This is a genomic window from Parablautia muri (assembly GCF_009917485.1).
In the GTDB taxonomy this organism is placed as follows: Bacteria; Bacillota; Clostridia; order Lachnospirales; family Lachnospiraceae; genus Suilimivivens; species Suilimivivens muri.
Map to the genome: position 1 here is coordinate 1 of NZ_QZDT01000004.1, position 115,343 is coordinate 115,343.

95 protein-coding genes, 2 tRNA genes, 1 pseudogene and 2 riboswitches (1 of these 100 running past the window's edge) are annotated in these 115,343 nt (G+C 43.8%); of the genes and pseudogenes, 79 read left to right on the top strand and 19 right to left on the bottom strand.

All coding sequences use genetic code 11. The features are described from left to right. Positions 1-177 precede the first annotated feature (177 nt). Positions 178-1,044, bottom strand: a complete 867-nt coding sequence (locus tag D5281_RS04030; RefSeq protein ID WP_330584810.1) for an IS3 family transposase — start codon at positions 1,042-1,044, stop codon at positions 178-180. Continuing rightward, positions 1,041-1,331, bottom strand: a complete 291-nt coding sequence (locus D5281_RS25410; protein ID WP_277935165.1) for a transposase — start codon at positions 1,329-1,331, stop codon at positions 1,041-1,043. Before D5281_RS25410 ends, D5281_RS04030 begins: the two co-directional genes overlap by 4 nt. Before the next feature lie 358 nt (positions 1,332-1,689). Between D5281_RS25410 and D5281_RS25415 the strand changes: the two genes are divergently transcribed. Together D5281_RS25415 and D5281_RS04035 are read left to right on the top strand one after the other, a co-directional pair. Next, complete coding sequence (locus D5281_RS25415) at positions 1,690-1,818, top strand: hypothetical protein (protein ID WP_277935166.1); 129 nt, start codon at positions 1,690-1,692, stop codon at positions 1,816-1,818. A 52-nt stretch (positions 1,819-1,870) separates the two neighbouring features. Further along, on the top strand, positions 1,871-2,221 hold the full coding sequence (locus tag D5281_RS04035; RefSeq protein ID WP_160558870.1) for a hypothetical protein: 351 nt from the start codon (positions 1,871-1,873) through the stop codon (positions 2,219-2,221). Positions 2,222-2,362: 141 nt separating this feature from the next. Here D5281_RS04035 and D5281_RS04040 read toward each other — a convergent pair whose 3' ends face one another. From D5281_RS04040 to D5281_RS04055, 4 genes are all read right to left on the bottom strand, one after another. Further along, positions 2,363-3,244: a bacteriohemerythrin gene (locus tag D5281_RS04040; RefSeq protein WP_160558871.1), complete on the bottom strand. Its 882-nt coding sequence runs from the start codon at positions 3,242-3,244 to the stop codon at positions 2,363-2,365. A gap of 176 nt (positions 3,245-3,420) precedes the next feature. Then, positions 3,421-6,642 carry a UvrD-helicase domain-containing protein gene (locus tag D5281_RS04045; RefSeq protein ID WP_160558872.1) on the bottom strand — a complete coding sequence of 1,074 codons (3,222 nt, stop codon included), beginning with the start codon at positions 6,640-6,642 and terminating at the stop codon, positions 3,421-3,423. An 89-nt stretch (positions 6,643-6,731) separates the two neighbouring features. Continuing rightward, the gene (locus D5281_RS04050; protein WP_160558873.1) at positions 6,732-7,595 is read right to left on the bottom strand and encodes a serine hydrolase domain-containing protein; all 864 of its coding nucleotides are present in this window, start codon (positions 7,593-7,595) and stop codon (positions 6,732-6,734) included. Between the two features lie 124 nt (positions 7,596-7,719). Continuing rightward, positions 7,720-9,291 carry a DEAD/DEAH box helicase gene (locus tag D5281_RS04055; protein ID WP_160558874.1) on the bottom strand — a complete coding sequence of 524 codons (1,572 nt, stop codon included), beginning with the start codon at positions 9,289-9,291 and terminating at the stop codon, positions 7,720-7,722. A 317-nt stretch (positions 9,292-9,608) separates the two neighbouring features. Here D5281_RS04055 and D5281_RS04060 point away from each other — a divergent pair, with 317 nt between their 5' ends. The 4 genes from D5281_RS04060 (at position 9,609) to bglX (ending at position 15,230) form a co-directional block, all read left to right on the top strand. Then, positions 9,609-10,376 (top strand): hypothetical protein, encoded by a 768-nt coding sequence (locus D5281_RS04060; protein WP_160558875.1) that lies wholly within the window; start codon positions 9,609-9,611, stop codon positions 10,374-10,376. Positions 10,377-10,502: 126 nt separating this feature from the next. After that, complete coding sequence (locus D5281_RS04065; RefSeq protein WP_277935167.1) at positions 10,503-11,705, top strand: BREX system ATP-binding domain-containing protein; 1,203 nt, start codon at positions 10,503-10,505, stop codon at positions 11,703-11,705. Then, complete coding sequence (locus tag D5281_RS04070) at positions 11,698-12,891, top strand: BREX system ATP-binding domain-containing protein (protein WP_160558876.1); 1,194 nt, start codon at positions 11,698-11,700, stop codon at positions 12,889-12,891. Before D5281_RS04065 ends, D5281_RS04070 begins: the two co-directional genes overlap by 8 nt. Before the next feature lie 116 nt (positions 12,892-13,007). Continuing rightward, the gene (gene bglX, locus D5281_RS04075; protein ID WP_160558877.1) at positions 13,008-15,230 is read left to right on the top strand and encodes a beta-glucosidase BglX; all 2,223 of its coding nucleotides are present in this window, start codon (positions 13,008-13,010) and stop codon (positions 15,228-15,230) included. Between the two features lie 150 nt (positions 15,231-15,380). Here the strand turns inward: bglX and D5281_RS04080 are convergent, their stop codons facing one another. Next, positions 15,381-16,079 (bottom strand): hypothetical protein, encoded by a 699-nt coding sequence (locus tag D5281_RS04080; RefSeq protein WP_160558878.1) that lies wholly within the window; start codon positions 16,077-16,079, stop codon positions 15,381-15,383. Positions 16,080-16,264: 185 nt separating this feature from the next. Further along, a riboswitch (ZMP/ZTP riboswitch) is annotated at positions 16,265-16,361 on the top strand. A 172-nt stretch (positions 16,362-16,533) separates the two neighbouring features. Between D5281_RS04080 and D5281_RS04085 the strand changes: the two genes are divergently transcribed. The 9 genes from D5281_RS04085 (at position 16,534) to D5281_RS04125 (ending at position 26,849) form a co-directional block, all read left to right on the top strand. Continuing rightward, complete coding sequence (locus D5281_RS04085) at positions 16,534-17,247, top strand: IMP cyclohydrolase (protein WP_160558879.1); 714 nt, start codon at positions 16,534-16,536, stop codon at positions 17,245-17,247. 68 nt (positions 17,248-17,315) lie between these two features. Beyond that, the gene (locus D5281_RS04090) at positions 17,316-18,494 is read left to right on the top strand and encodes a phosphoribosylaminoimidazolecarboxamide formyltransferase (protein WP_160558880.1); all 1,179 of its coding nucleotides are present in this window, start codon (positions 17,316-17,318) and stop codon (positions 18,492-18,494) included. Between the two features lie 218 nt (positions 18,495-18,712). Next, positions 18,713-19,597, top strand: coding sequence for a DegV family protein (locus D5281_RS04095; protein WP_160558881.1), 885 nt, complete (start codon positions 18,713-18,715; stop codon positions 19,595-19,597). A gap of 118 nt (positions 19,598-19,715) precedes the next feature. Beyond that, positions 19,716-20,450: an ABC transporter ATP-binding protein gene (locus D5281_RS04100; RefSeq protein ID WP_160558882.1), complete on the top strand. Its 735-nt coding sequence runs from the start codon at positions 19,716-19,718 to the stop codon at positions 20,448-20,450. A gap of 52 nt (positions 20,451-20,502) precedes the next feature. Continuing rightward, on the top strand, positions 20,503-21,429 hold the full coding sequence (locus D5281_RS04105; protein WP_330584814.1) for a SufB/SufD family protein: 927 nt from the start codon (positions 20,503-20,505) through the stop codon (positions 21,427-21,429). 120 nt (positions 21,430-21,549) lie between these two features. Then, on the top strand, positions 21,550-23,307 hold the full coding sequence (locus tag D5281_RS04110) for an ABC transporter ATP-binding protein (protein ID WP_160558883.1): 1,758 nt from the start codon (positions 21,550-21,552) through the stop codon (positions 23,305-23,307). Continuing rightward, complete coding sequence (locus tag D5281_RS04115; RefSeq protein WP_160558884.1) at positions 23,304-25,091, top strand: ABC transporter ATP-binding protein; 1,788 nt, start codon at positions 23,304-23,306, stop codon at positions 25,089-25,091. Before D5281_RS04110 ends, D5281_RS04115 begins: the two co-directional genes overlap by 4 nt. 136 nt (positions 25,092-25,227) lie before the next feature. Further along, entirely contained in the window at positions 25,228-25,533 is a 306-nt protein-coding gene (locus tag D5281_RS04120; RefSeq protein ID WP_160558885.1) for a Dabb family protein, read from the top strand. 86 nt (positions 25,534-25,619) lie between these two features. Further along, on the top strand, positions 25,620-26,849 hold the full coding sequence (locus D5281_RS04125) for a glycerate kinase type-2 family protein (RefSeq protein WP_330584817.1): 1,230 nt from the start codon (positions 25,620-25,622) through the stop codon (positions 26,847-26,849). Positions 26,850-27,002: 153 nt separating this feature from the next. Here the strand turns inward: D5281_RS04125 and D5281_RS04130 are convergent, their stop codons facing one another. The 5 genes from D5281_RS04130 to D5281_RS04150 form a co-directional block, all read right to left on the bottom strand. Next, positions 27,003-28,160, bottom strand: a complete 1,158-nt coding sequence (locus D5281_RS04130; RefSeq protein ID WP_160558886.1) for an SGNH/GDSL hydrolase family protein — start codon at positions 28,158-28,160, stop codon at positions 27,003-27,005. A gap of 82 nt (positions 28,161-28,242) precedes the next feature. Further along, positions 28,243-29,136, bottom strand: a complete 894-nt coding sequence (locus D5281_RS04135; RefSeq protein ID WP_160558887.1) for a VanW family protein — start codon at positions 29,134-29,136, stop codon at positions 28,243-28,245. 109 nt (positions 29,137-29,245) lie between these two features. Continuing rightward, positions 29,246-29,316 (bottom strand) — tRNA-Gly (locus D5281_RS04140). A 32-nt stretch (positions 29,317-29,348) separates the two neighbouring features. Beyond that, positions 29,349-29,421: transfer RNA gene (locus D5281_RS04145), tRNA-Phe, on the bottom strand. A gap of 67 nt (positions 29,422-29,488) precedes the next feature. After that, complete coding sequence (locus D5281_RS04150) at positions 29,489-30,160, bottom strand: hypothetical protein (protein ID WP_160558888.1); 672 nt, start codon at positions 30,158-30,160, stop codon at positions 29,489-29,491. A 209-nt stretch (positions 30,161-30,369) separates the two neighbouring features. On the opposite strand from D5281_RS04150, the gene D5281_RS04155 reads away from it, so the two are divergent. From D5281_RS04155 to D5281_RS04190, 8 genes are all read left to right on the top strand, one after another. Continuing rightward, positions 30,370-31,263 (top strand): AraC family transcriptional regulator, encoded by an 894-nt coding sequence (locus D5281_RS04155; protein WP_160558889.1) that lies wholly within the window; start codon positions 30,370-30,372, stop codon positions 31,261-31,263. A gap of 209 nt (positions 31,264-31,472) precedes the next feature. Continuing rightward, complete coding sequence (locus tag D5281_RS04160; protein WP_160558890.1) at positions 31,473-32,636, top strand: galactokinase; 1,164 nt, start codon at positions 31,473-31,475, stop codon at positions 32,634-32,636. Between the two features lie 128 nt (positions 32,637-32,764). Continuing rightward, positions 32,765-34,288 carry a UDP-glucose--hexose-1-phosphate uridylyltransferase gene (gene galT, locus D5281_RS04165; protein WP_160558891.1) on the top strand — a complete coding sequence of 508 codons (1,524 nt, stop codon included), beginning with the start codon at positions 32,765-32,767 and terminating at the stop codon, positions 34,286-34,288. Between the two features lie 145 nt (positions 34,289-34,433). Next, positions 34,434-36,212, top strand: coding sequence for a B12-binding domain-containing radical SAM protein (locus D5281_RS04170; RefSeq protein ID WP_160558892.1), 1,779 nt, complete (start codon positions 34,434-34,436; stop codon positions 36,210-36,212). Between the two features lie 113 nt (positions 36,213-36,325). Beyond that, positions 36,326-36,862 carry a spore maturation protein gene (locus D5281_RS04175; RefSeq protein ID WP_160558893.1) on the top strand — a complete coding sequence of 179 codons (537 nt, stop codon included), beginning with the start codon at positions 36,326-36,328 and terminating at the stop codon, positions 36,860-36,862. Positions 36,863-37,094: 232 nt separating this feature from the next. Continuing rightward, positions 37,095-37,454 (top strand): BlaI/MecI/CopY family transcriptional regulator, encoded by a 360-nt coding sequence (locus D5281_RS04180; protein WP_160558894.1) that lies wholly within the window; start codon positions 37,095-37,097, stop codon positions 37,452-37,454. Between the two features lie 117 nt (positions 37,455-37,571). Then, on the top strand, positions 37,572-39,557 hold the full coding sequence (locus D5281_RS04185) for a M56 family metallopeptidase (protein WP_160558895.1): 1,986 nt from the start codon (positions 37,572-37,574) through the stop codon (positions 39,555-39,557). Beyond that, a complete protein-coding gene (locus D5281_RS04190) occupies positions 39,508-39,855 on the top strand; it encodes a hypothetical protein (protein WP_160558896.1) in 348 nt (115 codons plus the stop codon). The genes D5281_RS04185 and D5281_RS04190 overlap by 50 nt, the downstream gene beginning before the upstream one ends. Positions 39,856-40,005: 150 nt before the next feature. On the opposite strand, the gene D5281_RS04195 is transcribed toward D5281_RS04190, so the two are convergent. Further along, entirely contained in the window at positions 40,006-41,823 is a 1,818-nt protein-coding gene (locus D5281_RS04195; protein WP_160558897.1) for a DUF885 domain-containing protein, read from the bottom strand. Positions 41,824-42,144: 321 nt separating this feature from the next. Here D5281_RS04195 and D5281_RS26470 point away from each other — a divergent pair, with 321 nt between their 5' ends. From D5281_RS26470 to D5281_RS04295, 20 genes and pseudogenes are all read left to right on the top strand, one after another. Then, a complete protein-coding gene (locus tag D5281_RS26470; protein ID WP_160558898.1) occupies positions 42,145-42,603 on the top strand; it encodes an AP2 domain-containing protein in 459 nt (152 codons plus the stop codon). 311 nt (positions 42,604-42,914) lie between these two features. Beyond that, a complete protein-coding gene (locus D5281_RS04205) occupies positions 42,915-43,205 on the top strand; it encodes a hypothetical protein (RefSeq protein WP_160558899.1) in 291 nt (96 codons plus the stop codon). Next, positions 43,172-43,258, top strand: a riboswitch (cyclic di-GMP riboswitch). It overlaps the preceding gene by 34 nt. A gap of 56 nt (positions 43,259-43,314) precedes the next feature. Beyond that, positions 43,315-46,122 (top strand): doubled motif LPXTG anchor domain-containing protein, encoded by a 2,808-nt coding sequence (locus D5281_RS04210; protein ID WP_160558900.1) that lies wholly within the window; start codon positions 43,315-43,317, stop codon positions 46,120-46,122. Between the two features lie 162 nt (positions 46,123-46,284). Then, the gene (gene srtB / locus D5281_RS04215; protein ID WP_160558901.1) at positions 46,285-47,058 is read left to right on the top strand and encodes a class B sortase; all 774 of its coding nucleotides are present in this window, start codon (positions 46,285-46,287) and stop codon (positions 47,056-47,058) included. A gap of 360 nt (positions 47,059-47,418) precedes the next feature. Then, positions 47,419-47,595, top strand: coding sequence for a hypothetical protein (locus D5281_RS04220; RefSeq protein ID WP_160558902.1), 177 nt, complete (start codon positions 47,419-47,421; stop codon positions 47,593-47,595). Further along, a complete protein-coding gene (locus tag D5281_RS04225; protein ID WP_160558903.1) occupies positions 47,576-48,916 on the top strand; it encodes an ABC transporter substrate-binding protein in 1,341 nt (446 codons plus the stop codon). The genes D5281_RS04220 and D5281_RS04225 overlap by 20 nt, the downstream gene beginning before the upstream one ends. A gap of 120 nt (positions 48,917-49,036) precedes the next feature. Next, positions 49,037-49,936 carry a carbohydrate ABC transporter permease gene (locus tag D5281_RS04230; protein ID WP_160558904.1) on the top strand — a complete coding sequence of 300 codons (900 nt, stop codon included), beginning with the start codon at positions 49,037-49,039 and terminating at the stop codon, positions 49,934-49,936. Between the two features lie 3 nt (positions 49,937-49,939). Continuing rightward, positions 49,940-50,776: a carbohydrate ABC transporter permease gene (locus D5281_RS04235; protein WP_160558905.1), complete on the top strand. Its 837-nt coding sequence runs from the start codon at positions 49,940-49,942 to the stop codon at positions 50,774-50,776. 121 nt (positions 50,777-50,897) lie between these two features. Further along, positions 50,898-51,725, top strand: a complete 828-nt coding sequence (locus tag D5281_RS04240) for an MBL fold metallo-hydrolase (protein ID WP_160558906.1) — start codon at positions 50,898-50,900, stop codon at positions 51,723-51,725. Between the two features lie 19 nt (positions 51,726-51,744). Next, positions 51,745-52,443: an MgtC/SapB family protein gene (locus D5281_RS04245; RefSeq protein WP_160558907.1), complete on the top strand. Its 699-nt coding sequence runs from the start codon at positions 51,745-51,747 to the stop codon at positions 52,441-52,443. Between the two features lie 410 nt (positions 52,444-52,853). Further along, complete coding sequence (locus tag D5281_RS04250) at positions 52,854-53,696, top strand: transketolase (protein WP_160558908.1); 843 nt, start codon at positions 52,854-52,856, stop codon at positions 53,694-53,696. Then, positions 53,697-54,662, top strand: a complete 966-nt coding sequence (locus D5281_RS04255; protein ID WP_160558909.1) for a transketolase family protein — start codon at positions 53,697-53,699, stop codon at positions 54,660-54,662. It abuts the gene before it with no gap. A 9-nt stretch (positions 54,663-54,671) separates the two neighbouring features. Further along, a complete protein-coding gene (rpe, locus tag D5281_RS04260) occupies positions 54,672-55,370 on the top strand; it encodes a ribulose-phosphate 3-epimerase (protein WP_334296604.1) in 699 nt (232 codons plus the stop codon). After that, positions 55,354-56,226: a methionyl aminopeptidase gene (locus tag D5281_RS04265; RefSeq protein WP_160559003.1), complete on the top strand. Its 873-nt coding sequence runs from the start codon at positions 55,354-55,356 to the stop codon at positions 56,224-56,226. The genes rpe and D5281_RS04265 overlap by 17 nt, the downstream gene beginning before the upstream one ends. Positions 56,227-56,415: 189 nt before the next feature. Beyond that, entirely contained in the window at positions 56,416-57,897 is a 1,482-nt protein-coding gene (locus tag D5281_RS04270) for an NAD(P)/FAD-dependent oxidoreductase (RefSeq protein ID WP_160558911.1), read from the top strand. A 151-nt stretch (positions 57,898-58,048) separates the two neighbouring features. After that, positions 58,049-59,470, top strand: a complete 1,422-nt coding sequence (locus D5281_RS04275) for an FAD-dependent oxidoreductase (protein WP_160558912.1) — start codon at positions 58,049-58,051, stop codon at positions 59,468-59,470. Positions 59,471-59,771: 301 nt separating this feature from the next. Then, complete coding sequence (glpK, locus tag D5281_RS04280; RefSeq protein WP_160558913.1) at positions 59,772-61,277, top strand: glycerol kinase GlpK; 1,506 nt, start codon at positions 59,772-59,774, stop codon at positions 61,275-61,277. Between the two features lie 47 nt (positions 61,278-61,324). Further along, the gene (locus D5281_RS04285) at positions 61,325-61,960 is read left to right on the top strand and encodes an NUDIX hydrolase (protein WP_160558914.1); all 636 of its coding nucleotides are present in this window, start codon (positions 61,325-61,327) and stop codon (positions 61,958-61,960) included. A gap of 62 nt (positions 61,961-62,022) precedes the next feature. Further along, positions 62,023-62,549 (top strand): annotated as a pseudogene (locus D5281_RS26865) (alpha-galactosidase); the annotation flags it as partial. Positions 62,550-62,576: 27 nt separating this feature from the next. Beyond that, complete coding sequence (locus D5281_RS04295; RefSeq protein ID WP_160558915.1) at positions 62,577-63,605, top strand: LacI family DNA-binding transcriptional regulator; 1,029 nt, start codon at positions 62,577-62,579, stop codon at positions 63,603-63,605. Positions 63,606-63,764: 159 nt separating this feature from the next. On the opposite strand, the gene D5281_RS04300 is transcribed toward D5281_RS04295, so the two are convergent. Continuing rightward, positions 63,765-64,661 (bottom strand): helix-turn-helix transcriptional regulator, encoded by an 897-nt coding sequence (locus D5281_RS04300; RefSeq protein WP_160558916.1) that lies wholly within the window; start codon positions 64,659-64,661, stop codon positions 63,765-63,767. 479 nt (positions 64,662-65,140) lie between these two features. Between D5281_RS04300 and D5281_RS04305 the strand changes: the two genes are divergently transcribed. The 5 genes from D5281_RS04305 to manA all read left to right on the top strand — a co-directional run bounded on the left by D5281_RS04305 (position 65,141) and on the right by manA (position 71,072). Then, on the top strand, positions 65,141-66,304 hold the full coding sequence (locus tag D5281_RS04305; RefSeq protein WP_160558917.1) for an AGE family epimerase/isomerase: 1,164 nt from the start codon (positions 65,141-65,143) through the stop codon (positions 66,302-66,304). Positions 66,305-66,404: 100 nt separating this feature from the next. Next, the gene (locus D5281_RS04310) at positions 66,405-67,583 is read left to right on the top strand and encodes a glycoside hydrolase family 130 protein (protein ID WP_160558918.1); all 1,179 of its coding nucleotides are present in this window, start codon (positions 66,405-66,407) and stop codon (positions 67,581-67,583) included. A 91-nt stretch (positions 67,584-67,674) separates the two neighbouring features. Then, positions 67,675-68,697, top strand: a complete 1,023-nt coding sequence (locus D5281_RS04315) for a glycoside hydrolase family 130 protein (protein WP_160558919.1) — start codon at positions 67,675-67,677, stop codon at positions 68,695-68,697. A 124-nt stretch (positions 68,698-68,821) separates the two neighbouring features. Beyond that, the gene (locus D5281_RS04320) at positions 68,822-69,976 is read left to right on the top strand and encodes an SGNH/GDSL hydrolase family protein (RefSeq protein ID WP_330584828.1); all 1,155 of its coding nucleotides are present in this window, start codon (positions 68,822-68,824) and stop codon (positions 69,974-69,976) included. Positions 69,977-70,133: 157 nt separating this feature from the next. Next, positions 70,134-71,072 (top strand): mannose-6-phosphate isomerase, class I, encoded by a 939-nt coding sequence (gene manA / locus D5281_RS04325; protein WP_160558920.1) that lies wholly within the window; start codon positions 70,134-70,136, stop codon positions 71,070-71,072. A gap of 131 nt (positions 71,073-71,203) precedes the next feature. Here manA and D5281_RS04330 read toward each other — a convergent pair whose 3' ends face one another. Both D5281_RS04330 and D5281_RS04335 read right to left on the bottom strand, forming a co-directional pair. Further along, a complete protein-coding gene (locus tag D5281_RS04330; protein ID WP_330584830.1) occupies positions 71,204-73,048 on the bottom strand; it encodes an ABC transporter ATP-binding protein in 1,845 nt (614 codons plus the stop codon). Then, positions 72,996-74,789 carry an ABC transporter ATP-binding protein gene (locus D5281_RS04335; RefSeq protein WP_160558921.1) on the bottom strand — a complete coding sequence of 598 codons (1,794 nt, stop codon included), beginning with the start codon at positions 74,787-74,789 and terminating at the stop codon, positions 72,996-72,998. The genes D5281_RS04330 and D5281_RS04335 overlap by 53 nt, the downstream gene beginning before the upstream one ends. 292 nt (positions 74,790-75,081) lie before the next feature. Here D5281_RS04335 and D5281_RS04340 point away from each other — a divergent pair, with 292 nt between their 5' ends. The 8 genes from D5281_RS04340 to dnaJ all read left to right on the top strand — a co-directional run bounded on the left by D5281_RS04340 (position 75,082) and on the right by dnaJ (position 84,222). Beyond that, complete coding sequence (locus D5281_RS04340; protein WP_160558922.1) at positions 75,082-76,275, top strand: pyridoxal phosphate-dependent aminotransferase; 1,194 nt, start codon at positions 75,082-75,084, stop codon at positions 76,273-76,275. Between the two features lie 85 nt (positions 76,276-76,360). Then, positions 76,361-77,215 carry a patatin-like phospholipase family protein gene (locus D5281_RS04345; RefSeq protein ID WP_160558923.1) on the top strand — a complete coding sequence of 285 codons (855 nt, stop codon included), beginning with the start codon at positions 76,361-76,363 and terminating at the stop codon, positions 77,213-77,215. After that, a complete protein-coding gene (locus D5281_RS04350) occupies positions 77,212-78,075 on the top strand; it encodes an undecaprenyl-diphosphate phosphatase (RefSeq protein ID WP_160558924.1) in 864 nt (287 codons plus the stop codon). The genes D5281_RS04345 and D5281_RS04350 overlap by 4 nt, the downstream gene beginning before the upstream one ends. A 406-nt stretch (positions 78,076-78,481) precedes the next feature. After that, entirely contained in the window at positions 78,482-78,934 is a 453-nt protein-coding gene (locus D5281_RS04355) for a DUF6465 family protein (RefSeq protein ID WP_160558925.1), read from the top strand. Between the two features lie 204 nt (positions 78,935-79,138). Then, positions 79,139-80,170 (top strand): heat-inducible transcriptional repressor HrcA, encoded by a 1,032-nt coding sequence (gene hrcA / locus D5281_RS04360; protein ID WP_160558926.1) that lies wholly within the window; start codon positions 79,139-79,141, stop codon positions 80,168-80,170. A gap of 21 nt (positions 80,171-80,191) precedes the next feature. Beyond that, positions 80,192-80,863 carry a nucleotide exchange factor GrpE gene (gene grpE / locus D5281_RS04365; RefSeq protein WP_277935168.1) on the top strand — a complete coding sequence of 224 codons (672 nt, stop codon included), beginning with the start codon at positions 80,192-80,194 and terminating at the stop codon, positions 80,861-80,863. Positions 80,864-80,931: 68 nt separating this feature from the next. Next, entirely contained in the window at positions 80,932-82,806 is a 1,875-nt protein-coding gene (dnaK, locus tag D5281_RS04370) for a molecular chaperone DnaK (RefSeq protein WP_160558927.1), read from the top strand. 255 nt (positions 82,807-83,061) lie between these two features. Then, a complete protein-coding gene (gene dnaJ / locus D5281_RS04375) occupies positions 83,062-84,222 on the top strand; it encodes a molecular chaperone DnaJ (protein WP_160558928.1) in 1,161 nt (386 codons plus the stop codon). A 284-nt stretch (positions 84,223-84,506) separates the two neighbouring features. On the opposite strand, the gene D5281_RS04380 is transcribed toward dnaJ, so the two are convergent. Further along, the gene (locus D5281_RS04380; RefSeq protein ID WP_160558929.1) at positions 84,507-85,115 is read right to left on the bottom strand and encodes a hypothetical protein; all 609 of its coding nucleotides are present in this window, start codon (positions 85,113-85,115) and stop codon (positions 84,507-84,509) included. Positions 85,116-85,350: 235 nt separating this feature from the next. On the opposite strand from D5281_RS04380, the gene D5281_RS04385 reads away from it, so the two are divergent. The 17 genes from D5281_RS04385 (at position 85,351) to D5281_RS04465 (ending at position 104,657) form a co-directional block, all read left to right on the top strand. Continuing rightward, complete coding sequence (locus D5281_RS04385) at positions 85,351-86,925, top strand: VanW family protein (RefSeq protein WP_160558930.1); 1,575 nt, start codon at positions 85,351-85,353, stop codon at positions 86,923-86,925. A gap of 37 nt (positions 86,926-86,962) precedes the next feature. Then, positions 86,963-87,967: an AIR synthase related protein gene (locus tag D5281_RS04390; protein ID WP_160558931.1), complete on the top strand. Its 1,005-nt coding sequence runs from the start codon at positions 86,963-86,965 to the stop codon at positions 87,965-87,967. A 79-nt stretch (positions 87,968-88,046) separates the two neighbouring features. After that, on the top strand, positions 88,047-88,529 hold the full coding sequence (locus D5281_RS04395; protein ID WP_160558932.1) for an Lrp/AsnC family transcriptional regulator: 483 nt from the start codon (positions 88,047-88,049) through the stop codon (positions 88,527-88,529). Further along, positions 88,526-89,695, top strand: a complete 1,170-nt coding sequence (locus D5281_RS04400) for an aminotransferase class I/II-fold pyridoxal phosphate-dependent enzyme (RefSeq protein WP_160558933.1) — start codon at positions 88,526-88,528, stop codon at positions 89,693-89,695. The genes D5281_RS04395 and D5281_RS04400 overlap by 4 nt, the downstream gene beginning before the upstream one ends. A gap of 265 nt (positions 89,696-89,960) precedes the next feature. Continuing rightward, positions 89,961-91,433 (top strand): DUF1846 domain-containing protein, encoded by a 1,473-nt coding sequence (locus D5281_RS04405; RefSeq protein ID WP_160558934.1) that lies wholly within the window; start codon positions 89,961-89,963, stop codon positions 91,431-91,433. A gap of 129 nt (positions 91,434-91,562) precedes the next feature. Further along, the gene (gene ftsH / locus D5281_RS04410) at positions 91,563-93,632 is read left to right on the top strand and encodes an ATP-dependent zinc metalloprotease FtsH (RefSeq protein ID WP_277935172.1); all 2,070 of its coding nucleotides are present in this window, start codon (positions 91,563-91,565) and stop codon (positions 93,630-93,632) included. Positions 93,633-93,775: 143 nt separating this feature from the next. After that, a complete protein-coding gene (gene uvrC, locus D5281_RS04415) occupies positions 93,776-95,659 on the top strand; it encodes an excinuclease ABC subunit UvrC (protein WP_160558936.1) in 1,884 nt (627 codons plus the stop codon). Between the two features lie 185 nt (positions 95,660-95,844). Continuing rightward, positions 95,845-96,789 (top strand): HPr(Ser) kinase/phosphatase, encoded by a 945-nt coding sequence (hprK, locus tag D5281_RS04420; protein WP_160558937.1) that lies wholly within the window; start codon positions 95,845-95,847, stop codon positions 96,787-96,789. A 106-nt stretch (positions 96,790-96,895) separates the two neighbouring features. Beyond that, positions 96,896-97,834 (top strand): ROK family glucokinase, encoded by a 939-nt coding sequence (locus D5281_RS04425; protein WP_160558938.1) that lies wholly within the window; start codon positions 96,896-96,898, stop codon positions 97,832-97,834. Positions 97,835-97,855: 21 nt separating this feature from the next. Beyond that, positions 97,856-98,818, top strand: coding sequence for a UDP-N-acetylmuramate dehydrogenase (gene murB / locus D5281_RS04430; protein WP_160559007.1), 963 nt, complete (start codon positions 97,856-97,858; stop codon positions 98,816-98,818). 11 nt (positions 98,819-98,829) lie between these two features. Continuing rightward, entirely contained in the window at positions 98,830-99,693 is an 864-nt protein-coding gene (rapZ, locus tag D5281_RS04435) for an RNase adapter RapZ (RefSeq protein WP_160558939.1), read from the top strand. A 195-nt stretch (positions 99,694-99,888) separates the two neighbouring features. Continuing rightward, a complete protein-coding gene (whiA, locus tag D5281_RS04440) occupies positions 99,889-100,785 on the top strand; it encodes a DNA-binding protein WhiA (RefSeq protein ID WP_160558940.1) in 897 nt (298 codons plus the stop codon). 13 nt (positions 100,786-100,798) lie between these two features. Further along, on the top strand, positions 100,799-101,065 hold the full coding sequence (locus D5281_RS04445; protein ID WP_160558941.1) for an HPr family phosphocarrier protein: 267 nt from the start codon (positions 100,799-100,801) through the stop codon (positions 101,063-101,065). A 141-nt stretch (positions 101,066-101,206) separates the two neighbouring features. Continuing rightward, entirely contained in the window at positions 101,207-102,112 is a 906-nt protein-coding gene (locus tag D5281_RS04450; RefSeq protein ID WP_160558942.1) for a diacylglycerol/lipid kinase family protein, read from the top strand. 112 nt (positions 102,113-102,224) lie between these two features. After that, positions 102,225-103,088, top strand: coding sequence for a class II fructose-1,6-bisphosphate aldolase (gene fba, locus D5281_RS04455; protein WP_160558943.1), 864 nt, complete (start codon positions 102,225-102,227; stop codon positions 103,086-103,088). A 192-nt stretch (positions 103,089-103,280) separates the two neighbouring features. After that, on the top strand, positions 103,281-103,751 hold the full coding sequence (locus D5281_RS04460) for a hypothetical protein (RefSeq protein ID WP_160558944.1): 471 nt from the start codon (positions 103,281-103,283) through the stop codon (positions 103,749-103,751). A 33-nt stretch (positions 103,752-103,784) separates the two neighbouring features. Next, positions 103,785-104,657 (top strand): DUF1189 domain-containing protein, encoded by an 873-nt coding sequence (locus D5281_RS04465; RefSeq protein WP_160558945.1) that lies wholly within the window; start codon positions 103,785-103,787, stop codon positions 104,655-104,657. 132 nt (positions 104,658-104,789) lie between these two features. Here D5281_RS04465 and D5281_RS04470 read toward each other — a convergent pair whose 3' ends face one another. Together D5281_RS04470 and D5281_RS04475 are read right to left on the bottom strand one after the other, a co-directional pair. Then, entirely contained in the window at positions 104,790-106,298 is a 1,509-nt protein-coding gene (locus D5281_RS04470; RefSeq protein WP_160558946.1) for an alanine/glycine:cation symporter family protein, read from the bottom strand. Positions 106,299-106,685: 387 nt separating this feature from the next. Continuing rightward, positions 106,686-107,207 (bottom strand): peptidylprolyl isomerase, encoded by a 522-nt coding sequence (locus tag D5281_RS04475; RefSeq protein ID WP_160558947.1) that lies wholly within the window; start codon positions 107,205-107,207, stop codon positions 106,686-106,688. 86 nt (positions 107,208-107,293) lie between these two features. Between D5281_RS04475 and D5281_RS04480 the strand changes: the two genes are divergently transcribed. The 6 genes from D5281_RS04480 to D5281_RS04505 all read left to right on the top strand — a co-directional run. Next, the gene (locus D5281_RS04480; protein ID WP_160558948.1) at positions 107,294-108,160 is read left to right on the top strand and encodes a GNAT family N-acetyltransferase; all 867 of its coding nucleotides are present in this window, start codon (positions 107,294-107,296) and stop codon (positions 108,158-108,160) included. Positions 108,161-108,412: 252 nt separating this feature from the next. After that, positions 108,413-110,158, top strand: coding sequence for an ammonium transporter (locus tag D5281_RS04485; protein ID WP_160558949.1), 1,746 nt, complete (start codon positions 108,413-108,415; stop codon positions 110,156-110,158). 472 nt (positions 110,159-110,630) lie between these two features. Then, positions 110,631-112,619: a methionine--tRNA ligase gene (gene metG / locus D5281_RS04490; protein ID WP_160558950.1), complete on the top strand. Its 1,989-nt coding sequence runs from the start codon at positions 110,631-110,633 to the stop codon at positions 112,617-112,619. A 113-nt stretch (positions 112,620-112,732) separates the two neighbouring features. Next, entirely contained in the window at positions 112,733-113,677 is a 945-nt protein-coding gene (locus D5281_RS04495) for an alpha/beta fold hydrolase (RefSeq protein WP_160558951.1), read from the top strand. Positions 113,678-113,705: 28 nt separating this feature from the next. Further along, a complete protein-coding gene (locus D5281_RS04500) occupies positions 113,706-114,233 on the top strand; it encodes a DUF1002 domain-containing protein (RefSeq protein WP_160558952.1) in 528 nt (175 codons plus the stop codon). A gap of 234 nt (positions 114,234-114,467) precedes the next feature. Continuing rightward, on the top strand, positions 114,468-115,343 hold the 5' portion of the coding sequence (locus D5281_RS04505; protein ID WP_160558953.1) for a 2-hydroxyacid dehydrogenase. 120 nt of this gene lie beyond the right edge of the window; only the first 876 of its 996 coding nucleotides appear in the window; the start codon lies at positions 114,468-114,470; its stop codon lies beyond the right edge, outside the window.

Sequence of the window (115,343 nt, forward strand, 5' to 3'; positions counted from 1 at the left end):
CTGCCGTATGCCATACTTCCGGATTACATCCTGGTAAAGCTGGCTGGTGTACTGGCTTCCCCTGTCACTGTAGATAATTGCCCCATGGATGTCCGGATATGTCTTCGCCGCGTTTTCCAATGTCCGCGCACATAATGGTGGATCTATGTCAATACTTTAGACAAAAAAGTCGAAAGGTTATGCTGCTTTTTTAAGTTCCTCATCCTCCTTTTGTTGGGGTGTCATATAACCAATAGCACTGTTTATTCTTTTACGGTTATACCAGCCCTCTATGTATTCAAAGATTGCTCTGCGGGCTTCCGCTGAATCCTGATAGGTATGGAGATAGATTTCTTCCTTTTTCAGCACGGAATGGAATGACTCAATACAGGCATTGTCATATGGATTTCCCTTACGGCTGAAAGAATGTAGGATTCCCCTGCTGGCCAAGTAGTTTTCAAATACCTGGCCTGTGTACTGGCTTCCAAGGTCGCTGTGCAAGATAATCCCCTCTGTATCCGCGACATTCAGGCACGCATTCTTTACTGCCTGAACTGCCAGTTCCGCCGTCATAGATGTTCCATAGGCATACCCGATGTTCTTGCGGCTGCATAGATCCATAACAGACGCCAGATAGGTCCATCCTTCTTTCTGAACATGGATGTAAGTAATGTCCGTACACCATTTTTGGTTGATGGTCTCCGTTTCAAAATCACGCTTCAAAATATTTACCTTATTATCTGGGACGCTGCCATGATTGGCACGGTGGTTGTACTTCCTTACTACAACAGAGCACAGCCCCTGCTCTGCCATATGCCTCTGCACCCGCTTGACACTGCAAGGTGTACCATTATCATTCAGTGTGCGGCATATTTTGACAGCCCCATATCTCTGTTTTGAGTCCTCATATGCCTGTTTCACTTTCCGGCCGAATTCTTCAAACTCCTTTTGCTTATTTGAAGGTACACGAACCAGGGCCTTGTAATAAGTACTCCTTGAGAATTTCAAGGCACTGCAAAGCTGGGATACAGAGTAATCGATCAGGTTGTTCTGGATAAAAGTCACAATTTCGGCTGTTGTTCTTTTGCGAATATGGCGGTCGCTTTTTTTAATATTTCATTCTCAGTCTTAAGACGCTGGTTCTCTTTCTGGAGAGCCTTATACTCCCTGAGGGTAACCGTTTCCTCCTCCGATACTTTGATTGGGGAAAGCTGCTTTACCCAGCCACTGATAGTACTCCGATTTACGCCATATTCACGCTCCAGTTGTGGATACGAGGTTCCTCCGGCATTGTACAGATCCACGATCTGCTGTTTAAATTCCAGAGTGTAAGATTTTTGGTTTTTTGCCATGTTGAACATCTCCTTTGCTCTTTCACTTGATAGTATAAGTTGTTCAACTTTTTCTGTCCACACTTATATACTAACACCACTTTTTATAAAAAGTTTGATACAACACTTTTAGAAGCAGAGCTAAATGGCGCAAAAATCTTTGACTACGAAAATGGAGGGATTGATTTTGAATATCTGAATCGGTATCTGAAAAAGGCCGATCGCAGCCCATTAGAAAAATTGCCTTCCGTATATACGGTTTTCCAGTGCAAAGGTTGGATATGTGATGAAAATAATACCGTCTATGCACTTAGCACAGAGGGTCTTAATTATAGACGGATGAAGCATTAGCGGAAAAAATTGACCATGCAATGGCTATATGCTAGGCCAAATTGTCTATGACCCACAGGGACGGGCATTTCTTTATGAAGAAAAGAATGATGAAATCAAACTGGGTGGCTGCGGTATTGCAGTGGTTGTCCTGACGGAATATATGGATGTTTTTTAGAATGACAAGTACATAGATATCTGTAAGGCTCTGGGGGGAAGGTATTCTTTCTATGCAGGATGGGGACGATGGCGGGTATTATCATGTTCTGAGTGGGGACTTTACCCGGAAGGAAAAACTGCGCACGGTTTATTATGACGGAGAGGCCACCTTCGCTCTTTGCCGCCTTTATGGTCAGACAGGCAGTCAAATATGGCTGGATGCAGCCCAAAACGCCGTAGCGTATTTTATTCGGGAGGATTATACGCAGTATAAGGATCACTGGATAGCTTACAGTATGAACGAAATCCACAAAAGGGCTATTCAAAACGGTGGGTTGTCCAAGGGTATCTTACGAAGGAATATGAGAATAACGATTCAGCCTAATCTGGATGGCTGTCGCTTTGTGAGACACAAGTCCTGATGAAGGCTGAGCGGATACATAAGGCGTTTAAAAAACGGTATCAGCCATTTCACATTTGAAATGATTGATACCGTTTTGCGGTATCGTTATCCTGTGCCCCCAATTTTATCCTGCATGAAGCATTCAGGCAATTCAGGAAGATTATACCAGTTTAATACAAAAAGCAAAATATCCACAGCCTGTATTAAACAGCAAACTATAATCGAGGGCTTCTAAATAAAATATCTTTTGGAACTGTTCAGCCGCTATAAAATGGCTGCTTTCCAATTGATACTCTGATGATAAATTACGGTGTATGCCAAGCTGTTCCACAATTCGAAGGGAAAGCTCTTTCCCCGCATTCATGACCAGTTTATCCATTTTTGTAAGGGGTATATCAAGTATGGCGCTGACAGCTCTCAGCACCAGACTTTCTTCCAGGGCCATGAAAATTTGTACATCATTTTTGTTCTCCGAGTGATAAATCAGCCGGATAATCATACTGGTTCCGAAATCTTCTCCGCTGTAATGTTCACTCACAATTTCTGTCTGTAATCTGAAAATCTCCTCTATGGTGACGGCCAGGGCATCTTCCAGGGCATTCATATCATCACCGACATGATCCGTTATCCATCTGTTTGAAATTTTGCCTGTTATAGCGCGGTCTTCAATTAAAATGTGGGCAGTTAGCCAGCCAAGACAGATGCCAAGAAAATGATGGATAGATTCCTGGGAATAGTTTGACTTTGTCAGGTCTTTTTCCAGAGCCGGGAGTGTTTTATACCGCATATCGTCATGCAGACGTTTGTGTATCTCATATCCTTTGTAGCCAATTGACTTCATATAAGATTCCTCATCGGTAAAATGTTCTATGGCATAACTTTTGAAGTATTTGACACCCTCGGCACATGCCCATTGTCCATTATTTTCATCTTTGCTCAGATGAATCAGTTTATGCACGATGGAAAAGAGCTTTCGGTGAGCATTGTCGATAGAATCAACTCCAATGTTAAACCGTTTATTCCATTTAACTTCTTCAGACATGATATTCCTCCGCCAGATGGAAAGATATAACCTTCTGGCTGCTGCTCATAAAATGAGAAGGGGTTTGCTAATAATATATGTCAGAAAATAGTGAAGGGTGTCAATTTATGGCAGGACTCCCAATGGAATTGCTGCTTTTTCCGGAATCTGTGTATGCAATTTAGAAAATTACTTTTCTACATAAAATCGAACAAATTAAGCTGAATGGGTTTTTCCGTTTCAGTATCTTCTGCGTCTCTTGTCCGTTCCCATCTGGCGTTTTCCTCGGGAATTTCCTGTAAGAAGCATGAAGGCTCCTGCCCGCAGGTAAGAATGAGCTCCTCTTTCGCCCGTGTCATACCTACATAACACAGGCGGCGTTCTTCCTCAACAGATGCAATGCCGCTTGAGCTGCCAATTTCCAGAGGAAAGCGGCCTGTATCCATGCCATAAAGGAAAACCACCGGGAATTCCAGGCCCTTAGCGCCATGGAAAGTCATTAGTGTTACCGCATCTGCGGTAAACTTTTTACCTCCGTTTCGTCTCACGTCTCCATCTTCCCCAAAAGAAAGTGTGCCAAGAAAGGACTCCATAGTAGGGTAAAGTATTGACATATCTGCCAGCTTCTTTATAGGTTCTTCATTTTCGAAGGAAATTTCTTTCAGCCATTCTTCGAGAAGCTTTGCAGGGCGGGATTTTTTTACTTTTTTTCGGTACTTCTCGGTTAGATAGGCAAGCTGCAGGGCTGGAGATTCTTTCAGATAGTTGGCAAGCAGCTTGCGGCACAATTCTTCTGCGGGTTTTTCCCCGGGGTAAATGGCCTGATGAAAGAAATACAGCGTTGCGCGTACATCGCGTTCTGTCAGAAAATCCTCTCTGCCCGCTATCTGGTAAGGGATTCCCTCCTGTCTGAGACATTTTTCAAGCAGCGCCGCCTGCCTGTGGGTTCGATAGAGCACTGCAATATCCGAAAATCCCCGAATTGAGCGTACTGTGTCCTCACAGCCTTCTTCCGTGTTTCGTGTATCCAGCATATCAATACCGCCGATTTGCCGGTTAATTTCTTTGGCGATAAAAATGGCCTCTCTCCGTTCATCCTGGGTTGACACAATACGGACGGGGCATTTTATGTTCTTTTGGGCTCTCATCTGACGCCTCTCACCCTGGTTATGGGAAATTACGTTAAGGGCGGCCTTTAAAATATCCGGTGCGGAGCGATAGTTATCCTCAAGGCGGATAGTGATATGACACGGATATTCTTCGGACAGATATTGAAAGATATGGGGAGTACAGCCACGGAAACCATATATAGATTGGTCGGGATCTCCAATTACAAATAATTCCCGGCCGCCGCGGGCCCATTCTTTCACCAACTGATATTGGAGGGGATTGATATCCTGAAACTCATCAATGAGCAGATAAGAAAAGCTTTTTCGCTCTGCCGCATCTTCCGGGATATTTTTCAGTATCCGCAATGTTTCTAAAAGAAGGTCATCGTAGTCCATTGCACCTGATTCCTGCAGGAGCTTTTGATAAAATTCATAAATCCGCCTGTGGTTTTCATCAGGCTCTGATAGTCCGTTTTTAATCTGAGAAAGCTTTTGAAGAAATCCGGTGGGGGAAGCTTTTCTTTCAAATTCCCTTAACGCCTTTTCAGCCAGCTCCATTTGAAGCCCGGTATCCGCTATTACGAAAGAAAGGCCGCTATCCTGTAAAAAGCGGCAGCAGATGGCATGAAATGTCCCGATCCGGACAGATGCCTTGGCGTCACCCTTTGATTTATGCCTGTTTGGTTTTTCTTGTACCGCTGTATCACCCATCCTGGCGATCATTTCTTCCGCCGCTTTGTGGGTGAAAGTTACTGCTGTGATTTCCTCCGGCTGAATTTTGCGTACCTCTAAAAGATAATGTAATCTGGCAATCAGGGTTTTGGTTTTGCCGGCGCCGGGGCCTGCAATAACGGCTATGCTGCGGCCAATTTGCTCTACTGCTTTTTGTTGGAGTCTATTCAGGTCGTGGGCTGGCAATGGCTCCTGCGGAGCCTGCCTTTGTTTTTCATCCGGACTCCTCAGACCGGAGACATCTTTTTCAGGCTGCTTTGTTTTTTTCGGTGGATTTTGCTGCTTTTGTGGCTGGCTGAATGCCCGGATCTGGTCCGTAGTAAAAAGGGATATCTGCCCTTCAAGGCGGCTGATATCGTCTGCAGTCAAAATGGAAATTTTCCCATATTCCCCATCGAAGCCTGGCGTCCTAATCACCTGGCCTTTGCGCAGTCTGTCAATTCCCTCGGCAATAAGAGGGCCTGCCTTTTTTCGGATATCTTCAATGGGTATCTCCCGCAGAATAGAAAATTCGGAGCCAAGAGAGGCTATCATATGTTCATATTGTGCCGCGACTTTTTTCCCGGAGGGGGAAGTTCCGGTGGACGCTCCGATTACTTCCGGAAGGGGCACAATACTTTCAAAGGAGCGGGCTGCCGGCAGGACGAAGCCCTCATCCCTGTCTGCTAGCTGTTCCACACGGTTTAACACTCCAATGGTTATTTTTTTCCCACATACCGGGCATTTATTTCCATATTTCATTGTCTCGGAGGGACTAATGCATAATCCACATTTCCTGTGGCCGTCAAAATGGTATTTTCCTTCCTCAGGGAAAAACTCAATGGTGCCTGCCAGACCTTTTCCTTCTTGAATGGCACGATAAAGCCCGTCATAGGAAAGCTCTATGTCAAACAAATTGGCTTCTCTGCCAAGCTTTGCCGGGGAATGAGCATCGGAATTGGATATGAGGCAGAAGCGATCCAGCGCGCTCACCCGCCAGTTCATGGGTGGGTCGGAGGAAAGTCCGGTTTCCAGGGCATGGATATGGGGCGTCAGATCCTCAAAGCATTCCTCAATCCGGTCAAATCCAGAAAAGGCGCCAAACAAAGAAAAGTGGGGTGTCCAGATATGCGCTGGCACATAAATCCCCTTAGGGCTGGTTTCCAGCATAATTTCCAGCAAATCACGGCAGGAAATACCCAAGATAGGGCGTCCGTCAGAGTGGATATTTCCAATCAGCTCCAGCCGTCTTGCAAGAGCCTCTGCATCCTCCAGTCCTGGTAAAATAAAAAGACTATGTACTTTTCTTACCCGATCGTTACTTTTATAGATAGAGCTGATTTCCCCGGTGATAACGAAACGGGGATAATAGGAGGAGGGCTCCCCTAAACGATATTCCTCTTTCAGAATATAAAAACCGTCCTGAGCCGGTTCCAGCTTTTCCGCCAGCTCCTTTCGCCATGCCGGATGAGTAAAATCGCCTGTCCCTATCATATCAATTCCCTTTTTCCGTGCCCACAAATCCAGATATTCCGGTGTGCAATCCCTGCTGGTGGCCCGGGAATATTTAGAGTGGATATGTAAATCTCCTATGTACATTTTAATCCTTCCTTCTTCCAATATCCCACAAATGAGGTGTTTCGTGCATCCCTGAAGGGGTTATATGAAACGGCAGTTTATTATGGTAATTATAATTGAGGGCAGATTTCGCTGTAAATGGCATCCATGAGTTCTTCACCCTTTCTGCATTCGGAAACAAGCGATACAACGGCTGCGTGGTCCGGCAAGATAATAGAATATTGTGAATATTTTCCATCTGCGCGGTAAGAATTGTATTTTCCTCTCCAAAACAGATAGGCGTAGGGAGCATCACTGTATTGCCTTGTACTTTCCTCAATCCATTTACCGGAAAGCAGCTGTTTTCCTTCCCATTCCCCTTTATTGAGATAGAATAATCCAAATTTGTGCAATTCGGACAATGTGAGAAACAGACCGCCGGCACCAAAGGAATTGCCTAAAGGGTCGCTTTCCCATGCGGGGCGTTTAATACCAAGATGTGAAAACAATCTTGGGGTAAGATAGGATACCAAATCACAGCCGCTTCTTCTTTGAACAAGTACTCCGGCCAGATACGGTCCAACATTGTTGTAAAGAAAATGTGTACCGGGCTCATAAGTAAAAGGAAAGGAAAGAGACATTTTTACCCAGTCGTCTTGCGCATAAAGAGGACGCTGATCACCCATCAGGGCAGGCTCTGCCTGTCCAAGATGCATTGTCAAGAGATCCCGGACGGTTGCCTTTTCCAGGTTATGATGGATGGTTTCTGGCAAATCCTGTGAAAAAGCATCTACCAGCTTTTCATCAAGGGAAAGTATGCCCTCCTGAAGGGCAAAGCCTACGGCACAGGACGTAAAACTTTTGGTAACGGAATATACATTTCGTCTGCATTCCCCTTCGCTGTGCCATTGGGCGATAAGGCTGTCATGTTGAGAGACTTTAATACCAAGTACACCAAGGGGTTGTGCAATTTCTACAAATTTTTTGAGTTCCATATGCATCTCCATTTCTGCGTTGCCTTTGCGTCTCTGCGACTTGTGGGGGCAACGCGCAGGCACAAATCGCTATATAAAAACAGAAATCTATTTCTGCTTTCGGATGAATTGTTTATTATTCATATTAAGAATTTTCAAAATCCTGAAGCTTTTTCATACAAATCCAATAATTTCTGTCGCTGGTATATCTGGCTTTTTGGATTTGCTCTTTAAGCATATCCGGTTCTAACAGCCAGTCAGATTTAATGCAGCCTATTTGTAGGCAGCGCGTTATTTCTGATAATATTTTAGGGCTGATATTTACACGCTGCATTTCCTTCAATAAAAGAGAAGCTTTATTATCAAAGATGGGATTGGTAAATGTCCCAGAGTCGGAATCATAGGCTAATTCAAACAGACAGCGCCCACCTGTATTCGGAAGAAAGCAAGGATCTTCAGAAGTCTCCCGAATATGCAGGTAATACAAAAGAGCCTTGTTTTTGGCATCATTTTTCCGTATAATTCGTCCTAGCCTTTGAATACGCTGGCGGTGCGTGGAGGTGCCGGACATGATAATTCCCACAGAAGCATCTGGGACGTCAATGCCTTCGTCAATTGCTTTGCAGGCAATTAAAATTCTTATATCACCTGTACGAAAACGATCCAGCGCATTTTTATTTGCCTGGTCGCCCATTTTCGAATGGTAGCGTCCGACTTTTTCAGGATAATACGTCTGCAAAAGCTGATATAGTTCATTAGCCTGACAGGTGCGTTCACTGAAAATCAGAATTTTTTCCTGTTGGCCCAGCCGTTTTACCAAATCGGCGGTACAGGCAGTTCTCGCACTGGCAAGGGCTACAAGACTCTTTCTTTTATAAGAGAGATTCATATACAAAGATGCGGTTTCGGCAATTTTCCTGTTTTTTTCGCCTGCAATACTACGCAGCAGCTCATAGCGTTCCTTCTGCCCAAGGGCGCTAAGGGATGGGTATGCATAAAGCAGCTTCCGATAAAGGGAGATCATCCGATCGGAAAGATCCTCATACATTTCTTTTTCAGGCGCCTGAAAAGACAAACTGACATGATAAATATCGAAAGGGCATATATTATGCTGCTTTGACGCTTCGGTTATCCCGTAATTGTATATTTTCTGTCCAAGGACGGATGCAAGATAACGCCGGGATGCGCCGGAGGGAAGCGTGGCGGAAAGTCCAAGAGAAAAAAAGCGGTCTTTGTACGGCGCTATATAAGGGGAAAATTCAAAAATTAACTGATTTTGTCCGCTTGCATAACGGTGACATTCATCGGCAATGAGCAAAATTGCCTCCCCACGCTTTAGCTCGGTTAGTATCTGTCTTGCCAGTTCATATCGGGCGGAATTGATGACATATATCATATATTTGCAATCAGGTGAAGCTTTAAAGCCGCCGCCGCGCAGGCCGATTTCCTTATGCAGATTTGAGGCAGGTGCATTTCCCTTAGGAGAATCGGAAAGAAACTCCGTTAAATCTCGATGCCATTGCCGCATCAAGGCGCTTGTGGGGACAACAATTTTGACATGCAGGTTTTGACTTAGCCTCTTTTCCAGGCGCTGCGCAGCCGTAAAGGCGACCAGGGTTTTGCCTGAACCGGTGGCCGCCTGTACCATGCCTCTGCCGCTATTTGCAAACCATCTGGTAAGGCATTCCTCCTGCCAGCCGTAAAGTTCTCTTATCATTTGCATGTTCTCCTGTTAAATGCCTTCACTTTCCTTTTCATTATTTTCATTACAATAAGCTGACTTGCAAAGCGTGGCAGCGTTTGTTTTCTTCTTTTATAATTTTATCACAGGTTTCTTTTGGGGGAAACCGATTATTAAAAACATACTGTTGAAAACATATAGTGTTTCATATATACTTTTTGTAACATTAAAACACTTTTTATCAAATTTGCGGTCTGTGGACGGCACGGAGGACAAGTTTGGAAGTAAACTTCCAAATTCTTTGTCGGCGGCATACCGCAAGCAAAGCTTGCGATATGCGGGAAGGAGTAAAAATGAATTACGAAAGTTTATATCAGGCTTTACAACCTGACCAGAAATCTTTAAAGGATTCCCTGACTTTACTGCAAAAGCTTCAAAAAGCTTTGAATCGTGAAGCGGAGAGCGGCGAAATGAAAAATTTTATCCGGGATCTACGCGCCATGAAAGAGGCCGTGGGTGTGTTGACGAAAGCTTTGGAGAATCTGGAGGAGTCGGTTGATGGCTTTGATACGAAGGCTTATTTTGAGAATGGGGAATTTGCCGAACAGATGATAGAAATTTGCCGGGAAAAGGGCGTGAATGTACGCGGCGAGTTTCCTGTTTATGAAATGTTCCCTTATCGTGTGAGAGTGGATGTAGAAAATCAGGATCTTTTTCTGGACCGCAAGAAAGTACAGTGCGTGAGGCCGCAAAGCTTTGTGGAGACGGTTCAAAAGGGACAGGAAAAACTAAATAAAGCGAATTTTAACGCTTCTACTTTTGTGAACGAACTGGCGGATGCATATGATTTGGCCATATTAAAAGGAAGAAAAAGAGTGGGATCGGATCTGTACTTAACGAATATCTATAAAGTTCTTGCACCTATGAGCCGTTTCAGAAAGGATTATGATCAGAATAATTTTGCTTTTGATGTGGCAAGGCTGTATACTTCCGGAGTGGAAGAAACAAAGACTGGCAGAAAATTTCAATTTGGACCTAGCCGAAATAACGATAAAGCCATTCGTATCCTGGATAAGGAGGGGAAGGAACAATTTCTCGCTACCATCCGTTTCTATGATTAGCGCCCGTTGTGACGGTATCCCAGGATCGGTTCGGGATGCGCCGGGAGTAGAAGAAGGAAGGACAACGGCTGACAAATTTGCGCTTACGCTCAAATTTGAGGGCAATTAAAAATAGGGAGGATGAAAATGCCAGAATTAAATGAAATTCCAGATATGGAGGAAATGTACGGCTTCCTGCCGGCAGAGCAGCTCACCTGTGGGATTCAGTTTCTCACAGATTTTTGGAGGGAGAAGTATCTTCAGGAATATATTCGAAATGGCGGAAGTAAGATTAAGTTTGTAACGGGGCGGCCGGGGAGTGGGAAGACGCATTTTCTGCGATTAATGACATCTATTGCTCAAAAGGAAAATTATAAGACAATTCAGTTTTCCGCCAGGGATGTATGGATGCATGATTTTAAGGAGATTTACATAGAAATATTTCAGCAGTGCGATATTTTAAATTGCCTGGAAGCAGTTAGCCATTGCCTGATACAGGAAATGGGATTTGACCATCATGATATTCCGGAGGGTATGAAATTTATTGATTATCTTTCCCAGAATGGAATGGGGGACGCACTGACAAAGCGTGAAATCCGCACGCAGCTGCGGCATTTTTTCCTGAAAAATCCCATGATGGATAATAACTTTGCACTTGCGTGCAGTATGTTGACCGGAAGTATTTTAGGGTATCCCATTTTAGAGGAGCAGAACCAGGAGTTGCTTTTAGGATGGCTTGAGGGAGACCGCTCAATTAAGCTTTCCCAGCTTCGCGCACTGGAATTCTATCCCAGCCGTATTACAAAATATAATGCAAGGCATATGCTCCGCTCTCTGGCGGAGCTGATTCGAATGGGGGGTTATTCGGGGCTGTTTATTTCGGTTGACAATCTGGAAATTTTAATCAGCCGCTCCAGCTTAGAACCAGTGCATTATACGAAAATGAAACGTGAGGATACCTATGAGAGTATCCGTCAGTTGATTGATGATATTGACAGCATGAGAAACATTATGTTCGTCTATTCCTTTGACAGGGATTTGATTGACAATGAAAATGCAGGGCTAAAGTCCTATCAGGCATTATGGATGCGGATACAGAATGAGATTGTGGGGGAGCGGTTTAACCGTTTTACAGATATGGTGGATCTGGATCGGCTTGCCGCCCAGGAGTATTCTCCGGAGGTGATAGTTTCTATTTCCGAGAGCCTGGCCCGAGTGCAGAAAAGCCGTCCGGCCTTAAGCCTTAATATGGAAACGGCAAAAGAAATTGCGGAAAAGGCGCACACAGGGGCTGTTGGGGTTCCCCAGCTTATCCGAATCGCCATGCAGGGGGTAAAAGCCGATGTATGATATTGAAGCAAGACATATAATTGAAGCGTTACGCTCCGGTATTCCGTCCCGTGCGGTGGGACAATACTTTTCCGAGGCGCGCCCTAAAATCATGAAGGAAATATCCGCTCGGCTGGACGGGATATGCGAGCAGGGAAAATCAAGCGGAATGATTATCAGCGGAAAATACGGGGAAGGAAAAACCCATCTGCTGAATACGGTGTTTAATCTCGCCCATTCCAATCATATGGTGGTTTCTTATCTTTCTCTCAGTAAGGAGACGCCTATGGATAAGCTTTATTTGGTATATCAGAAACTGATCCAGAATACCTATCTTCCCAAAAGACAGCAGCCAGGATTCACATATGAGTTGGAAAAAATATCTGCCGGAAGTCCCGTGGCAAATGAAATGTTGCTTTACGCAGCAAAGCAGTTAGAGACAGACAAGCTGTATTATTTGTTCCGTTCTTATTTAAACACGGAGGATTCTGACGAAAAATTCCTGTTGCAGGCGGATTTGGAAGGAGATTTTATTGCAAATGTTCCTTTAAAAAAGATTTACAAGCGAATTTTTAACCAGCCGGTAAAGTATAATACCAATTTCACAAAAACAAAGCATTGCAGCGATTATTTTTCATTTATGAGTCACCTATTTACCCAGATGGGGTATCATGGATGGGTTATTTTGATAGATGAGACAGAGCTGATGGGTAGACTTAGCAAAAAAGCCCGGCTAAATGCCTATCGCAATATGGCGGGGTTTCTTATGCCAAAAGAAGGTCTTGAATCCACTTTCAGCATTTTTGCCCTCAGCGCATCCTATGCGGAGGATGTGATTGAGGCAAAGCATGAATATGAAAATCTGGCGGCAATTTATCCTGATGAACCGGAGCCTGCTAAAACGGTTCTGGATCTTCTGGTAAGAGCGCCTCAACTTTTGCCTTTGACGAGGGATGAAATTCACGAAATTTTGTATAAAATACAGGATTTTCACGGAAAAGCCTATGGATGGAGGCCCAATTTTTCCATAGAATCATTAGCGGAGGCAACTCAGTCAGGAGGGTATTTACTCAGAACCAAAATCCGGGCAGCCATCGAATTTTTAGACCAGCTTTATCAATATGGAAAAGCAGGAAAAACTACGATTAATGAATTAGGAGAGGAAACCTTTACGGAGGATGTTCCTTCTATTGAGGATATTGAGTAACGGTTGGCAGAAGGTATTGTCTGTAGTGCCGGTGATGGCAGGTATGGAAATATGAAATTCAGACGGTATATGGCGATGATATGAAATGTGCTACAGAGCAGGAATGGGGGTAAGATATGAAAAGAGAAGATTTGAAAGCTTTACTGGAAGATATGTCCCTGCAGGAAAAGGTCGATCAGATGATGCAGTTAATGGGAGTGTTTTATCTGGATGACGCGGAGGGCGTCTTAACAGGACCGGCAAGGCAGCTGGGCGTAGGGGAGGAAGACTTTTGGATGGCAGGATCCATTTTGGGAACCTACGGGGCGGAGCAGCTTATGGCGATTCAAAGGAAGTACATGGAAAAGCAGCCTCATCATATTCCCATGTTGTTTATGATGGATGTGATTCATGGGATGAAGACCATATTTCCCATGCCGCTAGCCCAGGGGGCAACCTTTGAGCCGGAGCTTTCCGGTAAGTGTGCATCGGCAGCGGCGAAGGAAGCTGCAGTAAGCGGACTCCATGTGACCTTTAGTCCAATGGTGGATTTGGTCAGGGATGCCAGGTGGGGCCGGGTGATGGAGTCTACCGGTGAGGATCCTTACTTGAACGGCTTATTTGCAAAAGCGCAGGTGGAGGGTTTTCAGGGAGATGATATGGGTAAGCCCTACAAGGTATGCTCCTGTGTGAAGCATTTTGCTGCCTATGGCGGGGCCCAGGCCGGCCGGGATTACAATACTGTGGAGCTAAGTGAGCACACACTGAGAGAGTTTTATCTGCCTTCTTATAAAGCAGGGATTGATGCAGGTGTGGGAATGGTAATGACCTCCTTTAATACGGTGAATGGCATTCCTGCCAGCACAAATCGCTGGCTGATGCGGGATATTTTGCGGGGTGAGATGGGCTTTGACGGCGTTTTGATTTCTGATTTTTCGGCTATTTTGGAGACCGTTGCACATGGACACAGTGAGGATGAAGCAGACGCCGCAAAGAAGGCATTGGAAGCCGGTGTAGATATCGATATGATGACCAGCGTATATGCCGCAAATTTGTGCAGACTGGTGGAGGAAGGAACGGTCAGCGAAGCTCTGATTGATGAAAGTGTAATGAGGATATTGGAGTTGAAAAATAAGCTTGGATTGTTTGAAAATCCATATAAGGACGCCAATTCGGAGGAAGAAAAAACCATTATTTTATGTGACGAACATAGAAAGCTGGCCAGAGAAGCAGCTGGAAAATCCTTTGTACTGCTAAAAAATGAGGGACTTTTGCCTATTGATATGGGGAAAAAGGCAGCTTTTGTAGGGCCTTATACTAACTGCAAAGAAATCATCAGCAGCTGGGCGGTAACGGGGGATACTTCCGCTTGCGTGACAATTGAAGAAGCGGCAAAAGAGGTATTTGACCTTACCCGAACCTCATTCCATCAGGGATGCCAGATACTGGCGAATGACTATCACCTAACCGGTTTTGGTAATTTGGGTGAATCGGTTCCCAAGGAGCTTTCAGAGGAAGAACAAAAGAAAATGTTTGAGGAAGCGCTTACAGCAGCCAAGGAAGCGGACCTTGTGGTTATGCCTCTTGGAGAGCATTTTCTGCAAAGTGGGGAAGCAACCAGCCGGGCTATGATTGATATACCGGAAATTCAAATGAATCTTTTTAGGGAAGTGGCCAAGGTAAATGATAATATAGTGGTGGTGCTTTTTAATGGGAGACCTTTGGATTTGCGGGAAATCAGTAAAACAGCTAAAGCAATCTTGGATGTATGGTTCCCAGGTACAGAAGGGGGACATGCGATTGTGGATGCATTGACCGGAAAAATAAATCCGTCCGGAAAGCTGCCTATGAGTTTTCCTTATTGTGTGGGTCAGGTGCCTGTACATTATAATGAATATGCCACTGGCCGGCCGAATCTTGAAGGGATGCAGGAGAGATTTAAATCAAAATATATTGATATTCCTAATGAGCCGTTATATCCTTTTGGGTATGGACTAAGCTATACTAATTTTGAAATTTCGCCTGTGACGATTAGCAAAGATATAGTAACGGATGGACAGTCGATTAAGGCAAGTGTGACGGTGAAAAATATAGGGCAAGTGGAAGGAACAGAGGTTATTCAGCTCTACATTCAGGATGTGGCAGCCAGTGTAGTGCGTCCGGTGAAGGAGCTGAAAGGATTTGAAAAGGTAAAGCTTTGTCCGAATGAGGAAAAGCAGGTAGAATTTACAATTGATGAGCCAATGCTTCGATTCCTTCGGGCGGACGGCACGGTGGGAAGTGATGAAGGTAAATTCCGAATTTGGATTGGTAGCAATAGTGATACGAAGAATGAGGCAGTATTCAACTGCCGGAAGTAGGATAAAATAAATGGGATCGAACACGGTCATAATTTGCAAACCAGCTCATGAATAAGGATTAGGAATAAAAAGCTCCGGCATAATAAACCATGCCGGAGCGAGTTTTTGTAATCGATGAACTGACACAAGAAGTACGATAGTGCCTGTATTCTATTTGAACATTACAGACTCTATATCACTTGAGAAGCCATCCATGTTGGTAGGCAGCCATGCAACCTTTTCTTTGCCGCTTACGTCAACTTTAAGCTTTTCACAGGTAACAGTGATTTCGGAAGCTTCTGCACTGGGCTCCATAGCAGCAAGCCCACTTACGAAATCTTTTATGTACTGCTGCATATAAGAATTGAATACATCCATATCACCGTTAGCAATAGCCATCTGATCTTCTTCGGTAAGGCTGTCGGTCATCGTTGTAGCAGCGTCCATCATAATCTGAGTCATCTCATCATATGAAAAACCATTTACCTTCAATGTAACAATTGTCTGGTCTCCACTTTCAGATGTAATTTCTGCGGTGTAGGTAATCTTGCCGAGCATGGTCATCATGGAATCGCTAAGCTCCTGCACATCTTCTTCAGAAAGCTCTACACCTGCGCTGGAAAGCTGATCCTTTAATTCGTCTAGCAGCTCAACATTGGCGCCTTCCTCAAAGAAAGCACTGGACACATCTTCCTCAGAAGCAAATCCCAATAAATCTTTCATGGGAGCAGCATTGTTCTTTGCTGCAAGCTCAAACAGAGCACCTACGGTTTGATCAGCCGGAGCTAACTTTTCGCCACAACCGGTCAGAGGCATGCACATTACAGCGACCGCTGCAACCACAGCCAGAATTTTCTTGAATTTTTTCATAATAATTCCAAATTCTCCTTTCTTTTTGCATTGAAATGCAATACTTAGTATAATACGTTTTTTTGATAGTGTAAATAGAATATAAGTAAAAAAAAGATAAACTTTTTTTAAGATGGAGTTGAAAGAGCATACCAAAAAGCGTTTTCTTTGTACTTGCAATTATGAGTTTCTTCTATTATGATAGTGATTAGATACACAACTGACGGAAACAGGAAATGCCTGGGTAGGACAACCTACAGGGAGTGTATTGTAAGGAATGAGCCGACCGTCTGGGCAGCCCTGATACAGGTATGTCCGGGCGTTTTTTATGCACAGGGGTGCGCAATATATATTACTGCTTCGCAGCACGCACCCCACGCGGCGAGTAGAGAAAGAAATCTTCCCTATTCGATTTAGGAATAGATAATAGTGAAAGATTGTAAGGACAAAAATTTTGTTAAGGAGGAAGCGGAGGATGGAGATGTTATCACTTGCCAGGGAGCTTGCGGAAAATGCATATCCAGGAAGGGGAATTGTAATAGGCAGGTCAAAGGACAAAGCAAATGCTGTAACAGCTTATTTTATTATGGGAAGAAGCTCTAACAGTCGTAACCGTATTTTTTCGGTGGATGGAGAAGGCATAAGGACAGAGGCCTTTGATCCTTCTAAGCTGGAGGATTCCAGTCTTATTATTTATGCGCCAGTTAGAGTGTCAGGGCATAGAACCATTGTCACAAACGGAGATCAGACAGATACGATTTATGAGGGATTTGAAAAGGGGCTTACTTTTGAGCAGTCCTTGAGAAGCCGCGAGTTTGAGCCGGACGGACCTAATTATACACCTAGAATTTCGGGGGTTATGCAGATAGAGGATGGGAAATATGCTTATGCCATGTCTATTTTAAAGAGTAACAATGGCAATCCGAAGGGCTGTAATAGGTACACCTACACCTATGAAAATCCGGCAGCAGGAGAAGGGCGATTTATCCATACATATCTACATGACGGAAATCCCCTGCCAAGCTTTGCGGGAGAGCCTAAGTTGGTGGAGATTACAGGAGATATTGATGAATTTACGTCTCTGGTCTGGAACAGCTTAAATGAGGAAAATAAGGTGTCTTTGTTTGTGAGATATATTGATATTGCAACAGGGACGTATGAAACACGCATTGTAAATAAAAACAAATAATCTTATGCAATGTTAACTTTTAGATGTAAGCATAAATTTGCTGGCTATTGCCCAAAATGGAGGATTATATGAACGAAATTCAATTAAAATATGGATGCAACCCGAATCAAAAGCCGTCTAAAATTTTTATGGAGGATGGAAGTGACTTACCAGTTACGGTGTTAAATGGCAAACCAGGCTACATTAATTTTTTGGATGCTTTGAATGGATGGCAGCTGGTAAAGGAGTTAAAGGCTCTTACAGGATATCCGGCAGCAGCTTCTTTTAAGCATGTCTCACCGGCAGGGGCGGGAATTGGACTTCCCCTGACCGATACGCTGGCTAAGATTTACTGGGTAGATGACCTTGGGGAGCTTTCACCTCTTGCGTGTGCCTATGCCAGGGCAAGGGGCGCTGACAGAATGTCCTCTTTTGGGGATTTCATTGCACTGTCTGATGCATGTGACGAGGATACGGCAAGACTTATAAAAAGAGAGGTATCTGACGGCGTGATAGCACCAGGCTACACGAAAGAGGCATTGGCACTTTTGATGGAAAAGAAGAAAGGGAGTTATAATATCATACAGATAGATGCTGCGTACAAACCGAATCCGATTGAGAGAAAGCAGGTATATGGAGTTACTTTTGAGCAGGGGAGAAATGAGCTGTCTGTTGACGATGATTTGCTTTCCAATATTGTCACAAATAATAAGGAATTGCCGAGCAGTGCAAAGACCGACATGCAGATTGCGCTGGTAACACTTAAATATACACAGTCTAATTCTGTATGCTATGTAAAGGATGGACAGGCCATTGGAATTGGAGCTGGGCAGCAGTCCAGAATACATTGCACCAGATTAGCAGGACAGAAGGCGGATAATTGGTATCTGCGTCAGGCACCACAAGTACTAGAGCTTCCGTTTTTAGATAAATTAGGACGGGCCGACAGAGATAACGCAATTGATGTTTATATTGGGGACGAATACGAGGACATTCTTCGAGATGGAGAGTGGCAGAAGCGTTTTAAAGAAAAGCCGCCTGTCTTTACAAGAGAGGAAAAAAGAGCATGGCTTAATGGAAATAAAAATGTGACTTTAGGGTCAGATGCATTTTTCCCGTTTTCTGACAATATTGAGAGAGCATATAAAAGTGGTGTAAAATATATTGCCCAGCCCGGCGGATCTGTCCGGGATGACCTTGTAATAGAGTGCTGTGATAGGTATGATATGGTGATGGCGTTTACCGGTATCAGATTGTTCCATCATTAAGAGTGTTTTGGAGAAGGAAAATGGAGGACAACAGGGGAAGACCTACAAGCAAAGAATTGTAAGGAAAAGCAAGCTTATAATGCACTGATGATGGAAAATTTATTTTTATTTTATTGATTTGTGAGAAATATTTAAGATGCATAAATTTGGTAAATGTAGTATAGTAATACTTGAAAATTGAGTGGTTTTACAGGTTGAAATAAGGAAGGGTGATAGAGATGGCCTTTTGCATTATTACGGATTCCGCTTCCGATGTGCCGGAAAGTGTGATAAAAGAGTATAACTTATACGTGATGCCGACTCCTGTTACGATTGAAGGGAAGGATTACTTTGATGGTGATACTATCTTTCCCGATCAGTTCTATGAAATTCAAGCCTCCGGCAAGGAGATAAAAACGTACCATATTAATCAATATATGTTTTATGAGCATTTTTTGCCCTTTGCAAAAAGGGGAGATGAGGTATTGTACCTGTGCTTTTCCACTGGAATTGCGGGAACCTACAATGCGGCTAAACTGGCATATGAGCAGGTGCTTGAGGAATATCCGGATTTCAAGGTCACGATTATTGATACAAAATGTGCATCTGTGGGATATGGTCTGGTGGCAGAGAGAGTCCTTCGCATGCAAAAAAATGGTGCGTCTAAGGAGCTTTTGATTGAGGCTGCAAAGTTCTTTTGTGAGCATATGGAGCATGCCGTTACGGTGATGGAGCTTGAATATCTGTTTAAGGGAGGAAGGCTGAGCAGGACCTCTTTTTTGGCAGGTACGGTGCTTGATATTAAGCCGATAATTGTTGTAGATGACAATGGATCTTTAAAAGCAGTGGAGAAGGTACGTGGCTGGAAGAAGGCGCAAAAGAGAATACTGGATATGGTGGGTGAGAAAGGGAAAAATCTGGAAAATCAAGTGGTAGGCGTCTGCTATGGCATGGACCGGGAAGCTTACGAATCTATCAAGAAAGAGCTTGTGGACAGGTATCACGTGAAGGGATTTCTGGAAGGACGAGTAGGCTGTGCTATTGGCGCTCATACAGGTCCTGGAATTTTGGGAATTGTTTTTTTGAATGAGACAAGGGATAAATACGAAGAATATTTAAATTAGAAAAATGTCTGAAATACGGCTTTTTCATCAGCATACTTACACTTATTTTTATGAGTGTTCTTGTCTAAGAAGACAGGAAAGTGCGAGTTTGCAGGGATAGCAGAAACGAGGTATTCATATGCTGGAAGTAAGGAATTTGGTATTCCATCCGCTGGAAAACGGTGTGGAAAAATGCATTATAGAAGATATAAGCTTTGCAGTAGAAGATGGAGAAATGCTGGTGATTACCGGTCCTAATGGTGGGGGAAAATCTACTCTTGCTAAGCTCCTGATGGGAATTGAAAAGCCGGATGAAGGAAGTATTTTAATGGATGGCGTGGATATTACTGGCTGCAGTATTGCCCAGAGGGCAAATACAGGGATTGGGTTTGCTTTTCAGCAGCCTCCAAGGTTTAAAGGGATGACAGTAAAAAGGCTGCTTTCCCTGGCAGCGGGATATGAGCTGCCTGAAAATAAATGCTGCGATTATTTAAGCGGTGTGGGACTTTGCGCCAGGGAATATTTAAACCGCGAGGTGGACAATACTCTTTCGGGCGGAGAGATGAAGCGGTTAGAGATTGCAACTGTTCTTGCCAAGCCCCATAAATTATGTATTTTTGACGAACCGGAGGCTGGAATTGACCTTTGGAGCTTTTCTATGTTGGTGAAGCAATTTGAACAGCTTCATGCGGATAAAAAGGAAAGTCTTATTTTGATTTCTCATCAGGAGAGAATTATACGTATGGCAGACCGGATTATGGTGGTCAAGGATGGGAAGATAGAGACTCTAGATGCGCGGGAGAGGGTTTTGCCGAATCTTGTCAATGATGATACGGGCTGTGCCTGTATGAATCCGGCTCACAGGGCATCGTAAGATGGGCTTTGCAATTACCTAAATGAATGTATGAAAGAAAGAGGAAAGTAAAGTGGCAGATATAGATCAGGTGACAGAGTCTATTTTGGAAAAAATAGACAGCGAGGGTTTTAAGCAGGAAGGCGCTTATAACCTGCGGTATAACGGATATGCCCTTTGCCATGGGGATACGCAGCATATTAAAATCAAGCGGAAGGAAGACAGGCAGGGAATTGATGTTTATATAAGCGGCGAGACGAAGGGAGAACAGGTGCATATTCCGGTAGTGGTTGCCGCTTCAGGCATAACGGACCAGGTATATAACGATTTTTATGTTGAGGAAGGCGCTCAGGTGACGATTGTGGCCGGATGCGGCATTCACAACAGTGGCTGCAATGACAGCCGTCATGATGGGATTCACACTTTCCACATAGGGCCGAATGCCAATGTGCGCTATGAGGAGAAACATTACGGCGAGGGAGAAGGAACCGGAGCCAAAATTTTAAATCCGGTGACAAAAATCATCATGGAAAAGGATTCCGTTTTCACCCTTGATACGGCGCAGATTAAAGGAGTGGATTCCACAAAGCGTGAAACAGAAGTGGAGATGGGAGAAGGAGCAAAGCTGTTTGTGGTTGAAAAGCTTATGACCCATGACAAGCAAAGTGCCGTTTCCAATATGGATATTTATTTAAATGGGGCCGGAAGCTCCGCACAGATCACCTCCCGTTCTGTGGCAAGAGGGGAATCTTCCCAGACTTTTCATCCTAAGGCTATCGGAAATGCGCTCTGCCATGCCCATATCCAATGTGATTCTATTATTATGGACAAGGCACAGGTATGCTCAATTCCTGAGATTGATGCGAAGCATGTGGACGCCGCTATTATACATGAGGCGGCTATTGGAAGAATCAACAGCGAACAGCTGATAAAGCTTAACACCTTCGGCCTGAGCGAGGAGGAGGCCGAGGCAGTGATTATCGAGAACTTTTTAGCTTAGGAACTGTTAAGATTCATTCTTTAACAGCATCTTAGATCATGTTTGCGCCATAAACATGTTCCGGGGAGCAGAGGCAGTCTTGCAAAATTTTAGAAATATGATTGCGGCAGGAGATATGAGATGGGGAAATTACTTGTTTATTTAAAAGATTATAAAAAAGAAAGTGTATTGGGGCCTCTTTTTAAATTATTGGAGGCCTCTTTTGAGCTTATTGTCCCTTTAGTGGTAGCATCTATGATTGATGTGGGGATGACAAACGGGGATAAGGGATACATCATAAAAATGTGTCTGGTTATGACGGCTTTTGGCTTAATTGGTCTGATTTGCTCTGTGACAGCGCAGTACTTTGCGGCCAGGGCAGCAGTGGGATTTGCAACAAGGCTGCGGCATGAGCTGTTTGCACATGTACAAAAGCTCTCCTTTTCGCAGATGGACAGTGAGGGAACTTCCACTTTGATAACCAGGATGACCAGTGACATAAATCAGGTGCAGTCAGGTGTGAATCTGGTGCTGCGCTTGTTTTTGCGTTCACCTTTTATCGTGTTTGGAGCTATGATTATGGCTTTTACGGTTGATGTTAAGGCTGCGCTTATTTTTGTGGTAGTAATTCCTGTTCTTTCTATTATTGTTTTTGGTATTATGCTTGTAAGTATTCCGCTTTTTAAGAAGGTACAGGCCAGGTTAGATGGAGTGCTTGGAATTACAAGGGAAAATCTTACCGGTGTCAGGGTCATCCGTGCCTTTGGGGAGGAAGAAGGAGAAATCCGAAAGTTTGATGGGGAAACGGATGCTTTAAAGCACATGCAGATGCTTGCCGGAAGGATTTCCGCATTAATGAATCCGCTTACATATATTGTAATCAATGGAGGATTGATTGCGCTTATTTATGTGGGAGCGGTGCGTGTGGAGGCAGGAATTTTAAGCCAGGGACAGGTGGTTGCCCTGGTAAATTATATGTCTCAAATATTGGTGGAACTGGTAAAGCTGGCTAATTTGATTATTACTGTTACTAAGGCAGTTGCATGTGGAAACAGAATAGAAGGTATATTTGAAATTCCGGCTGGGCTTAAGGAAACAGGCCTTACAGATACAAGCAAAAACCAGTCAGTGGACGGTGCAAAGCAGGAAAAGGGCACGGTAGAATTTGACCATGTGAGCCTGCGCTATCATGAAGGAGGGGAAGAAGCCCTTACGGATATCCACTTTAAGGCCCAAAGAGGCGATACCATTGGCGTAATCGGCGGTACAGGTTCCGGCAAATCCTCACTGGTGAATTTAATTCCCCGTTTTTATGATGTGGAGAAGGGCAGTGTTAAGATTGACGGTGTGGACGTAAGAGAGTATCCCCTTACCGGTCTGCGCGATAAGATTGGCGTTGTGATGCAAAAGGCGGTACTGTTTGAAGGGACAATTCGGGAAAATCTCCTTTGGGGCAACGAGAATGCAAGCGAGGATGAGCTTTGGGAGGCGCTGCGGACAGCCCAGGCAGAGGAATTTGTGCTGCAGAAAGAAAAGAAATTGGATGAAAAGGTGGAACAGGAAGGGCGAAACCTTTCAGGCGGCCAAAAACAAAGGCTCTCCATTGCAAGAGCCCTTGTAAAAAAGCCGGAAATTCTTATTCTGGATGACAGCGCATCGGCACTTGATTATGCAACGGATGCGGCACTTAGGAAATCCATCAAAGAGATGCCGGGGGAAACTACGGTATTTATCGTGTCGCAAAGGGCCTCCTCTTTGCTCCATGCAGATACGATTATTGTATTAGATGACGGTAATGTGGCGGGAATGGGAACCCATGAGGAGCTGCTTCAGAGCTGCCAGGTTTATCAGGAAATCTATTACAGCCAGTTTGAGAAAAAAGAGGGGGTAGGAGCATGAAAGGAGATAAAAAGAATACAAAGCAAAAAGAAACCCTCATCAAGGTATTAAAATATATTAAGCCACATGGATTTTTGATGACGCTTACGATTTTGATGGCGGTTGTTTCTGTGGTTCTTACTTTGTATCTTCCGATTTTAACAGGTGATGCGGTGGATCGAATTGCTTATATTTTTGACCCGTCAGAGTTGAGCGTAGATCTGGGTGTGATCTGGGTAGGCCTATTTGGCATTTTAAAGAAAATGGCAGTCGTAGTAGCGCTGACAGTAATGGCGCAGTGGATTATGAATATCTGTAATAACCAGATTGTATATAATATTATTCAGGATATCAGGAAAAAGGCATTTCGGAGAATTGAGGAACTCCCTCTTAAATATTTGGACGCTCACGCCCATGGAGATATTGTAAGCAGGGTGGTTGCGGATGTGGACCAGTTTGCGGATGGCCTTTTGATTGGATTTACCCAACTGTTCACAGGCGTGGTTACCATTTTAGGAACATTAGGTTTTATGCTTTCGGTGAATGTGGGTATCACTGCCGTAGTGGTGATTATTACGCCCGTATCCTTATTTGTGGCGAGCTTTATCGCAAAAAAAACTTTCAGTATGTTTCAGCTGCAGTCAGAGACCAGAGGGGAGCAGACTGCGCTGATCAATGAAATGATTGGGAATCAGAAGGTGGTACAATCCTTTAACCGGGAAGGTAAAACCTTAGAGAAGTTTGATGAAATCAACGGCAGACTGGAAAAGTGCTCTCTGCGTGCGATTTTCTTTTCCTCCCTGACCAATCCCTGTACCCGTTTTGTGAACAGCGTGGTTTATACGGGGGTAGGGCTTACCGGTGCTTTTGCAGTGCTAAGCAGAGGACTTAGCGTTGGACAGCTAACCTGTTTCCTTTCTTATGCAAATCAATACACTAAGCCGTTTAATGAAATATCCGGAGTGATCACAGAGCTGCAAAATGCCCTTGCATGTGCGGCGAGGATATTTGAACTGATTGAGGAAGAAGCCCAGGTGCCGGATGGGGCTGATGCTGTGACACTTAAGGACGTAAAGGGAGAAGTAGGAATAAAAGATGTTTCTTTTTCCTATGTGCCTGATAAGAAATTGATTGAAAACTTGAATCTGAATGTAAATCCGGGACAGAGAATTGCAATTGTCGGGCCTACGGGCTGCGGTAAGACTACCATAATCAATCTGTTGATGCGGTTCTATGACGTGGATAAGGGCAGTATTTCGGTGGACGGCAATGAAATCAAAAATATTACGCGTCAATCCTTAAGAACCTCTTACGGTATGGTTTTGCAGGATACCTGGTTAAAGCGGGGAACCATCTGGGATAATATTGTGGTAGGAAAGCCTGATGCCACAAAGGAGGAAGTGACAGCGGCTGCAAAGGCCTCCCACGCCCACAGCTTTATCAAGCGCCTTCCCAATGGGTATGATACGGTAATTGGAGAGGACGGAGGAAGCTTATCAGGAGGGCAAAAGCAGCTCCTTTGTATTACAAGAGTAATGCTCAGCCTGCCGCCTATGCTGATACTGGACGAGGCGACCTCCTCCATTGATACCAGAACGGAGATCAAGATTCAGAAAGCATTTGCAACGATGATGGAGGGGAGAACCAGCTTTATTGTAGCCCACAGATTATCCACGATTCAGAATGCGGATGTGATACTGGTTATGAAGGACGGGCATATTATTGAGCAGGGAAATCATCAGGAATTGCTTGCAAAAAAAGGGTTTTATGCGGAATTGTATAACAGCCAGTTTGCGATTGCATAGTAGTGATTGAGAATAAGCCTGGAAGTAAATTTTCAAACTTCCAGACATGCCGCTTTACAGGTGGCACAAATATCCGGCGTAGCATTGCAAGCACAGCTTGCGATGTGTAAAGGCAAAAAATGGAGGGATAATCATTATGGTAAAACACATTATTTTATGGCAGATTAAGGATGAGTTTTCAGAGGATGAAAAAAGAAAGATAAGAGAAGATGTAAAAGCCGGACTTGAAGGCCTTGCCGGACAGATACCGGGGCTTTTGAACATTCATGTACAGACGGAATATCTGTCAACTTCAAATGCAGATATGATGTTATATTCGGAATTTACAGATGAAGCAGCACTTAAAACTTATGCAGGTCATCCCTTGCATGTAGCGGTGGCAGATGGAAAGGTTAGGCCGTTTGTTAAGAGCAGAGTATGTATGGATTATGATGCATATTAATATGCTTTAGACAATGAGTGAAATTTAACTGGATGCGAAGTAGGTTATGCAAACAATAGATATGTTGGGCAGTTTATAAGGAAGAAATGATGCGTGAGGATGCTTATAAAATTATCAAAAGAACAATAGCTGATTGTATGCCAGATACAGCGGTACAAAATGCACTTAAGGATTTTAAGCTTTCAGGCAGGGTTTATGTGGCAGCTATTGGAAAGGCCGCGTGGGTAATGGCAAAAGCTGCCGCTGACTTTTTGGGAAACCGGCTGGAAAAAGGGGTTATTGTAACAAAGTATGAACATACGAAAGAGATGTTGGATAGGTTTGAAATCATAGAAGCAGGGCATCCTACTCCGGATGAAAATTCTATTTTGGGTGCGCATAAGGTGATAAAGCTGTTAGAGCAGGCGGCCGGAGAAGATACAGTTCTTTTTTTATTATCAGGAGGAGGTTCGGCTTTGGTGGAAGTACCGATGGAAGGGCTTTTACTTTCTGACATTCAGAAAATGACAAAGCAGCTTCTTTTCTGTGGAGCCAGGATTACAGAGATAAATGTGATCAGGAAAAAACTGTCCGCAATAAAGGGCGGAAAGCTTGCAGGATATATCCACGGAGCAAAGGCATATTCGATTATTCTTTCCGATATTATCGGCGAAAACGAGGATATGATTGCTTCAGGGCTGACATATCCAGATGATTCAACCGTGGAAGATGTGAGATGTCTGCTTGAAAAGTACAAGCTGGAGACGGATGAAAAGGTAGAAAGGATTTTGCTAAACAGTAGTCCATGTAAGGATGTGTGTGTTGAAAACCATGTGGTAGGAAGTGTTAAGGAGCTCTGTCAGGCAGCTGCAGTACATGCGAAGGAGTTAGGGTATGAGCCTTATATTCTTACAACTTCTATGGAGTGTGAAGCGAAAGAGGCAGGGAAATGGATTACGTCAAAGGAGCATAGAAAGCGTTCGGCACCTTTTGCAGTGATTGCAGGAGGTGAGACGGTAGTAAAGGTAACGGGAGGCGGCCTGGGTGGGCGCAACCAGGAACTGGCACTTTATGCCGCGAAAGAATTAGCAGGTCAAAAAGATGTACTGCTTTTTTCTATAGGGTCGGATGGAACAGATGGGCCGACAGATGCGGCAGGGGGCATTGTAGATGGAGAAACTGTATATAAGCTGAAGGAAATAGGGGTTGATGTGGAAGAAGCTCTGCGAAATCATGATTCCTATCACGCGTTACAGAAAGTAAACGGCTTGGTGATAACCGGTCCGACTGGTACCAATGTAAATGATGTGACCGTGCTTTTGTGTAAAAATGAATGAAAAGGAAAACAAAACTGACATTCACTTTTTTATTACAATACGCCGGAACGCAAAGAGAGGCAGCGTTTGCTGGAATGTCAGTTTTTAAATGGAATCATTTTGTAACTATTCAGCCAGGTCTGTGCATTTACTGCACAGATCGTGGGAATATGATTAGGGAGTGCAAAATCCCATCGCCAAAGGCGATTTTTCATATAATACGGTTTTTAAATATTCGGTAAGTATTTTAGCGGACTGTTCATGGGATTTAGGGCCGGGATGGCATCTAGAACCCACGGTTTCATCGGTAGTATTAGGGAGCTGTAAGAAGGATACATTTTTATCTTTCATCTGCTTTTGATATTCACTGACAGCTTCCGCAATGGGAAGTGTTAATTCATAGCCGGCCATTCCATATGCCCATATGATAAAGGCTTTTGGATTGTTTCTACGGATGGTGGAGAGAAAATCAATGATAGCCTGCTTTAATCGATTAAGGTCTGACGGATCATAAGAACCATCTGGCAGGAGATGTTGTTGAAAGGATTCACCGGTTACAGGATCCTGCCATGCCGGCTGATAGAAGGCACTGGCATCATTTGTTCCCAGATTAATAATAACGGCATCGGGCTGCCAGGAGGAAAAAGAATAGGGCTTTAAGGCGCCTAATTTTTGATTGGTTTCTCCCTTTAAAAGTCCGCAGATTTTTTCATAGCAGGAGGGGAGATTTTCGTAAGGTTTATTATCCCAGCTGCAAAATACGCCCCAACCGCCTTGGGAAAGCAGGCGATAATCTGCATCTATAGCCTCTGAAACCATTACAGCATAATTTTTACTGGAGCTCATAAACATGGGTATCCAGTCGTCTTCTTGTTTAGCACCATAGGTTCCTTCGCCTGAGGTAATGCTGTCACCGATAAATTCCAGTTTATAGGTTCTGTCAGGAACAGGGAAAAAGGATCCGTCTGAATAAAAGCCGTGGATAAGCAAATGATTGGCATTGTCCTCACTCATTGCTTGCAATTCTCGGAAAAACCGAATATTTTTTATGGAATCCGTGCTCATATTACGAAACAGGCATAGTTTATATCGCCCTGCCATAAGCATTTGCCTGCTGATAAAAGCGCCATTTAAAGAATACCCTGACCAGGGTTCATGGACATCGAAATCTACCTCAAGGTCAATCCAAAGTTCCGAACCCGTAACATTTACCTCCACTGCGCTTCCGTTCCAGAACAGAGGGAGAGGGCTTTGGGTTTCATCAGTTCTACCGTGGATTTTGCATTCTATTTCCTGTAAAGAATAATATTTCAGATTATTATTTTCAGTCATTTTTTCCTCCATTTTCCCCTTTGCTGAGAACGGGGCCAGTCAGTTCTCTCATTAATAAAAAGAAATCATAATATGTAAACACTTATTGTACAGGATCAGCCTGTTTTAAAAAGCTTATGGTGAGTACGCCATCTTTGGTAGTGGCATTTATTCCAATGGAATAATCAAAATTGTTGGTGAAGGTCAAATCCTTATAACCTTCTACGATTGCGGCATCCAATCCAGTGGGTACATAGTCTACTGGCAGAGAATGAGCATAGCGCTGTGTAGGCGGAATATATGCAAGTAGCATAGCTACGTAAATTGTAGAGGAAACCTGGCAAATACCACCGCCTACGCTTGAAACAACTCGTCCACTGGCGAAGGAGGGAGCTACTACATAACCATTGGCAATGGTCCTGGTGCCGATGGAATTGCTGAAGGAGAATTTTTCTCCTGGCCTAACAACCATACCGTTTATACGGGCAGCAGCTAATTCTACATTAATAGCTCTATCTTCTGTGACATCATACGTGGTGGAATAGGAGGAAAGAACACCTGCAGGAAATTCTGCTCCTTTTTTAAATGCTGCAATACGATCTTCCTCCTGACCAATAGAAATATAATGAAGATAATATTTGCTTAAATCCTTTACGCCATAAACGGGAAGAAGGTCAAGGTTATTTTGCATATATGCCTTTACCTGAAAAGAAGAATTTCCGTTTCGGCCTTCCTTCATACCAATTGCTGTGAAATGTTTAAGCAGCGCATTAGGGTCATTTCCAACGGTTTGTTGCAAATCAGGGTATGTATTATAGTAGTAATTTGCATCAAATACGGGAGAATAGTCTATAGGATTTTCATTTGCGGCAGTGGACGGAATAAAAAAGGACAGGGTGCAGACAAAGGTAAGAAGCAAAGCAGCCATTTTTTTATGCTTCATTTTTCCAACATTGTTCCATGCCAGAATATTTTTTACAGGTTTAAAAGTTTTCATCACATTATCCTCCTCCTTAGTGGCTTACAGATTATCATTTTCATTACAGTTAAGGTAAACTGGGCTGCTATTTTCTTCATAAAATGTTAATAATTACAGGCAGCACAAAAGCGGGTGATGGGAATCGAACCCACGTGTCCAGCTTGGAAGGCTGGTGTTCTACCATTGAACTACACCCGCATGAGAGATATATTATATAATTTATTATTTCGTGCCCAGAACCGGAATCGAACCAGTGACACGAGGATTTTCAGTCCTCTGCTCTACCAACTGAGCTATCTGGGCAACTCCTTTTGTGGATAATTACTAACTACAACACATGAATTATTCTACAATTTAGACATGCAGTTTGTCAAGAACATTTTATCTCGTTTTGCTCGGAGTCGTAAGTGAGGGTGAGGGAAACGCCATCTTCTTTGTATGTATTGACGGGCAGCTGAATTTCGTAGCTGGTGCCCTCTGCATTTTCCAGCTTTAAAATCCATGGTGTGGCGGAAGCATCCTTGTAAATAATAAGTCCGGCCAGATATTGCCCCGGGGAAAGGCCCGAGGTATCTTCTAAAACGTCTGTGTTTTGGGAAACATTATCTTCACTGTAAAGTGCCAGGGCATGGAAAGTCATTTCCGTATTGTTTTGAAGGGTCAGAGGAATTTCCGTGAGTATGGCGGCGGTTTCCTGTTCTTGAATTGTGTTTATTTCATTTAGGTATTCCTCATAGGAATCTGTCAGGGAACTCATAGTATCTAACAGAACGTCAATTTCCTCGTCTTTTAATTCATTTAAATTGTGGGTTTCAATTTCTTTTACCTGCGCAGCTAAAGCAATCAGCGCCTGATCCAAAGAGTTGTCGGAAATGTGATTGTGTGCTTCTACCACTTCGTTATGCAGCTGGGTAAGGGCTGTGTATGCCTCCTGCGCCTGGGCAATTTTTTCTTCTGAAGGGCCGCAGCCGGTAAGGGTGATAGATAAGAAAACAGAAAGTATAAAAAATTTAATGACCCAATTATTTTTATGATGATTCATGAAAGCCTCCATACATATCGTGTAAACAAACAGTCAGATACAAAGTAAATACTTAATAACAATAACATATTCAAAATCTGTGTGCAATCGGCATTTCAAGGAAATTTTATAAGGCTTTGCTGCTGCGCATAGATTACAGGGCTTGACCTCTTTTTAGGTAATTGATATGATTCCATTATAGAGATTATGCAGGGGTGTGGGAAGGAAGAATGGAGAAGGCGTACCAACTGGAATTTTCCGGTAAAAAAACAGGGAGCTTATATTTAAATTGCTGTGGGATGTCCAAGACGGAGCCCTTTCACAGCTTTGGTCCGGCGATTAAGCCGCATTATCTGATTCACTTTGTGTTAAGCGGTAAGGGACGGTTTTCTATGGGCGGTAAGGAGTATTTGCTGGAGCGGGGGTGTGGGTTTTTGATACCCCCGGAGGAATTGGCTTTTTACCAGGCGGATGAAGAAAATCCCTGGACTTATGTGTGGGTAGGATTTTATGGAAGTATGGCGCGGGAACTGATTGGATCTATGGGGCTTTCTGTGGCAAGCCCGGTTTTTCAGTCTGATAAGGAGGAGGAATTTTATCAGGCTGTTACGGATATGATGGAACACAATACTTTTGGAATTGCCAATGAACTGCGCAGAAACGGGCAGCTTCAGCTATTTTTGTCCTTAATTGCGGAAAGTACGCATATTGAAGAAAAGGGAGAAGCAGACAGGGCGGATAATTATGTGCGGCGTGCCACAGAATTTATTTTGAACAATTACTGCAATCCAATCAAGGTTACAGATGTGGCAGATTATGTGTGTATTAACAGGAGCTATCTGTATACGCTGTTTAAGAATGCAATGGGTATTTCCCCCCAGCAGTTTTTAACGACCTTCCGCATTACAAAGGCGCAGGAGCTATTAGAGCTTACGGCGCTTCCGGTAGAAAGCATTGCCCTTTCCTGCGGATATTCAGATCCGCTGGTGTTTGCCAAATCATTTAAGCAGATAAAAAAGATGTCGCCGTCTGCATACAGGAAGGAAATGCAAAAGGGAGAAACAAGAAAAAACAAAGAACAGTTAAAACAGATTGAGGATTTTATTAATAAGATAATAAAATAAACAACTCATACTCCGTTTTAAGAGTCATAATAACAGATAACATTTTGACAGCATTACTTAACATGGCAGTATGGATTTAGAGCGGCAGATTACCCTATAATGTAAAAAACGCGACAGGCCGGAATAAACTGCATATAAGCGGCCGGACTGCCCGAATGGTTACAAAAAAGTAAAATATACCGTATGGCGGTGGAACGGGAGGTAAGCAAATGAAAGAAACACTTTTAAAAACATTTGGAGAAGTATACGGAGACACAGAAGGGGTAAAAACATTTTTTGCGCCGGGCCGTGTCAATTTAATTGGGGAGCACACAGATTACAATGGCGGACACGTATTTCCCTGCGCGCTTACAATTGGAACTTACGGGGCGGCAAGGGTAAGAAAGGACAGAAAGCTTTGTTTCTATTCCATGAATTTTGAACATCTCGGCGTGATTGAGTCCGGTTTGGAAGACCTTAAGCCCGCAAAGGAGGCGGGGTGGACGAATTACCCGAAGGGCGTTATGTGGGCGTTTGAGGAGAAGGGCTATCAGATACCTTTTGGACTGGATATTCTTTTATGCGGAAATATACCGAACGGATCAGGCTTATCCTCCTCTGCTTCCGTGGAAGTGCTGACAGGCTATATTTTAAAAGAGTTCTTTGGATTTGATGTGAGCAATCAGGATTTGGCGCTTATAGGGCAGTTTTCAGAGAATAATTTTAATGGCGTAAATTGTGGCATTATGGACCAGTTTGCCATTGCCATGGGAAAAAAGGATCATGCTATTTTCTTAGATACAGCTGACTTATCCTACACCTATGCGCCTGTAAAGCTTGAGGGCATTAAGCTGGTGATTGCAAGCAGCAACAAAAAGAGAGGCCTTGGGGATTCTAAGTACAATGAGAGAAGAAGCGAATGCGAGATGGCACTTGCAGAGCTGAAAAAGGTGGTGGAGATTAACGGTCTTGGGGATCTGACGGAGGAGCAGTTTGAAGCAAACAAGTCAGCGATTAAGGATATTGTAAGGGCAAAGCGTGCAAAACATGCGGTTTATGAGAACCAGCGCACCATAAAAGCGGTAAGAGCCCTTGAGGCAAATGATATTGCACAGTTCGGCCAGCTGATGAATGAGTCTCACATATCCTTAAGGGATGATTATGAAGTGACAGGTGTGGAACTGGATACGCTGGTGGAAGAAGCCTGGAAAATAGACGGGGTCGTAGGTTCCCGTATGACAGGCGCCGGCTTTGGCGGATGCACGGTCAGTTTGGTAAAGGACGAAGCAATCGATACTTTTATCAATAAGGTTGGGGAGGCTTATCGGAGAAAGATTGGCTATAAAGCCGATTTTTATGTAGTTGAAGTAGGGGACGGCCCCTGTACTTTATAAGCTGGCGGACTCTCTTTTTGAATAAGAATCAGGGAATTGCGAAATGGTAAGCTGTGAGAATATTCTGACAGGTTAGGAGTTTCGCAATTACTTATAAACGATACCAAATAAGAATAGGGGAAAGATGTATGGCAATACAGGAAGATATCAGAAAATTAGTTGTATATGGGCAAAAAACAGGACTGGTTCCTGAGGAGGATAAAATTTATGTTACCAACCAGCTTCTTGCACTGTTTCAGTTAGACGAGCCTGAGGAAATAAGTGAGGATAAAGAGGCTGAAATTGAAAAAACAGATGTGGAGGATCTGGAGGGCATTCTTAAGGGCATGTTGGATTATGCATATGAGAACGGTATTTTGACAGAAAACGGTGTGGTATACAGGGATTTGCTGGATACCAAAATTATGAACATTTTAATGCCGCGTCCCTCGGAGGTGATCAGGACTTTTCAGGACTATTATAGCCAGGGCAGCAGGAAGGCTACGGATTATTATTATAAATTTAGTTGTGATTCCGATTATATCAGGCGTTACAGAATTAAGAAGGATGTAAAATGGGTGACCCAAACGGAGTATGGGGATTTGGATATTACGATTAATCTCTCCAAGCCGGAGAAGGATCCCAAGGCCATTGCGGCAGCCAGATTAGCCAAGCAGTCGGGTTATCCGAAGTGTCTGCTTTGTAAGGAAAATGAAGGATATGCCGGCCGGGTAAATCATCCTGCCAGAGATAACCACAGAATTATTCCCATCACCATTCAGGGGGATAAATGGGGGTTCCAGTATTCTCCTTATGTTTATTACAATGAGCATTGCATTGTTTTTAACGGGCAGCATATCCCTATGAAAATTGACAGGGGAGCCTTTCGCAAGCTGTTTGACTTCGTAAAATTATTCCCTCATTACTTTGTAGGCTCCAATGCGGATCTGCCTATTGTGGGCGGCTCTATTTTAAGCCACGACCATTTCCAGGGCGGCCATTATGAATTTGCCATGGCCAAGGCGCCTGTAGAGAGAAGCTTTACGGTAAAGGGCTTTGAGGATGTCAAGACAGGGGTTGTAAAATGGCCTATGTCTGTGATTCGTCTGCAGGCGGAGGATACGGAGCGGATTATCGAGCTGGCAGATAAAATTCTGAAAAAGTGGAGGGGCTACACGGACGAGGAGGCATTTGTTTTTGCCGAGACGGAAGGAGAGCCTCACAATACGATTACGCCAATTGCCCGCAAGCGGGGAGATGCTTTTGAACTGGATTTGGTGCTGAGAAATAACATTACCACGAAGGAGCATCCTTTGGGGGTATATCATCCTCATGCAAATTTACATCATATTAAGAAGGAAAACATCGGACTTATAGAGGTAATGGGCCTTGCAGTGCTTCCCGCCCGTTTAAGGGATGAGATAGATGGACTGAAGGAGGCTATGCTGGCAGGAAAGAATCTCAGGGAGGATGAGGCTTTAGAAAAGCATGCTGACTGGGTAGATGAATTTCAGAGCAAATATGAGAAGATAGATGCATCGAATATAGATGATATTCTGCGGCATGAAATTGGACTGGTATTTATGCAGGTACTGACGGATGCAGGTGTTTATAAACGCACGCCAGAAGGGCAGCAGGCATTTGATCGGTTTATAGCCGGCTTGAATGAGTAGTTATGAGCAAAGCTATGCTTTGTTAACAATCAGTTGACCCGCTGGAGCGAGGCAGCGTTTGTTGTGCACACATCATTCATTCTGAGTTGTGTTGTTGTGTTAAGGAAAAGAAGGAAAGTTAAAAAGAAAGTGGAAGGAAGACGAAATGCAGTTTTTGCTCACGGCTGTAAATGCCAAATATATACACTCTAATCCGGCAATTTACAGTCTGTGGGCTTATGCGGGAGATGAGCTACAGCCTTTTATCGGGCTGGCCGAGTACACGATTAATCAGCAGGCGGATGAGATTTTGGGGGATTTATACCGAAAGCATCCGGATGTGATTGGCTTTTCCTGTTATATCTGGAACTATAGTCTGATATGCGAGTTAATCAGGGAAATCCCTAAAGTGCTGCCTGATACGGATATTTGGCTGGGAGGGCCGGAGGTTTCTTTTGAGGCGAAAAAAATTCTGTCAGAATTCCCAATGGTGCGGGGAATCATGGCAGGAGAAGGAGAAGAAACCTTTCGGGATTTGCTGCTTTATTATGTGGGGAGCAAAAAACCGGGAGAAAAAATTGCAAAGGATTGTAAGTACGCTTGCTTTAGTGAGATTCCGGGGCTGATATTGCCGGAGGGCGTTGCGCCGGTAAGGGATTTGCCAAAGATAAACGAGCTGCCTTTTCCTTATAAGAAAGTTTTCCAATTTGAAAATTTTGATAACCGGATTATTTATTATGAAACGAGCAGGGGCTGTCCTTTCAGGTGCAGCTACTGTTTGTCTTCGATTGATAAAAGGGTACGTTTGCGGGATTTGGAGCAGGTAAAGCAGGAGCTGCAGTTTTTCCTGGACAAAAAGGTTTTGCAGGTGAAGCTGATAGATAGAACTTTTAATTGCAATTCCGCCCATGCTGTCAAGATATGGGAATATATATTAAAAAATGACAATAGCGTCACAAATTTTCATTTTGAAATTGCAGCTGACATTATAAACGAGGAAGAATTGTATCTGCTTGGTCAAATGCGTCCAGGACTGATTCAGCTTGAGATAGGGGTGCAGTCAACGAATCAGCTTACACTTAAGGAAATTAACCGTAGTACGGATTTAGCCCGCATTGCAGAGGTGACGGAGTGTATACGAAATTATCATAATATACATATACATTTAGATTTGATTGCAGGACTTCCTTTTGAGGATTTTGATAGCTTTCGGAAATCCTTTGATGATGTGTATGCTATGAAACCGCATCAGCTGCAATTGGGATTTTTAAAGGTATTGAAGGGGACCGGGATTTGTGAGAGGGCGGATGATTACGGCATTGTTTATCAGAGCAGGCCGCCTTATGAGGTGCTTTCTACCAAATGGATTTCTTATGGGGAAATCCTAAAGCTGAAGCAAATAGAGGAGATGGTTGAGCTTTATTATAATTCCAATCAGTTTACACATATCTTGTCTGTTTTGGTCAAAAGCTTTGAAGGAGCTTTTGAGATGTTTTGGCAGTTAGCTTCTTTTTATGAAGAAAAGGGATACTTTATCCATTCGCCGGCAAGAAGCAGCCGCTATCAAGTGCTTCTTGATTTTGTTCTTTGTAAGGTGCCGGAGAAGGAGGAATTGTTTCGGGAGCTTTTTACTTTTGATTATTATTTAAGGGAAAATGCAAAGAGCCGTCCTGCTTTTGGGGCAGACTTATCCCCTTATAGAGAATCCATATGGAGTTTTTATCAAAAGGAAGAAAGTAAACCGGAATTTTTGCAGGAGTATCGTAATTATCATGCCAGACAGACCATGAAAATGACACATATGGATGTATTTTTTTATCCGGTGTGGGAAAGAAATGTAGAACGGCTGGAAAGGTGGAACGAAGCCCCGGCGTTTGTCCTTTTCGATTATAAAAAAAGGGATGTGCTTACAGGGGAGGCGGCAACGCAGGTTGTATTTATTTAATGATCATGTGAACGGGTATGCAATAGTTTGATCGAAGTCTGAACAGTCACAAGCATATATTAAATTTGGGAGCCATATATTGTAGAGGACGTGAAATACAGGAGATACAATATATGGCTTCTGTTTTATCTAATATTTCTAATATAATTATACCGGTTCTTATTTTTTATATTATTGCCTATGGAGTGGTCAGCAAAACAAATGTGTATGAGGATTTTGTAAAAGGGGCAAAGGAAGGACTCAAAACGGTAGTTGGAATTATGCCAACTCTTGTGGCGCTTATGACTGCAGTTGGAATTTTGCGTGCTTCGGGATTTTTGACCTTTTTGGGGAATTTGGCGCGGCCTTTTAGTAATCGGCTGGGGTTTCCAGGGGAGTTGGTTCCGCTTGCATTTATTAAAATGTTTTCTTCGTCTGCGGCCACCGGTTTGGTGCTGGATATTTTTAAAAACTACGGGACAGACTCACGAATTGGATTGATTACCTCTATTATGATGAGCTGTACAGAGACTATTTTTTATACTATGAGTGTGTATTTTATTGCGGCTAAGGTGACAAAGACGAGATATACTTTAACAGGAGCCCTTTTGTCCACATTGGCAGGAATTATTGCAAGTGTGGTATTGGCGGGAATGATGTATGGGGGATAAATTAGGCGTACAAGGATTTTTATCTGATAAAAAATAAAATATAGATATAATAAATATTTTTTTGTTTTAACTATTGACTACAATATAAGACTGTAGTAGTATATTGACAATCTATACTACTACAGTCTTATATGCTATTATAATTATATCAATTATAATATAATAAGAAAATCTTGTTCAAAAATGGAAAAACCTTATAAGGCTACCAGATTGATTTGGGAGGAATAATTAAATGGATATTAAACTTTTTGATTCGGAACTGAAAGTCATGGATGTACTTTGGCGGGAGGGAGATTCTACGGCAAAACATATAGCGAATTTACTCACTGAGGAAGTAGGGTGGAATATTAATACTACTTATACATTAATTAAACGATGTATCAAGAAAGGTGCGATAAAGAGAACGGAACCGAATTTTATGTGTCATGCGCTGATTCCAAAGGAAAAAGTGCAGGAGGCGGAGACAGATGAACTGATTGACAAGATTTATGACGGCTCTGTGGACAAGCTTTTTTCTGCCTTGCTTGGCAGAAAGAAATTATCCAAGGCTCAGATTGAAAAGCTAAAACAGATTGTTGGCAGTTTGGAATGAGCTTTAAGCCTGTGTTTGAAGACCATTGAGATATAAAATAAATCTTCTTTTAATTTATGGTTTTCGATTATTTTTAATAAGTATTCATAGGATGAGTTTGTGATACAGGGGGTAATTATGCTTTCTTTTATAAATTTATTGAAAATGAGTTTTTCGGGCGCGGTCATTATTTTGGTGATTATTTTAATTCGGGCATTGTGCATGAATCGATTGCCTAAAAGAATTTTTTTGGCTTTGTGGATGATTGCGCTTTTTAGACTGCTGATTCCTTTATCAGTTTCATCGCCTTTTAGTATTTATTCTCTGGCACAGAGAAGTGAGGGGGGAGAGGATATTTTAAATGCAATGGAGGAAATGCCGGCAGGCGAGCTCGGCTTTTCGACTTATCAGAAACAGGAAAGCCAGGGAGAAAAGGAAAACATATTGACAGAGGATGTAGAAAATAAAAAGACGAACCTTGAAACCGTTTATACGGAAAGATATAGCGTATTGGAAGATATAGATGACAAAGGGGAATATGCCGGGGAGAAAGCAGATTTTTCAATTTTGGCGGCAGTATATTTAAGCGGCGTTGTGATATTCGCAGGCTTTTTCATAGGATCTTATGCAAAAAGCTGTAAGAAGTTTAGCCTTTCTATACCTGTTGATCAGGAAAAGGCGCAAAATTGGATCAATCTGCATTGTTTCAAACGCAGGATTTCCATGCGGCAAACAGAGTTTACACAGACACCACTTACTTACGGAATAATATCACCTGTTATATTAATGCCGAAAACCACAAACTGGAAAGATGAAAAACAGCTTGCGTATATTCTTGCCCATGAATTGATTCACATAAAAAGATTTGACGCTGTCACGAAAATAATTATGGTAGGAGCCCTATGTATTCATTGGTTTAATCCGATGGTATGGTTCATGTATAATTTGTTAAATCGTGATTTAGAGATTTCCTGTGACGAGGAAGTGATTCGCCAGTTTGGGGAAAAGACTAAGGCGTCCTACGCAAGGACACTTATCAGTATGGAGGAAAAGAGAAGCGGCTTGGTTCCTCTTTGGAATAGTTTTAGTAAAAATGCCATAGGCAAAAGTGCTATGGAAGAAAGGATTACAGCGATTATGAAAATGAAAAGGCCTTCCGTGATAGCAGTTTTTGGGGGAATGGTGTTGGTCTTCGTGACGGCGATTGCATTTGCTACTTCAGCAATTGCAGTTTCCGAAAAGGATTATTTGAAAAGGCTGCCCTTTGAAGACCTTAGCGATGATGAAAGCGATAAATTATTGGCGCTTTGGTTTGAAGGATATGCATCTATGACGGTAACGGATTTTCAGGAAAAGGCCTGGGAACTGACGGACACCAGAGCGTATATGGATTTAATAGAAGATTTTTCGAAGTCAGAGTATGCGATTCAGATGGAGGAAGGGAAAGAGGCTGATGCCTTAAATGAATATATGGATTATTTTTATCATGTATTTGAACCTTTAACTGCGGAAAGATGGCAGGTGAGAGCATTTAACGGTATTATAGTAACAGACTTAAAGCCGGAAAATCATGCACAGGTTTCCTGGGAATATATAATCAGTTTAAGGATTTTAAAGCCAGACGAATTAAAGGTAGGAGAATACCGGGATGCCCGCCTGTTTGCTGAGGAAGATATGAGAAGCTTTTTGCAGATCAGGAAGGAGGCGGAGCTGTCAGATGCGTCATATTTAGCGGAGGCTGCCAGAGAAACGGTAAATAAAATTGAGAGGGAGAGAAGTTCGGAAAAATTGGAAGTTTCCATTGAATATGTTTTGTTTCCATTAGAGGAGAGTTTGGAAGATGCCGTTAATGTACAAGTAAACGAACAGTGGGATGAGACGCTGGCCCCGTATCTGGAATTTGGCTTAACCTACGAATATACGCCCTCCAAAGATAATCCGGGAAATGGTTTAAGGATGTTCTGGGAAGGCGCGGAGGTGAGGGGAATTGTGGATGAAGAAAGGGGAATGTGGATTACGGAGCATACAGGTGATAGTATGTACTCTGAGGATGCGGTGGAGCTGTATGTTGTCTATGAAAAAGAAGGAAGAAGACCCCGAATATGTGGGAAAGCGTATGAATAAACAGTCAGAGAACGGGCTTGCATGGTGCACCCTGGATTACCGGTTTACGTATCATATTGAAGATAAAGACAAGTTAAAGGTAGAGGAACGTGATGAGTGCCTTAAAGGAATGGTGGAAGGTATTCAAAAGTTTTGGAAGGAAACCAGCCTGGGAACCCTTCTTCTCATGAATGAGGAGGATATAGCGGGAGAGCTAGAGTTTTTAGCAAAAAAATTCAGCAATGATTTATTGACGATTCAGATAGATGAAGATATGATTCATTATCAGTGTAAGGATGAAAGGGGATTTGATTTTTAAAGTAAAAAACAGGATGATAGGTTGAAAAATCAAAGATTTTTTAAATCAACAAATTTGTGCTTGCGTCCAAATTTGCGTGTGGTTGGCAAGTGAGGGATTTTTATGTATATAATTTATAGAAATAGAGAGGGTAAGACTGCGGTAAAGGTATTATCGCAGTCTTAATTTGTCGTTTAACCCCTGAAAATCAGAAGGCCCTGTCTCCAAAATAAACTGATGAAAACGCAAAAGACTGAAATCATCACCCCACAAATTTTGTGCTGTATCCTTTAAAGAAAGGAACTCGAGAAAACCAAGATAATATTTCAGGTAATTGACCGGCTCCTCCACAATATAATCGTAAATAGCGGATGCAGTCTGGGGGTCGGTAATGCCCACCTTCCGCAAAATGGCCTGTGCCTTTGGCAGGGTAGCTCCCTCATAATGAATTGCAATATCTAACATGGAGTAAAGACATAGCTGAATATTCCTGTTTAGACGGCAGGCTTCATACCAGGCGGCAGTTAAAGAGTCCGAAACCACTGACTGGGCATATTGATAAGACAAATTTTCCACATAAAAGGCCCAGCCCTCCACATAGCCGCCATAATGCAGCAGGTAACGGATGCAGGAGGTATTGTTTTGATTCATATAAAGCTGGCTGTAAACCGTCTGATAAAGATGGCCAGGATAACCTTCATGAGCTAAAGTGGTGTATAAAGTCAGTGCATCAGGCGAATTTTTATGGTTAATATAGATTATATTATTACGCATATCATCTATTGGGGGTGTCAGATAGTAGGCAGGGCTGCAATAATCTTCCATGGAGGGGGATACGCTTTTGATTGTATAATGAATATCTTCCGCTTCCTCCGATTGGGGAAAGGGCGGAAAATCAGCAGCCATGCGATTTTTTAGATCATCCAGCATTTCTACAGGCGTTATGTAGGGAAAGGTGGCATCACTATTTGTAAAGGCAGCTGCCAACTGCGGATATTGGCCAAGGAGTGAGGCCATAGCGGCAAAATTTTGCCGAAAATCTTCAAAAAGAAGGGTTTTTATTTCGGCAATGCTGCGTGAGGTGCCGGTGGTGGAGGCAAGGAGATACTCATAGTAAGCGCGGCCTTCTGGGAAATAGCACAATCCCTTGTCGTTTTGGCCGCTTCCCTGCAAAATAGTAAAGGCATCCGCTACCCTTTCATAGGCAGGCGCCATGACAGTGGTGAGCAGCCGGTCGTTTTCAGAGATCCACTTCATTTTTTGTTCCTGTGAAATGATACCCTCTTGTTCCAGGGTATTTAAGCGTTCTTCGAAGGTAGTATGGAGAAAATGGGCGCCGGAGGAAAGGGCATCTTTGTCCATAATAGAATAGCATTGCTCTATCACATCACCAGCGGCGGAGTCGGACATGAACAATCCATGTTCGGCTTTTTCTTTTTCATATTGGATAAGCCCGTCAAAGTAGGTGTCGGTTTGGTCTAATATATGCAGATAATCCTCAACATCCTTTGAGGAACGAAAAGTATAGTCGGCTAAAAGGATAGGAAGGCCGGACTGCATTCCTGAGGAAGGGGAAAGGGGCTCATCATAATAAGCGTAGGAGGAACCGGAGAGACGTAGTGTTAAATAACGATTTAATAATTTGTATGTATACGAGTCGTCCTCCTTTAAGCGGTCAGGAGATATTTTGGAGAGCTGGTTTAAGGTAGAGCGAATGTTTGACGCTCCATCATCTTCTTCTGATCTGGGTTGATAGGAAGACAAAGACGCCTCGCCTGCAAAGCCATATTTTTCGGGATAGGCCAATGTATAATGTAGATTTAATATATTTCCGGAAAGCTCTGAGTGAAATAAGTCTTCTGTCAATGTTTGAAAACGGCGACCATCGCTTGTAATAAAGCATGAAATTAAGATGAAGACAATAGCGAAAGCTGATAGGCCAAGGAAGAAAGAACGCCGCTTCCGGCTCCATTTTTTTATCTGCAACAAAGGGATGACCTCATAAAATTATTCATTTGATTATATGAGGTCCATGATTGAAAAATGATTTTTCATTAGAAATTCAAGAGGATCGAAATATTAACAAACACCGCCGTGTTTTACAAATCGACCTATAAGCATAAAAAATTGCCAAAAAGCTTACTTTTTGACATCTCTTTTATCGTTTACAGAATACCATAATTCGGGTCCCCTTTCAAGGTTTTTTTTTACAATTTGCACAATGATTAACGAAATGATTCACTCGTGCAAACCCCTCTTTTCCTTGTACCAAAAAATAAACTTTTTGATACGATCAGGGAGGTGGCACAGGTGGGGCACTCCAGGGAAAAATTAGATTTGCAGGGCCAAAAGTTTGGCCAGCTGACAGTGTTAGAGCCAGTGGAAAATATTAACGGGCGAACAGCATGGCTATGCCAGTGTGATTGCGGAAGAAAAACGGTAGTAAAAACCTATCACTTACGGTGTGGACATACAAAGAGTTGTGGCTGCCAAAGTGGTCCCGGAGGGCCAAGATATGCCTTGGGTTTGACCTATATAGACGGCACCTGCGTAGAAATGCTTGCCGCTAAGACAGTGCGCAGTAATAATACCAGTGGCGTACCCGGCGTAGACTGGCTGGTGTCAAAAGGACGATGGCGTGCAACTATTTGTTTTAAAGGTAAACGGCATTATTTGGGAAGCTACAGTTGTTTTGAAGATGCCGTTAAGGCACGAAGACAGGCGGAAAAAGAAATGCATGACAGGTTCGTAAGTGAATTTACAGATTAATAGACGCCATATCACCTGCGAGTTAGAAAATTTAAAAGTCTCTTAAATTAAGTCCGAATCATTTTCGGAACAACAACATCCTCTGCTGAAATCTGTAAAGTTGCCGTTTTTTAATTAAATAATGTTTTTCATTTTTTAAAGGAACAAAAAAGACTTCTATCTGAGTGAATTTTCGGCGCAAGATCCAAACAAATACCTCAAAGGAGGTCTTTTTATGGACGTTTTAAACACGGTAAGCTGAAAAAGCAACAGCCAGAGCAAAATGAATCTCGAGGATGGACTGACCGGCGTTCTTATGAAAGCAGAACTTCATGATAACGCCATGTATTGCAACAAGGGAGCGGACATTTTTGTACGCTTATCTGCCGGGAATAATAAAGGAAAGGGGTGGGGATCAAATGCTGTCACCGGATATTCCGCCTTGGAGATGCCCTGTCGTTATAAGCGTCCATAGCGGCAGGGGAGCGGATATGGGGACGCATTTGGCAAAACCGGAGAAATCCGGCGGCGCAAAGTTACGGGACTGGGACGGTGATCTGGCAGAGTGTCAGGACCGTTATGTTCGCCGGACTGCACCTGGCAAAACAGGAGAAATCCTGTGACGCAAAGGCAAGGGGCCTTCTTCGTACAAGTGAATGGCAGCCCGCCCGCCGGATGCTTTTAATCTTGTTAACTAAATGGAAAAGTATCTGAAAAAAGGAAGTGAAAATTATGAAAAGAAAAAAGAATTTATTTTTGCGCAGGCGTATTCTGGCAATATTCCTGGCAACAATTATGTGTTTAGGGGAATTTGGCATCACCGCTTTCGCAGAGGGGAGTGGTGAAAGCCCGGAAATCACCTTAGATAATGCAGAAACCGCGGACAATACGGAGAATGCAGGAAACGAAGAAACCGCAGATGATACGGAAACCGCGAACAATACGGATAATGTAGAGAACGAAGAAACCGCGGATGATACGGAAAATGCGGACAATACGGATAATGCAGAGAATGCAGGAAACGTAGAAAACACGGATGATACGGAAACCGCGGACAATACGGATAATGCAGAGAATGCAGGAAACGAAGAAACCGCGGATGATACGGAAAACGTGGACAATACGGATAATGCAGAAAACGTAGGAAACGTGGATGATACAGAAAACGCAGAGAATACGGATAATGCAGAAAACGTAGAAAACACGGATCAGCAGATCAGCTACGCCACACGGGAGGAATTGGAGGCGGCTTACAATGCGGTGGTCGATGTCATCGACAGCCAGGATAAAAGTGTCCTCAATGACGCAATTGACAACTACGTGAGCGTCTACAACCGCTTGTCCCCTGAGGATCAGGCCGAGATGAAGGATCAGTATGACAATGTTGTGTCTCTCCGTCCCGCTGACGCGGACAGCACTGCTGCGACATTGTTGGAGGGAAGTGGTGTTAAGGAAGAAGAAACAAAACTGGACGAAGGGAAAGCGCTTCTTGGGCAGTTCCGCAGTCTGTTGGATGCCATGGAGGCCTTTGTACTGACAGAGGAGAACCAGGAGGAGTACGCCGCTTTAGGTATGCAGGCGTCAGAGCTGCTGGAAGTGCTGCTGGAGAAATATTATGACTATCCGGGAATGGATGCCGACATGGCGCGTTTTCAGGCGTTGGCGGATAAGCAGACCGAAGGGACGGAAGAACTTGCACTTATTAGTAAAGAAAAGTTTACGGTCGATGTTGTGAAGGTAGTCAATGGTGAGGAGAAGGATAGAGTAACCCTAACTCAGCAGTGTCTGCAAAATACTGGGCATTCTGGCTACAACCACAGCACAAATTTACGTATTTTGGCGAATGCATCAGGGTTTAGTGGGTATAAAGGGTATAATTGGTCTCCATATACGACCGTTCCCAGCAAATATACTTCCGGACTGTGTCCAAACAATAACTATACAAGTGTTCATTACAATATAACAGGTAGCGCCCCTTATAGAGCGAACGAAACACTATTTCTGTTTTTTGATACTAGAAAAACTTTCACTCTGAAATATAACGCCAACAGAGGCAACGATGCTCCTCCCACGCAAACGGCAACGTCAACGGACGACAGCTATGACTTTACTATTTCCACCCAAGAGCCTACCAGAGATGGCTATGATTTCCTGGGCTGGTCTACAAACGCATTTGCAACGAGTGCCAGCTATACCGGTGGGGGAAATATAAACGTAAAAGATACAACAACCCTTTATGCCATATGGACGGAGAAAGATACAGATACAGAGTGTAAGTATAACTACAAGCTGACGTGGGATTACAGCGGTGGAGAAATGGACGGTAAGACAGAAAAAACCGAGTCCGTGACGGATTTAAGCAATGACTCCTATACCTTCGATGCTGGCAACACTCCCACAAGGGATGGATTTACGTTTGATGGCTGGACCTATACTCACGATGGGATTGGTGATGGCACATACAACGCCGGAAAGGTCAAAATGAACGGCGTGGCGGACGAAACCGTTTCCGGCACCTTGAAGGCGAAATGGGTGCCAGACAGTGGTATCACATACACCGTAACCTACTCCTGGGGTGGTCTGCCCGAAGAATCTGGTGTAACGCTGCCTGCCGAAGATACCTATGAGGCTGGCGTTCCAGTGACCTTGGATACGAATTACCCCGAAGGCAAGGAATTAACAGTCAATGGCAAAACCTACACTTTCACTGGTTGGAAAGTGCCGGATGATATCACTGTAGATGCCAGTGCTGGTGGGTTTACGATGCCTGATAAGGATGTGGTGATCACAGGCAAATGGGAAGAAAATTTGGATGATAATAACACCACCAACACCACCTCTTATCGGATCTTACGCGAGTACCGTATCAACGGGCAGACGGTAGATACAATTGATGAAGGAGAAAGAGACGGCAGCATCGGAAGTGAAATTGATGGCCAAACGATTGCGAGTGGTAACTCCGGCTGGGTGAATTATGGGGGGCGCATGTTTGTTTATAGCGGAAGCAATCCCGGCACCCTTACGCTGGTGGAAGACAAGAATCTGAATGTTATCAAATTGATTTACGTTTACAACGATAGTAATGAAAATCCGAACCCGGATCCGAACCCAAATCCAAATCCAGATCCGGATCCGACCCCGTCCTCGAACCCAACCCCTCCTGAACGGAGAAATGACACTTCTGAACAGAGAGATGATACTCCTGAACAGGGAGATGATGATACTCCTGAACAGGTTCCTGATGAGGAGCAGCCCGGAACGAATGTGGATATAGAAGTTGTCTTCACGACTCCTGCAGCTCCTATGGTCAACAGGGTGATAGAATTAGTTGAAATTTCGAATGAAGAGGTTCCCTTGGCAAATGTGCCGAGTGCAGCGGCAGAGGGACTGACAGATATTTTTGATGAGGAAGTTCCCTTGTCGAATGTACCGAAGACAGGCGATAATTTCCTGACATGGCTGCTTTCTGCTTTGGGCTCCGCAGCGGGCTTAGTTCTGTTGGCTCTAAAAGGCAGAAAACGCAAAGGTACAGCTGCATAAAAGGCTCTGCTGATGCGGTAGTCTTAATGGAACAATGACAGCTTTAACACAACACGGCGCGGCCCGACTTTTGGGCCGCGTCTTTTCATGTACGGGGGAGCAAAAGGAAAGCAGCTGCCTTAAGAGGCAAACGACTACGATCAACAGAAAGGGGTTTGGAAGATGAAAAAGAAACTATATCTGCTAATGACGGTATCACTTATACTGGCTTTGTCCATCAGTATAACCGTTGTTGGCGTCAAAATGCTTGACTATCGCAGCGGGGCTGAGGATTATTTTGACGCACAGCTGGCGGCGGGTCTTGCCAGTATACCTGAGAAGCCAGAGGAGGGAGGGACGGAGGAAATCGATTATTGGGCGGAAGCGCTGGCGGGCACGGACCTGGATTCTCTGCGGAGAGTAAATGAAGAAGTAGTGGGCTGGATTGCCATTCCCGGGACAGAGATTTCCTACCCGCTTCTGCAGACAGAGGATAATGAATATTATTTAAACCACACCTGGAACCGGGACAAAAGCTCTGTGGGCTCTATTTTCATGGAATGCCAGATAAAACCTGACCTGCATAGTTTTAATACCATCCTCTACGGACACAAAATGCGCAATGGTTCCATGTTCGGCAGCTTAAGCAATTATGAAAGCGCCGATTACTACAGGGAGCATCCCAGTATTTATCTGGTCACGGACGGCGGCGTCTACCGGTACGATATTTTCGCGGCTCATGAAGTAAAGATCCGCTCGATCGTATACCGCATCAACATCAACACGCGCAAAAGAAGGAACGACTTTATTGATTTCTGCCTGGAAAACTCTGTCATTGATACAGGTATTATCCCTACTGTTGAAGACAAAATACTGACCCTCTCCACCTGCACGGGGAACGGGCATGCCACTCGCTGGGTTGTCCAGGGCGTCTTATATGATCAAAACGATTTTTAGGGCAGGAGAATTGAAGGAAGGTGTGGGCGGAACGGTTGTCGTGGAGCGGAACAATTACGGTTTGTCCTGAGACTTATAAAAAGTCCATAGTGGATATTGCACTATAATTATTTTGTTGAATGTACCAAAATATATAACGATAAACCGAATGAAAGTTGGCAAAAAGCATAGAAGAATCGCATAATAAAATAATATTTTTGTTTATACTGCTGATATTTTATTGACATAATATCTCTGCATATGTATAATGATAGAACATAACCGTAATCTCTGCTATAAGAGAGAATGTTCATTGGTCCGTTGTTTTTCCAACTTATATTGATGAACGGATTTGCTAAAGAAAAATGAATGGGGAAGGCGTTGGTAACGATAATTGGATCCGATATCCTAAAGAACAGGAACGGTGAAAGGATAGAGGCTGTTACACGATGTGAGATGGCGTTTATCAAGAAGAAAAGAACTATAGAGTGTGTCAGCCGGTTTAAACGCCGGGAAAAAGAAAGGATGGTAAACGTAAATGAAGTTCAAAAAACTTAGTGCCGTAATGGCGGCACTGCTGGCAGCCAGCAGCCTGCTGGTGGCTTGCGGAGGAAACAGTGGCGGTCAGGATGCGTCAGGGTCAGAGCCGGAAAACGCTGCAGCAGATGAGACAGAAACAGAAAGTGAAAGTGAAGGAGAAGGCCAGGAAGCAGCAGCCAGTGGTGACGAGGTTACATTAGAACTTCTTCTGACTAAGACAGAGATCGTGGATGTGATGGAACAGATTGCAGCGAAGTTCTGTGAGGAAAATCCCGGTGTGAAGATTGATGTGACAAGTACCAGTGACGGCGCTACCCTGGTTCGTACCAGAGCGGCCAGCAATGATTTACCGGATATCATGAATACATATCCGGCGGAGGATTTCTATAAGGATATGTTCCGGGATGGTTATTTCGAGGATATTACGGATGCGGAATACCTTGGCAAGGTAAATTCTACTGCAATGGAAATGTCTAATTGCGATGGCAATTATTACGCAGTGCCTATGTCGCTTAGTACTTATGGTATTTATGCTAACATGGATGTGTTAGAAGCAAACGGAATTACCGAGACTCCCAGCACTTGGGAAGAACTGATTGCAGACTGTGAGACGCTAAAGGCCAATGGCGTTACCGGATTCTTGCTTCCGAATAAGGATGTGGGAAATGTGGCCCAGAGGTTCGAGCGTACGGCAGGTATCATTAACAATGACTCTAATTCCGAGTTCAAACAGATTGCAGATGGAGAAATGGAAGCAAAGGATTCTCCTACCCTGCAGACCTGGTGTGATTATAATGAAGATTTGCTGAATTATACCACAGATGACCATATGGGAATGGATTATGATATTGCAGCGGCTGAATTTAGTAATGGAAACGGCGCTTTCATGTTAAGCGGTACATGGATGCTGGCAACCGTGCAGAAGAACAATCCGGATGCTAATGTGGAGCTGTTCGCATTCCCTCATCCCAGAGGCGAGACTACCAAGGTTCCTGTAAACATTGATACTTCCTTTAGTATATCTTCTACCTGTGCGGATAAGGAAATCGGTCTTAAATTCCTGGAGTTCATGACCAGAGAAGATATTGCCCAGATGTACTGTGATGCAGACGGCAACGTAAGCACGATTGAAGGTGTCGAATACAACATTCCTCAGCATGCCAACATGAAGACCGCTGTGGAGGAAGGTAATATTTTCCTGACCGCAGTTAATTTCTGGCCTACCGGACTGAGAGAAGAAATCAGAGATGGCTGCCAGATGTTCTTAGGCGATGGAGACAGGGAAGCGTTCTTTGAATCCAGCCAGGAAGCCATCGAGACAATCTATGCTGACAACTAAGAAAAGCCGGATGGAGGGAGAACCGCATAGGATTTTTCCCTCCTGTTCGGGACAAAAGGGATGTCCGCTTTCGTTTTTTTATGCGGACCTCCCTTTTTTTAAAAACAGGAGGTTTGCTATATGGGGGACAAGAAGAAAAAGGGCAAATCAAGAAGGGACAAAGGCAGAGACAGGGCGTTTTTATTTTTCACAGCACCTGGTTTTATTCTGTATAGTTTCTTTTTTATTATGCCCGTGTTAATGGGATTCTATTATAGTGCTACGGATTGGGATGGAATTAGCAAGAATTATAATTTCATCGGCTTTGATAATTATGTGAAGATTTTTCGGACCGGACAGTTCACCGATGCGCTTTTCTTCACTATAAAATATACGGTCCTATTGGTAGTGCTTACGATTGTTCTGGGGCTTGCAATCGCTATGCTGTTGAATCGGAAGATTAAGGGAAGAACCTTCTTTAGAGGCATTTACTTCATTCCGGCGGTGCTGAGCTCTCTGACAGTAGGTCTGATTTTCAACAAAATCTGCTATTATATTATACCTGTGATTGGAAAGGCCTTACATATCCATGCGCTGAGCCAGAATCCATTGGCGGATAAGAATCTGGCGATGTGGACGATTTTGTTTGTAAACTTATGGCAGGGGCTGTGTATCCCTACCCTGCTGTTTTTGGCAGGGCTGCAGAGTGTGCCCACGGATTTGTATGATGGAGCGGCGCTGGACGGGGCTTCTGCCTGGGATATCTTTCGGTATATTACCATTCCCTTTATCCTGCCGGTAGTGAGTGTGGTGTTCGTGCTTACGCTGAAAGGAGGCCTGATGGTATTCGATTACATCAAGGCAATGACAGAAGGAGGGCCGGGAAGCTCCACGCGCAGCGTGGCGATGTTAATCTATAAACATGGTTTTACGCAGAATAAATATGCGTTTGCAATCGCGGAAGCGATTTTCATGGGACTGGTTGTGGCCGCTATCTCCGCTGTGCAGATTTATTTTACGAATAAGAAGAAGGCGGTGTAGGGTATGGTAGAAGGAAGAAAACAAAATAACGTACTAACTTACATCATCTTGATATTAGGTATTCTGCTAATCATCCTTCCTTTATATGTCACTTTTGTGACTGCGTTAAAGTCGGATGCCCAGAGCTCTAAGAGCTTTTTCACATTGCCGATTCCTATATATCTGGAGAGCTTTAAAGAAATTCTTTCTAGTGAACGGTATTGGAGAGCTTTTATCAATACAGTTTATATTACGGCAATTGTTCTGGCGGGTAATATCGTTATTATGCCAGCCATGAGTTATGCGGTGGCAAGGAAGATGCCTGTCAGCACAGCATACCGTCTGGTTTATTATTTCCTGCTTCTGGGAATTTTTATTCCTTTCCAGGTAAAGATGATGCCTTTGGTGAAACTGCTCAGTGCGCTGAACATGATGAATCCCACAGGGCTGGCTATATTGTGTATTTCCAGTTCTACTTGTGAGAGTGTGTTTTTGTTCGTGGGATATATGGGGGCTATTCCGCCGGATATGGAGGAAGCGGCATGGATTGACGGGGCCGGTACCTTACGTACCTACTCCTCCGTGGTATTCCCACTGCTTAAGCCCATGTTGGCAACGGTGCTCATCAAGCAGGGGCTGTGGATCTGGAATGATTTCATGCTCCCCTTGATTACGCTGAACAAGGGCTGGCAGGACTGGACACTAACTTTGTTCCAGTATAATTTCCAGACGGAATATTCCGTTAATTACAGCCTGACCTTTGCCACCTTTGTGGCGTCTATGCTGCCGCTTTTGATTTTCTACTGTTTCATGCAGAAAGCAATCATTGGTGGTCTCACATCAGGTGCGGTGAAGAGTTGATATATATTGTTAACAATAAACGCTGACACGCTTCGCGCGCCAGCGTTTGTAAATAATAATGCCTATGGCAATAGAAAGATAACGATTAATATATGCGCAAAAGCGCAGACGGGAGTCAAAAATGAAAATACAATATTTGGGAACAGCCGCGGCGGAAGGATGGCCGGGAATCTTTTGCAATTGTAAGGTATGTAAGGAAGCGCTGCGCCGTGGGGGTAAGGATATTAGAACACGCTCCCAGGCGGTGATTGATGATAAAATCCTGATTGACCTGCCTCCGGATACCTATCTGCATATGTTGACCTATGGGCTGGATATGCCCTCTATTCGGACAATGCTTGTCACCCACTCTCATCAGGATCACTGGTATCCGGAAGAATTGATGATGCGGCGAGAGGGATTCGCTGTGGATATGAAAGGAACGCTGGATATCTACGGGAATGACGCGGTGAAGGAAAGCCTGGAACGAGTGGTGGCTGATGCACTTGTGTATTCTCCAAACAGGGCACAGATTGCATATCATGAAATAAAGGAATTTACGACTTACAGCTCAGAAGGATATGAATTCATTCCCTTGAAGGCAACCCACAATCCGCGGGAAAATTGTTTTATCTATATCATTAAAAAGGAAGGAAAGTCTCTACTTTATGCGAATGATACCGGATATTTTGCAGAGGAAACATGGGACTTTATTAAGGGGCAGCATTTTGATTTGGTGAGTATGGACTGTACAATGCAAAAAATTAAGATACCTACCAATCACATGGGACTTCTCAACAATGTGGATGTGGTAGAGAGGCTAAGGCAGACAGGCTGCGTGGATAGAGATACGAAGTATGTGGTTACCCATTTCTCCCATAATGGTGGCTGGCTGCATGAGGAGATGGAAAAGCAGGCTGCCGAGTATGGATTCAGTGTGGCCTACGATGGCATGACGGTAGAATTTTAAACTGTAGCCTGATGCCGGTATGAGCATTACAAAAAGAGAGGAAGTGGCAGCAGCATTGTTAGAAGTAATAACCTCTTGGCAGTGGGAACTGTTTTTGCGGATTGTCCTTGCCTGTATCGTGGGAATTGCTATTGGGCTGGAACGCAGAAACCGGAATAAGCTGGCCGGAGTGAGAACGCATGCGATTGTGGCTTTTGGCGCAGCCCTGATGATGGTGGTATCTAAATACGGATTTACAGATATTCCTAATTATGATGCTTCCAGAATAGCGGCTCAAATCGTAAGTGGGATTGGTTTTTTGGGTACCGGGATTATCATTGTTCGGAATAACAGCTCTGTGAGCGGTTTGACTACGGCGGCGGGCCTGTGGGTGACGGCAGGCGTGGGGATGAGTATTGGTGCAGGACAGTATTTTCTGTCCATTTCCAGCGCCTTGCTGCTTATTTGTATGCAAATTGCCATGCATAAAGTGGGATTTTTGGCAAATGAGCCCTACGCGGGCAAGATGAAAATGTCGCTGAGCTCCATAGATAAGGTGGATATTGTAAAGCAGTTCATTCAAGGGGAAAAGATTTGTATCACTATGGTAAAGCTGAACAAATTAAGTGACGGTACGGTAAAGCTGGAGATGGATCTTTTGTTCCCGGCGAAGTATGACAAGATGGCATTTCTTGAGAAGCTGGGCGGTAAAGAATATATCGTATCCATCTCTGCCTAAGTTCTATTGCTGTGAAGTCCCGGTACCAATGGCGATGTCCAAAGGGCCGGGACTTTGAGCGTGACAGTGGAGGGAGATTTGCGTTGCAGGTTTGGAGTGCAGCCAATTTACCGGAGGATTGGTGAGTGAATCCGGCCCTTCGCCGAAGGCGAACTTCTAATGGCCGGATTCAGTAACAGTTCGGCCGAATGTTACGATGAGCGGCTCCTAGGCCGTTAATAGTAACGAACTGTTACAATGATTGAAAATGATTTTTCATGGCGTATAGACGATTGGTTTATAATATGATAAAATATTATAGAATTTTTAAAGATATAAATTTTATGATACATATATAAAAGCTTTTCAATCAACAAATTTATGCCTGCGCCCCTAATTTGTGAGCTGTGGGCAGGAACGGAGGATTATTAATGAACAATCTGGAGCTCAAAAAAACCGCCAATGAAGTGCGCAAGGGCATTGTAACAGCGGTTCACAGCGCAAAAGCAGGTCACCCGGGCGGTTCTTTATCCGCAGCAGACATTTATACCTATCTCTATTTTGAGGAGATGAATGTAGATCCTGCAAATCCAAAGATGGAGGACAGAGACCGCTTTGTGTTATCGAAAGGCCACACAGCGCCGGGGCTGTATTCTACTCTGGCAAACAGAGGATTTTTCCCGGTGGAAGATCTTGTGACACTGCGTAAGCTTGGATCTTATCTGCAGGGACATCCCTGTATGCAGCATATTCCCGGCGTGGATATGTCAAGCGGTTCTTTAGGACAGGGTATTTCAGCGGCAGTGGGTATGGCGCTTTCAGGAAAGCTGGACAATAAGGATTTTCGTGTTTATACGCTGTTAGGTGACGGTGAGATCCAGGAGGGACAGGTTTGGGAGGCTTCTATGCTTGCAGGACATCGTAAGCTGGATAATCTGGTGGTGATTGTGGATAATAATGGTTTACAGATTGACGGTCCTGTGGACCAGGTTTGTTCACCTTATCCGATTGATAAAAAGTTTGAAGCATTTAACTTTCATGTAATCAATATAGACGCCCATGATTTTGACGCTATTCGGGCGGCTTTTAAGGAAGCAAGGGAAACAAAGGGAATGCCTACGGCAATTATTGCCCACAGCCTGAAAGGAAAGGGAGTTTCTTTCATGGAAGGCCAGGCAGGATGGCATGGCAAGGCGCCTAATGACGAGCAGTATGCGGTTGCTATGGCGGACCTTGAAAAAATCGGCGAAGAGCTTTTGAAGGAGGAAGCATAAATGGCGGAGAATACGGTAAAAAAGATTGCAACCAGAGAAAGCTACGGCAATGCGCTTGCAGAGCTCGGAGCCAAGAATCCCAATGTAGTGGTTTTGGATGCAGATTTAGCAGAGGCAACTAAGACAGGTGTATTTAAAAAAGCTTTTCCTGACAGGCATATTGACTGTGGTATTGCCGAGGGAAATATGGTGGGCGTGGCAGCAGGACTTGCCACAACAGGGAAGATCCCTTTTGTCAGCAGCTTTGCAATGTTTGCAGCTGGCAGGGCTTTTGAGCAGGTTAGAAATTCGGTAGGTTATCCTCATCTGAATGTAAAAATAGGTGCAACCCATGCAGGCATTACCGTAGGCGAGGACGGGGCTTCTCACCAGTGTAATGAAGATATTGCCCTGATGCGTACAATTCCGGGAATGGTAGTCATGTGCCCGGCAGATGATGTTGAGGCTAAAGCAGCCGTTATGGCAGCGGCAGAATATGAGGGACCTGTTTATTTACGCTTTGGCCGTGCGGCCTGCCCGGTGATCAATGACAGGCCTGATTATCATTTTGAAATTGGAAAAGGAACCCTGGTGCGTGAAGGCACTGACGTTACCATTGTGGCCACCGGTATTTGTGTGGGAAATGCATTAGAAGCTGCCGAGCTGTTAGCGGCTGACGGGATCAATGCAGAGGTTATCAATATTTGTACAATCAAGCCTTTAGACGAAGAAATAATTATGAAATCTGCTAAGAAAACCGGTAAAATTGTGACAGCAGAGGAGCACTCCGTGATTGGAGGACTTGGCAGCGCGGTGTGTGATGCGGTTTGTAAGTCTTATCCTGTACCGGTTAAGAAGATTGGAATGCAGGATGTATTCGGAGAGTCAGGGGCGGCAGGAGCACTGCTTGAGAAATACAAATTAGACGGCAAGGGCATTTACGAGCAGATAAAAGGATTCCTGGCAAGCGAAGCCTGCGATATGTAAGAGGTATAAATTATGTACATTTTAGCGCCATCTCTTCTTGCGGCGGACTTTAATATATTGGGACAACAGATTTTGGAAACACAAAAAGCGGGTGCTGAGTATCTCCATATTGATGTGATGGATGGTATCTTTGTTCCAAGTATATCCTTTGGTATGCCTCTTATTAAATCCATCAGAGAAACCAGCAAACAGTTTTTTGATGTGCATTTGATGATTGTAGAGCCTGAGAGATATATTCAGGAATTTGTGGAATGCGGCGCAGATGGAATTACATTTCATTTAGAAGCCACTGAGCATGCCGAAAGGGTGATAGAAGAAATTCATGCAAAAGGCGCAGAGGTTGGAATTTCCATTAAGCCTAAGACCCCCGTGGAGGCGGTTTATCCTTATTTGGACAAGGTAGAGATGATTCTGATTATGAGTGTGGAGCCGGGATTTGGAGGGCAGACTTTTATTCCGGAATCTTATGAAAGAATCAGACAGCTGCGGAATTACATCGATGAAAAAGGATTATCCGTAAAGATAGAAGTAGATGGCGGCCTTGGCAAGAAGAATGTAAGAGAAGTGATAGATGCTGGTGCAAACGTTTGTGTGGCTGGTTCGGCAGTGTTTAAAAAGCGCAGCATAAGTGATAATATCTCGCAGTTTATGGCGGCGTTTGAAGAAAAAGAAGAAAAGAATAGAAATGGCTATGGAAAAGATAGGTAGAAACGACCCTTGCTGGTGCGGCAGTGGAAAAAAATATAAGACATGTCATATGGCGATAGATGATAAAATCCATCATTATGCATTACAGGGCCATATAGTACCAGGCAGGGATATCCTGAAAACAAGGGAACAAATTGACGGGATCAAGGAAAGCAGCGTCATAAATATTGCAGTATTAGATGCGGTGGGGGAAATGATAGGCCCCGGCATCAACACCCAGCAGATAGACGATTTGGTGCATGATATGACGGTACAGATGGGCGGGATTCCGGCGCCTCTTGGCTATGAAGGATTTCCTAAAAGTGTATGTACTTCCATTAATGAAGTGGTCTGTCACGGTATTCCCTCTAAAGATGTTATCTTAAAGGAAGGGGATATTGTGAATGTGGATGTGTCCACTTTATACAAGGGATATTTTTCCGACTCTTCCAGAATGTATTGCATTGGAGAGGTCAGTGAAGAAAAGAAAAAATTGGTGGAAGTTACCAGAGAATGCATGGAAAAAGGAATTACTATGGTACAGCCCTGGAACTTCCTAGGGGACATGGCACAGGCTGTAAATGATCATGCGAAGGCAAACGGCTACAGTATAGTGGTTGAAATAGGAGGCCATGGCATTGGCCTGGAATTTCATGAGGAGCCCTTTGTCAGCTATGTGACCAGCGCCGGGACGGAAATGCTTATGGTGCCGGGAATGGTGTTTACCATAGAGCCTATGGTAAACATGGGAAATAGTGAAATTTACACAGACAAAAATGACGGCTGGACTGTGTACACGAAAGACAAAAAGCCTTCCGCCCAGTGGGAGGTCACGGTAGCCGTGACGGAAAGCGGGCATGAGGTTTTGACTTGGTAAAAGTTTTATCGTATAATGACAGAAAAACTGAATAATCTGTTGTGGAAATCAAAAGAAACGGTCATACAAGTTAAATACATCTTTTTGTATGGCCGTTTTTGTCTAATACGATGCTATAGGCCGGAGTTGTTACGTGTTATTAATAATTTGTGATAAGAAAAATAAGTTAAATTAAGAAAGGATAAATATATGTATGATGTAATCGTAATTGGCGCAGGGGTAAGCGGATGCGCCGTTGCCAGGGAATTATCCCGCTTCAAACTAAAAACATTGGTTCTTGAGAAGGAATCTGATGTCTGTGAAGGTACTTCTAAGGCCAACAGTGGAATCGTTCATGCAGGTTATGACGCTGAACCGGGCACCTTAAAGGCTAAACTTAACGTGCTGGGTAATCGGAAAATGGCAGCTTTGTCAAAGGAACTGGATTTTTCTTACAAACAAAACGGCTCCATTGTCCTTTGCTTTGATGAAAAGGACAGAGACAGACTGGAGGAATTAAAGGCAAGGGGAGAAGCAAACGGTGTGGAAGGGCTGCGTATTATAGAAAGGGCAGAGCTTCTTGAGAAGGAGCCAAATATTGGTGATGATGCTGTGGCCGCTCTTTATGCGCCCACAGGAGGCATTGTCTGTCCTTTTGGCATTACCATTGCACTTGCAGAGAACGCCTTTGTCAACGGAGTGGAATTTAAGTTTGGGGAGACGGTGACAGGGATTCAAAAACAGGAGGGCGGTTATCTGATTCAGACGAAGCAGCAGACATTTGAAACAAAGGTGGTGGTTAATGCCGCCGGGGTGTATGCGGATCAAATCCACAATATGGTAAGTGCAAGCAAGATGGAAATTACCCCCAGAAAGGGAGAATATCTGCTTTATGATAAAAATGTGGGAAATATGGCCAGCCATACGCTGTTTCAGCTGCCTACCGCATTGGGGAAAGGAGTACTGGTATCCCCTACCGTCCATGGGAACTTACTGACCGGCCCTACTGCTACGGATATTCCTGATAAAAATGAAAAGGAAACATCCCGGGAGGGTTTAGGGCAGGTAACACAAAAGGCTGCGCTCAGCTTAAAAGGGATTCCGGGAAGGCAGGTCATCACTTCCTTTGCAGGATTGCGCGCTCATATAACAAAGTTTGAAAGAAATGGAGCGGTCAGCGGCGCAGAATCCAAAGAGATGTCAGATGATTTTGTAATTGAGGAAGTGCCGGATGCAGCCGGATTTATTGATGTGGCGGGTATGGAGTCCCCGGGCCTTTCCTGTGCGCCGGCAACAGGAGAATATGTGGCGGATATAATAAAGAAAATATTGAATCCGGAGGAAAACCGGGACTTTGTCAGCACAAGAAAAGGCATCATCAATATGTCCCTTGCCACTGAAAAGGAGCGCCACGAGAAAATAAAAGAAAATCCGGCTTACGGTAAAGTGATCTGCCGCTGTGAGATGGTTACGGAAGGTGAGATACTAGAGGCAATTCACAGACCCTTAGGAGCTACCACCACAGATGGAATTAAACGGCGTACCCGTGCAGGAATGGGACGGTGTCAGTCAGGCTTTTGTAATCCCAGGGTGGTAGAAATTTTGGCCAGAGAACTTGGAGTGGACGAGAGCGAAATCAAGAAGTCAGGCGGGGACGCCTGGTATATACTGCCTTTTGAGGAAGAAAGATAAAGTTACAGTAAGGCCAAGGAGGATGCGGATGGAATAAAATCAGGACATCCTTCGGGAAATTGCCGTAAGCGATTTGGAATGGTAGATTTCGTAACAGTAAAGCCGAAGGCTGAGCTGTTACAAGATATGGCGGTAGCAGAACGGAGGAAAAATGAAAACAGATTTAATCATTATAGGTGGCGGTCCTGCCGGAATGGCGGCGGCTCTGGCGGCTTATGAAAAGGGTATTAAAGATTTGTTAATATTGGAGAGGGATAAGGAGCTGGGAGGAATTTTAAACCAGTGTATCCATAATGGATTTGGGCTTCACACCTTTAAAGAAGAACTGACAGGGCCGGAATATGCAGTCCGCTATATGGACATGGTGGCGGAGAAGAAAATCCCCAGCCTGTTAAATACCATGGTGGTGGATGTGCAGGGGGGCAGCCCTTGCGTGGTGACTGCAATGAACCGGGAACAGGGTATGTTTAAAATAGAAGCGAAAGCAGTTGTTCTGGCGATGGGATGCAGGGAACGTTCCAGAGGAGCCATGAATATACCGGGTACAAGGCCGGCAGGCGTATACTCCGCCGGAACAGCCCAAAGATATGTAAATATAGAAGGGAGAATGCCGGGCCGGGAGGTAGTGGTTCTTGGCTCAGGGGATATCGGCCTTATTATGGCAAGGCGAATGACTCTGCAGGGCGCAAAAGTAAAAATGGTGGCGGAGATTATGCCTTATTCAGGAGGACTTAAGAGAAATATTGTACAGTGTCTGGATGATTTTGGCATTCCCTTAAAGCTGAGCCATACGGTTACACAAATCCACGGCAAGGAGAGAGTGGAAGGCGTGACCATCAGCAAGGTGGATGATAAGTTAAATCCGATTCCCGGTACGGAGGAATTTGTAGCGTGTGATACACTGCTTTTATCCTGCGGCTTGATTCCGGAAAATGAGCTAAGCCAGGGAGCAGGGGCGCAGATGGATGATATGACTTCAGGTCCGGTGGTGAATGCAAAATTAGAAACCACTGTTCAGGGTATCTTTGCCTGTGGAAATGTGCTTCATGTACATGACCTGGTGGACAATGTTTCTAAGGAGGCGGAAAAAGCAGGAGAATTTGCGGCGGACTATATCTTAAATGGGGAGGAAGACTGGGGCGAAGCGGTTCGGCCTAAGATTGCGGAGAAAACAAAATGTACCCTTCCGGAGGATAGGGACGCAGGAAGTCAGCTGATCTGTATTGGCTGTCCTGTAGGCTGCCTGATTACTGTCAACAAAAATGAAGACAGAACCCTTGCAATCACAGGCAATACATGTAAAAAGGGTGAGGCCTATGCACGCAATGAGATGACAGCGCCTGTGCGTGGAGTGACTTCTATTATCCGGGTGGAAGGCGGCAGCGGCAGGGTTGTTCCCGTAAAAACAGCCGGAGAAATTCCCAAAGGAAGAATTGGGCAGTGCCTGGATGAAATAGGGGCGGTAACAGTCAAGGCACCGGTAAAAGCAGGCGATGTGCTGATTCAAAATGTTGCGGGGACTTCTGTTTCGGTGGTAGCTACAGGCAATATGCCTGTGGCAATATGCCTGTAGCAATATGCCTGTAGGCAATATATCGTAAGCAACACATGCCCGCAGACAGATGGCCTGTAAGCAATATGTCTGTAGGCAATTCGCCTGTGGAATATATCTACGGTTTGAAATGAAATCTGCCCCTCGCCATAGGCGATTTGTAATGGGCAGATTTCGTAACCGTGAAGCCGAAGGCTGAACTGTTATCGGGTGCTTTTCTTGTGTGCCGCATACATTGACTATTTGCCTGCGCTGTGCTTTGGCTGGATGGAGAGCAGAGAGGGGTATTGTTTTCAGAGATTCATAAAGACGGAGGGTTTATATGGGGAAATATATAATGGCACTGGACCAGGGAACGACCAGCTCCCGGTGTATCTTTTTTAACAAAGCAGGAGAAATTTTAAGCATGGCCCAGAAAGAATTTGGGCAAATCTATCCCCGTCCCGGGTGGGTGGAGCATAATCCAAAGGAAATCTGGTCTTCCCAATTGGCAGTGACCATGGAGGCTATGGCTATGGCAGGGCTTACGCCCGGGGATATAGCGGCAATCGGCATTACGAACCAGAGGGAGACTACCATTGTGTGGGATAAGGCTACAGGGGAACCGATTTATAATGCGATTGTATGGCAGTGCCGCAGGACGGCTGAGAAGGTGGATGAATTGATTGCCGCCGGCTATGGAGACATGATACGGGAAAAAACCGGACTTGTACCGGATGCTTATTTTAGCGCTACCAAGATTGCCTGGATACTGGACCATGTGCCGGATGCAAGGGAGCGTGCTAAAAAAGGAGAGCTTCTTTTTGGAACAGTGGACAGCTGGCTTATTTTTAATCTGACAAAAGGAGCGGTCCACGTTACGGATTATACCAATGCATCCCGTACTATGCTGTATGACATTTACAGGCGGTGCTGGGATGAGGAACTCTTAAAGCTTTTTGATATTCCGACCTGTATGCTGCCGGAGGTAAAACCCTCCAGCTGTATCTATGGATATACGGATCATTCTGTGTTAGGAGGCAGTATACCCATAGCCGGTATTGCGGGAGACCAGCAGGCAGCGCTTTTTGGACAATGCTGTTTTTCGAAGGGACAGGTGAAGAACACTTATGGGACAGGCTGTTTTCTTCTGATGAATACTGGTACCGAGGCGATTGCGTCAAGAAACGGGCTTATCACGACAATTGCGGCAAGCGGCAAAGAGCAGGTGGAGTATGCGTTAGAGGGCAGCGTGTTCGTAGCAGGTGCGGCCATACAATGGCTGCGGGATGGCATGCGTATGATCAAAAGCGCGCCCCAGACAGAGGAATACATAGAGAAAACGGAAGATACGGAGGGTGTTTATGTGGTGCCTGCTTTTGCGGGGATGGGTGCGCCTTACTGGAATCCTTATGCAAGGGGAACCGTGGTGGGAATCACCAGAGGGTGCCAGAAAGAGCATTTTATCAGAGCAACCCTTGAATCTATTGCCTATCAGACTTATGATGTACTTAAGGCCATGGAGGAGGATGTGGGAATTTCAATAGCCGGACTTAAGGTGGATGGCGGCGCCAGCGCCAACAATTTTTTGATGCAGTTCCAGGCTGATATTTTGGGCGCAAGGGTATACCGGCCGGAGTGTATTGAAACCACAGCTCTTGGGGCGGCGTATCTGGCGGGGCTTGCCTGCGGTTATTGGAAAAGCAGGGATGAAATATACGAAAACTGGCAGTTAGGCAAGGAATTTATACATGAGATGGGTGAGGAAAAACGCAGAAAGCTTTTAAAAGGATGGAAAAAGGCTGTAAAGTGTGCGCTTGCCTGGACGGCTGACGAGACGGAAGATTAGGGTGGAGATTTGCGGCTGTTAGAAGTATAAGGAATTAGATATTAAATATGGAAGAAAAAAAGTATACGAGTGTCAGGAAACTGACGGATAACCGATTTTTAAATCTTTATGAGATGGATGCTTTGACCAATTCGGGAGCGCCTTTTCACTATTATTTTGCATCCAGAAACACTCAGGAGGAGCTTCCTCTTTTGACAGGGAAGCCTAAGGCCAACGGGATTGTAATTTATCCCGTTTGGCTTAAGCAGCCGGATAAACTGGTTATGATTCGGCAGTACCGGTATCCCCTTGATGCATGGCTATATGAGCTTCCGGCCGGATTAATCGATCAGGGAGAAACAGCGGGGCAGGCTGCAGCCCGGGAGATGAAGGAGGAGACTGGGCTTGATTTTTTACCTTACGAGGAGGGGGACATTGCTTTCCGGAGGCCTTTTTATCTGGGAGCTGGTCTGACGGATGAAACCAGTACTTCCGTGTTTGGTTTTGCCAGCGGAGAGATATCTGGCAGACTGCGGGAAGATACGGAGAGTATAGAGGTGCTCCTGGTGGATAAGAAGGAAGCGCTGCGGATATTAAAAGAAGAAAGAGTATCCTTAAGGGCAGCATTTCTTTTGATGATATTTTTGCAGGCAGAAAAAGAAAAACCCTTTGCCTTTTTGGAGCCGGTAAAAATGGATAATTAAATTGAAAAATTAAAGATTTTCCAAGGAATAAATTTGTGCCTATGCCCAGGGCTATGGGCTAAGGCGGTGGAAGGTTTGACCCGGGTATGCTTTATTGCAGCCCCCAAATATGGTGTTCTGATGACACAGATGCGATAGAGCGCCTTAAGATGCAGGAGGGAACAGCGCTTATTTATCCTTTATCGACAATAGGCGCCCATGTGTCCGACTGCCCGAATCATATGCTGGGAAGGGTAACTCCCTTTGAAACCAGAGGACATGTAGCGCTTGCCGGAATCTTTGGGTATGAATTGGACAAGGGGATTATTATAAAATAGCCTCTTACAGTGAAAACCATTATTATGACTTATACGGGGTGGTCAGTAAGGATAAAAAGGAAGCTTTATATACGTTTGTTCAGGTACTTAACAGACCGAACAGACACAGTGTAAGGCTGTTTTTGAAAGGTCTTGACCCTGACAGGTGGTACAGGGTAGAGGGTGAAGAAGAATTTTTTACCGGAAATGTGCTGATGAAAGCGGGATATCTGCTTCAGGAATTAGAGGGAGATTTTAAGAGCAGGCTGATTCATATTGTGGAAAGAAAATGAATTTGAGCTGAATTGACGGAGGGAAAAATGTCCAAATCGGTTAGGCTTGCAGATATTGCTGCCAAATTAAATGTAAGCACGGTCACAGTGTCCAAGGCATTGTCAGGACAAAAGGGCGTGAGTGACAAGATGCGGGAAAAAATTAAAGGGCTGGCCCAGGAGATGGGGTACCAGCCGCCCGTTAAAGTCAGACTGCCGAAGGATGGCAGGGGCGGCAACATAGGAGTAGTGATTTCAGAAAGATATTTGGACCAGCAGGAATCCTTTTACTGGAAAATGTATCAGGAGGTAGCCACTGATGCTGTGTCAAAGGAATGCTTCACGCTGCTTGAAATTATAAACCAGCAAAGTGAGCAGGAAAAGGCTATGCCAAAGCTCCTTTTGGAGGATAAGGTGGACGGGCTTATTATAATCGGTCTGTTGAAGGAGGATTATTTAGCCATGATTCAGGAAAATATCAAGGTTCCGCTGGTGTGCCTGGATTTTTATGACCGCAGGCATGGGTGTGATGCGGTCATTACTGATAATTACTACGGAATGTATCAGCTTACCAACCACCTGTTTGAGATGGGACATACGAAAATCGGATACGTGGGAACCCTTTTGTATACGGGCAGCATTACGGACAGGTATTTTGGTTACTGCAAGGCTTTATTGGAACATGGACAAAAGGTGAGAGAAGACTGGGTGCTTGAGGACAGGAACAGGGATACCGGTTATCGAGAGGAAGGGTTTGCATTTAAGCTTCCGGAGGAAATGCCTACGGCTTTTGCGTGCAACTGCGATATAACGGCGGGAGTGCTCACAGAGGTTTTACGGGAAAAGGGCTATCGGGTTCCGGAGGATATTTCAATTGTGGGGTATGATAATTATCTTTATCCCGGCGTGTGCAGTCTGGGGATTACCACTTATGAGGTGGATATAAAGGAAATGGCATATAGAGCCATTCAAAAATTAATTAAAAGAATGACGGGGGAAGTAAGCAAACAGGGGATTTTGATAGTTGAGGGGCGTATTTTGTTAAAGGAAAGTGTTAAAAGATTAGATCACATTTGACCGTCTGGTAATTGGATAATTCATCTATTATTTTCATCGGAATCACTTTGGTTGATTATAATTCATATATGAGAAGAATAATAACGACTCATATTTGAATTATAATCATTTTTACGAATGTTGCTATATAAAGCAGATTAAGATATCTATATTCTGATTTTAAAGATTCACATGCCTCTTATATTCTAAAGGGGTAGTCCCATAGTATTTTTTAAACAGAGCTATAAAATGATTGGTATTTTCAATTCCAACCATGTTTCCTATTTCGTGAACCCGGTAGTTGGTAACGAGAAGAAGATGCGCCCCATGCTCTATTCTTTTTTTATTCAAATACTGTATAGGAGATATATGGTATATGGAGGTAAATTCATGGCACAGCCGATATTTGCTGATACCAAAAAGTTTTTCTAAACCATCAAGATGGTAAGGTTCATTAAAATGATTGTCAAACAAATCCTTCATATTTTTTATATAGGCAGGAATTTGAGAAAGAGTTTCAGGTTCTTCAAGCAAGGAAATGATAAATTGTGTAATGATACGATTTAACAAATCGGAAATAGTTAATTGACGGCGGAAAGAATAAGGAGAAGGCACTGATAAAAGGAGTTCCAAGCAAAGAGCAGTCTCAGAAAAACGGGTTATTTGCATAAGGAGAGGAGCGGAAGTTGGAATAAGTCTGCTATAATAAGAAAAATTATCCCCGCTACAAAAAAAGACCTGGTATTCCCAGGGGGAGGCTGCGATATCAAAATGAATCTTCTGATGACAGTCAAGGAAAAGAAGGGAGGAGCCATTTAAAGAAAATATCTGATGATTCACTGTGAGCTTTCCACATCCCTTTTTGGTATATAAAAAAAGATAGCAGTCCATGGGGGCGATATCAAATGTCCATGGGAAAGCGGCTTTTATAGTTCCGGAAGATAGCAGATAGAGTAAAGGAGAGGGGGAAGGTATTTCCTGATCCGGAACTTGTCCAAGAAATTCCTCGGGGGCATGGGAAGGAGCGAGCTTAGGAGGGGTTGTTAAAGATGATAAAAAGGAAACTTTCAGGTTCATGATTAACCTCCGTGGTTAGACAGGGATGATGGATTTTGTGTTTATGATAATGATACCAAATATTTTATGTGCGAAACAACTATAAATTTTTATAAATCAAGGGGTTATCCGTTACTTTTCACAGGTTAGCCAATAAAACAGCTTGGAAAAAACAAATATTCCAAAAGGAACCCTTGGAAAAACGTCACGCATTTATGCGTGTGCGCTTAGGTGAGGTTCTTTCGAACCAAAAGGGCATCTGATGTGATGGACTGATAACCAGCGATTGGTATTGAATGCCAATGGATTTCAGTATGTATATAATGTTAAAAAATGCCATATGAAATTTGTGCAAAACGTGGAAATATGTGGGCGGTACAATTTTAATATATAAAAAGCAAGAATAAGTGATGAATTAGAAGTTAAGTTAAATATAATTAAAATTAGGTTATAAATAGATTAATTTAAGTTAGTAATTAGGTAAAAGGAGGTGGTTGCAAATGTTGACGGAAGAAGTAAAGATTCATTTAACGGAAAAGATTATTCCCTTTTGGAAAGGGCTGCGTGATCATGAATTTGGCGGCTATTATGGGTATATGGATTATGACCTTAAGCTTGACAAAAAGGCGGTGAAGGGATGCATTCTAAACAGCCGTATCCTATGGTTTTTTTCTAATGCGTATATGCTACTTAAGGATGAAAGCCTTTTAAAGGAGGCGGAGCATGGATTTGCTTTCATGAAAAAATATTGTATGGACCAGGAGAACGGGGGTATTTTCTGGTCCATTCAGTATAACGGAGAGCCGGAGGATACCACAAAGCATACATACAACCAGGCTTTTTCCATTTATGCCCTTTCTTCTTATTATGATGCATCCGGAAAGGAAGAAGCGCTTAATATGGCAAAAGAGCTGTTCCGCTTGATTGAAACAAGGTGCAGGGACGAAATTGGATATAAGGAGGCTTTTGACAGGGAGTTTCATGAGGTTGAGAATGACAAGCTTTCCGAAAACGGGGTTATGGCGGATAAAACCATGAACACCCTGCTGCATGTGTTTGAAGCATACACAGAGCTCTACAGGGTTTCAAAAATGCCTGAGGTGAAAGAACGGCTTGCATGGATGATGGATATATTTGCAGAAAAAGTTTATAATCCTTTGCTGCACAGGCAGGAAGTATTCTTTGATGCCCAGATGAATTCTATCCTTGACTTACATTCCTATGGGCATGACATTGAAACAGCATGGCTGATTGACAGGGGTGTGGAAGTTTTAGGTGAGAAGAAGTATGAAGAAAAAATGAAGCCCATTACAGAGGATTTGACCGGGCAGATTTACCAGGTGGCTTTTGACGGACATTCCCTTGCCAATGAATGTGAAAAGGGTGTAGTCAACGAACATAGAGTCTGGTGGGTGCAGGCGGAGGGTGTGGTGGGTTTTTTGAACGGATGGCAAAAAAATCCTGACAAGACCCAATACCTTAAAGCGGCGGAAAGCATATGGGAATTTATTAAAGAACATGTGATGGATAAACGGGAAGGTTCGGAGTGGTTCTGGGAAGTGGATGCTCAGGGAAGGCCTTATGAAGGAAGACCGATTGTGGAACCATGGAAATGCCCATATCACAACGGTAGAATGTGTCTGGAAGTATTGAAACGAAATTAGCAGCTAACAAAAATAGTGGGTATCCGTTTCTTACCATGAGAAAAACTGTAAATCAATTATATCCCGGGTATATGAAACGGAACACGGAAATGAGGTATGGATGTTACACGAAAAATATTATGAAGAATTCAAAAAATACGAAGCATTGATTAACAGGAAAAACCAGGTGGACCCGGACTTTTACAATGGGGTTTATGATAAATATGTGTACCCGGTTCTCACAAGGGAGCATATTCCGCTTACCTGGCAGTATGATTTGAACCCTGAGACCAACCCGTATTTTATGAAAAGACTTGGGGTCAATGCGGTTATGAACTCAGGCGCTATTGCGCTAAACGGAAAGTTCTATCTGATCGCCAGAATTGAAGGGGATGACAGAAAATCATTTTTTGGAGTAGCGGAGAGCGACAATGGGGTGGATGGATTTAAGTTTTGGGATTATCCGATTCAGCTGCCGGATACCTGTCCGGAGGAGACGAATGTGTATGATATGCGTCTGACAAAGCATGAGGACGGATACATTTATGGCGTTTTCTGTTCGGAGAGCAAGGATACATCGGTCAATGACCTTTCCGCAGCAGTTGCGGCGGCTGGTATTGTTAGGACAAAGGATTTAAAAACCTGGGAGAGGCTGCCCAATCTGGTTACATTAAATTCCCCCCAGCAGAGAAACGTAGTTCTTCATCCGGAGTTTGTAGACGGGAAGTATGCTTTTTACACCAGGCCAATGGATGATTTTATAGAAACAGGTTCAGGCGGCGGCATTGGTTTTGGCCTTTGTTATGATATTACCCATGCGGTCATTGATGAGGAAAAAATGACCAGTCTGCGGAAATACCACACCATAACCGAAGCGAAAAACGGCGCCGGTGCGGTTCCAATTCGGACTGACAAAGGTTGGATCCATATTGCCCATGGAGTAAGGAATACTGCGGCAGGACTTCGCTATGTGATATATGCCTTTGCCACAGATTTAGAAGACCCTTCCAAGGTGATTGCAGAGCCCTCCGGTCTTTTGATTGGACCAAGAGGGGATGAAAGGGTAGGAGATGTATCCAATGTCGTATTTACCAATGGTGCGATTGCAAGGGATAATGGAGAGGTTTATATCTATTATGCGGCCAGCGATACCCGTATGCACGTAGCGGTAACGACCATAGATAAGCTCATTGATTATGTGTTCCATACACCTAAGGACCCGCTTCGCAGTGTGGAATGTGTGACGCAGAGATGTGAGCTGATTCAAAAAAATCTGAAAATTTTAAAACAGGAAGCATAAGAATGGCTGTAATATGATTTTGCTGATAAAATATTGTTAATTTGTGCCTGCGACCCAATTTGCGGGTCGCAGGCAAGAATAGGGGATTAAGATGAGTGAAATAAAAATGATAGCGCCGGCAGTGAAAAACGTGCCCTGGCAGGAAAGGCCGGAAGGGATCAAGGATGCGCCGGTTTGGAGATATACGGAAAATCCAATTATAGGAAGAAACCCGGTTAAGGGCGTGGCAAGAATTTTTAACAGTGCGGTAATGCCTTATGGGGATGAATTTATCGGTGTATTCAGAGGCGAACAGACCAACGGGATTCCCTATATTTACATGGGAAGAAGCAAAGATGCCATTCATTGGGACTTTGACGAAAATAAAATTCCCTTTGTGGATGAAGAAGGGAACCCCTTTATGCCGAAATATGCTTATGACCCAAGGCTGGTGAAGGTTGAGGATACTTATTACATCATCTGGTGCCAGGATTTTTATGGGGCAGCGATTGGCATGGCAAAGACCACAGATTTTAAAACCTTTACAAGGCTTGAAAACCCGTTTCTGCCTTTTAACAGGAATGCGGTTTTATTCCCAAGAAAGATAAACGGTAATTTTGTAATGCTAAGCCGTCCGTCCGACAGTGGCCATACGCCTTTTGGAGATATTTTTATCAGTGAAAGTCCTGACCTGACTTTTTGGGGAAAGCACAGACATGTGATGGGCAAAGGGAATGAATGGTGGGAATCTCTGAAAATCGGCGGCGGAGCGGCTCCTATCGAAACCTCTGAAGGGTGGCTTTTGTTTTATCATGGGGTAAGCGGAACCTGTAACGGCTATGTTTATTCCATTGGAGGAGCGATTTTGGACCTAGATAATCCGTCCATTGTGAAATACAGGTGCGAAAACTTTTTGATCACACCGGAAGAATGGTATGAGGAAAGAGGATTTGTGCCTAATGTGTGTTTCCCGTGCGCTACGATTCATGATTCGGAAAGCGGCAGAATTGCGATTTACTATGGCTGTGCCGACAGTTATGTAGGACTTGCGTTTACACAGTTTGAGGATATTGTGGCTTATATTAAGGGGCATAGTGTGGTGACGGAGTCGGATACGGAATTAGGAAAAAGATAGGGAAAAATAACTTATAAAGGGCTGTGGTATCTACGATTGAATCATCTGTATCAAGAGTGGTTAGCGGCCCTGGTTTTTTGCTTCAAAACATTTCATTACAAAAGAGTGGAAGGAGAAGATTTGCGTGGAAGATGTCAGGGGATTGCTTAACAGAGGAAATTGGCATAGACTAAAAAAATGTATGAAAAAAGCAAAGCAGGGTAAAAAAATAATGACAAGTTTTTTGGGTGGATCGATTACCCAGGGAAGTCTTTCTTCTTCGTTGGAATTGTGTTATGCTTATCTTGTATTTGAATGGTGGAAAAAGAAGTTCCCACAGTCGGAAATCAAATTGATCAATGCCGGGATTGGCGGAACCACTTCACAGTTCGGAGCGGCCAGGGTAAAGGAACACTTGCTGAAATATAATCCTGATTTTATTTTGATAGAATTTGCAGTAAACGATGAAAATTCGGAATTTTTTGAGGAAACCTATGAAGGCCTTATCAGAAAAACGTATGGGGATGTCTGTGCGCCTGCTATCCTGCTGATGAACAATGTCAGATATGATGATGGAACCAATGCGGAGGAAAGGCATGTTAAAGTGGCAAGGGCTTATGACCTTCCTATGGTGAGTATGAAAAGCGCCATCTGGCCGGATATAGAATCAGGCCGCATAAGTGGAAGCAGCATATCGCCGGACGGGCTGCACCCCAATGACAGAGGGCATGCGCTTGTGGCTGGGGCGGTGATTGCTTTTTTGGAGAAAGTATTTTTGGAAATGGATAAGGAGGAGGCGCCGGCCTGTTTCGAGGCGGGAGCGCTGCCCGTTCCAATTACGGCCAATGCCTATGAAAATGCCATTCGGTATCAAAACGATAATTTCACGCCGCAGTTAAATGGTTTTGAGGCGGATTTATCACCTCAAAATGGTATTGCGGACATCTTTAAAAAGGGATGGTGCGCTTTTCGGGAAGGAGATAAAGTGAGGTTTGAAGTAGATGGCACGGAGATAGCGGTGCAGTACAGAAAATCTGTGCATAAGCCGGCGCCGGTGGCCAAAGCCGTAGTGGATGGAAAAGAAGACGATGCGGTAATTTTAGATGGAAATTTTGAGGAAGACTGGGGAGACTGCCTGTATATTGACACCGTAGGAAGACACATGGAAACAGGTAAACATACGGTAGAGCTTGCGATCATAAAGGCTCATGAAGATGACGCGGTGCCTTTTTACCTGGTGTCCGTCATAGTTTCCGGGCCGTGCGGTTTGCAGCAGGACGCAAACTTTTTACTACAATAAACTGGTCAGCGAAGGGTGGCAACGTTTGCTTGCGGTATACGGAGGATATAGAAATGAGATGGCCCTTTGGTAAATGCTTACAGTGAGGATTGCCGGCCATAGGAAGGCGTGGCATAAATTTGCGGGCTGTCCGCAAGAATGGAGGATGAAGATTAAGATGAAACCAATACTATTTTTAAACCCTGTATTTAAAGAGACCATCTGGGGAGGCAGTAAGCTGAAGGAACAGTATCATTATGATATTCCCAGCACCACCACCGGTGAATGCTGGGCGATAAGCGCCCACCCTAATGGAGACTGTACGGTTAAAGAAGGGATTTATGAGGGAATGACCCTGTCAGAGCTTTGGGAGAAACATCCGGAGCTTTTTGGAAATTGTGGGCTGGACAGGTTTCCGCTTCTTACGAAAATCATTGACGCCCGGGAAAATTTAAGCATCCAGGTGCATCCGGATGATACTTATGCCAAAACCCATGAAAATGGTTCTCTGGGAAAAACGGAGTGCTGGTATATTCTGGACTGTCCGGAGGATGCAGCCCTTATAATCGGCCATAACGCCAAAAGTAAAACAGAGCTGGAGGATATGATACGGCAGGGGAAATGGCCGGAATTTATCCGTGAAATTCCGGTGAAAAAGGGAGATTTCATTCAGATAGACCCAGGCACAGTACATGCAATCAAAGGCGGTATTATGCTTTTGGAGACCCAGCAAAACAGCGATATTACTTACCGGGTATATGATTATGACAGATTAAGCGATGGAAAACCCAGACAGCTCCATATTGAGCAGAGCATTGACGTAATCACGGTTCCCGCTCTTTCTCCAAAGGATAGCGTAAGACCGGCAGCAGAACTTCCTTCCAATGTAATGAATGAATTGATTTCCTGCGATTATTATAAGGTGTGGAAATTGGAGGTGACAAAGCCTGTATCTGTTGAGCAGACGCACCCCTTCCTGATTATGAGCGTTATAGAAGGGGAGGGCAGCGTCAATGAGCGAAAGATAACAAAAGGCGACCATTTTATTCTGCCAGATGGATTTGGCGAGGTGAAGTTGGAAGGGAAGATGGAACTTATAGTATCTTCTATAAAATAAAGGCAGTCAGCCTGCGAACTGTTACAAAAATGGTTAGATTCCTATCATGGAATCTAACCATACAAAATATCATTGTTAACAAAATAACATTGACAGCTAAATGGTTACCCATGCGGCTGTTCCTATTATTACTATTCAAATTGCGCCGCATAGAGTTTATAATAAAACCCTTTTTCTTTCATAAGGCTTTCATGGTTTCCCTGTTCTACCACATCCCCATGATCAATCACCAGGATATGGTCTGCATGCCGGATGGTAGAAAGCCTATGTGCAATTACAAAACAAGTTTTATTTTTCATCAATTCCCGCATAGCTCTTTGGATTTTTCGCTCCGTACTGGTATCCACATTGGAAGTAGCCTCGTCCAAAATCAGCATTTTCGTGTCATAAAGCATAGCCCTTGCAATGGTAAGCAGCTGTTTCTGCCCCTTTGAAATATTTCCACCGTCTTCGCTGATGATGGTCTCATACCCTTGAGGCAGACGCATAATGAACGGATGGATATATGCTGCCTTTGCCGCTGCCACCACCTCATTCATTGTAGCCCCTTCCTTTCCATAAGCAATATTATCAAAAATCGTACCCTGAAAAACCCAGGTATCCTGAAGTACCATTGCATAGGCCCCCCGCAGACTCTTTCTGGTATAATTACGGATGTCCTCACCCTCCACAAGTATTCTGCCCGCATCCACATCATAAAAGCGCATCAGCAGATTAATAATTGTGGTTTTTCCGGCCCCGGTGGGCCCTACAATCGCCACCAGCTTACCGGCCTGCGCATACAAATTAAGATGGTGTATGATTATCTTCTCAGGGTCATATCCAAAAGAAACATCCTCAAATGTGACATTTCCTTTTACACCTGTAAGCTCCGTTGCATTTTCCCGGTCTTTTAGCTCTTCCTCCTCATCCAGCAGATTAAAAACTCTTTCCGCTGCAGCCAATGCGGAATACAACTCGTTCATGATATTGGCAATCTCATTTATGGGTCCCGAAAATTTTCGTGAATACAACACAAAGGAGGAAATCTGTCCTAAAGAAACAGCCCCTGTCATATAAAGAAAAGAGCCAAATACCGCAATCAGACAGAGTCCTAAATTGTTAATAAAGCCCACCGTTGGCCCCATGCTCATTCCGTAATAATCCGCATCATAATAGGCATCTGCCGCATCCTGATTGATTCCTTCAAATTTTTCGGCTACACGGTTTTCGTAGGCATATGCCATAATTGTCTTTTGCCCGGAAAACATCTCTTCCACAAATCCGTTCAAAATCCCATAATTTTTAGAACGTTTTATAAACCTTGGCTGGGTAATTGTCCGCATCCTTGTGGTGTAAATAACAGCGACCGGAATCGTAACAAGCACCACAACAGCCAATACGGGCGCGATATAAAGCATCATACAAAAGGAACCGACTACCGTAACCACACTGGTTAAAATCTGAACCACATCCGTACCCAGGCAAGTACTCACTACATCAATATCATAGGATACGCGACTGATGATATCCCCCGCCTGGTTTTTGTCAAAATAGCCCACCGGCATCTTCATAAGCTTATCAAAAACATCCGCCCGCATGTGCTTTGCAATCCATTTACTTACATACATCATAAATATATTAATCAATATAGTGATGACAGAAGATAAGACATAGCAAAACAGCATCCTCTCCGCATAATAAAAGACTTTCTCAAAATTGACCTTCCCGGCTCCGGCCGCTGCCTCATTGATTGCCCATCCTGCCAGATTTGGCCCTAGCAGGGCCAGCACATTGCTGGCAAAGCAAAGGAAAAATATCATACAAAGAAGCCATTTATATGGCCCCATAAACCTAAGAAGCCGCTTAAACGTTCCTTTGGTATCTTTAGGCTTTTTTAATATCGTGTCTCTGGCCGCCATCTTTTCTCCATTCTGTACTGTTTTAAACAGCCTGCTCTCCCATCTGTGTTTTATAAATTTCCCGATACATTTCACAGTTTGCCATCAGCTCCTGGTGCGTGCCATGCCCAATGATTCTTCCTTCATCAAGAACGATAATATCATCAAGACTCATAATGGAACTGATGCGTTGTGCGACAATAATGGTAGTTGCGGATTTGTGATGCTCCCGAATTGCTTTACGAAGCGCTGCATCTGTCTTATAGTCAAGGGCACTGGATGAATCGTCCAGAATCAAAATCTGCGGGTTTGCCGCAAGCGCCCTTGCAATCAAAACTCTCTGCCTCTGCCCACCGCTTAAGTTTGCTCCGTGCACCACCGCCCGGTGATCATAAGAATCTTCATATTCTTCAATAAATCCTTTCGCCTTTGCATTGGCAGCCGCTCCTTCTATTTCCTGCATGGACACATCCCTTCCAAAAGAAATGTTTTCTTTCAGGGAATCTGCAAAAATGACATCATTTTGAAACACCACTCCAAACATCTGATGTAGCTCATCCTTATCGTAAGTACGCACATCCTTTCCATCAATAAAAATCCTCCCTTCATCTGCGTCATAGAAACGCATCAGCAGGTTAATGATGGTGGTCTTTCCACAACCTGTAGCGCCGATGATTCCAAGTGAGGCGCCTTTTTTCATGGAAAAATCAATATCCTCCAGACATTTCTGTCTGTTCATTCCGTCAAACCATTCTGAAGATACCTCCTTTGGGCTTTTATCTTTATCTTCCTTGACATCGCTCTCATCTCCATAACTGAAGTTTACATGCTCAAAGATAATATATTCATTCCTTTTGGTGTGAAAAGCTTCTTTATCTGAAAGGGGCACCATATCATCCGCCGTTCCCACCACTGCTGCAATACGGCTTGCAGATGCATTTGCTTTGGACATCAGCATAAACACACGGTTCAACGCCATAACCCCCATTAAAATCATGTTAAAGTAAGTAAGAAATGCAAGAATGACCCCCGGTTTGGTAACACCATTATTTACCTGGACAGCACCTATGATTACTACAATCGTAAGCCCAATGTTCAAAATCAAAGTCATAAGCGGTCCGGGCAGAGCCATAACCACACCCGCCTTGATTTCCTTTTCCGCCATTTGATGATTGGCTCCTCCAAACCGCCTTGTCCCATAATCCTCCTTGGAAAGCGCTTTTACCACACGGATTCCGGTAATATTTTCCCGCATAATCCGCACAATATGATCTATGCTTTGCTGCACCTTATCATAAAGTGGAATCCCTTTCATTGAAACAAACACCACCACTACAATCATAATCGGCGCCAAAATGCACAGAATCGAGGCCAGCCCCACATCCATCGTAAGGGTAATGACAATTCCACCAATCAGCATAATCGGCGCCCGGATTCCCAGTGACTGAAAGCTTTGGATGAAACTCTGCACATTATAGGAATCGGAAGTCATACGCGAATTTAACGATGGCAAACCAAATCCATCCAGTTTATTGCCGGATAAATTGATAGACTTCCAAAATAAATCCCTGCGGATTTCAAAGATACTCTCCTTGGCTACCCTGACCGAAAGCCGGTTGGCTCCTACATTAAGCTGCCGCACCAAAACCGCCAGCAGTATCATGACCCCTCCCCATAAGAAAACCTGCCTGATGCTCCGGGTAGGAACCACTTCATCCACTAAATGCTCCAAAACATAGGGAAGCATCAGCTCCCCTAAAGTACCCATCAATTTAATTATCATAACCGCCGCCACCAGTTTTTGATATTTTTTTAAATAAGAAAATATAAATTTCATACCACTTTCCCCAATTATTCTTCATTTTTTTACTTTACATTTCAGCATTAAAATTTCTGATTTATATTTATGATATCAAATATATAAATTTTTTTCTATATGCCCTTAATAAAGTATTAACTATTACTTAAAGTCGAAGTCTGAACTTTTACACTTTATCGCGTTAAAGAGAAGAAAAAGCTTAACAGATAAAGAAAAATATTATATACTTAGCATTGGCTTGGATATTATTTTTATAGGAATGATTTTTATAAAGATTTTGAATAAACATGGAAGGAGTTTAAAGAAGGACATGATATCAAAAAAGTACAAAGACATGCTGAGTAATAAATCGATTATTCGTCAGTTTTCGGAGTTTGCAATAGCCAGGGGGGCTCAAATAGGATATGAGAATGTATTTGATTACAGCCTGGGGAATCCTTCGGTTTCTCCGCCCCAGAAGTTTACGGATACGATGATAGACTTGCTTAAAAATAAAAACTCTGTAGAATTGCATGGCTATAGCCAAAGCCTGGGCATCCCGGCGGTACGGGAGAAGATTGCGAACTATCTGAATCAGCGTTTTGGTATGAATTATACGAAGGAGCATATTTTTATGTCTACGGGAGCGGCCGGGGCAATTGCGCATGCGCTCAGATGTGTGACGGCGCCCGGGGATGAGGTGCTGATTTTTGCGCCCTTTTTTGCGGAGTATTGGTCTTATGTAAATTTAAGCGGAGCCATTATGAAAGTGGTGCCTGCAAATGTGGAGGATTTTCAGGTTAATTTTGAAGCTTTTGAGGAAATGTTGACAGAAAAGGTTACGGCTGTGCTGATTAACACGCCAAACAATCCTTCAGGAGCTGTCTATACGTCAAAGACGCTTAAGAGAATGGCGGATATTATGACGGCAAAATCTGAGGAATATGGGCATGATATTTTCCTTATTTCGGATGAACCGTACAGAGAAATTGTATTTGCCGGAACAGAGGCGCCGTATGTATCAAAGTTTTATTCTAATTCCATATGCTGTTATTCTTTTTCTAAGTCTTTGTCTATACCAGGGGAAAGGCTTGGATATGTAGCGGTAAATCCGGAGTGTACGGATGCAGAGTATATTGCGGATATGTGCGGACAGGTTTCAAGAGGGATAGGGCATAATTGCCCTCCTTCTATTATTCAGCTTGCAGTGGCCGAATGCCTGGATATAACATCGGATCTTTCTGTATATGAAACGAATAGGAACATATTATATAAGGAGCTGACTTCTCTTGGATTTGAGTGTGTAAAACCCGGGGGTACCTTCTATATTTTCCCGAAGGCGCCGGAGAAGGATGCGGTTGCCTTTTGCGAGAAGGCAAAGAAATATGATTTGGTTTTGGTGCCAAGCGATGATTTTGGCGTGCCGGGGTATTTCAGGATGGCCTGCTGTATTGATACGGAAAAGGCAGTGCGTTCTTTGGAGGCATTTCGGAAATTCGTTCAGGATGAGAATTATTTTAGGTAAAAATCTAATTTTATATTGGACGGATTGAAAAACAATTTATAGCAAGACCCTATCTTAGGGATTATCAATCGTATGGGAGATTAAAATGTTTGAGGCAGGTTTGGTTCTGGAAGGCGGCGGGATGAAAGGTGTATACACCTGCGGTGTCCTGGACTTCTTTTTGGATAAGGGATTGGAATTTCGTTCCTGCTATGGCGTTTCGGCAGGTACGTGCAATCTTTGCAGTTTTTTATCAAAGCAAAGGGGCAGGGCGTATCATGTAATTGTGGATTACCTGGAGGATAAAAATTATTGCGGCTTATACAGTCTTATCAAAACCGGAGATTTGTTCGGAGCGGAAATGTGCTACCATACAATACCGGAAAAGCTGTATCCTTATGATTATGAGGCTTATAACAAGTATCAGGGAACCTTTTATAGTGTAATTACAAACATAGAGTCCGGACAGCCTGAATATATACCTATTAAAGACATGAAAAAAGATATTGAAGCGATAAGGGCATCTGCTTCTCTGCCGCTGGTGTCAAGGAATGTGAAGTTTAAAGGACAGCTTTACCTGGACGGAGGAATTGCGGATGCGATTCCCCTGCGCAGGTCCATAGAGGACGGCAATAAGAAGAATGTAGTGATTATGACGAAGGAGGCAGGCTACCGCAGGCAGCCGTCTTCCATGATACGGCTTATTAAGCTTTATTACAGGAAATATCCTAAAGTTTATGAGCTTATGAAAAACAGACATAATGCTTATAATGAAACCCTTGACTTTATTACCGGACAGGTGGAAAGGGGCAGTACGTTTCTGATTCAGCCTAAGCACAGAAGTAATGTAGGGCGCATCGAAAAAGATAAGACGAAATTGGAGGCGCTATACAGGGAAGGATATCAGGATGCTGCCAACTGTTATGAAAGTTTGTTAAAATTTTTGGAGGATGATGCATGATTGAATTTTTAAAAGCAGTGTTATTTGGCATTGTGGAAGGAATTACGGAATGGCTGCCCATCAGCAGCACAGGGCATATGATACTGTTAGACGAGTTTGTAAAACTGGATGTTTCGCCTGAGTTTTGGGAAATGTTTTTGGTGGTGATTCAGTTAGGCGCTATCCTGGCGGTGGTGGTGCTGTTTTGGAATGAAATCTGGCCCTTTGGCATCTATGGAAAAGGAAAACGTTTTAGGCCGGTGGCCACATCAGGTCTTCTTTCCTATTGTAAAAGGGACATCTGGGTTATGTGGTTTAAAATCCTTGTAGCTTGTCTGCCGGCAGCAGTGGTAGGGCTTTTGTTTGACGAGTTTTTTGAAAGCCTTTTTTACAATGGAGTCTGCGTAGCCCTGGCATTAATTCTATTTGGTATTGGTTTCATCCTAATAGAAAACAGGAACAGAAATGCAGCCGTAAGAATTCATTCTTTAGCAGAAATTACTTACGAAACCGCGTTTATCATTGGCCTGTTTCAGCTGATTGCGGCTGTTTTTCCCGGAACTTCGCGCTCCGGCGCCACAATTTTAGGCGCGCTTTTAATTGGTGTGTCAAGAAAGGTTGCGGCGGAGTTTACCTTCTTTCTTGCCATTCCGGTTATGCTAGGAGCCAGCCTTTTAAAAATCGTAAAGTTTGGATTTTCTTTTACGGGAAATGAGCTGATGATACTGATAACCGGTATGGCTACTGCCTTTATTGTGTCTATTGTTATCATCCGTTTTCTCATGGGCTATATCAAAAAGCATGATTTTAAGGTATTTGGATGGTACCGCATTATACTAGGTATCGTGGTGCTGCTTTACTTTGGAATTGCAAGCCGTTAAAGTATGTTTGGAAACAAACCAATACATAAACGGCAGTACGAACTGTTGTTACTTTTCACAGGTTAGCTTATAAACAGCTTGAAAAAAACAAATATTCCAAAAGGAACCCTTGAAAAAACGTCAGCGCTTGGTGGGGTTCTTTCGAACCTAGCGTCTGCTACGTTTTTACAGAGCGAAAGCGCGGTGACGTTGGAAAATTTGTTTTTTCCAAGCGTCCTCTGGCTAGCGTGTGAAAAGTAACACTGTTACCGTTACTTTGCGAAAAAGCTGTTAATTAGTTGACAAAAAGAAAAATATAAGGTACACTAGTTCAGAAAAATAGGGTGTTTTAGGGGAGAGACACTGGTCAATTATTTATTGTATACATGCCAGGGAAAAATTTTTCCTGTGTGAAAGGAGTTATATCATGGCTGAGACAAAAAGAGGAACGACAAAGGCAATTGCTAAAGCAGAATCCGCAGAAGAAGTAAAAGCAGCACCCGAAGCTGAGGTTAAGGAGCCGGAAAAGAAAACCACAGGCAGAAAAACAACAGCAAAGAAGGATACAACAGCTAAGAAGCCGGCAGTAAAGCGGGCAGCAGCTAAGAAAGAAACCGTTGATAAAAAAGAGCCGGAGGTGAAACAGACACCTGCAAAAAGGACTGTTAAGAAGGCTCAGGTTACAGAAACCGTTACTTTCCAGTTCAATGACAGATCTTATACGCCTGATGATTTGATGCAGAGCTGTAAGAATGTATGGAAATATGATTTAGAAGGAAAAGAGGAAGACTTAAAGAGCATTGAGCTGTATGTGAAGCCGGAAGAAAACAGAGTTTACTTTGTAATCAATGGGGATATTACAGGTAATTTCCCTATTTAGTTGAAAAGGATATCGTTTGTTATTGACAATAAGAGTTGACCATTAGGTCAACTCTTTTTTTAGAATTTTTTTAGAAATATTTTGCACTATATGTGTTGACAATAGGTAGGGTAAGTGATATTTTATGGTAAGAAGATGTTAGCACTCCAATCAGTCGAGTGCTAACAATAACAAATCCGTTCAGGATAGAAGGAGGCGGCAGGGTTGCAGTTAAGCGAGAGAAAAATTAAAATATTGCAGGCCATCATCCGCAACTATCTTGAGACGGGGGAGCCGGTTGGCAGCAGAACGATTTCCAAGTATACGGACTTAAATTTAAGCTCGGCTACCATCCGCAATGAGATGTCGGATTTGGAGGAAATGGGATATATTGTGCAGCCTCACACTTCAGCCGGCAGGATTCCATCGGATAAAGGGTATCGGCTCTATGTGGATACCATGATGGAGGAAAAGGAGAGGGAGCTTGAGGAGCTCAAGGAGATGATGCTTGAGAAGGAGGATAAAATGGATCACCTTCTCAAGCAGGTAGCAAAGCTTCTGGCAGTAAATACCAATTACGCCACTATGATTTCATCTCCCACCATCCATACCAATAAGATTAAGTTTATACAGCTTTCCAGAGTTGATGTAAAACAGATTTTGGTGGTGGTGGTAGCGGAGGGCAATGTCATCAAAAATAATATTATACAGGCAGCAGAGCTGTTAGATGATGAAACCCTTCTTAAGCTGAATATTCTTCTCAATACCCATTTAAACGGTCTGGCCTTAGAGGAGATCAATCTGGGTATGATTTCGGCAATGAAACAGCAGGCCGGTATACACAGTGTGATTGTGGGCGATGTGATTGACGCCATTGCGGAATCTATTAAAGCGGAAGAAGATTTACAGATTTACACAAGCGGAGCTAACAATATTTTTAAATATCCCGAGCTTGCGGACCAGCAAAAGGCCAGCGAGATTATCAATACATTTGAAGAAAAGAAAATGTTAACGGAGCTTGTGCAGGATACGCTTGCAGATGAAAGCAATACAGGCATACAGGTTTATATTGGGAACGAGACGCCTATCCAGTCCATGAAGGACTGCAGCGTAGTGACAGCCACCTATGAATTAGGGGAAGGAATGCGGGGAACCATAGGCATTATCGGCCCCAAACGTATGGATTATGACAAAGTAGTGGGAACGCTTAAGACGATTACCCATCAATTGGATGAGTTATATAAGAATAAAGCATAAGGTTGGAAAGGGATGAAGCCGATGAGTGAGGAAATGAAAAAGGGCACAACAGATAATCTTGGGACAGAGGAAGTAATACCGGAGATGGAAGAAGATGAGGTAAGAGCAGAGGAAATGGAAAAGACTTTGGAAGATATACAGGAAACTGACGAGACGGAAAATGAAGAAAAAGCTTCATCTGCTCCGGAAGAAGATGAAAAAGATGGCAAGGCAGATAAGAAGGTCGGAAAGAGAAAATTCAGAGATAAGAAACAGGATGCCCTCAAAGAAAAGGTCGAAGAACTGGAGGACCGGGTAAAACGCCAGATGGCGGAATTTGAAAATTTCCGAAAGCGCACCGAAAAGGAAAAGACAGCCATGTTTGAGACAGGAGCCAAAAGCGTAATCGAAAAAATCCTGCCGGTGGTTGACAACTTCGAAAGAGGCCTTGCGGCGATTCCTGAGGCGGATAAGGGCTCTGCTTTCGCGGAGGGAATGGAGATGATTTATAAACAGCTGCTCTCAGAGCTGGAGAAGATGGATGTAAAGCCGATTCCGGCAGTAGGAGAGGAGTTTAACCCTGATTTCCACAATGCGGTGATGCAGGTGGAGAGTGAGGAATACGAATCAGGCATAATCGCTCAGGAGCTGCAAAAGGGTTATACTTACAGGGACGGCGTAGTAAGGCATAGTATGGTGGCAGTGGTAGGCTGACATGATAGGAAGGAAACAATAAACATTTAACAGTATATAAACAATAATCATTCCAGGAGGAGATAATTATGAGCAAAATAATTGGTATTGACTTAGGCACGACAAATAGTTGTGTAGCAGTTATGGAAGGTGGAAAACCCACTGTTATTGCAAACGCGGAAGGCGCAAGGACAACACCCTCTGTTGTAGCCTTCACAAAGACAGGAGAAAGGCTGATTGGCGAGCCTGCAAAGCGTCAGGCTGTGACCAATGCTGAAAAGACCATTTCATCCATTAAGAGGGATATGGGTACGGACAGAGGCCGTAACATTGACAGCAAGAAATATTCTCCCCAGCAGATTTCAGCTATGATTCTTCAGAAGCTGAAAGCAGATGCCGAAAGCTATTTGGGCGAGAAGGTAACAGAGGCAGTTATCACGGTTCCTGCATATTTTAATGATGCACAGCGTCAGGCAACAAAGGATGCCGGTAAGATTGCCGGACTGGATGTAAAGCGTATCATCAACGAGCCTACGGCAGCAGCCCTTGCTTATGGCCTTGACAATGAAAAAGAGCAGAAGATTATGGTATACGATTTGGGCGGCGGTACCTTTGACGTTTCCATTATTGAGATTGGGGACGGTGTCATTGAAGTACTTGCAACCAACGGCGATACGCACCTTGGAGGCGATGACTTTGACAACAAGCTGACCCAGTGGATGATTGACGAGTTTAAGAAGGCGGAAGGCGTTGACTTGTCAAATGACAAGATGGCCCTTCAGAGATTAAAAGAAGCGGCTGAGAAGGCAAAGAAAGAGCTCTCCTCCGCTACAACAACCAATATCAACCTTCCTTTCATCACAGCAACGGCGGAAGGCCCTAAGCACTTTGATATGAATTTATCCAGGGCTAAATTTGATGAACTTACACATGATTTGGTAGAAAAGACAGCTATTCCCGTACAGAACGCTATGAAGGATGCAGGACTTACCAACGCTGATTTGGGCCAGGTGCTTTTGGTAGGCGGTTCCACCCGTATTCCTGCGGTACAGGATAAGGTAAAACAGCTGACAGGACATGAGCCCAGCAAGAGCCTTAATCCTGACGAGTGTGTGGCGTTGGGCGCTTCTATCCAGGGCGGTAAGCTGGCAGGGGATGCTGGCGCAGGAGAAATCCTTCTTTTGGATGTTACGCCGCTTTCTCTTTCCATTGAAACTATGGGCGGTATTGCAACCAGATTGATTGAAAGGAATACGACCATTCCTACCAAAAAGAGCCAGATTTTCTCTACGGCAGCGGATAACCAGACAGCAGTTGACATTAATGTGCTGCAGGGTGAGAGGCAGTTTGCAAGAGATAATAAGTCCCTTGGACAGTTCCGATTAGACGGAATCCCTCCGGCAATGCGCGGTGTACCTCAGATTGAAGTTACGTTTGACATCGATGCCAACGGTATCGTAAATGTTTCCGCAAAAGATCTTGGTACCGGAAAAGAGCAGCACATTACAATCACAGCAAGCTCCAACATGTCTGACGATGAAATTGACAAGGCAGTAAAAGAAGCAGCTGAGTTTGAGGCACAGGATAAGAAGAGAAAAGAAGCAATTGACGCCAGAAATGAGGCGGATTCCTTCGTGTTCCAGACAGAAAAGGCTTTAAACGAAGTGGGCGATAAGATTGACGCTTCTGAAAAATCCAACGTGGAAGCAGATATGCAGGCGGTTAAGGATATTCTGGAAAGAACCAAAGACCAGGAGATGTCCGATTCTGATTTAGATGCACTTAAAGCCGCAAAGGAAAAGCTTACCACAAGCGCACAGGCTCTGTTCACTAAGATGTATGAGAATATGCAGCAGGCAGGGGGAGCAGCAGGTCCCGATATGGGAGCAGGCCCTGACATGGGCGGCGGGGCCGATGCAGGTCCAGCAGATGATGTGGTTGACGGCGACTACAGAGAAGTTTAAGCGGTGAGCGTGCTTAAGAAGCAAGGCAGACTTCGGGGTTATAAGCCGTTTTAGAAAAATGATTGTGAAAAGTCATTTGTAACAGATAAGGCAGGTCTGCGCAGTAAAATGCGCAGACCCCATATAAATTTTTAAGGCGGTTTTGGAAAGTTGTGAAAAGGTGCTTGTGAAAAAGCACATTTTTGTGTTATAGTATAAAAGATTTTATGCCGCCATTGGCGGCATGTTGTGCGCTGTAGGCATGGGAGGAATGAAATGGCAGAACAAAAACGTGACTATTATGAGGTGCTTGGAATCGATAAGAGTGCGGATGACGCAGCCATTAAGAAAGCATATAGAGCTCTTGCCAAGAAGTATCATCCTGATATGAATCCCGGAGATGCGGAGGCGGAGAAGAAATTTAAGGAGGCTTCGGAGGCTTATGCTATTTTAAGCGATCCGGAGAAGAAAAGACAATACGATCAGTTTGGCCACGCTGCCTTTGAAGGGGGAGCCGGGGGCTTTGGAGGCTTTGATTTTAACAGCGCTGATTTCAGTGATATTTTTGGAGATATTTTTGGAGACTTTTTTGGCGGCGGCCGCAGAGGCAGAGGAAACAACGGCCCCATGAAGGGTGCTAACATCAGAACCAGCGTGAGAATCACCTTTGAGGAGGCTGTGTTTGGCGTTGAGAAAGAGATTGAGCTGACCCTGAAGGATGAATGTAAGACCTGCCACGGCAGCGGCGCGAAGCCGGGCACCAGCCCCGAAACCTGCCAGAAGTGCGGCGGCAAAGGTCAGGTGGTGTTTACCCAGCAGTCTTTCTTTGGCACGGTGAGAAATGTACAGACATGTCCGGAATGTAATGGTACCGGTAAGGTAATCAAAGACAAATGTACGGACTGCCATGGTTCAGGATATATAGCCAGCCGCAAGAAGATACAGGTATCCATCCCGGCAGGTATCGATAACGGACAGAGCGTCCGCATCCGCGATAAGGGCGAACCGGGCGTAAATGGCGGTCCAAGAGGAGATTTACTTGTAGAGGTAATCGTAGGGCGTCATCCGATTTTCCAGCGTCAGGATTATAATATTTATTCTACGGTGCCCATTTCTTATGCGGTTGCGGCTCTTGGCGGTGACGTGATGGTGGATACGGTAGACGGGAAAGTAATCTATGAAGTAAAAGCAGGCACTCAGACGGATACGAAAGTACGGCTGCGTGGTAAGGGCGTGCCTACCCTGAGAAATAAAGATGTCCGCGGAGACCATTATGTGACATTGGTAATACAAACCCCTGAAAAATTATCCCATGAGGCAAAAGAGCTGCTGAAGCAATTTGACGTTTTGACGGGCGACAGTTTAAATGCCTCAAAAAACGCCAAGTCAGAAAAGAGTGATAATAAAGAAACAAAGAAAAAGAAATTTTGGAAATAAACAAGCGACAAAATTAAGAATCCAATAATGCGGTATTTTGCGAACAGATATATTGAATCATATAAATTTTTACTGCCAGCAGGTAAATCCTGCTGGCAGTTTTTCAATCTAATTTCTAATATTCTTCGATTACGCCTTCCCCATTCGGATTTATCAGTATCAAACACCTTATGAAAGATACGAGTTTTCGAGTTAAAGCGAAATTGTTTTGGCATCCGAGTCATATAAGCGGCTTTTGGATCATAAACTGATAATAAGCTATCGCAATACGCGCCTGTAAGCTTTTAAGCTTCAGATTCTTTCAGAATAGCTACAATATGACCGGAAAGACTTGTATTTAAGCTTTCGGCAATGGGAATTAAAGAAGCAATTTTTTCCGGTTGGCCTTTTTGGCGGTAAATAGTGGAAAGGAGCTTGTAGGTAGCGGTAATATCGGTATGTGTTTCCACTGCAAACTCAAGTACCTGGCTTGCTTCATCTATATAGCCCTTTTCGAAAAGAGCCTGCGCCCAGTTTTGGAGGGTGCGGACAAGAAAGGTGTAGCTTTGGTCATAACGGGATAAAAGGGTGATGTTGGGGGCGCCATACATAAGCTTTAAATCCGTGTTGCTGATGCCGGTAAAATTGACAATTGGAGATTTGGAAAGCTGATGCAGCGCATCGTGATATTCGGCAATGGCAGGGTCGTCTTTTAAAAGTTCCATGGGAAGGGACTCAAAGGGAATTTGAATGTAATCAAGATTATCTAAGGGCTTGCGGCGTGTGCTGTTGGCCTCAGCCTCCCGCTGCCAAAACATTTCATTGGATTTTTCCTGTGCGTTTCGGCTCTTTTTGATTTCATAAAGCAGCCAGAGACAGAATACGATAAAACTTGCAAAAAAAGGGAATTTCATATATAATATCCTTTCAAAGAGTGTGAAAAACATATTTTCCAAACAATAAATTTGTAAGTTACGTGCAAACGTGGAGGATGAAAATGTTCAACTTTTATAATAAAAAAAATAAAAAGGTGATATCGTCCATTATTATTATACTGCTGATGCTTGCTATGGTAGTTCCAACTATAGCATCTTTTTTGTTTTAAATCAATGGAAAGGAATGCAAGATCTAAAGGGGAATGAGAGAAATATGAAAAGATTTTTTAAAGGAGCCATTTGCTTGTTCGCTGTATTTTTGGTGTTTAGCAGTACCAAAATGCAGGTGAGAGCCGAGGAAGAAAGCCGTATATTGACAGGAGTTTATGTGGAGGATATGTCTCTTGGGGGCAAGACTAAGCAAGAAGCCCGCAGTATGGTAGAAGATTATGTGGACAGTATATGCGGCATGATGATTACGTTAGTTGCGGTGGATGGAAATGAGGTACAGATTACCCCGGCCGACTTGGGAGTTTATTGGAGCAACGAGGAAATCATAGAGGAGGCTGCGGGGATTGGTTTAAGCGGCAATGTGGTGCAGCGTTATAAAGCGGCAAAAGATTTGCAATTTCAGAACAAGGTATTTGAGCTGGAATTTGGTGTGGATGAAAGTCTGGTCAGACAGATTTTAACAGAGCAGTGTTCCGTATATAATCTGGAAGCCGTTGATGCCACTCTTTTAAGAGAGGGGGATCATTTCGTGGTTAACGGAGGGCAGACCGGACAGGTGGTGGACGAGGACGCTTCTGTGCAGCTGATTTGTGATTTCTTTAACCACAATTGGAACAGGGACGATGCTTCTTTAGATTTGGTGGTCAAAGTAGATGAGGTAAGAGGGACAGAGGAAGAACTTGCCAAGGTGAAGGATGTTCTTGGCACGTTTACGACCAGCTATAGTACTTCGGGTCCATCCAGGAGCGCAAATGTGCGCAATGGCTGTGAGCTGATTAATGGGACTACCTTATATCCGGGGGATGAGTTTTCTACTTACGAGGCGGTTTCACCATTTTCAGAAGCAAACGGATATTTTATGGCCGGTTCTTATTTGAATGGCCAGGTAGTAGACAGTCTGGGAGGCGGAATTTGTCAGGTTTCCACGACTCTTTATAATGCAGTGCTTTTATCAGAGTTAGAGGTTACGGAAAGGCATAATCACTCCATGATTGTTACCTACGTAGACCCTTCCGCAGATGCGGCGATTGCGGAATCTTCCGGAAAAGATTTTAAGTTTATTAATAATACGGAGGCGCCTATTTATATTGAGGGCATAACCACGGATGATAAGCATATTACTTTTACAATATATGGAATGGAGAGTCGGGACAGCGGGCACCAGGTAAGATATGAAAGCGAAGTAGTCAGCAAGACATATCCTGATTCGGAGGTCATTTATACAAATGCATCTCTCCCCATTGGTTCTGTCTCCGTGCAGTCCGCTCATATAGGCTACAAGGCAAATCTCTGGAAGGTTGTCACAGAAAATGGAACAGAGGTAAGCCGGGAGATGATCAATTCCAGCTCCTATAAGGTAACGCCAAGAACGGCTACCATAGGCGTAGGAACAGCTGATCCGGCTGCGTATGAAGAAATTATGGCAGCCATTGCCACGAATAATATTGACCATGTTCGAAATGTTGCTACGGCTCTTGCCGCTGCTGCCGCACCTCCGGCAGAAGGAACACCAGTAGAGGGGGCTCCTGCGTCAGCAGAAGGAGCTCCGGCCGAGGGAGCGCCCGCGCCTGCTCCGGCACCAGTGGAGGGAGCGCCGATAGAAGAACCGGCTCAGTAGGCTCAGGAGGTCTCCTTATCTGAGAAGAGGAGCAGCAATGAGAAAAGGTAAAGTATCCGAAAGTGTATTAAAGCGTTCTGTTTTAAGACAAATAAAAAATCCTGAAAAAGAAGTACTGAAAGGTGCAGGGGTGGGAAATGACTGCGCCTTTTTGTCATGGGATAAGACCAGCCATAACAGGCAGGAGAAGGACAGTGTGATTGCCATGACAATACAGACAGTTACTTTGCCGGTGAAAAACGCTGCCTATCTGACAGTGATGGCGGCCGCTAACAATTTGGCGGCAGCAGGGGCGGTGCCGGTCTGTGTGACATTATCCTTAACATTGCCGGAGGAAACGGAGGAAATACTTTTAAAGGAAATGATGCGGCAGGCAAAGGAGTGCAGTGAAGAAGTTGGTATGCAGATTGTGGGAGGCCATACGGAGGTAAGCAGCGGACTTCAAATGCCAGTGCTTACGGCTTCCGCTATAGGGAAGGTTATATGCCGCACAGAGCAGCCTGGCTTAAAAGAGGGACTGGATATTGTTATGAGTAAGTGGATTGGGCTTGAAGGCACCTCCATTATAGCATATGAGAAAGAAAAGGAGCTTACAGGCCGTTATCCAATGCGGTTGATTTTAGAAGCACAGCGACAGGCCCAATATTTGTCCGTGGCGCCGGAGGCCGCCATAGCCCTTAAGTCCGGCGTTTATGCAATGCATGATGTGAGAAGTGGCGGTGTATTTGGTGCATTGTGGGAATTATCCCAAAAGATGGGCGTCGGACTTTGCATAGATTTGAAAAAGATTCCGGTAAGGCAGGAGACCATAGAAGTCTGCGAGTTTTACCGTTTAAATCCTTACGAGCTTTTGTCAGGAGGAGCTTTGCTTATGGCTGCGGATAGCGGCGCTGAGTTGGTGGAGGCATTGGCCAGGGAAGGAATTCCTGCTTTTGTGATTGGCAGAACAAAGGCGGGAAACGATAAAATAATTGTCAACCAGGATGAAACCAGATATTTGGAACCGCCTGGACCGGATGAAATATTAAGAATTTTTGAATGAATTGAAAATCAGGTAAGAATAGAGATGGATTTGTACCTACGTCCAAATTTACGGGCGCTGGCAAGAATGGAGGATATTCATGAGAGAACAGATTTTATCTATTATAGAAAAAAGCAGCCGGATAGAAGTAAAGGAGCTGGCGGTTATTTTAGGAGTGGAGGAAATTGACATTGCCAATGAATTAAAAGCGATGGAGGAGGAAGGTATTATCTGCGGTTATCATACCATGATTGACTGGGAGAAAACCTCTATTGAAAAGGTAACTGCTTTAATTGAAGTGCGTATCACCCCCCAGCGAGGGCAGGGATTTGACCGTATTGCCGAGAGAATTTACAAATATTCCGAAGTAAACAGCGTATATCTTATTTCAGGCGGATATGATCTTTTAGTAACGCTGGAAGGAAAATCGCTAAAGGATGTTTCCAGCTTTGTCTCCGACAGGCTTTCCACCCTGGATGGAGTGCTGAGCACGGCAACGCATTTTATTTTAAAGAAATATAAAGACCACGGCACAATATTGACCAAAAAATATGAAGATACAAGGGAGAAAGTGACACCATGAGAAATCCGTTATCAGATATCATCACAGAAATCAAGCCCTCTGGTATCCGAAAATTTTTTGACATAGTTAGCGAGATGGAGGATGCTATATCGCTTGGCGTTGGGGAGCCTGACTTTGATACCCCATGGCATATAAGAGATGAGGGCATTTACTCCCTGGAAAAGGGACGCACATTTTATACCTCAAATGCCGGACTTAAGGAATTAAAAGTAGAAATTGCAAACTATCTGTACAGAACACAGAAAATTTCCTATGATGCTGGAAAAGAGGTGATTGTCACAGTGGGCGGTTCGGAGGCCATTGACATTGCATTGCGTGCAATGGTTAATCCGGGGGAGGAAGTGTTGATCCCACAGCCCAGCTATGTTTCCTACGAGCCATGCGCAATTTTGGCGGGCGGGGTTCCGGTGATTATCGAGCTTAAGGAAGAAAACGAGTTCAGGCTGACCGCACAGGAGCTTCGGGATGCCATTACGGACAAAACCAAAATTTTAATCCTTCCCTTCCCGAATAATCCAACCGGTGCAATTATGGAAAAAGAGGATTTGGAGGCTATTGCGGAGGTGATTCGCGAAAAGGACATTTTCGTGCTATCAGATGAAATTTATGCTGAGCTGACCTACAAAGGAAAGCATGTATCCATAGCAAGTCTGCCGGGAATGCAGGAGAGAACGGTTTTGATCAACGGTTTTTCGAAGGCTTATGCAATGACGGGCTGGCGCCTTGGCTATGCCTGCGCGCCTGAGCGTATCATGGAGCAGATGCTTAAAATCCACCAGTTCGCCATCATGTGCGCCCCCACCACCAGCCAATATGCAGCGGTAGAAGCTCTCCGCAACGGGGACGAGGACGTGGTCATGATGCGGGAGGCTTACAACCAGAGAAGAAGATTCCTGATGCATTCCTTTCAGGAGATAGGCCTGAAATGCTTTGAACCCTATGGCGCCTTTTACGTATTTCCCTGTATCAAGGAATTTGGAATGACCAGTGACGAATTTGCAAATAGACTGCTTCAGGAAGAAAAAGTAGCCGTGGTACCAGGCACTGCATTTGGCGACTGCGGGGAAGGTTTCCTGAGAATTTCCTACGCATATTCTTTAGAAAACCTGAAAATTGCTCTGGATAAAATCAACGCATTCATCACAAGACTCAGAAATCAGAAATAGTTATTAGGAGTGAAGTTTCCTGCTTGAACACGAAAGTGCCCAAAGCAGGAAACTTTTTTACTACAATAGGCCGGCTGGCGAAGTGTGAGAGCATTTGTTCGTGCCACATTATGAGGGAGCTAAAAAAGAAACCTACTTAATAAAAAATTGATATTAGTTCATTTCTTTTTTATGGAATAATTAACAGGGTTGTGCTACAATAAAAATCGGTATTTGCAAACGGTAAGAAAAGCACCATCTGGCGGGGAGAAAACGGGTAAAACTTATGAGAGTGGGATTTGATAATGAAAAGTACTTAAAGATGCAGTCAAAGCGTATTGAGGACAGAATCAACCAATTTGGAGATAAGCTGTATCTTGAGTTTGGAGGTAAGCTTTTTGATGATTTCCACGCGTCCAGGGTTTTGCCGGGGTTTGAGCCCGACAGCAAGCTTCGTATGCTGATGAAGCTTGCTGACAGAGTGGAAATTGTGATTGTAATAAATGCCGCGGATATCGAAAAAAATAAAATACGCAGTGACTTAGGGATAACCTATGATGAAGATGTCCAAAGGCTGAAAAAGGAATTTGAGGACAGAGGCTTTTATGTGGGCAGTGTGGTGATGACCCACTATGCAGGCCAGGCAAGAGCAGCCGATTTTAAAGAAAGATTGGAAAAAAGAAATGTGAAGGTATATCTTCACTATACAATAGAAGGATATCCCAACAATATACCGTTAATTGTCAGCGATGAAGGCTATGGGAAAAATGAGTATATCGAAACAACAAGGCCTCTTGTGGTGGTAACCGCACCGGGCCCTGGAAGCGGGAAAATGGCCACCTGCTTATCCCAGCTTTATCATGACCATAAAAGAGGGATCAAGGCAGGATATGCCAAATATGAAACCTTTCCCATATGGAATATTCCGCTGAAGCATCCGGTCAATCTTGCTTATGAAGCGGCTACTGCGGATTTAAACGATATTAATATGATTGACCCTTTCCATTTAGAGGCCTATGGGGAGACAACGGTCAACTATAACCGGGATATTGAGATATTCCCGGTGCTGAATGCAATTTTTGAGGGGATTTACAAGGAAAATCCTTACAAATCGCCTACGGATATGGGCGTAAACATGGCGGGCAACTGTATTGTGGATGATGAGGTCTGTTCTCAGGCTTCTTATCAGGAAATCATCCGCCGGTACTACACGGCCATGAATGATGTAATCAGGGGCAAGGCCAAGGAAAATGATGTTTATAAGATAGAGCTGTTGATGAAGCAGGCCAAAATCAGCACAGATGACAGGAAAGTAACGGTTGCGGCCAAAGATAGGGCGGAGAGGCTGGGGGTTCCCACAGCGGCTATAGAGCTTTCCAGCGGAAGGATTATCACTTCTAAGACTACGGCTTTGCTGGGAGCATCGGCCGCCCTGCTTTTAAATGCCCTTAAATTTTTGGGTGGAGTAGACCATGACATCCGTCTGATTTCTCCTGAAGCAATTGAGCCCATACAGGAATTAAAAACGAAATATCTGGGTGGGAAGAACCCGCGCCTTCACACAGATGAAGTGCTGATTGCCCTTTCCATCTCTGCCATAAATGATAAATATGCAAAAACAGCATTAGAGCAGCTCCCAAAGCTGAAAGGATGCCAGGTACATACCTCGGTGATGCTTTCGGAGGTAGATATTAAAACATTTAAAAAGCTGGGCGTAGATTTGACCAGCGAACCAATTATAAAAGGAAAGAGTAACTAAATGAGTGAAAACAATTTGAATCAGTACGAGGGCGGCCCCGGAGGGAATGGAGGACCGTCCGGCCCGGGGGGAAACGGTTCCGGGGGGAATAGCGGTTCTGGCAAGGATCCGCGAAAACAAAATATTATCATGTTTGTTATTGCAGCGCTTTTATCACTTCTCTTAGTCAGTTCTTTTGTGAAGCTGCTGACAGGGGACTCGGAGCAGGAGATTTCCTACAATGAATTTATCCAAATGCTGGAGGATGGCAAGATAGAGACGGTGCTGATTGGAACAGACAGGGTATATGTGCAGCCTAAGGCGGATAAGATGCCCCAATCTCCTGTTCTTTATTTGTACGGTATGAATTCTTCCGTAAGTTATTATACGGGTAAAATTGAAGATGATGACACATTAACAGCGCGCCTCTTAGAGCATGGTGTGGAGGTGAAAGGACAGGTGGCGGATGGAACCAGTGCAATAATCAGCTTTCTGCTTTCTTATGTATTTCCCTTCATCTTAATGTGGGTACTCCTTAGCCTCCTTTTTCGAAAGATGTCAAAGGGAGGAGGCCCAATGGGAGTAGGAAAAAGCAATGCAAAGGTCTATGTACAGAGGGAGACTGGCGTTACCTTTAAGGATGTGGCCGGTGAGGACGAGGCAAAGGAGTCTTTGCAGGAGGTGGTTGACTTTCTGCACAATCCGGGGAAATACGTGAAAATCGGAGCGAAGCTGCCTAAAGGCGCGTTGCTGGTAGGACCTCCCGGAACAGGAAAAACACTGCTTGCGAAAGCTGTGGCGGGAGAGGCGAAGGTGCCCTTTTTCTCCCTTTCCGGTTCGGATTTTATAGAATTGTATGTAGGTGTTGGCGCCTCCCGTGTAAGGGATTTGTTTAAAGATGCTACGAAGAATGCCCCTTGTATTATTTTTATTGATGAAATAGATGCCATTGGACGAAGCCGTGATAATAAGTATGGCGGCGGCAATGAGGAACGGGAACAGACCTTAAATCAGCTTTTGTCTGAAATGGATGGATTTGATACTTCTAAAGGAATTTTGGTGCTTGGAGCCACCAACCGGCCGGAGATACTGGATAAAGCCCTTCTGCGTCCGGGACGTTTTGACAGAAGAATTATCGTGGATAAGCCGGATTTAAAGGGCAGGGTGGAAATCTTAAAAGTGCATGCCAAGGATGTACATTTGGACATGAGCGTGGATTTAGATGCGATTGCCCTTGCCACCAGCGGCGCTGTGGGAGCAGACCTTGCCAATATGATCAACGAAGCAGCTATCAATGCGGTGCAGCACGGCAGAGAGTATGTGACACAGAAGGACTTATTTGACGCAGTGGAGCAGGTCTTAGTGGGAAAAGAAAAGAAAGACCGTATTATGAGCAAGGAAGAACGAAAAATTGTTTCCTACCACGAAGTGGGGCATGCGCTCATAAGTGCCCTGCAGAAAAATTCGGAGCCGGTACAAAAGATTACGATTGTGCCCAGAACCATGGGAGCCCTTGGGTATGTTATGCATGTGCCTGAGGAGGAAAAGTACCTTCAGACCAAAGAGGAACTTCACGACAGGCTGGTGAGTCTGCTTGGAGGCCGGGCAGCCGAGGAGCTTGTGTTCGGCAATGTGACCACAGGTGCGGCCAATGATATTGAGCAGGCAACCAACATGGTTTCCAATATGATTACGCGCTTTGGTATGAGTAAGCGTTTCGGACTTATGGGGCTTGCAACGGTGGAAAGTGAATATTTAGGCGGCGGAGCGAGACTTACCTGTAGCGACAGGACGGCAGCAGATGTGGACACGGAGATTATGGAAACACTAAAAGAGTGCTACGAGGAAGCGAAGGAATTGCTGTCAGGCAACAGGGACTTGATGGATAAATTAGCTGCCCATCTGATTGAAAAAGAAACAATCAGCGGCAAGGAATTTATGAAAATTTACCGGAAGGAAAAAGGGATTCCGGAGCCGGAGGAAGAGGATAAAGAAAATCAAGGCAAAGCTGATAAAGAGGATGTAAAGAGTCTGGGGACTCCTTCTGATGAGGACGGGACTAAAAAGCCGGAAGATGGAAGCATTCAGGATTACAGTTATAGTGCCAAAGAAGGGGAAGGCAAGGATAATCCGCCCCAAAATGACAGTGGAGAAAGTCACACAACCGGCCGATTTTCCAATGCGTCATCGGACTTTTTTTGGAATGACAAAGAGTCCTAAAAGTAAAAGAGTTAAAGATATTTTTTATAGCAAACGGCATTTTTCGTGTCGTTTGCTATAAGTATTTCAGGGTAACAGTTTTCGTTGAATTTTGCTTGTGCCCAAATTTGTGGGCTGCATACAAGAATAGGAAATTAAAATCTATGTTTGATATTCAAGAAGAATTAAAAAAGCTCCCCAATTGTCCGGGCGTATACATCATGCGTGATGGAATGGACAACATCATTTATGTAGGGAAGGCAGTCAATCTGCATAACCGGGTTAGGTCATATTTCAGAAAAAAAATTGGCAGGGGGCCGCAGATTGATAAGATGGTGAGTCTGATTTATCGTTTTGAATATATTATTACAGATTCGGAATTAGAAGCACTGGTGCTGGAAAACAATCTTATTAAAGAGCACAGCCCCAAATACAACACGCTGCTTAAGGATGACAAGACTTACCCATATATTAAGGTCACTGTGGGGGAAGCTTACCCACGGGTATTATTTTCCAGACAGATGAAAAAGGACCGATCCAGATATTTCGGTCCCTACACAAGCGCTGCAGCGGTAAAGGACACTATCGATTTAATTAACAAACTTTATCAGCTGCGAACCTGTAGCAAAAGCCTGCCCAAGGAATGTGGCAACGACAGGGCCTGCCTCAATTATCACATTAAGCAGTGTGTGGCGCCCTGTCAGGGGAACATTCCAGAGGAGGCATATCGAGAAAGAATAAAAAAGGCTCTGGACTTTTTAAACGGAAGCTATCAGGAAACCTTAAAGGAATTAGGAGAGAGAATGCAGGAAGCCTCCGAAAAGCTTGCCTTTGAGGATGCAATACGGTACAGAGATTTATACAACAGTGTAAAGCAGATCGCCTCCAAGCAAAAAATCACGGACAGTGATGGGGAGGATAAGGACATTATTGCACTGGCGGCAGATGAGCAGGATGCGGTGGTGCAGGTATTTTTTGTCAGAGACGGGAAGCTGATAGGCAGGGAACACTTTTATATGATGCATGTGTCCGGCACGCCCCGGGCGCAGATTCTGCTGGATTTTGTAAAGCAGTTTTATGCCGGAACACCTTTTATTCCCCGGGAGCTTATGCTTCAGGAGGAGATAGAGGATATGGAGGTAATAGAGCAGTGGCTCACCAAAAGGAAGGGGGCCAGGGTATATATAAAAGTGCCAAGAATCGGAAGCAAGGAAAAGCTGGTGGAACTGGCTGCTAAAAACGCTATGCTGGTGTTAAGCCAGGACAAGGAGCGAATCAAAAGGGAAGAAGGCAGAACCATTGGCGCGGTCAAAGAGATTGCCGGACTTTTGGGACTTGAAAATGTAAGCCGAATGGAGGCTTATGATATTTCCAATATCAGCGGTTTTGCCAATGTGGGATCCATGGTGGTTTATGAGAAAGGAAAGCCTAAGCGCAGCGATTACAGGAAATTCCGGATTAAAACGGTTTCAGGACCGGATGACTATGCGTGTATGCGGGAGGTTTTAACCAGAAGATTTCTACACGGAATGGATGAGCAAAAGAAGCTGGAAGATAAAGAAATGGAAAAGGAATATGGCAGTTTCACTAAATTTCCGGATTTGCTTTTAATGGACGGCGGAAAGGGCCAGGTAAATATTGCGCTGCAGGTGCTTTCGGAATTACATTTGGATATTCCGGTTTGTGGTATGGTGAAGGACGATAATCATAATACCAGAGGATTGTATTATAATAATGAAGAAATAGGAATCGACAGAGGCAGCGAGGGCTTTAAGCTCATTACAAGAATCCAGGATGAAGCCCACAGATTTGCAATAGAATACCATAGATCCCTTCGGTCGAAGGCTCAGGTGAAATCTGTCCTGGATGAAATACCAGGGATAGGGCCTTCGCGGAGAAAAGCATTGATGAGACGGTTTAAATCGATAGATGAGGTGAAAAATGCAGATGTGGAGACCCTTGCAGGGGTGGATGAAATTCCGGAATCGGTGGCTGTGGGGATTTATGAATTTTTCCATGGGGATTCTTCGCCGGAAAAGGAATTTTAGGCATAGCCTTTTTGCACATTGGTTATAAATAAGGTGTTTTTTTTGTGCTATTGAGATTAGAGATTTTCTGTGATAAAATATCTACAATATTTGTTCCCGCAGATGGCGGGCTGCCGTTTGATATGGGGATTTAAATGGTGTAAAAAGCGGAATGAGAAAATGAAGGTGAGGAAAGGGAGTGGGGTATGGCTAGCGTAAAGTTAGAACGCATAATTGAGAAAATGAAACTGGAAAATCTGACGCCGGAGTTGGATATTTCTAAAATTAAGATTACACAGCCGGATATTAACAGACCGGCCTTGCAGGTAGCAGGGTATTTTGAGCATTTTGAGGCTACCAGGTTACAGATTATTGGATTTGTGGAATATACTTATATGGAAAGTTTACCCAGGGAGCGCCAGGAGGAAATATACACCAGAATTCTTTCCTGTGATATTCCTGCTTTTGTTTTTTGCCGGGAATTAAAGCCCAATGAGCTTTTTACGAAAATAGCAATTGAGAATAACGTTCCTATTTTGATGACGAAAAAGGCAACTTCCGCTTTTATGGCTGAAATTATCAGGTGGCTGAATGTAAAGCTTGCGCCTTGCATTTCTGTCCATGGGGTGTTGGTAGATATTTTTGGTGAGGGCGTTCTGATTACGGGTGAGAGTGGAATTGGCAAGTCTGAGGCGGCTTTAGAGCTTATTAAGAGGGGACACCGTCTTGTGACAGATGATGCTGTTGAAATCCGAAAGGTAAGTGATGATACACTGGTGGGCTCAGCGCCGGATATTACCAAACATTTTATTGAACTTCGGGGTATTGGGATTGTGGATGTCAAGATGCTGTTTGGTGTATCCAGTGTCAGAGATACCCAGACCATTGACCTAGTGATTCGATTGGAGGATTGGGATAAGGAGAAGGAGTACGACAGACTGGGCCTTGAGGAGGAATATACGGAGTATTTGGGGAATAAAGTGGCATGCCATAACATTCCCATAAGGCCAGGCCGTAATCTTGCCGTGATCTGTGAATCCGCAGCGATTAATCATCGTCAGAAAAAGATGGGTTACAACGCAGCACAGGAGCTATATAGAAGGGTCCAGGAATCTCTATTAAGGAAGCGGGAGGAAGACGAGGACGATTAAAATTTGTAACAATTCAGCTAAGGCTGCAGATGAATTGTTATAAAAATTTTTCCTGATGAAGGCATAAAATAAAAGAACAATAATAAAGATAAAGAGAGGGCTATTTATGAGCAAATATGTATTTGGAGTGGACATTGGCGGAACAACAGTAAAGCTTGGTTTCTTTGATGTGGAGGGAAACCTTCTGGACAAATGGGAAATCCCTACAAGAACGGAGGAGGACGGCAGTCATATTCTTCCTGATATTGCAAAGAGCATCCAGGAAAAAATTGCGGAAAAGCAGGTTAACGTTTCAGAAGTGGCAGGCGTTGGCGTGGGGGCTCCCGGGCCTATTGACAGTGAGGGTGTTGTGCACAAGGCGGTGAATTTAGGATGGGGAACCTTCAGTATCAAAAATACATTGGAGGATATTCTGCATGTGCCTGTTATGGCAGGAAATGATGCGAATGTGGCAGCTCTTGGAGAAATGTGGAAAGGTGGCGGCCAGGGAAGTAAGAATCTGATTGTGGTGACGCTTGGCACAGGTGTTGGCGGCGGCATAATTGTAGAAGGCAAGGTGCTGACAGGAGCCATAGGCGCAGGCGGTGAAATCGGACACATTCATGTGGAGGATGATGAGGCAGAGTGCTGCGGGTGCGGTAATAAGGGATGTCTTGAGCAATATGCATCTGCAACAGGGATTACAAGGCTGGCAGTAAGAAAGCTGGCAGAAAGTGATAAAGAAAGCATTCTTCGTGGGGGTGAGATCAGTGCAAAAACTGTTTTTGATGCAGTCAAGCAAAAGGATGCCCTTGCCATAGAGATTGCGCAGGAGTTTGGAAAATATCTGGGAGATGGCCTGTCCGTAATCGCAGGCGTTGTGAATCCGGAAACGATTGTAATTGGCGGCGGCGTATCAAAGGCAGGGGAAGTCTTGATGGAGTATATCAAGCCCCATTTTATTAAAAATGTTTTTCATGCCAACAGGGATGTAAAGTTTGCGCTTGCAACCCTGGGGAATGACGCAGGTATATATGGCTCTGCCAAGCTGGTGCTTGAGGCTTAAGAGAGCAAATGATTGATTGGAATGGTATCGGAGGCTTTGCCTGGATACGCAAAGGGTGTAAAGGTGGAAAAAATCAGTTCAGCAATTCATGAATTTATTAAGGCCAATGTGCCAGGGGAGGATATTCTCTTAGATGAACCTATGTGTAAACATACGACCTTCCGGGTGGGAGGCAGGGCGCAGTGCCTGGTGCGGATCAGCAGTATCAGACAGCTTGAGAAGCTGATCCCTTATTTGAAGACAGTGGGTGTTCCCTATTTCGTGTTGGGAAATGGAAGTAACCTTCTGGTAGGAGATAAAGGGTACAAAGGAATTGTTTTGCAGATTGGAAGTAAAATGGGAACCGCTATGGTAGAGGGCGCCTGCATCAGGGCAGGCGCAGGCCTTGCTATGATTCAGGCGGCCAGATGTGCCCAGGAAAACGGGCTTTCCGGCCTTGAATTTGCCTCGGGGATTCCGGGAACTTTAGGGGGCGGTATCGTGATGAATGCCGGTGCTTATGGCGGAGAGATGAAGCAGGTTGTCAAGGAGGTAACGGTTTTAAGCGATCAGGGTGAAATTCTTACCCTTGACAATGCATCCATGGAATTTGGCTATCGTACCAGCGTCATAAAAAACAGACCTTTTGTGGTGATAGGTGCGTTACTTGGGCTTGTTCCGGGAAAGAAAGAAGAAATTTTTGAAAGGATGGAGGCGCTTGCCAAAAAGAGGAGAGAAAAGCAGCCTATTGAGTATGCCAGTGCAGGCAGCACTTTTAAAAGACCGGAAGGATATTTTGCAGGGAAACTGATTATGGACACCGGACTGAAAGGATACCGGGTTGGCGGGGCTATGGTTTCGGAAAAACACTGTGGGTTTGTAATCAATACCGGCACTGCCACAGCGGCGGATATTGCGCAGGTAATCTGGGAAGTACAGGAAAGGGTTAAGGATAAATTTGGAGTCACCCTTGAAAAGGAAGTAATTTTTCTGGGTGATTTTTAAGGAGGTACGGCATGCGTTTTGTGGTTGTAACGGGTATGAGCGGCGGCGGAAAGAGCACGGCAATGCGGATGTTGGAAGATGCCGGTTTTTATTGTGTGGATAATCTTCCGGTTCCTCTTATTGAGAAGTTCGTAGAGCTGATTGCTGTACCCGGCGGCGAGGTTAGAAAGGTGGCCTTAGGACTGGATGTGCGGGCGGACCAATCTTTTGGAGAGACCCAGGAGATACTTGAGAAGCTGAAAGAGAACGGTTATGTTTTTGAAGTTCTCTTTATGGAGGCAAGCGATGGGACGCTTCTTAAACGTTATAAGGAAACCAGAAGAATGCATCCTCTTTCCCCGGATGGCCGGATAGAGGACGGCGTCAAAAAGGAACGGACTATTTTAAGTGCGATTAGAAATAAGTCAGATTATGTAATCGATACCTCCAATTTGCTGACAAGGGAATTGAAGGAGGAACTGGATCGTATTTTTGTGCGGAATGAGGAATACCACAATCTGATGGTTACGATTTTGTCCTTTGGATTTAAACATGGCATTCCGGCAGATGCAGATCTGGTTTTTGATGTGAGATTTTTGCCCAATCCTTTTTATATAGATGAGTTGAAATATAAGACAGGAAATGATAAGGAAGTACAGGACTATGTTATGAGCTTTTCGGAAGCGCATACGTTTATTGATAAGCTTGCGGATATGATAGAATTTTTAATTCCCAATTATATCAAAGAAGGTAAGTACCAGCTGGTGATTGGGATTGGCTGTACCGGGGGAAAGCACAGAAGCGTTACGTTAGCCAACAAATTATATGGACGCATGAAAGATAAAAGCGGATATGGAATCAAGATTGCGCATCGGGATGTGGGACAAGGAGTATAGATTGAAAAATCAGAGATTTTTCAATCAACAAATTTGTGCTTGCGCCTAAATTTGCGGGCTGTTGGCAAGAATGGGGGATTAATGTGAAGAGAAGTTCTAAGACGTCAAAAAATGCCGTCTAAGAACAACATAACAACATTTAGAAAAATGCCAAAATAGGGCATTTTTCTGTTGGATGGATATAAAGGTGAGTATATGTCATTTTCAACGGATGTGAAGGAAGAATTGGAAAAAATAGTACCGGAACCGAGACATTGCCAATTGGCAGAGCTGGCGGCTTTGATTCATTTTGGATGTAAGATTGATCCGTCTGGCTGGGAGGGTAATAAAAAAGTCAGCGCGGATGAACTTAAAAACATTTCCATATGTCCCGAAAATCCATTTGTAGTAAGAAAGTACTTTACATTATTGAAGAAAACATTTATTATTAATAATGCGGTTAAAGTATTACAGGCGGTTAAAATTTTAGATGAAACCGGATATATGCATGAGCTTTCAGAGCAGGTTAACCCGCTGCTTTTAAAAAATAGTTGTTGTAGACGGGCATTCCTCAGGGGTGTTTTTTTATGTATCGGTTCCATGAGCGACCCCAAGAAAGGATATCATTTGGAGTTTGTGTGCGAACATGAACCACAGGCTCTGCAGATTAGACAGACCGTCTCCAGCTTTGAAATTGAAGCCAAAATTGTCAGACGGAAGAAGTATTACGTAGTGTATTTAAAGGAAGGCGCGGGAATCGTTGATTTGCTAAATGTAATAGGAGCGCATATTTCCCTGATGGAGCTTGAGAGTCTCAGAGTTGAAAAAGAAGTGAGAAATTCCATTAACAGGAAAGTGAATTGTGAAGCAGCTAATATTACGAAGACGGTTTATGCTGCCAGCAAACAGATAGAGGATATTCTTTTTTTGCAGAAAAATTATGATTTGTCAAATCTGCCGGAACATTTAAGGCAGATGGCAGAAGTTAGGCTTGAACATCCGGAAAATTCTCTTCAGGAATTAGGTCAGTACCTTAATCCACCAGTAGGCAAGTCTGGTGTGAACCATAGATTACGAAAGCTCAGTGATATGGCTGAAAAGATTAGGGGGTAAAGGAGGATTTGTTATGAGTGAAAAATTTATCAAAATTCAGTTAAGCGGTGGACTTGAAGCCAGACCCATAGCAATGCTGGTACAGGTAGCCAGCCAGTATGAGAGTTCTGTTTACCTTGAAGCAGAAGGAAAGAAAGTGAATGCAAAAAGTATTATGGGCATGATGAGTCTTGCTTTGGACAATGGAGAGTCAGTAAAGGTAATAACAAACGGGGAAGACGAGCAGGAAGCAATGAGCGGAATGGAAGAATACCTGAGCGGAGAAAGAAAACAGGACTGATTAAGAGGGAAGTATAAGGGCAGAGCATACGCTTTGCCTTTTTTTGCTAGGTAAGCCGGTTAACGAAGAAGGACAATGCTTTGGCAAGCCGGCTGATGAAAAGAGATCGTGTTTGACAGATTGCCTTGCGGAGGATATGCTATGGAAAAGAAAAAAATGCTTTTTATCTATAATCCCAGAGCGGGAAAGGCGAAAATCAGAAGCAATTTGCTGGATATCATTGATATTTTTACGAAGGCGGGATTTGAAGTGGTTGCTTATCCTACCCAGTCTAAGGGAGATGGGATTAAAGCGGTCAAAGAAAGAAAGCTTGGGTACTATGATATCATCGCCTGCAGCGGCGGGGATGGCACATTGGATGAAGTGGTGACAGGAATGATGCAGTGTGAAAGAAGAATTCCAATCGGTTATGTGCCTGCCGGGAGCACCAATGATTTTGCCAAAAGTCTTCATATCCCTAAGAATATGATTGACGCAGCTCATGCAATTGTGGACGGAGAAAGCTTTGGATGTGACATTGGTTCCTTTAACAATGATATTTTTGTTTATATCGCGGCGTTTGGAATTTTTACCGATGTATCTTATGAAACCCGTCAGGATATGAAGAATATTTTAGGCCATATGGCATATATATTAGAGGGTATGCGGCGGCTTTCGGCGGTAAAATTTTATGAAATGAAAATAGAGGGTGACGAGTTTTCAGTGGAAGGTGAGTTTCTATTTGGCATGGTTACGAATTCTATTTCAGTAGGAGGCTTTAAGAACATTACAGGAGAAAATGTGAAGCTAGATGATGGAGAGTTCGAGGTCACCTTGATTAAAAAGCCCTCCAATGCTATGGAATTAAACTTAATTATGGCCGCTTTAGTAAACCGAAATATAAATACGGACTGCATGTACTGTTTTAAGGCCAAAACACTTAAAGTATATTCACAAGAGGAGGTTGCCTGGACATTAGATGGAGAATTCGGCGGTAAGCATAAAGAGGTAAAGATTCAAAATCAGAAACAGGCATTGCGTATCCGGATACCAATGTGTGAAAAGTAACGAACTGTTACGAAAAGTTGTCAAATATTTATAAAATTTATTCCATTTTCATGCAGAATGGAGTATAATTAAGGACAACCAGAGTGTTATAAATTTAACGGAGGTAAACAAAATGTTAGTATCAGCAACAGAAATGCTTCAAAAAGCAAAAGCAGGCCACTATGCAGTTGGTCAGTTCAACATTAATAACCTTGAGTGGACCAAGGCCATCCTGTTAACAGCACAGGAAAACAATTCACCTGTTATCCTTGGCGTATCCGAAGGTGCAGGTAAGTACATGGGCGGATATGATGTGGTAGTTGGTATGGTGAAAGGCCTTATCAAAGATCAGAATATTACAGTTCCTGTAGCCCTTCATTTAGACCATGGCAGCTATGAGCACTGCTATAAATGTATCGAAGCTGGTTTTTCATCTGTTATGTTTGATGGTTCCCATTATCCGATCGAAGAAAATGTAGCTAAGACAAAAGAATTAGTTGCAGCAGCACATGAAAAAGGAATCTCCATTGAGGCAGAGGTTGGCTCTATCGGCGGCGAAGAAGACGGTGTAGTTGGTATGGGTGAGTGCGCAGATCCCAATGAGTGTAAAGCGATCGCTGATTTGGGAATTGATTTCCTGGCAGCCGGGATTGGTAACATTCATGGTAAATATCCTGCAAACTGGCAGGGATTATCCTTTGAGACTTTGGATGCGATCCAGAAACTGACAGGAGATATGCCTTTGGTTCTGCATGGTGGTACAGGAATCCCTACGGAAATGATTCAGAAGGCAATTTCCTTAGGCGTTGCAAAGATTAACGTAAACACAGAATGTCAGTTGTCTTTTGCAGCTGCTACACGTAAGTACATTGAAGCAGGCAAGGATTTGGAAGGCAAGGGATTTGACCCTCGTAAGCTTCTTGCTCCTGGCTTTGAAGCAATCAAGGCTACTGTTAAGGAAAAGATGGAAATTTTTGGTTCTATTGGAAAAGCTTAACAGAATAAGATTTCAGCATCAAAATAAAGGCTGCCCATATGATGAGATGGACAGCCTTTTAAGTGTAATAAGCAGCTTTTGAGATGAGACCGGATTTCATATAACAAACCGGTTTATGAAGGAGAACATATTTCATACAATAAGCCGGCTTGCAGAGCATGGCGGCATTTTATAAATAAGGAGGGAATCGTAGTGGGTAAGAAATGGAGTGTAAAAATTGATGAGAGAGCGTATGACATTGAATTGAAAGGCAGAAAACTGATGGTGAATGGCGATGTCCTGAAATTAAGCCAGTATAAGAAAAAAACAGGACTGACACATGAAGAATATGAAGTTCCGATTGGTTCTAAGAAGGCTCTTCTGGTGATGAAAAATTTAAGCGCTCCTGTTCTTGCAATTGATAATAGGGACTGCGCTACAGGAGAGGAATATGTACCCATTAAAATGCCGGCATGGTCTTATGTATTTTTGGTATTGCATTGTCTGAATTTCTTTAATGGAGCTTTAGGAGCTTTACTGGCAATTATTGGAATTGCCTTGACAACGTCAATTTCTTGTAACAGAAAAATGAATGTGGCAGTAAGAGTGCTGCTAAATGTGGCAGTCGTGATAATTTCGGTGATTCTGGTATTTGGGATAGCGCTTCTTATAGCGGGCATTTAAGAAAGTGGATATTAGATATCTAGGAGGAAGCAGATGAATATATTTAAGGAAATGGCACTTTCTATCTACAGCTACAAAAGCTATAAGGAATTTTTAAACAACAAAAAGTCTAAGGTTTTTTTATTTGGCATTGTGCTGATGCTGATTTACTTTGCGATAACAATGCTGATTCCATTTGCAAAATTTCAGATTCGTACAGGTGGTATAGGCGCATTGCTGGATGAAAATATTCCGGATTTTGAGCTTTCAGACGGAGAACTGTGGGTGGAAGACGTAATCGAATATGATGAGGGCAGTACCTATGTGTGTATTGATACCGACCCTGAATATGTGTTTTATGATGCAGATGAGATGGAGGAGTACCTTTACAGCTACACCAATGTTATCCTGATGGATTCGGAAAAAATGATTTTAAAGTCCAGCGGAGAGGTGCAGGGATTTTATTTCTCAGATCTGGATTTTGCGTGTGACAAGGAAGACTGGATGCGGTGGGTGCCATTTATCAACCTAATCATTGTGATGTTTATGATTTTGGCATACATCTGGATGAGTGCCTTGTTTTTCTTCGGCGTATTGTTTGTAGCGCTTCTGGGTATGGTTGCAGCTTCCTGTATGAAGCATCAGATAACCTTTGGGCAGTTGTATCTTTTGGGAATTTACAGCAGAACGCTGCCGCTGCTTATAAAGGCGGTGATATCCTTCCTGCCAATTAATATTCCATTTTTTGTAATCATTAATTTTGGGATTTCTGTGTTTATTATCGTACGCGCCATTCAAAATCTGAAAGAACAGCAGTTAAATAAGCCGTTGGAATTTAGGACAGATACAGGGTATCATGGTGAGAATCATATAAACGGAGATGGTAGTAACGGCAGTAATGGGAATGATTTTTCCTGGATGAAATAGCGTGATAGGGCAATGAAAGGGGCTGTCGCATTTTGCGGCAGCCCCTTGCTTATACAAAATTTATTCCTATGAGCGAAGCGTTGAAAAGATGTGGGGCATCCATTTGACCAATGCCGCGCATTTTTTGACTTATTATGCAAGATCCTGCTCTAAGGATTTTTCCTGCATGTTCTGAATGGCGGGATCAAAGGAGAGCATTGGCTTTGCATTTACATCTGTTTTTGTGACCTTGCGGGCCAGATAATTTTTTGTGATGGCAAATACGGTGCCGGAAAGCGCAAGAACGCCAATCAGGTTGGGAATGGCCATGAGAGCATTTAAAGTATCGGCAATTGCCCATGCCAGATCAAAGCTCATGGTAGCGCCAAATACGATACAAACAACAAAGATAATTTTGTATACAATCGTTGCTTTTGTGCCAAATAAGTACTCGCAGGATTTGGTACCGTAGAAGGACCACCCTAAAACGGTAGAAAAAGCAAACAGGCAAATGGCAATTGCAACAAAGCTTCCGGCTAGTGTGCCGAGACCTTGTGAGAGGGCCTCACTTACCAAAGAAGCGCCAGTCGTAGAGGTGAGTACTTCACCTGTTTCAAGGTCAATCAAGCCGGAGCACAGTACGGTAAAGGCTGTCAGAGTACAAACTACAATGGTGTCAAAGAATACCTCAAAAATGCCCCACATACCCTGGACAATGGGCTCTTTTACGTTGGAAGCCGAATGAACCATAACAGAGGAGCCAAGTCCTGCTTCATTGGAGAAAACACCACGCTTAAAGCCCATGGTCATAGCCTGCTTAATCATGATACCAACAGTGGCGCCTGCAATAGGGCGAAGGCCAAAGGCATTGGCGAAGATAGCAGCAAACACGGCAGGAACAGATGTGATGTTCATAACTAGCACAATTACGGTGCCAAGTATGTAAGCGCATGCCATAAGGGGAACAATTTTTTCCGTCACATTACCGATTGCTTTAATTCCGCCCAGGATAACCAGTGCGGCAACAACGGCGATGATGATGCCGGTTGCAATGGGGGGAATCTTAAAGGTATCCTGCAGAGAGCTTGCGATTTCATGTACTTGTGTCATATTGCCGATTCCGAAGGAAGCAAATACACAGAAAAGGGCGAAAAGTATGGCCAGGGGTTTTGCAAAAATACCGATTCCTTTTTTCCCTTTTAATCCGTCCTGCAGATAATACATAGCACCCCCGGACCATTCATCTTTTTCGTTTTTACGCCGGTAATAGATACCCAGTACATTTTCGGAATAGTTGGTCATCATACCAAACAGTGCCGAAAGCCACATCCAGAATACCGCTCCGGCGCCGCCTGTGATGATGGCGCCTGACACACCGGCAATATTTCCCACACCTATGGTAGCAGCTAAGGCAGTAGAGAGCGCCTGAAACTGAGAGATAGAATTTTCATTTTTGTCCGTGTGGGCAGTTACATGCTTTTTCTTAAAAATTGCAAGGAAGGTTTCATTCATCCAGTGTTTTATGTGGGTAATCTGGAAAAACTTCATTCCCACCGTCATGTAAATACCTGTGCCTATAATCAGGATTAGCATAGGGATACCCCATACCACACCGTTTATAGCACCGTTTACCGTTGCGATAACGCTCATAACATTTTCCATAATCATCCTCCGTTCTTGCCAGCTGCAATGCGAGAAAATTTACCTGTTTTCACATTGTCTTCTGTTTTAAGTTAAAAAAAGAGAATTTACTTTACCAGTAAATCCTCATTGATTCGTATATTACTATACAGGAAAAAGAGAAAAAGCACAAGTATAAAATGCGGAAAACCATTAGAAAGGGAGGATGCCAAGTAAACGGCATGTTTACTTGGCATTTATTATGAAAAAGTTATTAATAAATCAATTACTTGTGTATGGCGTTTGTTTTTGTTCTTTGTTGTATCTTATGATGTTAGTATAGGATACAGAAATGTCTAAAGAATGTAATTGCGATTAAGTTTTTTTAAATTAAGTATGAACAAAATATGAACGTATAATTTTGTGAATTTAGTACCGTTCCGGTTCAGGATATTCTACTCCAAAGCATTCTACGGTGACTTCTTTCATTACCTGATTTTGAAGAGGCCTGTCATTGTAATCAGTAGCTGTCTCAGCAATGCGATTCACCGCATCCATACCTTCAATTACTTTTCCAAAAGCAGCATATTGTCCATCTAAATGAGGACTATTCTTATGCATAATAAAAAATTGAGATCCGGCTGAATCTGGCGCCATACTTCTAGCCATGGAAAGAACACCTTCCGTATGCTTTAAACAATTTTCTACGCCGTTTGCAGAAAATTCACCTTTAATGCTGTAACCGGGACCGCCGCAGCCGTTGCCATCCGGATCCCCTCCCTGAATCATAAACCCACGGATGACACGGTGAAAAATTAGTCCGTCATAAAAATTTTTGTGAATCAAACTGATAAAGTTGTTCACGGAGATGGGAGCAACATCGGGATAAAGTTCCGCCTTAATCATATCTCCATTTTCCATTGTAATTGTCACAACAGGATTTTGAGCCATAGTGATAACTTCCTTTCTTTTCGTTATAAAATACAGTATTATAGTAATTACGGTATTTATTTTATAGGAAGTGAAGGAACATTACAATGCTAAAATATATCTTATTCTTATTATCCGAAGAATATTATAAAGTTGTCTATCAACGAAAGAGTGAAATCTGTGAAAATATACGTCCGAAACAGGTGGAGATAAAAGTAAAAAGAGCAGCAGAGATACAAAAATCAGGTGGAGAGGCACACAGATTGGAAAATCGAAGATTTGAAACATTGGCGATAACTGATATCCCGGATGCTGCCAGCCAACTCCTAAAGGAGGGCTGGTATGTGGTTGCTTTGTACCATGAAGGGAATCGAAAGGAAAGCTTTCCTTCCGTGCAATATGGTATGGAAGATATATTTCAAGTGGAGTATCAGACTTATGAAGCAGCATATAAAAGGATGGCAGGTCTGCCCTGGGATATTTTTGAGACAGAGCGGTTAAGGGTCCGTGAGAGTACGGTAGAGGATGTAGAGGCATTTTATCGGATTTACAGTGAACCATCTGTGACCTTTTATATGGAGGATTTGTACGAGGACAAAGAACTGGAACAAGACTATATGAAGGCATATATTGATCAAATTTATGGGTTTTATGGCTACGGATTGTGGTCAGTGCTCTTAAAAGAAACAGGCCGGGTGATTGGCCGGGCGGGCTTAAGCGTCCGCAAAGGCTATGAGCTGCCGGAGCTTGGATTTGTGATAGATGTGACGCATCAGCATAAAGGATATGGATTTGAAGTTTGTACAGCTATTCTTGCCTATGCAAAAAAAGAGCTTGCTTTTGGGCAGGTACAGGCGCTTGTTGATAAAGACAATCTTGTTTCAAAAAAGCTGCTTGATAAACTGGGATTTATATTTGACAGCAGAGTCAGTGTGGAATGTCATAATTATGAATTATTTATAAGAACTCTATAAAAAACTCTATAAAAAATACAAAAAAAGATTGACAGGAAATAAACAGGGTGCTATTATGTCATACGAAGCGAAGGTGCTGTGGAATAGCCATAGCACTTTTTTTATTCAATAAACTGATTCGCAGGATATGACGCATTTGACAAATATTTTAAGAAAAGCGGAGCAAAGGAGCTTGTATAAGGCAAGGCCTTTGCTCCGCTTTTTCGTTAAGCTGACATAGAGCGGGTCAGGGTTTGATGAGGAGGAAAAATTATGACAGAAGAAATTATGAGCGCCGTAAGTGGTGAAGTATTTAGTGTCTGGTTCCTGATTGGAGCCGCGCTGGTATTTTGGATGCAGGCAGGCTTTGCAATGGTGGAGACCGGTTTTACCAGAGCAAAGAATGCAGGAAACATACTGATGAAAAATCTGATGGATTTTTGTATCGGCACGGTTGTTTTTATTTTGATTGGCTTTGGCTTGCTGCTAGGTGAAGATGTGATGGGCTTTATAGGAAAGCCCGGTTTTGACATTTTTACTTCCTATGGGGATTTTGACTGGTCCAATTTTGTGTTTAACCTTGTATTTTGTGCAACCACTGCGACTATTGTTTCCGGTGCAATGGCCGAAAGAACAAAATTTATATCCTACTGTATTTATTCGGCGATTATTTCAGCTTTGATTTATCCAATTGAAGCACACTGGATCTGGGGTGGCGGCTATCTGGCACAGATGGGTTTCCATGATTTTGCAGGCTCCTGTGCGATTCATATGGTGGGCGGCATTTCGGCCTTGATTGGCGCTAAGGTGCTTGGTCCCCGAATTGGAAAATTCGTAACGGATAAGAGCGGAAAGGTTACAAAGGTAAACGCTTTTCCCGGACATAATCTTCCGATTGGATGTCTTGGAGTGTTTATTTTGTGGCTGGGCTGGTACGGGTTTAATGGGGCTGCCTGTACCAGTGTGGAACAGCTTGGCTCTGTATTTGTGACAACAACGGTTGCACCTGCAATTGCCACTGTGGTTTGTATGGTATTTACCTGGATTAAATATGGCAAGCCAGATGTATCTATGAGTTTAAATGCTTCTTTGGCAGGGTTGGTTGCCATTACGGCGCCCTGTGACGTGACGGATGTGGCCGGCTCTCTTATCATAGGGGCGGTTGCAGGCCTTTTGGTAGTGTTTGGCGTATGGTTTTTGGATTATAAATTACATATTGACGACCCTGTAGGAGCAGTTGCGGTGCACTGTTTAAATGGAATCTGGGGCACGATTGCGGTAGGTCTTTTTGCAACCACATCAGCGCCTTTAAATGACAGCGTAGCAGGCCTTTTCTATGGCGGCGGTTTTAGGCAGCTGGGGATTCAGCTGACTGGAACTTTGGCAGTGGCAATATGGACAGCGGTTACAATTACAATTGCCTTTCTGATTATCAAGGCTTCAATTGGACTTCGGGCCAGTCAGGAAGAAGAAATTATAGGACTGGATTCCTGTGAGCATGGCCTTAGCTCCGCTTATGCAGGCTTTAGCATTATGGATATTTCCAATACAATGACAATGGAAGTAAATGAAAATACAAGCCTTGGAACGGAAGATTATGAGGCTGCTTCTTCTGCCCAAAAGGCAGCGGCAGTGAAGGTTGTGGCGCCTGATACAGAACCTACCGGAATTTATAAAGTGGCAATTATCGCGAAACTGTCCAGATATGACAGCTTAAAGAAAGCTATGAACGATTTGGGCGTAACCGGTATGACAGTGACGCAGGTCATGGGATGCGGTGTTCAGAAAGGCGCAGGGGAGATGTACCGCGGCGTTGAGCTTGACGCAACTTTGCTTCCTAAAGTTAAGGTGGAGGTGGTTGTCAGCAAAATCCCTGTTGACGCAGTAATAGAGGCGGCGAAAAAAGCTCTTTATACCGGACATATTGGCGATGGAAAGATTTTTGTATACCATGTTGGAAAGGTGGTTAAGATACGTACCGGAGAGGAAGATTTTGACGCTTTACAGGACGTGGAATAAAATTGCTATTATCTAATCCCTTAGTTTTCGTATAAAAAGGCAATCCCCAGGCGCTCCACCGCCTGGGGATTTGCCGCTTTTGATATAGACGGCATACCAGGCTAAAGCAGGTATATCCTTGAAATTCCCAATGATTCTAGTAAAAATCCCCAAAAATTCCATTCATAAATTCATTTCTATGGATATATTTGATAATATTTGACAATATAAAGTGTTTGTGATAGGCTAACAATATATTGGATAATGTTTATACGCAAAAATCAAACGCTGCCATGCATTGCAAGTCGGCTTATTGATCAAACACCGCTATGCACTGCGGGCCGGCTTATTGAGGAAGAAATGTGACAAAGGGCTGTCTTCTGTCAACGGATAGAAGGCAGTTTTTGTTAACGTTCGGCCGGCCTGGTTTGTTGCGCAGACTTACGCGAATTTCGAAAGAATATGGAGTGGTTCATTTAGGAGGGAATTGGACATGAATAAAGGAAAGTATTACATGACAACAGCTATTGCATATACTTCGGGGAAACCGCATATCGGCAATAGTTATGAAATTGTGCTGGCTGACAGTATTGCCAGATTTAAGAGAAAAGACGGCTATGATGTATATTTCCAGACGGGCACCGATGAGCACGGACAGAAGATTGAGTTAAAAGCGCAGGAGACGGGGGTTACGCCTAAGGAATATGTGGACGGTATAGCAGGCACCATTAAGAATCTGTGGAATTTAATGGATACTTCTTACGACCATTTTATCCGCACAACGGATGATTACCATGAAAAACAGGTTCAAAAAATTTTTAAAAAGCTTTATGAGCAGGGAGATATTTACAAAGGCGCTTACGAGGGGCTTTACTGTACGCCCTGCGAGTCCTTCTGGACAGAATCCCAGCTTGTGGATGGCAAATGTCCTGACTGCGGCAGGGAGGTGAAACCGGCCAAGGAGGAGGCATATTTTTTTAAGATGAGTAAGTATGCGGACAGACTGATTGCGCATATCAACAGCCATCCGGAATTTATTCAGCCCGTATCCCGCAAAAACGAAATGATGAATAATTTTCTTCTTCCCGGGCTTCAGGATTTGTGTGTTTCGAGAACTTCCTTTCAATGGGGGATTCCGGTGGACTTCGATAATAAACATGTGATTTATGTATGGCTTGATGCGTTAACCAATTATATCACAGGCATTGGCTATGAATGCGGAGGGGATAGTACGGAGCAATATCATAAACTATGGCCTGCTGATTTACATTTGATAGGAAAAGATATCATTCGTTTCCATACGATATACTGGCCTATTTTCCTGATGGCCTTAGGAGAGCCGCTGCCGAAGCAGATTTTTGGACATCCATGGCTTTTGCAGGGAGATGGAAAGATGAGTAAGTCCAAAGGGAATGTACTTTATGCGGATGATTTGGTAGATTTCTTTGGGGTTGATGCAGTCCGTTATTTCGTGCTTCATGAAATGCCTTTTGAAAGTGACGGCACGATTTCATGGGAGCTGATGGTTGAGAGGATCAATTCAGACCTTGCCAACACCCTTGGAAATTTAGTTAACAGAACCATTTCCATGAGTAATAAATATTTTGGCGGCGTAGTGGCTGATAAAGGATGGGGCGAGGATGTGGACAAAGACCTTAAGGCAGTTGCAGTCAGCGCCTATGAAAAGGCAGCGGCTAAAATGGAAGAACTGCGGGTGGCGGATGCCCTTACGGAAATCTTTGCGCTGTTTAAACGCTGCAATAAGTATATTGATGAAACGGAGCCATGGGTGCTTGCCAGAGATGAGGCAAAAAAAGACCGATTGTCCACAGTGCTTTATAATCTGGTTGAGAGCATTATAATCGGGGCATCTTTACTTGAGCCTTTCATGCCCTCTACGGCAAAGAAAATTGCCGGGCAGCTTAACACAGAGCTTAGAGGGTTTGATGAGCTTATAGAGTTTGGAAAGTATTCCTCGGGCAATGAGGTGACAAAGAAGCCTGAAATTCTCTTTGCGCGTCTGGATGTGAAGGAAGTTGTGGAGAAGGCGGAGGCCATGTTTGAGGAAAGAAAAAAGACAGCCGGAAAGGAACAGACGGGGGATAATAAGGATAGCGGGCAGGAAACCGCACAAGGGATCGATCTTGAGCCCAAGGCGGAAATTACGTATGACATGTTTGACAAAATGCAGTTCCAGGTTGGGGAGATCATAGCCTGTGAGGAGGTTCAAAAGTCAAAGAAGCTGCTGTGTTCGCAGGTACGCATAGGCAGCCAGGTAAAGCAGATTGTTTCCGGTATTAAGCAGCATTACAGCGCTGAAGAGATGGTGGGCAAAAAGGTTATGGTGCTGGTTAACTTAAAACCCGCTACCTTGGCAGGAGTGGTTTCCGAGGGGATGCTGCTGTGCGCAGAGGATGCGGAAGGAAATCTGGCGCTGCTTACGCCGGAAAAGGAAATGCCTTCAGGTGCAGAAATTTGTTAGAGTATTTTAGGGGAAGCTCTAAGGGGGATAATCCTGTATGAATTTTCCACACCGAGTCCGGCAAAATGGAGGCGGTTTGGTGTGCCTGAACTGGCGCAAAAAGGGAGGTTACAATGGTAAAAAAGGTAGAATTTACGTTTGATTCCAGAGATGGGATGACAAAGATACATGCCGTCAGGTGGGTACCTGAGGGGAAAGTGGTTTGTATTTTGCAGGTGGTCCATGGCATGGCAGAGTATATTGAGCGGTATGAAGCTCTGGCACAGTATTTGGGGGAGAAGGGAATACTGGTAACCGGAGATGATCACTTAGGACACGGAAAAAGCGTGGGAGAGGATGGAACGTACGGGTATTTCTGCGAGCAGGATCCGGCTACGGTGGTGGTAAGAGATGTTCACCGTCTGAAAAAAATGACACAGGAGGAATATCCAGGGGTACCCTATGTTATTTTAGGGCACAGCATGGGTTCTTTCATTACCCGCAATTATCTGTTTAAATATGGAACAGGAATACAGGGCGCGATTATATGCGGAACCGGCTCGCAGCCGCAGGCTCTTGTAAAGGTATGCAAATTGATGATGGCAGTGCAGGGTTTCTTTTTGGGCTCAAAGCATACTGCAAAGTTAATGGACAAGCTTGCCTTTGGTAATTATAATCAAAAAATACCAGGTGCAATAACTTCCTTTGACTGGCTTTGCACGGATGAAGCCGTGGTGGATGCTTATAGGAAGGATAAACTGTGCGGATTTACCTTTACTGTCAATGGATTTAAAACCTTGTTTACATTGATTGACAGGCTGAACCAGGAGGAAAACTTAATGATGATGCCGGAAGAACTTCCGGTGCATTTTATCGCGGGGGATATGGACCCGGTGGGAAATTATGGGGAGGGCGTGAAGAAGGCCTTTGAGGATTTTAAGAAGGTGGGCATGGAGCGCATTTCTTTCAAGCTTTATCCGGGGGACAGGCATGAATTACTAAACGAAAAGGATAAGTTTAAGGTGTATGAGGACATTTATCCGTGGATTATGGAGCGGGTGAAGGAATATCAGCTTTAGATAATTGACAGCATGAGGAATGAGTTTTATGAAAAAGAAAATTTTAATAATTTTACCAGGTTTACTGCTACTGTTTCTGGTGTTTGGCGTATCTGCCCGGGCTGCCGATGGGAATAGTCAGAAAGCAGGAGCAGGTGATGTGATTGGCCAGGTGAAACAGGAGCTTTCGGCAATTTTTGAAAATGTAGATGAGGAAACGGCCAAAGAAGTCTTTTCCTTTTTGAAGGAAAAAATTTCCGATGGAAATTTAAGCTCGGAGGAAGGGCTTTTAAATGCCATCCGTGAAGGAAAAGAAAAATTCGGCGTGGAGATTGCCAAGGATGATGCAAGGAAACTGGTAGATACCATGAATAAGCTGGAGGGTATGGGATTTTCGGCAGAAGATGTGTTGGATAAAACGGAAAGCCTTTATCAGGAATATGGAGCTGACTTTGTGGAGCATGTGGATGAAATTTTAACAGGTGCCGTGAAAAATGCAGCATCCAATGCGGTAGGCAGTTTTTTTGGTAATTTGAAGGAATCCGTTAAAAACTTTTTCGTGAGCTTATTTTCGTAAGTTTCATGAACGTGTGTCGTGAAGGTGAAACAGGAGTAAATTAGTTATAGTATACGGATGGAATCTTCATATAGTAATGTAGAAGAATAAAATGATTAGGAGCTGTAAATAAATAATTTGGAAGAAATAAAGGTAAAATTATTTATTTACAGCTCTTTTCACTCAGACAAATGGTCAGAAATTGTAAACAGTGCCTGCACCTAATGCGGGTAGCTGGCAAGAATGGAGGATTTTATGAAAATTGCATTTTACGGTACAAAATCTTACGACAAAATATGGTTTGAGCCCATGGGAAAAGAATACGGATTTGATATTCATTTTATTGAAGCAGCCTGCAACCGGGAGACGGTTTTTATGGCGAAAGGATATGATGCAATCTGTATATTCGTCAACGACTACGTGGATGCCGAAATGATAGACGCGCTTTATGAAATGAAGGTTAAGGCAATTTTGCTTCGCAGCGCAGGTTTTAATAATGTAGATGTTAAGGCGGCTGAGGATAAAATAGTAATTCTCCGGGTTCCCAGCTATTCTCCGGAGGCAGTGGCGGAATTTGCCATGGCGCTGCTTCTTACGGTAAACAGGCTGACCCATAAAGCATATAATAGAACAAGGGAATTTAACATGAGCTTAAACGGGCTTATGGGAACGGATTTGTACGAAAAGACAGTTGGAGTTATCGGAACAGGAAAGATTGGGCAGGCCATGATCAGGATTTTGAATGGTTTTCAGACCCATGTGCTTTGCTATGATCCTTATCCCGTAGAAGGGTTGGAGGCCGAGTATGTGTCTCTTGATGAGCTGTTTAAAAGTTCGGATATCATATCACTGCACTGTCCGCTCACAAAGGATACAAGGCATTTGATCAACAAAGATACAATTGCCAAAATGAAAAAGGGCGTTTATCTGGTAAATACTTCAAGAGGCGACCTGATTCATACGGAAGATTTGATTGACGCTATGCTGGAAGGAAAGTTTGGAGGCGTAGGCCTGGATGTGTATGAGGAGGAGGAAGGCGTTTTTTACGAGGATAAGTCCGGCGATATCATCACAGATGATAATCTGGCACGGCTTATGACCTTTCCCAACGTGCTTATCACTTCTCATATG

Excerpts from the sequence above, each read along its gene's own strand:
- D5281_RS04405 (WP_160558934.1), top strand. The coding sequence starts at position 89,961 with ATGAGAGTGGGATTTGATAATGAAAAGTACTTAAAGATGCAGTCAAAG.
- D5281_RS04285 (WP_160558914.1), top strand. The coding sequence starts at position 61,325 with ATGGAAGAAAAAAAGTATACGAGTGTCAGGAAACTGACGGATAACCGA.
- galT (WP_160558891.1), top strand. The coding sequence starts at position 32,765 with ATGGCAATACAGGAAGATATCAGAAAATTAGTTGTATATGGGCAAAAA.
- D5281_RS04255 (WP_160558909.1), top strand. The coding sequence starts at position 53,697 with ATGGCGGAGAATACGGTAAAAAAGATTGCAACCAGAGAAAGCTACGGC.
- D5281_RS04065 (WP_277935167.1), top strand. The coding sequence starts at position 10,503 with ATGCCAGAATTAAATGAAATTCCAGATATGGAGGAAATGTACGGCTTC.
- D5281_RS04155 (WP_160558889.1), top strand. The coding sequence starts at position 30,370 with ATGGAGAAGGCGTACCAACTGGAATTTTCCGGTAAAAAAACAGGGAGC.
- D5281_RS04115 (WP_160558884.1), top strand. The coding sequence starts at position 23,304 with ATGAAAGGAGATAAAAAGAATACAAAGCAAAAAGAAACCCTCATCAAG.
- D5281_RS04495 (WP_160558951.1), top strand. The coding sequence starts at position 112,733 with ATGGTAAAAAAGGTAGAATTTACGTTTGATTCCAGAGATGGGATGACA.
- D5281_RS04500 (WP_160558952.1), top strand. The coding sequence starts at position 113,706 with ATGAAAAAGAAAATTTTAATAATTTTACCAGGTTTACTGCTACTGTTT.
- D5281_RS04035 (WP_160558870.1), top strand. The coding sequence starts at position 1,871 with ATGCAGGATGGGGACGATGGCGGGTATTATCATGTTCTGAGTGGGGAC.
- D5281_RS04300 (WP_160558916.1), bottom strand. The coding sequence starts at position 64,661 with ATGAACCTGAAAGTTTCCTTTTTATCATCTTTAACAACCCCTCCTAAG.
- D5281_RS04125 (WP_330584817.1), top strand. The coding sequence starts at position 25,620 with ATGATGCGTGAGGATGCTTATAAAATTATCAAAAGAACAATAGCTGAT.
- D5281_RS04450 (WP_160558942.1), top strand. The coding sequence starts at position 101,207 with ATGGAAAAGAAAAAAATGCTTTTTATCTATAATCCCAGAGCGGGAAAG.
- D5281_RS04160 (WP_160558890.1), top strand. The coding sequence starts at position 31,473 with ATGAAAGAAACACTTTTAAAAACATTTGGAGAAGTATACGGAGACACA.
- D5281_RS04175 (WP_160558893.1), top strand. The coding sequence starts at position 36,326 with ATGGCTTCTGTTTTATCTAATATTTCTAATATAATTATACCGGTTCTT.
- D5281_RS25410 (WP_277935165.1), bottom strand. The coding sequence starts at position 1,331 with ATGGCAAAAAACCAAAAATCTTACACTCTGGAATTTAAACAGCAGATC.
- D5281_RS04470 (WP_160558946.1), bottom strand. The coding sequence starts at position 106,298 with ATGGAAAATGTTATGAGCGTTATCGCAACGGTAAACGGTGCTATAAAC.
- D5281_RS04230 (WP_160558904.1), top strand. The coding sequence starts at position 49,037 with ATGGGGGACAAGAAGAAAAAGGGCAAATCAAGAAGGGACAAAGGCAGA.
- ftsH (WP_277935172.1), top strand. The coding sequence starts at position 91,563 with ATGTTTGTTATTGCAGCGCTTTTATCACTTCTCTTAGTCAGTTCTTTT.
- D5281_RS04060 (WP_160558875.1), top strand. The coding sequence starts at position 9,609 with ATGAATTACGAAAGTTTATATCAGGCTTTACAACCTGACCAGAAATCT.
- metG (WP_160558950.1), top strand. The coding sequence starts at position 110,631 with ATGAATAAAGGAAAGTATTACATGACAACAGCTATTGCATATACTTCG.
- D5281_RS04305 (WP_160558917.1), top strand. The coding sequence starts at position 65,141 with ATGTTGACGGAAGAAGTAAAGATTCATTTAACGGAAAAGATTATTCCC.
- D5281_RS04050 (WP_160558873.1), bottom strand. The coding sequence starts at position 7,595 with ATGGAACTCAAAAAATTTGTAGAAATTGCACAACCCCTTGGTGTACTT.
- whiA (WP_160558940.1), top strand. The coding sequence starts at position 99,889 with ATGTCATTTTCAACGGATGTGAAGGAAGAATTGGAAAAAATAGTACCG.
- D5281_RS04335 (WP_160558921.1), bottom strand. The coding sequence starts at position 74,789 with ATGAAATTTATATTTTCTTATTTAAAAAAATATCAAAAACTGGTGGCG.
- dnaK (WP_160558927.1), top strand. The coding sequence starts at position 80,932 with ATGAGCAAAATAATTGGTATTGACTTAGGCACGACAAATAGTTGTGTA.
- rapZ (WP_160558939.1), top strand. The coding sequence starts at position 98,830 with ATGCGTTTTGTGGTTGTAACGGGTATGAGCGGCGGCGGAAAGAGCACG.
- D5281_RS04095 (WP_160558881.1), top strand. The coding sequence starts at position 18,713 with ATGGCCTTTTGCATTATTACGGATTCCGCTTCCGATGTGCCGGAAAGT.
- D5281_RS04055 (WP_160558874.1), bottom strand. The coding sequence starts at position 9,291 with ATGATAAGAGAACTTTACGGCTGGCAGGAGGAATGCCTTACCAGATGG.
- D5281_RS04275 (WP_160558912.1), top strand. The coding sequence starts at position 58,049 with ATGAAAACAGATTTAATCATTATAGGTGGCGGTCCTGCCGGAATGGCG.
- D5281_RS04345 (WP_160558923.1), top strand. The coding sequence starts at position 76,361 with ATGTTTGAGGCAGGTTTGGTTCTGGAAGGCGGCGGGATGAAAGGTGTA.
- D5281_RS04245 (WP_160558907.1), top strand. The coding sequence starts at position 51,745 with ATGAGCATTACAAAAAGAGAGGAAGTGGCAGCAGCATTGTTAGAAGTA.
- D5281_RS04355 (WP_160558925.1), top strand. The coding sequence starts at position 78,482 with ATGGCTGAGACAAAAAGAGGAACGACAAAGGCAATTGCTAAAGCAGAA.
- bglX (WP_160558877.1), top strand. The coding sequence starts at position 13,008 with ATGAAAAGAGAAGATTTGAAAGCTTTACTGGAAGATATGTCCCTGCAG.
- D5281_RS04070 (WP_160558876.1), top strand. The coding sequence starts at position 11,698 with ATGTATGATATTGAAGCAAGACATATAATTGAAGCGTTACGCTCCGGT.
- D5281_RS04270 (WP_160558911.1), top strand. The coding sequence starts at position 56,416 with ATGTATGATGTAATCGTAATTGGCGCAGGGGTAAGCGGATGCGCCGTT.
- D5281_RS04475 (WP_160558947.1), bottom strand. The coding sequence starts at position 107,207 with ATGGCTCAAAATCCTGTTGTGACAATTACAATGGAAAATGGAGATATG.
- D5281_RS04465 (WP_160558945.1), top strand. The coding sequence starts at position 103,785 with ATGAATATATTTAAGGAAATGGCACTTTCTATCTACAGCTACAAAAGC.
- manA (WP_160558920.1), top strand. The coding sequence starts at position 70,134 with ATGAAACCAATACTATTTTTAAACCCTGTATTTAAAGAGACCATCTGG.
- D5281_RS04170 (WP_160558892.1), top strand. The coding sequence starts at position 34,434 with ATGCAGTTTTTGCTCACGGCTGTAAATGCCAAATATATACACTCTAAT.
- srtB (WP_160558901.1), top strand. The coding sequence starts at position 46,285 with ATGAAAAAGAAACTATATCTGCTAATGACGGTATCACTTATACTGGCT.
- D5281_RS04225 (WP_160558903.1), top strand. The coding sequence starts at position 47,576 with ATGAAGTTCAAAAAACTTAGTGCCGTAATGGCGGCACTGCTGGCAGCC.
- D5281_RS04310 (WP_160558918.1), top strand. The coding sequence starts at position 66,405 with ATGTTACACGAAAAATATTATGAAGAATTCAAAAAATACGAAGCATTG.
- D5281_RS04150 (WP_160558888.1), bottom strand. The coding sequence starts at position 30,160 with ATGAATCATCATAAAAATAATTGGGTCATTAAATTTTTTATACTTTCT.
- D5281_RS04485 (WP_160558949.1), top strand. The coding sequence starts at position 108,413 with ATGACAGAAGAAATTATGAGCGCCGTAAGTGGTGAAGTATTTAGTGTC.
- D5281_RS04390 (WP_160558931.1), top strand. The coding sequence starts at position 86,963 with ATGAGAAAAGGTAAAGTATCCGAAAGTGTATTAAAGCGTTCTGTTTTA.
- D5281_RS04380 (WP_160558929.1), bottom strand. The coding sequence starts at position 85,115 with ATGAAATTCCCTTTTTTTGCAAGTTTTATCGTATTCTGTCTCTGGCTG.
- murB (WP_160559007.1), top strand. The coding sequence starts at position 97,856 with ATGGTATCGGAGGCTTTGCCTGGATACGCAAAGGGTGTAAAGGTGGAA.
- D5281_RS04445 (WP_160558941.1), top strand. The coding sequence starts at position 100,799 with ATGAGTGAAAAATTTATCAAAATTCAGTTAAGCGGTGGACTTGAAGCC.
- D5281_RS04250 (WP_160558908.1), top strand. The coding sequence starts at position 52,854 with ATGAACAATCTGGAGCTCAAAAAAACCGCCAATGAAGTGCGCAAGGGC.
- D5281_RS04295 (WP_160558915.1), top strand. The coding sequence starts at position 62,577 with ATGTCCAAATCGGTTAGGCTTGCAGATATTGCTGCCAAATTAAATGTA.
- D5281_RS04135 (WP_160558887.1), bottom strand. The coding sequence starts at position 29,136 with ATGAAAACTTTTAAACCTGTAAAAAATATTCTGGCATGGAACAATGTT.
- D5281_RS04235 (WP_160558905.1), top strand. The coding sequence starts at position 49,940 with ATGGTAGAAGGAAGAAAACAAAATAACGTACTAACTTACATCATCTTG.
- dnaJ (WP_160558928.1), top strand. The coding sequence starts at position 83,062 with ATGGCAGAACAAAAACGTGACTATTATGAGGTGCTTGGAATCGATAAG.
- D5281_RS04315 (WP_160558919.1), top strand. The coding sequence starts at position 67,675 with ATGAGTGAAATAAAAATGATAGCGCCGGCAGTGAAAAACGTGCCCTGG.
- hprK (WP_160558937.1), top strand. The coding sequence starts at position 95,845 with ATGGCTAGCGTAAAGTTAGAACGCATAATTGAGAAAATGAAACTGGAA.
- D5281_RS04340 (WP_160558922.1), top strand. The coding sequence starts at position 75,082 with ATGATATCAAAAAAGTACAAAGACATGCTGAGTAATAAATCGATTATT.
- D5281_RS04385 (WP_160558930.1), top strand. The coding sequence starts at position 85,351 with ATGAAAAGATTTTTTAAAGGAGCCATTTGCTTGTTCGCTGTATTTTTG.
- D5281_RS04265 (WP_160559003.1), top strand. The coding sequence starts at position 55,354 with ATGGAAAAGATAGGTAGAAACGACCCTTGCTGGTGCGGCAGTGGAAAA.
- D5281_RS04480 (WP_160558948.1), top strand. The coding sequence starts at position 107,294 with ATGCTAAAATATATCTTATTCTTATTATCCGAAGAATATTATAAAGTT.
- D5281_RS04205 (WP_160558899.1), top strand. The coding sequence starts at position 42,915 with ATGATAACGCCATGTATTGCAACAAGGGAGCGGACATTTTTGTACGCT.
- uvrC (WP_160558936.1), top strand. The coding sequence starts at position 93,776 with ATGTTTGATATTCAAGAAGAATTAAAAAAGCTCCCCAATTGTCCGGGC.
- D5281_RS04040 (WP_160558871.1), bottom strand. The coding sequence starts at position 3,244 with ATGTCTGAAGAAGTTAAATGGAATAAACGGTTTAACATTGGAGTTGAT.
- D5281_RS04210 (WP_160558900.1), top strand. The coding sequence starts at position 43,315 with ATGAAAAGAAAAAAGAATTTATTTTTGCGCAGGCGTATTCTGGCAATA.
- D5281_RS04090 (WP_160558880.1), top strand. The coding sequence starts at position 17,316 with ATGAACGAAATTCAATTAAAATATGGATGCAACCCGAATCAAAAGCCG.
- grpE (WP_277935168.1), top strand. The coding sequence starts at position 80,192 with ATGAGTGAGGAAATGAAAAAGGGCACAACAGATAATCTTGGGACAGAG.
- D5281_RS04080 (WP_160558878.1), bottom strand. The coding sequence starts at position 16,079 with ATGAAAAAATTCAAGAAAATTCTGGCTGTGGTTGCAGCGGTCGCTGTA.
- D5281_RS04045 (WP_160558872.1), bottom strand. The coding sequence starts at position 6,642 with ATGTACATAGGAGATTTACATATCCACTCTAAATATTCCCGGGCCACC.
- D5281_RS04100 (WP_160558882.1), top strand. The coding sequence starts at position 19,716 with ATGCTGGAAGTAAGGAATTTGGTATTCCATCCGCTGGAAAACGGTGTG.
- D5281_RS04085 (WP_160558879.1), top strand. The coding sequence starts at position 16,534 with ATGGAGATGTTATCACTTGCCAGGGAGCTTGCGGAAAATGCATATCCA.
- D5281_RS04350 (WP_160558924.1), top strand. The coding sequence starts at position 77,212 with ATGATTGAATTTTTAAAAGCAGTGTTATTTGGCATTGTGGAAGGAATT.
- D5281_RS04425 (WP_160558938.1), top strand. The coding sequence starts at position 96,896 with ATGAGCAAATATGTATTTGGAGTGGACATTGGCGGAACAACAGTAAAG.
- D5281_RS04110 (WP_160558883.1), top strand. The coding sequence starts at position 21,550 with ATGGGGAAATTACTTGTTTATTTAAAAGATTATAAAAAAGAAAGTGTA.
- D5281_RS04395 (WP_160558932.1), top strand. The coding sequence starts at position 88,047 with ATGAGAGAACAGATTTTATCTATTATAGAAAAAAGCAGCCGGATAGAA.
- D5281_RS04185 (WP_160558895.1), top strand. The coding sequence starts at position 37,572 with ATGCTTTCTTTTATAAATTTATTGAAAATGAGTTTTTCGGGCGCGGTC.
- D5281_RS04190 (WP_160558896.1), top strand. The coding sequence starts at position 39,508 with ATGAAAAAGAAGGAAGAAGACCCCGAATATGTGGGAAAGCGTATGAAT.
- D5281_RS04240 (WP_160558906.1), top strand. The coding sequence starts at position 50,898 with ATGAAAATACAATATTTGGGAACAGCCGCGGCGGAAGGATGGCCGGGA.
- D5281_RS04400 (WP_160558933.1), top strand. The coding sequence starts at position 88,526 with ATGAGAAATCCGTTATCAGATATCATCACAGAAATCAAGCCCTCTGGT.
- D5281_RS25415 (WP_277935166.1), top strand. The coding sequence starts at position 1,690 with ATGCTAGGCCAAATTGTCTATGACCCACAGGGACGGGCATTTCTTTAT.
- glpK (WP_160558913.1), top strand. The coding sequence starts at position 59,772 with ATGGGGAAATATATAATGGCACTGGACCAGGGAACGACCAGCTCCCGG.
- D5281_RS04130 (WP_160558886.1), bottom strand. The coding sequence starts at position 28,160 with ATGACTGAAAATAATAATCTGAAATATTATTCTTTACAGGAAATAGAA.
- D5281_RS04180 (WP_160558894.1), top strand. The coding sequence starts at position 37,095 with ATGGATATTAAACTTTTTGATTCGGAACTGAAAGTCATGGATGTACTT.
- fba (WP_160558943.1), top strand. The coding sequence starts at position 102,225 with ATGTTAGTATCAGCAACAGAAATGCTTCAAAAAGCAAAAGCAGGCCAC.
- D5281_RS04120 (WP_160558885.1), top strand. The coding sequence starts at position 25,228 with ATGGTAAAACACATTATTTTATGGCAGATTAAGGATGAGTTTTCAGAG.